General features: G+C 65.1%; 106 protein-coding genes (1 of these 106 cut by a window edge). 52 read left to right on the forward strand and 54 right to left on the reverse strand.

Annotation, left to right across the window (positions count from 1 at the left end; translation table 11 throughout):
- Positions 1-210 precede the first annotated feature (210 nt).
- A complete protein-coding gene (locus BM315_RS08430) occupies positions 211-1,134 on the reverse strand; it encodes a D-hexose-6-phosphate mutarotase (RefSeq protein ID WP_090499783.1) in 924 nt (307 codons plus the stop codon).
- Positions 1,135-1,275: 141 nt separating this feature from the next.
- Between BM315_RS08430 and BM315_RS08435 the strand changes: the two genes are divergently transcribed.
- The 4 genes from BM315_RS08435 (at position 1,276) to BM315_RS08450 (ending at position 5,632) form a co-directional block, all read left to right on the forward strand.
- Complete coding sequence (locus BM315_RS08435) at positions 1,276-2,421, forward strand: efflux RND transporter periplasmic adaptor subunit (RefSeq protein ID WP_090499785.1); 1,146 nt, start codon at positions 1,276-1,278, stop codon at positions 2,419-2,421.
- A complete protein-coding gene (locus BM315_RS08440) occupies positions 2,418-3,113 on the forward strand; it encodes an ABC transporter ATP-binding protein (RefSeq protein WP_090499787.1) in 696 nt (231 codons plus the stop codon). The genes BM315_RS08435 and BM315_RS08440 overlap by 4 nt, the downstream gene beginning before the upstream one ends.
- Entirely contained in the window at positions 3,100-4,314 is a 1,215-nt protein-coding gene (locus tag BM315_RS08445; RefSeq protein ID WP_090499790.1) for an ABC transporter permease, read from the forward strand. The genes BM315_RS08440 and BM315_RS08445 overlap by 14 nt, the downstream gene beginning before the upstream one ends.
- Positions 4,315-4,435: 121 nt before the next feature.
- Entirely contained in the window at positions 4,436-5,632 is a 1,197-nt protein-coding gene (locus tag BM315_RS08450; protein ID WP_090500122.1) for an ABC transporter permease, read from the forward strand.
- Between the two features lie 58 nt (positions 5,633-5,690).
- Here the strand turns inward: BM315_RS08450 and BM315_RS08455 are convergent, their stop codons facing one another.
- A complete protein-coding gene (locus BM315_RS08455) occupies positions 5,691-7,067 on the reverse strand; it encodes a TRAP transporter large permease (RefSeq protein ID WP_090499792.1) in 1,377 nt (458 codons plus the stop codon).
- Positions 7,060-7,605 carry a TRAP transporter small permease subunit gene (locus BM315_RS08460; protein ID WP_090499794.1) on the reverse strand — a complete coding sequence of 182 codons (546 nt, stop codon included), beginning with the start codon at positions 7,603-7,605 and terminating at the stop codon, positions 7,060-7,062. The genes BM315_RS08455 and BM315_RS08460 overlap by 8 nt, the downstream gene beginning before the upstream one ends.
- Positions 7,606-7,795: 190 nt before the next feature.
- Between BM315_RS08460 and BM315_RS08465 the strand changes: the two genes are divergently transcribed.
- Complete coding sequence (locus tag BM315_RS08465; RefSeq protein WP_090499797.1) at positions 7,796-8,896, forward strand: TRAP transporter substrate-binding protein; 1,101 nt, start codon at positions 7,796-7,798, stop codon at positions 8,894-8,896.
- 295 nt (positions 8,897-9,191) lie between these two features.
- Here the strand turns inward: BM315_RS08465 and BM315_RS08470 are convergent, their stop codons facing one another.
- Entirely contained in the window at positions 9,192-9,596 is a 405-nt protein-coding gene (locus BM315_RS08470; RefSeq protein WP_090499799.1) for an acyl-CoA thioesterase, read from the reverse strand.
- A 408-nt stretch (positions 9,597-10,004) separates the two neighbouring features.
- On the opposite strand from BM315_RS08470, the gene BM315_RS08475 reads away from it, so the two are divergent.
- The 6 genes from BM315_RS08475 (at position 10,005) to BM315_RS08500 (ending at position 17,922) form a co-directional block, all read left to right on the forward strand.
- Positions 10,005-10,973 (forward strand): PstS family phosphate ABC transporter substrate-binding protein, encoded by a 969-nt coding sequence (locus BM315_RS08475; RefSeq protein WP_090499801.1) that lies wholly within the window; start codon positions 10,005-10,007, stop codon positions 10,971-10,973.
- Between the two features lie 180 nt (positions 10,974-11,153).
- On the forward strand, positions 11,154-13,439 hold the full coding sequence (locus BM315_RS08480; RefSeq protein ID WP_090499803.1) for an ABC transporter permease subunit: 2,286 nt from the start codon (positions 11,154-11,156) through the stop codon (positions 13,437-13,439).
- A 15-nt stretch (positions 13,440-13,454) separates the two neighbouring features.
- Complete coding sequence (gene pstA / locus BM315_RS08485) at positions 13,455-15,131, forward strand: phosphate ABC transporter permease PstA (RefSeq protein WP_170862181.1); 1,677 nt, start codon at positions 13,455-13,457, stop codon at positions 15,129-15,131.
- A gap of 63 nt (positions 15,132-15,194) precedes the next feature.
- Positions 15,195-16,028, forward strand: a complete 834-nt coding sequence (gene pstB, locus BM315_RS08490; protein WP_090499805.1) for a phosphate ABC transporter ATP-binding protein PstB — start codon at positions 15,195-15,197, stop codon at positions 16,026-16,028.
- A gap of 91 nt (positions 16,029-16,119) precedes the next feature.
- Positions 16,120-16,851, forward strand: a complete 732-nt coding sequence (phoU, locus tag BM315_RS08495) for a phosphate signaling complex protein PhoU (RefSeq protein WP_090499808.1) — start codon at positions 16,120-16,122, stop codon at positions 16,849-16,851.
- Positions 16,852-17,004: 153 nt separating this feature from the next.
- A complete protein-coding gene (locus BM315_RS08500) occupies positions 17,005-17,922 on the forward strand; it encodes a response regulator (RefSeq protein ID WP_090499810.1) in 918 nt (305 codons plus the stop codon).
- Between the two features lie 129 nt (positions 17,923-18,051).
- Here the strand turns inward: BM315_RS08500 and BM315_RS08505 are convergent, their stop codons facing one another.
- Positions 18,052-18,369 (reverse strand): hypothetical protein, encoded by a 318-nt coding sequence (locus BM315_RS08505; protein WP_090499814.1) that lies wholly within the window; start codon positions 18,367-18,369, stop codon positions 18,052-18,054.
- A gap of 235 nt (positions 18,370-18,604) precedes the next feature.
- Here BM315_RS08505 and BM315_RS08510 point away from each other — a divergent pair, with 235 nt between their 5' ends.
- A complete protein-coding gene (locus tag BM315_RS08510; protein WP_090499817.1) occupies positions 18,605-19,501 on the forward strand; it encodes a peptidoglycan DD-metalloendopeptidase family protein in 897 nt (298 codons plus the stop codon).
- Between the two features lie 105 nt (positions 19,502-19,606).
- On the opposite strand, the gene BM315_RS08515 is transcribed toward BM315_RS08510, so the two are convergent.
- From BM315_RS08515 to glcC, 8 genes are all read right to left on the reverse strand, one after another.
- Positions 19,607-20,947 carry a hemolysin family protein gene (locus BM315_RS08515; protein WP_090499819.1) on the reverse strand — a complete coding sequence of 447 codons (1,341 nt, stop codon included), beginning with the start codon at positions 20,945-20,947 and terminating at the stop codon, positions 19,607-19,609.
- Between the two features lie 80 nt (positions 20,948-21,027).
- A complete protein-coding gene (gene phoR, locus BM315_RS08520) occupies positions 21,028-22,362 on the reverse strand; it encodes a phosphate regulon sensor histidine kinase PhoR (protein WP_170862182.1) in 1,335 nt (444 codons plus the stop codon).
- Between the two features lie 58 nt (positions 22,363-22,420).
- The gene (gene phoB / locus BM315_RS08525; protein WP_090499821.1) at positions 22,421-23,110 is read right to left on the reverse strand and encodes a phosphate regulon transcriptional regulator PhoB; all 690 of its coding nucleotides are present in this window, start codon (positions 23,108-23,110) and stop codon (positions 22,421-22,423) included.
- 225 nt (positions 23,111-23,335) lie between these two features.
- Positions 23,336-23,821, reverse strand: coding sequence for a Fic family protein (locus BM315_RS24830; RefSeq protein WP_212632943.1), 486 nt, complete (start codon positions 23,819-23,821; stop codon positions 23,336-23,338).
- Positions 23,713-24,864 carry an AlbA family DNA-binding domain-containing protein gene (locus tag BM315_RS08530; RefSeq protein WP_212632942.1) on the reverse strand — a complete coding sequence of 384 codons (1,152 nt, stop codon included), beginning with the start codon at positions 24,862-24,864 and terminating at the stop codon, positions 23,713-23,715. Before BM315_RS08530 ends, BM315_RS24830 begins: the two co-directional genes overlap by 109 nt.
- Before the next feature lie 144 nt (positions 24,865-25,008).
- The gene (ubiA, locus tag BM315_RS08535) at positions 25,009-25,902 is read right to left on the reverse strand and encodes a 4-hydroxybenzoate octaprenyltransferase (RefSeq protein WP_090499823.1); all 894 of its coding nucleotides are present in this window, start codon (positions 25,900-25,902) and stop codon (positions 25,009-25,011) included.
- A 120-nt stretch (positions 25,903-26,022) separates the two neighbouring features.
- Entirely contained in the window at positions 26,023-26,574 is a 552-nt protein-coding gene (locus tag BM315_RS08540) for a chorismate--pyruvate lyase family protein (protein WP_090499825.1), read from the reverse strand.
- Positions 26,575-26,701: 127 nt separating this feature from the next.
- Complete coding sequence (gene glcC, locus BM315_RS08545) at positions 26,702-27,478, reverse strand: transcriptional regulator GlcC (RefSeq protein WP_090499827.1); 777 nt, start codon at positions 27,476-27,478, stop codon at positions 26,702-26,704.
- Positions 27,479-27,734: 256 nt separating this feature from the next.
- Between glcC and glcD the strand changes: the two genes are divergently transcribed.
- The 11 genes from glcD to BM315_RS08600 all read left to right on the forward strand — a co-directional run bounded on the left by glcD (position 27,735) and on the right by BM315_RS08600 (position 38,934).
- The gene (glcD, locus tag BM315_RS08550) at positions 27,735-29,234 is read left to right on the forward strand and encodes a glycolate oxidase subunit GlcD (RefSeq protein WP_090499828.1); all 1,500 of its coding nucleotides are present in this window, start codon (positions 27,735-27,737) and stop codon (positions 29,232-29,234) included.
- Positions 29,234-30,298 carry a glycolate oxidase subunit GlcE gene (gene glcE / locus BM315_RS08555; RefSeq protein WP_090499830.1) on the forward strand — a complete coding sequence of 355 codons (1,065 nt, stop codon included), beginning with the start codon at positions 29,234-29,236 and terminating at the stop codon, positions 30,296-30,298. Before glcD ends, glcE begins: the two co-directional genes overlap by 1 nt.
- A 3-nt stretch (positions 30,299-30,301) precedes the next feature.
- Complete coding sequence (gene glcF, locus BM315_RS08560) at positions 30,302-31,519, forward strand: glycolate oxidase subunit GlcF (protein ID WP_090499832.1); 1,218 nt, start codon at positions 30,302-30,304, stop codon at positions 31,517-31,519.
- A gap of 55 nt (positions 31,520-31,574) precedes the next feature.
- The gene (locus BM315_RS08565; RefSeq protein ID WP_090499834.1) at positions 31,575-31,976 is read left to right on the forward strand and encodes a heme-binding protein; all 402 of its coding nucleotides are present in this window, start codon (positions 31,575-31,577) and stop codon (positions 31,974-31,976) included.
- 77 nt (positions 31,977-32,053) lie between these two features.
- A complete protein-coding gene (locus BM315_RS08570; protein ID WP_090499835.1) occupies positions 32,054-34,231 on the forward strand; it encodes a malate synthase G in 2,178 nt (725 codons plus the stop codon).
- Positions 34,232-34,392: 161 nt separating this feature from the next.
- Positions 34,393-36,093 (forward strand): L-lactate permease, encoded by a 1,701-nt coding sequence (locus BM315_RS08575; protein WP_090499837.1) that lies wholly within the window; start codon positions 34,393-34,395, stop codon positions 36,091-36,093.
- Between the two features lie 105 nt (positions 36,094-36,198).
- Positions 36,199-36,366 carry a rubredoxin gene (locus tag BM315_RS08580; protein ID WP_079203891.1) on the forward strand — a complete coding sequence of 56 codons (168 nt, stop codon included), beginning with the start codon at positions 36,199-36,201 and terminating at the stop codon, positions 36,364-36,366.
- Between the two features lie 149 nt (positions 36,367-36,515).
- Positions 36,516-36,683, forward strand: a complete 168-nt coding sequence (locus tag BM315_RS08585) for a rubredoxin (protein WP_090499839.1) — start codon at positions 36,516-36,518, stop codon at positions 36,681-36,683.
- A gap of 72 nt (positions 36,684-36,755) precedes the next feature.
- Positions 36,756-37,916 (forward strand): NAD(P)/FAD-dependent oxidoreductase, encoded by a 1,161-nt coding sequence (locus tag BM315_RS08590; RefSeq protein WP_170862183.1) that lies wholly within the window; start codon positions 36,756-36,758, stop codon positions 37,914-37,916.
- 188 nt (positions 37,917-38,104) lie between these two features.
- The gene (locus BM315_RS08595) at positions 38,105-38,377 is read left to right on the forward strand and encodes an HU family DNA-binding protein (RefSeq protein WP_090499841.1); all 273 of its coding nucleotides are present in this window, start codon (positions 38,105-38,107) and stop codon (positions 38,375-38,377) included.
- A gap of 164 nt (positions 38,378-38,541) precedes the next feature.
- Positions 38,542-38,934, forward strand: coding sequence for a helicase (locus tag BM315_RS08600; RefSeq protein ID WP_090499843.1), 393 nt, complete (start codon positions 38,542-38,544; stop codon positions 38,932-38,934).
- Positions 38,935-39,441: 507 nt separating this feature from the next.
- On the opposite strand, the gene BM315_RS08605 is transcribed toward BM315_RS08600, so the two are convergent.
- From BM315_RS08605 to BM315_RS08615, 3 genes are all read right to left on the reverse strand, one after another.
- A complete protein-coding gene (locus BM315_RS08605) occupies positions 39,442-40,848 on the reverse strand; it encodes an aminoacyl-tRNA deacylase and HDOD domain-containing protein (protein ID WP_090499845.1) in 1,407 nt (468 codons plus the stop codon).
- A 93-nt stretch (positions 40,849-40,941) separates the two neighbouring features.
- Entirely contained in the window at positions 40,942-43,017 is a 2,076-nt protein-coding gene (gene recG / locus BM315_RS08610; protein WP_090499847.1) for an ATP-dependent DNA helicase RecG, read from the reverse strand.
- Between the two features lie 10 nt (positions 43,018-43,027).
- Positions 43,028-43,954 (reverse strand): hydrogen peroxide-inducible genes activator, encoded by a 927-nt coding sequence (locus tag BM315_RS08615; protein ID WP_090499848.1) that lies wholly within the window; start codon positions 43,952-43,954, stop codon positions 43,028-43,030.
- A gap of 112 nt (positions 43,955-44,066) precedes the next feature.
- Here BM315_RS08615 and BM315_RS08620 point away from each other — a divergent pair, with 112 nt between their 5' ends.
- Positions 44,067-44,924, forward strand: a complete 858-nt coding sequence (locus BM315_RS08620) for an NAD-dependent epimerase/dehydratase family protein (protein ID WP_090499850.1) — start codon at positions 44,067-44,069, stop codon at positions 44,922-44,924.
- A gap of 57 nt (positions 44,925-44,981) precedes the next feature.
- Here the strand turns inward: BM315_RS08620 and BM315_RS08625 are convergent, their stop codons facing one another.
- The 6 genes from BM315_RS08625 to BM315_RS08650 all read right to left on the reverse strand — a co-directional run bounded on the left by BM315_RS08625 (position 44,982) and on the right by BM315_RS08650 (position 50,464).
- A complete protein-coding gene (locus tag BM315_RS08625) occupies positions 44,982-45,722 on the reverse strand; it encodes a hypothetical protein (RefSeq protein WP_090499852.1) in 741 nt (246 codons plus the stop codon).
- Between the two features lie 52 nt (positions 45,723-45,774).
- On the reverse strand, positions 45,775-46,155 hold the full coding sequence (locus BM315_RS08630) for a RidA family protein (RefSeq protein WP_090499854.1): 381 nt from the start codon (positions 46,153-46,155) through the stop codon (positions 45,775-45,777).
- 163 nt (positions 46,156-46,318) lie between these two features.
- A complete protein-coding gene (gene spoT / locus BM315_RS08635; RefSeq protein ID WP_090499857.1) occupies positions 46,319-48,427 on the reverse strand; it encodes a bifunctional GTP diphosphokinase/guanosine-3',5'-bis pyrophosphate 3'-pyrophosphohydrolase in 2,109 nt (702 codons plus the stop codon).
- Between the two features lie 60 nt (positions 48,428-48,487).
- The gene (gene rpoZ / locus BM315_RS08640) at positions 48,488-48,751 is read right to left on the reverse strand and encodes a DNA-directed RNA polymerase subunit omega (RefSeq protein ID WP_090499859.1); all 264 of its coding nucleotides are present in this window, start codon (positions 48,749-48,751) and stop codon (positions 48,488-48,490) included.
- 159 nt (positions 48,752-48,910) lie between these two features.
- Positions 48,911-49,531, reverse strand: coding sequence for a guanylate kinase (gene gmk / locus BM315_RS08645; RefSeq protein WP_090499861.1), 621 nt, complete (start codon positions 49,529-49,531; stop codon positions 48,911-48,913).
- A 69-nt stretch (positions 49,532-49,600) separates the two neighbouring features.
- Positions 49,601-50,464, reverse strand: a complete 864-nt coding sequence (locus BM315_RS08650; RefSeq protein WP_090499863.1) for a YicC/YloC family endoribonuclease — start codon at positions 50,462-50,464, stop codon at positions 49,601-49,603.
- A 140-nt stretch (positions 50,465-50,604) separates the two neighbouring features.
- Between BM315_RS08650 and rph the strand changes: the two genes are divergently transcribed.
- Positions 50,605-51,327, forward strand: a complete 723-nt coding sequence (rph, locus tag BM315_RS08655; RefSeq protein ID WP_090499865.1) for a ribonuclease PH — start codon at positions 50,605-50,607, stop codon at positions 51,325-51,327.
- A gap of 124 nt (positions 51,328-51,451) precedes the next feature.
- A complete protein-coding gene (locus BM315_RS08660) occupies positions 51,452-51,823 on the forward strand; it encodes a DUF4870 domain-containing protein (protein ID WP_090499867.1) in 372 nt (123 codons plus the stop codon).
- A gap of 60 nt (positions 51,824-51,883) precedes the next feature.
- Here BM315_RS08660 and BM315_RS08665 read toward each other — a convergent pair whose 3' ends face one another.
- Positions 51,884-52,663 (reverse strand): exodeoxyribonuclease III, encoded by a 780-nt coding sequence (locus BM315_RS08665; RefSeq protein WP_090499869.1) that lies wholly within the window; start codon positions 52,661-52,663, stop codon positions 51,884-51,886.
- A 93-nt stretch (positions 52,664-52,756) separates the two neighbouring features.
- Between BM315_RS08665 and pyrE the strand changes: the two genes are divergently transcribed.
- Both pyrE and BM315_RS08675 read left to right on the forward strand, forming a co-directional pair.
- Positions 52,757-53,398 carry an orotate phosphoribosyltransferase gene (gene pyrE / locus BM315_RS08670; protein WP_090499872.1) on the forward strand — a complete coding sequence of 214 codons (642 nt, stop codon included), beginning with the start codon at positions 52,757-52,759 and terminating at the stop codon, positions 53,396-53,398.
- Between the two features lie 25 nt (positions 53,399-53,423).
- The gene (locus tag BM315_RS08675) at positions 53,424-54,017 is read left to right on the forward strand and encodes a DUF4124 domain-containing protein (protein WP_090499874.1); all 594 of its coding nucleotides are present in this window, start codon (positions 53,424-53,426) and stop codon (positions 54,015-54,017) included.
- A 139-nt stretch (positions 54,018-54,156) separates the two neighbouring features.
- On the opposite strand, the gene argB is transcribed toward BM315_RS08675, so the two are convergent.
- From argB to coaBC, 4 genes are all read right to left on the reverse strand, one after another.
- Positions 54,157-55,062, reverse strand: a complete 906-nt coding sequence (argB, locus tag BM315_RS08680) for an acetylglutamate kinase (RefSeq protein ID WP_090500133.1) — start codon at positions 55,060-55,062, stop codon at positions 54,157-54,159.
- A gap of 24 nt (positions 55,063-55,086) precedes the next feature.
- Complete coding sequence (gene algC, locus BM315_RS24835; RefSeq protein WP_212632944.1) at positions 55,087-56,481, reverse strand: phosphomannomutase/phosphoglucomutase; 1,395 nt, start codon at positions 56,479-56,481, stop codon at positions 55,087-55,089.
- A gap of 1,194 nt (positions 56,482-57,675) precedes the next feature.
- Complete coding sequence (gene dut, locus BM315_RS08690; RefSeq protein WP_090499880.1) at positions 57,676-58,131, reverse strand: dUTP diphosphatase; 456 nt, start codon at positions 58,129-58,131, stop codon at positions 57,676-57,678.
- 30 nt (positions 58,132-58,161) lie between these two features.
- The gene (gene coaBC, locus BM315_RS08695) at positions 58,162-59,370 is read right to left on the reverse strand and encodes a bifunctional phosphopantothenoylcysteine decarboxylase/phosphopantothenate--cysteine ligase CoaBC (RefSeq protein WP_090499885.1); all 1,209 of its coding nucleotides are present in this window, start codon (positions 59,368-59,370) and stop codon (positions 58,162-58,164) included.
- Between the two features lie 187 nt (positions 59,371-59,557).
- Between coaBC and radC the strand changes: the two genes are divergently transcribed.
- A complete protein-coding gene (radC, locus tag BM315_RS08700; RefSeq protein ID WP_090499888.1) occupies positions 59,558-60,232 on the forward strand; it encodes a RadC family protein in 675 nt (224 codons plus the stop codon).
- A 75-nt stretch (positions 60,233-60,307) separates the two neighbouring features.
- Here radC and BM315_RS08705 read toward each other — a convergent pair whose 3' ends face one another.
- On the reverse strand, positions 60,308-61,897 hold the full coding sequence (locus tag BM315_RS08705) for an ABC transporter substrate-binding protein (RefSeq protein ID WP_090499891.1): 1,590 nt from the start codon (positions 61,895-61,897) through the stop codon (positions 60,308-60,310).
- A gap of 360 nt (positions 61,898-62,257) precedes the next feature.
- Between BM315_RS08705 and rpmB the strand changes: the two genes are divergently transcribed.
- Positions 62,258-62,494 (forward strand): 50S ribosomal protein L28, encoded by a 237-nt coding sequence (rpmB, locus tag BM315_RS08710; RefSeq protein WP_090240685.1) that lies wholly within the window; start codon positions 62,258-62,260, stop codon positions 62,492-62,494.
- 10 nt (positions 62,495-62,504) lie between these two features.
- Complete coding sequence (rpmG, locus tag BM315_RS08715) at positions 62,505-62,660, forward strand: 50S ribosomal protein L33 (RefSeq protein ID WP_090499893.1); 156 nt, start codon at positions 62,505-62,507, stop codon at positions 62,658-62,660.
- 234 nt (positions 62,661-62,894) lie between these two features.
- On the opposite strand, the gene BM315_RS08720 is transcribed toward rpmG, so the two are convergent.
- On the reverse strand, positions 62,895-63,260 hold the full coding sequence (locus tag BM315_RS08720) for a cupin domain-containing protein (protein WP_090499896.1): 366 nt from the start codon (positions 63,258-63,260) through the stop codon (positions 62,895-62,897).
- Positions 63,261-63,281: 21 nt separating this feature from the next.
- Positions 63,282-64,619 (reverse strand): omega-aminotransferase AptA, encoded by a 1,338-nt coding sequence (gene aptA, locus BM315_RS08725; protein WP_090499899.1) that lies wholly within the window; start codon positions 64,617-64,619, stop codon positions 63,282-63,284.
- Between the two features lie 232 nt (positions 64,620-64,851).
- On the opposite strand from aptA, the gene BM315_RS08730 reads away from it, so the two are divergent.
- Both BM315_RS08730 and BM315_RS08735 read left to right on the forward strand, forming a co-directional pair.
- Positions 64,852-66,345, forward strand: a complete 1,494-nt coding sequence (locus tag BM315_RS08730; protein ID WP_090499902.1) for an aldehyde dehydrogenase — start codon at positions 64,852-64,854, stop codon at positions 66,343-66,345.
- 139 nt (positions 66,346-66,484) lie between these two features.
- Positions 66,485-67,648, forward strand: a complete 1,164-nt coding sequence (locus tag BM315_RS08735) for an MFS transporter (RefSeq protein ID WP_090499903.1) — start codon at positions 66,485-66,487, stop codon at positions 67,646-67,648.
- Here BM315_RS08735 and BM315_RS08740 read toward each other — a convergent pair.
- The gene (locus BM315_RS08740; RefSeq protein ID WP_090499905.1) at positions 67,645-69,069 is read right to left on the reverse strand and encodes an aminotransferase-like domain-containing protein; all 1,425 of its coding nucleotides are present in this window, start codon (positions 69,067-69,069) and stop codon (positions 67,645-67,647) included. The two genes, BM315_RS08735 and BM315_RS08740, sit on opposite strands and share 4 nt — an antisense overlap.
- A 179-nt stretch (positions 69,070-69,248) precedes the next feature.
- On the opposite strand from BM315_RS08740, the gene BM315_RS08745 reads away from it, so the two are divergent.
- The gene (locus BM315_RS08745; RefSeq protein ID WP_090499907.1) at positions 69,249-69,494 is read left to right on the forward strand and encodes a DUF1127 domain-containing protein; all 246 of its coding nucleotides are present in this window, start codon (positions 69,249-69,251) and stop codon (positions 69,492-69,494) included.
- A 16-nt stretch (positions 69,495-69,510) separates the two neighbouring features.
- On the opposite strand, the gene BM315_RS08750 is transcribed toward BM315_RS08745, so the two are convergent.
- Positions 69,511-70,824, reverse strand: coding sequence for an NAD(P)/FAD-dependent oxidoreductase (locus BM315_RS08750; protein ID WP_090499909.1), 1,314 nt, complete (start codon positions 70,822-70,824; stop codon positions 69,511-69,513).
- Between the two features lie 174 nt (positions 70,825-70,998).
- Here BM315_RS08750 and BM315_RS08755 point away from each other — a divergent pair, with 174 nt between their 5' ends.
- A complete protein-coding gene (locus tag BM315_RS08755) occupies positions 70,999-71,352 on the forward strand; it encodes a YkgJ family cysteine cluster protein (protein ID WP_090499911.1) in 354 nt (117 codons plus the stop codon).
- A gap of 87 nt (positions 71,353-71,439) precedes the next feature.
- On the opposite strand, the gene BM315_RS08760 is transcribed toward BM315_RS08755, so the two are convergent.
- Positions 71,440-71,928 (reverse strand): winged helix-turn-helix transcriptional regulator, encoded by a 489-nt coding sequence (locus BM315_RS08760; protein WP_090499913.1) that lies wholly within the window; start codon positions 71,926-71,928, stop codon positions 71,440-71,442.
- Between the two features lie 155 nt (positions 71,929-72,083).
- Here BM315_RS08760 and dadA point away from each other — a divergent pair, with 155 nt between their 5' ends.
- The 5 genes from dadA (at position 72,084) to BM315_RS08785 (ending at position 76,159) form a co-directional block, all read left to right on the forward strand.
- Positions 72,084-73,382 carry a D-amino acid dehydrogenase gene (gene dadA, locus BM315_RS08765; protein ID WP_090499915.1) on the forward strand — a complete coding sequence of 433 codons (1,299 nt, stop codon included), beginning with the start codon at positions 72,084-72,086 and terminating at the stop codon, positions 73,380-73,382.
- Positions 73,357-73,707 carry a RidA family protein gene (locus tag BM315_RS08770; protein WP_090499917.1) on the forward strand — a complete coding sequence of 117 codons (351 nt, stop codon included), beginning with the start codon at positions 73,357-73,359 and terminating at the stop codon, positions 73,705-73,707. Before dadA ends, BM315_RS08770 begins: the two co-directional genes overlap by 26 nt.
- A 115-nt stretch (positions 73,708-73,822) precedes the next feature.
- Positions 73,823-74,896: an alanine racemase gene (alr, locus tag BM315_RS08775; protein ID WP_090499920.1), complete on the forward strand. Its 1,074-nt coding sequence runs from the start codon at positions 73,823-73,825 to the stop codon at positions 74,894-74,896.
- A gap of 100 nt (positions 74,897-74,996) precedes the next feature.
- On the forward strand, positions 74,997-75,545 hold the full coding sequence (locus BM315_RS08780) for a cupin domain-containing protein (protein ID WP_090499924.1): 549 nt from the start codon (positions 74,997-74,999) through the stop codon (positions 75,543-75,545).
- Between the two features lie 197 nt (positions 75,546-75,742).
- Positions 75,743-76,159: a c-type cytochrome gene (locus tag BM315_RS08785; RefSeq protein ID WP_090499926.1), complete on the forward strand. Its 417-nt coding sequence runs from the start codon at positions 75,743-75,745 to the stop codon at positions 76,157-76,159.
- Between the two features lie 124 nt (positions 76,160-76,283).
- Here the strand turns inward: BM315_RS08785 and BM315_RS08790 are convergent, their stop codons facing one another.
- Positions 76,284-76,856, reverse strand: a complete 573-nt coding sequence (locus BM315_RS08790) for a xanthine phosphoribosyltransferase (RefSeq protein ID WP_090499928.1) — start codon at positions 76,854-76,856, stop codon at positions 76,284-76,286.
- A gap of 28 nt (positions 76,857-76,884) precedes the next feature.
- Positions 76,885-78,894 (reverse strand): DNA helicase Rep, encoded by a 2,010-nt coding sequence (rep, locus tag BM315_RS08795; protein WP_090499930.1) that lies wholly within the window; start codon positions 78,892-78,894, stop codon positions 76,885-76,887.
- Between the two features lie 269 nt (positions 78,895-79,163).
- Here rep and BM315_RS08800 point away from each other — a divergent pair, with 269 nt between their 5' ends.
- Positions 79,164-80,837: a putative bifunctional diguanylate cyclase/phosphodiesterase gene (locus BM315_RS08800; RefSeq protein ID WP_090499933.1), complete on the forward strand. Its 1,674-nt coding sequence runs from the start codon at positions 79,164-79,166 to the stop codon at positions 80,835-80,837.
- A gap of 233 nt (positions 80,838-81,070) precedes the next feature.
- Here the strand turns inward: BM315_RS08800 and BM315_RS08805 are convergent, their stop codons facing one another.
- Positions 81,071-82,456, reverse strand: coding sequence for a NorM family multidrug efflux MATE transporter (locus BM315_RS08805; RefSeq protein ID WP_090500136.1), 1,386 nt, complete (start codon positions 82,454-82,456; stop codon positions 81,071-81,073).
- Between the two features lie 125 nt (positions 82,457-82,581).
- Here BM315_RS08805 and BM315_RS08810 point away from each other — a divergent pair, with 125 nt between their 5' ends.
- Positions 82,582-83,508 carry a LysR substrate-binding domain-containing protein gene (locus tag BM315_RS08810; RefSeq protein ID WP_090499935.1) on the forward strand — a complete coding sequence of 309 codons (927 nt, stop codon included), beginning with the start codon at positions 82,582-82,584 and terminating at the stop codon, positions 83,506-83,508.
- 321 nt (positions 83,509-83,829) lie between these two features.
- Here the strand turns inward: BM315_RS08810 and BM315_RS08815 are convergent, their stop codons facing one another.
- Both BM315_RS08815 and BM315_RS08820 read right to left on the reverse strand, forming a co-directional pair.
- The gene (locus tag BM315_RS08815) at positions 83,830-85,326 is read right to left on the reverse strand and encodes a YifB family Mg chelatase-like AAA ATPase (protein ID WP_090499937.1); all 1,497 of its coding nucleotides are present in this window, start codon (positions 85,324-85,326) and stop codon (positions 83,830-83,832) included.
- A 34-nt stretch (positions 85,327-85,360) separates the two neighbouring features.
- Positions 85,361-85,633, reverse strand: coding sequence for an accessory factor UbiK family protein (locus BM315_RS08820; protein ID WP_090499940.1), 273 nt, complete (start codon positions 85,631-85,633; stop codon positions 85,361-85,363).
- A 407-nt stretch (positions 85,634-86,040) separates the two neighbouring features.
- Between BM315_RS08820 and glnK the strand changes: the two genes are divergently transcribed.
- From glnK to sutA, 4 genes are all read left to right on the forward strand, one after another.
- Positions 86,041-86,379 (forward strand): P-II family nitrogen regulator, encoded by a 339-nt coding sequence (glnK, locus tag BM315_RS08825; protein WP_003096476.1) that lies wholly within the window; start codon positions 86,041-86,043, stop codon positions 86,377-86,379.
- 46 nt (positions 86,380-86,425) lie between these two features.
- Complete coding sequence (locus BM315_RS08830; RefSeq protein ID WP_090499942.1) at positions 86,426-87,739, forward strand: ammonium transporter; 1,314 nt, start codon at positions 86,426-86,428, stop codon at positions 87,737-87,739.
- A 79-nt stretch (positions 87,740-87,818) separates the two neighbouring features.
- The gene (locus BM315_RS08835; protein ID WP_090499945.1) at positions 87,819-89,069 is read left to right on the forward strand and encodes an ammonium transporter; all 1,251 of its coding nucleotides are present in this window, start codon (positions 87,819-87,821) and stop codon (positions 89,067-89,069) included.
- Between the two features lie 235 nt (positions 89,070-89,304).
- A complete protein-coding gene (gene sutA, locus BM315_RS08840; RefSeq protein WP_090499947.1) occupies positions 89,305-89,631 on the forward strand; it encodes a transcriptional regulator SutA in 327 nt (108 codons plus the stop codon).
- 63 nt (positions 89,632-89,694) lie between these two features.
- Here the strand turns inward: sutA and BM315_RS08845 are convergent, their stop codons facing one another.
- From BM315_RS08845 to lptM, 6 genes are all read right to left on the reverse strand, one after another.
- Positions 89,695-90,390, reverse strand: a complete 696-nt coding sequence (locus tag BM315_RS08845) for an HAD family hydrolase (protein ID WP_090499949.1) — start codon at positions 90,388-90,390, stop codon at positions 89,695-89,697.
- Positions 90,387-91,289, reverse strand: a complete 903-nt coding sequence (xerC, locus tag BM315_RS08850) for a tyrosine recombinase XerC (RefSeq protein WP_090499951.1) — start codon at positions 91,287-91,289, stop codon at positions 90,387-90,389. The genes BM315_RS08845 and xerC overlap by 4 nt, the downstream gene beginning before the upstream one ends.
- A 161-nt stretch (positions 91,290-91,450) precedes the next feature.
- On the reverse strand, positions 91,451-92,155 hold the full coding sequence (locus BM315_RS08855; RefSeq protein WP_090499953.1) for a DUF484 family protein: 705 nt from the start codon (positions 92,153-92,155) through the stop codon (positions 91,451-91,453).
- The gene (gene dapF, locus BM315_RS08860; protein WP_090499955.1) at positions 92,152-92,982 is read right to left on the reverse strand and encodes a diaminopimelate epimerase; all 831 of its coding nucleotides are present in this window, start codon (positions 92,980-92,982) and stop codon (positions 92,152-92,154) included. The genes BM315_RS08855 and dapF overlap by 4 nt, the downstream gene beginning before the upstream one ends.
- 10 nt (positions 92,983-92,992) lie before the next feature.
- Complete coding sequence (gene lysA, locus BM315_RS08865) at positions 92,993-94,246, reverse strand: diaminopimelate decarboxylase (protein ID WP_090499957.1); 1,254 nt, start codon at positions 94,244-94,246, stop codon at positions 92,993-92,995.
- Between the two features lie 9 nt (positions 94,247-94,255).
- A complete protein-coding gene (lptM, locus tag BM315_RS08870) occupies positions 94,256-94,393 on the reverse strand; it encodes an LPS translocon maturation chaperone LptM (RefSeq protein ID WP_090500138.1) in 138 nt (45 codons plus the stop codon).
- A gap of 294 nt (positions 94,394-94,687) precedes the next feature.
- On the opposite strand from lptM, the gene cyaY reads away from it, so the two are divergent.
- The 3 genes from cyaY (at position 94,688) to rnk (ending at position 95,741) form a co-directional block, all read left to right on the forward strand.
- Positions 94,688-95,020, forward strand: coding sequence for an iron donor protein CyaY (gene cyaY, locus BM315_RS08875; protein ID WP_090499960.1), 333 nt, complete (start codon positions 94,688-94,690; stop codon positions 95,018-95,020).
- Positions 94,944-95,213: a DUF1289 domain-containing protein gene (locus tag BM315_RS08880; RefSeq protein WP_090499962.1), complete on the forward strand. Its 270-nt coding sequence runs from the start codon at positions 94,944-94,946 to the stop codon at positions 95,211-95,213. The genes cyaY and BM315_RS08880 overlap by 77 nt, the downstream gene beginning before the upstream one ends.
- Positions 95,214-95,333: 120 nt before the next feature.
- Positions 95,334-95,741, forward strand: coding sequence for a nucleoside diphosphate kinase regulator (gene rnk, locus BM315_RS08885; protein WP_090499963.1), 408 nt, complete (start codon positions 95,334-95,336; stop codon positions 95,739-95,741).
- A 21-nt stretch (positions 95,742-95,762) separates the two neighbouring features.
- Here rnk and BM315_RS08890 read toward each other — a convergent pair whose 3' ends face one another.
- The 3 genes from BM315_RS08890 to BM315_RS08900 all read right to left on the reverse strand — a co-directional run bounded on the left by BM315_RS08890 (position 95,763) and on the right by BM315_RS08900 (position 99,401).
- A complete protein-coding gene (locus BM315_RS08890) occupies positions 95,763-98,618 on the reverse strand; it encodes a class I adenylate cyclase (RefSeq protein ID WP_090499966.1) in 2,856 nt (951 codons plus the stop codon).
- Between the two features lie 120 nt (positions 98,619-98,738).
- The gene (locus tag BM315_RS08895; protein ID WP_090499968.1) at positions 98,739-98,984 is read right to left on the reverse strand and encodes a TIGR02647 family protein; all 246 of its coding nucleotides are present in this window, start codon (positions 98,982-98,984) and stop codon (positions 98,739-98,741) included.
- Between the two features lie 138 nt (positions 98,985-99,122).
- A complete protein-coding gene (locus BM315_RS08900) occupies positions 99,123-99,401 on the reverse strand; it encodes a hypothetical protein (RefSeq protein ID WP_090499971.1) in 279 nt (92 codons plus the stop codon).
- A gap of 554 nt (positions 99,402-99,955) precedes the next feature.
- Between BM315_RS08900 and BM315_RS08905 the strand changes: the two genes are divergently transcribed.
- The gene (locus tag BM315_RS08905) at positions 99,956-103,045 is read left to right on the forward strand and encodes an EAL domain-containing protein (protein WP_170862184.1); all 3,090 of its coding nucleotides are present in this window, start codon (positions 99,956-99,958) and stop codon (positions 103,043-103,045) included.
- The gene (locus BM315_RS08910) at positions 103,032-104,687 is read left to right on the forward strand and encodes a methyl-accepting chemotaxis protein (protein WP_170862185.1); all 1,656 of its coding nucleotides are present in this window, start codon (positions 103,032-103,034) and stop codon (positions 104,685-104,687) included. The genes BM315_RS08905 and BM315_RS08910 overlap by 14 nt, the downstream gene beginning before the upstream one ends.
- 151 nt (positions 104,688-104,838) lie before the next feature.
- Here BM315_RS08910 and BM315_RS08915 read toward each other — a convergent pair whose 3' ends face one another.
- Genes BM315_RS08915 through BM315_RS08935 form a run of 5 tightly spaced genes read right to left on the reverse strand, consistent with a single transcriptional unit; the run spans position 104,839 to position 109,896 of the window.
- Positions 104,839-106,944, reverse strand: a complete 2,106-nt coding sequence (locus BM315_RS08915; RefSeq protein ID WP_090499977.1) for a TonB-dependent receptor family protein — start codon at positions 106,942-106,944, stop codon at positions 104,839-104,841.
- Between the two features lie 31 nt (positions 106,945-106,975).
- Entirely contained in the window at positions 106,976-107,419 is a 444-nt protein-coding gene (locus BM315_RS08920) for a CopD family copper resistance protein (protein WP_090499979.1), read from the reverse strand.
- Positions 107,416-108,117, reverse strand: coding sequence for an ABC transporter ATP-binding protein (locus tag BM315_RS08925; protein WP_090499981.1), 702 nt, complete (start codon positions 108,115-108,117; stop codon positions 107,416-107,418). Before BM315_RS08925 ends, BM315_RS08920 begins: the two co-directional genes overlap by 4 nt.
- Positions 108,110-108,883: an ABC transporter permease gene (locus tag BM315_RS08930; RefSeq protein ID WP_090499983.1), complete on the reverse strand. Its 774-nt coding sequence runs from the start codon at positions 108,881-108,883 to the stop codon at positions 108,110-108,112. Before BM315_RS08930 ends, BM315_RS08925 begins: the two co-directional genes overlap by 8 nt.
- Positions 108,880-109,896, reverse strand: coding sequence for an ABC transporter substrate-binding protein (locus tag BM315_RS08935; protein WP_244527275.1), 1,017 nt, complete (start codon positions 109,894-109,896; stop codon positions 108,880-108,882). The genes BM315_RS08930 and BM315_RS08935 overlap by 4 nt, the downstream gene beginning before the upstream one ends.
- Before the next feature lie 34 nt (positions 109,897-109,930).
- On the opposite strand from BM315_RS08935, the gene BM315_RS08940 reads away from it, so the two are divergent.
- Positions 109,931-110,644, forward strand: coding sequence for a Crp/Fnr family transcriptional regulator (locus BM315_RS08940; protein ID WP_090499985.1), 714 nt, complete (start codon positions 109,931-109,933; stop codon positions 110,642-110,644).
- Positions 110,645-110,900: 256 nt separating this feature from the next.
- On the opposite strand, the gene BM315_RS08945 is transcribed toward BM315_RS08940, so the two are convergent.
- The gene (locus tag BM315_RS08945; protein WP_090499987.1) at positions 110,901-112,055 is read right to left on the reverse strand and encodes an NnrS family protein; all 1,155 of its coding nucleotides are present in this window, start codon (positions 112,053-112,055) and stop codon (positions 110,901-110,903) included.
- Between the two features lie 58 nt (positions 112,056-112,113).
- Positions 112,114-112,579, reverse strand: partial view of an argininosuccinate lyase gene (gene argH / locus BM315_RS08950; protein ID WP_090499989.1) — the end only. It continues 929 nt past the right edge of the window; 466 of the gene's 1,395 nt are visible here — the last part of the coding sequence; its start codon lies beyond the right edge, outside the window; its stop codon occupies positions 112,114-112,116.

Genomic DNA, 112,579 nt, shown 5'->3' on the forward strand with positions numbered 1-112,579 from the left:
TCGTAAATTCCACGCAAGCTCGATGCGAAAACTTCTCCAGAATTCGCGTAGCAACGCGATCCGCAGAGTTGAGTGGGAGTTTTTACACAGCCTGGACCGTTTCCAGCCATCCGCAACCGTCACCTACCGAATCAAAGCGGGCCTTTGTTAAAGAAAGACCCGCAACTTCTGATCCTTTACTCATCCCACGCGATACGCCGCCAACGGCAATCAAACCGTCGGCAGCGCTTCGCTCCACAGGCTGACGCTGAGCCGGTGCTGGGCGCCGGGGGCGAGCAGGAGGTGATCGTCGAGGACGTTGGCGTGTTCGATGCAGAGCATGCCTTGCCAGGCGTCTTCGGCGAATTGCGAGAGGCGCCGGGCCTTGTCGATCCAGGGGTTCCACAGCACGGCCGAGCGTGAGCCGCTGCTGCGTAGCTGGATGCGCCGCTGCCAGGCGGGATCGACGATGCTCAGTTGCGCCGGGGTATCCAGGTAGATGCGGTCGGTTTCGCCGTGAAAGCTCAGGGCGTCGCTTTGTTGCCGTTCCAGCCAGTTGTCCAGGGTGTCGATGTAGCGGCAGCCCCTCAGCCCCTCGACGTGCACCTGGCGGATATCGCTGACGGCGAAGTAGCTGTGCAGGGCCTGGCTGAAGGCCAGGGGCGTGTCGCCGAGGTTGCGCGTCTCGAGTTCGAGGTGCAGTTGCTCGTCGAGGCGGATGCGCAGTTTCAGTTCGGCGGCGTGCGGCCATTCCGCCAGCGGCTGCTCGACACTGTTGAAGACGAATTCGAGGACCACGCCGTGGTCCTGGCTGTCGATGCCGAGCAGTTGCCAGTCCAGCGAGCGTACCAGGCCGTGGGCCGGCACTATCATCTGCCCGGGCTGATGCATGGCCTGCACCTGCTCCGGGTTGCGCCGCAGGTCGCCGAACCAGGGCCAGCACACCGGCACCCCGCCGCGCACGCCCTGGCCCTGCTTGAATTCGGCCTGCTCGCTGAGCCAGATCAGCGGTTGCTCGCCATCGCGTTGGTAGCTGAGTATCTGCGCGCCCTGTTGCGCGACCAGCAGTTCGGCGTTGGCGCTGCGCACGCGCCAGCAGGCCAGTTGGTTGATTTCCACCCGCTCGGCCTGTGGGTGTTGTTCGGTTCCGCTCATGACTGCGCTCCTCGATTGCTCTTCTTGGAGAAAGTGTGAACCGCTGTGCCGGCAAAGGCCAGGCCAGTTGATTCACTGACCTGGCGCATTGTTGCGTGGTTGCCGCTGGCCTAGTCTGACCTAGACCGAAGGGAGGCTGCGATGCGCAAGATGTTGCTGGCTGTACTGCTGTTGCTGGGCGTGGCGGCGGCGTTCTGGTGGTGGAGTCGACCGCAGCCGCTGCCGGTGCGCCTGGTCGTGGTGGAGCGCGGGCCGGTCGAGGCCCTGGTGGCCAATACCCGCGCCGGTACGCTCAAGGCCTGTCGGCGTACCCAGCTGTCGTTCAACCTGGGTGCCCAGGTCAGCCAGCGCCTGGTCGAGGAGGGCCAGCGGGTGGCGGCCGGTCAGGTGTTGATGCGCCTGCGCCAGGACGAACTGCAGGCCCGCGTGCGTGAGGTCGAGGCGCGCCTGGATGAGTTGGGCAACCAGCGCCAGCAGCGCTGCCTGCAGGCCGACCTGGAGCGCCGCGACCATGAGCGTCTGGCACGCCTGCAGGCGCGTCAGTTGGTGGCCGCGGACCGGGTCGATCAGAGCGCCACCCGCGCGCGGCTGTCGGCGTTGGCCTGCAGCGCCGCTGCCATGACGATCCGCGAGACCGAGGCGAACCTGGCCCTGCAGCGCGCGCTGCTCGATCAGGCCACGCTGCGCGCGCCCTTCGCCGGGATCATCGCCGAGATCAACGGTGAAGTCGGCGAGTTCGTCACCCCCTCGCCGCCGGGTATTCCGACGCCGCCGGCGGTGGATCTGATCGATGACAGCTGCCTGTATGTCGAGGCGCCGATCGACGAGGTGGATGCGGCGCGGGTCAAGCCGGGCATGCCGGTACGCATCGGCCTGGACGCCTTTCGCGGCGAACATTTCCAGGGCCGGGTCAGCCGTATCGCGCCCTTCGTGCGCGACCTCGAACGCCAGGCGCGTACCGTCGATGTCGAGGCGCGCTTCGACCCGGTGCCGCTGGATGTGGCGCTGCTGACCGGTTACAGCGCCGACGTGGAAGTCATTATCGAGCAGCGCCCGCAGACCCTGCGCATTCCGACCGAAAGCCTGCTGGAAGGGCGTCGGGTGCTGCGTTATGACGCCGCGGCCGGGGTGCTGCGCGAGGTGCGCCTGACTACCGGGCTGAGCAACTGGCGCTGGACCGAGGTGCTCGATGGGCTGAGCGAAGGCGAGCGGATTCTCGCCAGCCTGGAGCAGGACGGCCTGGCCGATGGCGTGGCGGTGAGTGCCGAGGATGAGGGCGCGCCATGATCCGCCTGAGCGGGGTCAGCCGTTGCTTCATCCTCGGCGACCAGCAGGTCAAGGGCCTCGATCGGGTCGATCTGCAGGTCGATCCCGGCGAGTATCTGGCGGTGATGGGGCCGTCCGGCTCGGGCAAGTCGACCCTGCTGAATATCCTCGGCCTGCTCGATGCGCCGGACAGCGGCGAGTACTGGTTGAACGGCGAGGCCACCGCGGCGCTCGACGAGAATCGCCGCGCCGAACTGCGCAGCCGGCATATCGGCTTCGTCTTTCAGTCCTATCATTTGATCCCGCGCCTGACCGCCCTGGAGAACATCGAGCTGCCGATGCTCCTGGCCGGCCTCGAGCCGGCCGAGCGCCACCGGCGCAGCGCGCGCCTGGTCGAGCGGCTGAACCTCGGCGACCGGGTCAGGCATCGCCCGGCCGAGCTGTCCGGCGGCCAGCGCCAGCGGGTGGCCATTGCCCGCGCCATGGTCATGCAGCCGGCGCTGCTGCTGGCGGACGAGCCCACCGGCAACCTCGACAGCCATTCCGGCGCCGAGGTGGTGGCGCTGCTCGAGGAACTCAACGGCGAGGGCCTGACCCTGCTGGTGGTGACCCACGATCCTGCCATCGGCGGGCGGGCGCGACGGCGCCTGAGCATGCGCGACGGCCAGATCATCGACGACATCCGCCAGGAGCCCGGCGATGCGCGCGGCTGATGGCCTGGGGCTGATGCTCGGCGCGCTGGGCGGGCACCGCTCGCGCAGCCTGATGCTGCTGTTGGCCATGGCCATCGGCGTGGTCGCGGTGAACCTGCTCACCGGTTTGGCCGAGGGCGCGCGGCAGTTCGTCATCGGCGAATTCTCCCTGCTCGGGCGCAACACCCTGATCGTGCTGCCGGGACGCAAGGAAACCACCGGCGGCATGCCGCCGATCACCGGGCTGGCGACCCGCGACCTGACCCTCGGCGACACTGAGGCCATCGGCCGTCTGCCCAGCGTGCGCCGGGTCGCACCGCTGCAGGCCGGGCAGGTCGAGGTCAGCGTCGGCAACCGGGTGCGCGAGGCCTTCACCCTGGGCACCAGCCACGAATTCTTCGCCATCCGCCAGCTCGATGTGGCCCAGGGGCAGATCCTGCCGGCGCTGGCGCTGGATCAGGCCGAGGCGGTCTGTGTGATCGGCCTCAGCCTCAGGCGCGAGTTGTTCGGCGCGCGTCCGGCCCTGGGCCAGTGGCTGCGTGCCGGCGACCGGCGCTTCCGGGTGGTGGGCATTCTCGGCGAGCGCGGCGAATCGCTGGGCATGGACTTCGGCGAGATGCTGATCATCCCGGTGGCCAGCGCCCAAGTGCTGTTCAACCGCGAGGGGCTGTTCCGGGTGTTCGCCGAACTGCGCGGGCCGCATTTTCTCGCCAGCGGCAAGCGGCAGATCCTCGAGACCATCAAGGCCCGCCACGAGGGCAAGGAGGACGTCACCCTGATCAGCCAGGATTCGATGCTGGCGGCGTTCGACGGCATTCTCGATGTGCTCAGCCTGGCGTTGGCCGGGATCGCCGCGATCAGCCTGCTGGTGGCCGGCATCCTGATCATGAACGTGACCTGGATCGCGGTGAACCAGCGCACCGCCGAGATCGGCCTGCTCAAGGCCCTGGGCGCGCGGCCGGCGCAGGTGCGCGCGTTGTTTGTCGGCGAGGCGGCGCTGCTGGCCCTGGCCGGCGGCCTGATCGGCCTGGGCCTGAGCGAGGCGCTGCTCTGGTTCGGCCGCCAGTTGTGGGAAATTCCCCTGCAGACGCCGGTGTGGGCCCGCGCCGGCTCGCTGCTGCTGGCCCTGCTCGCCGCCTTGCTGTTCGCCTGGCTGCCGGCCAACCAGGCGGCGCGCATGGAGCCGCTGGCGGCGCTGCGCCCGCCGGGGGCACGGGCGTGAACAGGAGATGCCATGGTGCGCACGGCGCACCCTACCCCGAACCGCACACCAACCCCGTAGGGTGTCGCGGGACCGCCCAGGCCGTGCGCACCAATCATCCGTGTATAAGGGCGCGACCATGATGCGCTGGCAGGACGGCCTCCACCTCACCGCCACGACCCTGATCAGCCGGCCGTTGCGCAGCCTGTTGACCCTGCTCGGGGTGGCGATCGGCATCGCCGCGGTGGCGTTGCTCACGGCCATCGGCGAAGGCCTGCGGGTCTATGTGCTGGATAACTTCGCGCAGTTCGGCACGCGGATCATCGCCGTGCACCCGGGCAAGACCCAGACCGGCGGCATCGGCGGCATCCTCAGCAGCGTGCGCCCGTTGAGCCTGAGCGATGCCGACGCCCTGGGGCGTCTGGCCCATGTCGAGGCGGTGGTGCCGATCATCCAGGGCAGTGGCGACATCCAGTACGGGGTGATGAGTCGCAACAGCGACATCATCGGCGGCGGCCATCAGCTGGCCGAGGCCTGGCGTTTTCGTCTGGCCCTCGGCCAGTTCCTGCCGCCGGCCCGCGACGGCCGCTCGCCACCCTATGCGGTGCTCGGGCACAAGCTGCGCCAGGAGCTGTTCGGCGAGGTCAGCCCGCTGGGCGAGGCGATCCGGGTCGGCGGCATACGCTTTCGGGTGATCGGGGTGATCGAGGAGAAGGGCCAGTTGCTCGGCTTCGACCTCGACGACATCGCCTACATTCCGGTGGACTGGGCGCAGAGCCTGTTCAACCGCGACGGCCTGATGGAGATCAACGTGATGTTCAATGCCGGCATCGGTTCGCAGGCGCTGAGTGAGCGGATCCGCCAGCTGTTGATCGAGCGCCACGGCCGCGAGGATTTCAGCCTGACCACCCAGGACGACATGCTCGCCAGCCTCGACCGCATCCTCGGTACCCTGACCATCGCCGTCGCCGCCCTCGGCGGCATCTCGCTGTTGGTGGGGGCGGTGGGTATTCTCACCATCATGACCACCACGGTCGGCGAACGCACCGCCGAGATCGGCTTGCTGCGCGCCATTGGCGCCACGCCGCGGCAGGTGCTGGGGTTGTTTCTCGCCGAGGCGGCGCTGCTGTCGTTGGCCGGCGGGGTGCTCGGCCTGCTGCTGATGGCGCTGCTGCTGGCGGTTGTGCACCTGAGCCTGCCCGGCCTGCCGCTGCAGCTGGCGCCCGGCTTCCTGCTGCTGGCGCTGCTGCTGTCGGCGCTTATCGGCTTGTTCGCCGGCATCGCTCCGGCCCGTCGTGCGGCGCGCCTGCATCCGGTGGATGCACTGCGCAGCGAGTAGCGCCAGGGCTGGCGTAGGGTGCGCACGGCGCACCCTACGGGAGCAAGCGGTCGCCGCTCTACTTGCCGTACACCTGTTCCGGCAGCCAGGTAATCAGGCCGGGGAAGATATAGGCAACCACCAGCAACAACAGCTGGATCAGGATGAACGGCAGCACGCCCTTGTAGATGGTGCTGGTTGGCACCGACGGCGGGGTGACGCCGCGCAGGTAGAACAGGGCGAAGCCGAACGGCGGGGTGAGGAAGGAGGTCTGCAGGTTCAGCGCGATCATCACGCCGAGCCAGACCGGGTCCAGGCCCATGGCCAGCAATACCGGGCCGACGATCGGCACCACCACGAAGGTGATCTCGATGAAATCGAGGATAAAGCCGAGCAGGAAGACCACCACCATCACCAGGAAGAAGGCGCCGAGCACCCCGCCGGGCAGTTGGGCGAAGATGTCCTCGATCATGGCCTCGCCGCCGAAGCCGCGGAACACCAGGGAGAACAGCGAGGCGCCAATCAGGATCAGGAATACCATGGCGCTGATTTCGGTGGTGCCGTAGGCCACTTGGCGCAGCTGGCCGAAGTTCAGCTTGCCTTTATAGAAAGCCAGCGCCATGGCGCCGAGCGCCCCCAGGGCGGCCGCTTCGGTGGGGGTGGCGTATCCGGCGAGGATCGAGCCGAGCACCGCGCCGATCAGCAGCAGCGGCGGCACCAGGGCGTTGATCAGCTTGGCCCATTCGATCGGGCCGAGTTCTTCCTGCGGCAGGGCCGGCAGCTTCTTCGGCTGGAAGATCGCCACGCCGATGATGTAGGCGATGTACAGGCCGACCAGCAGCAGACCGGGCAGCAGCGCGCCGACGAACAGGTCGCCGACCGACACGGTTTTCGGCGAGAAGATACCCATCTTCAACTGCGCCTGCTGATAGGCGCTGGACATGACGTCACCGAGCAGGACCAGCACGATCGACGGTGGAATGATCTGCCCCAGGGTGCCGGTGGCGGCCAGGGTGCCGGTGGCGATAGCCGGGTCATAACCGCGCCGGAGCATGGTCGGCAAGGCCAGCAGGCCCATGGTCACCACGGTGGCGCCGACGATGCCGGTACTGGCGGCGAGCAGCGCGCCGACCACACACACGGAAATCGCCAGGCCGCCGCGCAGGGTGCCGAACAGCCGCGACATGGATTCCAGCAGGTCTTCGGCGACCCGTGATTTTTCCAGCATCACCCCCATGAACACGAACAGCGGCACCGCCAGCATGGTCTGGTTGTTCATGATGCCGAACAGGCGGTTGGGCAGGGCGTTGAGGTAGCCGCCATCGAAGGTGCCGGTGAGCATGCCGATACCGGCGAACAGCAGGGACACGCCGCCGAGGGTGAAGGCCACCGGATAGCCGGCCATCAAGGCCGCGCAGATGCAGATGAACAGCAGGATCGCCATTAACTCAACCATGCTTCACCTCCGGTGCAGGCAGGCGACCGGCGAGGATGTAGGCGGATTTGATCAAGTTGGAGATTCCTTGCAGTACCAGGCAGAACACCAGCACCAGGATGATGCTCTTCTGCAGATAGACGAACTTCAGGCCGCCCGATTCGCTCGATCCTTCCAGGGTCGCCCAGGAGTTGCCCACGTAATCCCAGCTGCTCCAGCCGAGGAACAGACACACCGGCAGGAGGAACAGCAGGTTGCCGAGGATTTCCACCAGCGCCTGGCGGCGGCCGCTGAACTTCTGGTAGAAAATATCCACGCGCACATGGCCGTCGCACTGCAGCACCCAGGCTGCGGCGCCCATGAACACTAGGGCGTGGGCATAGAGCACGGCTTCCTGCAGCGCGGTGGCGCCAATGCCGAAGCCATAGCGCAACACCACCACGGTCGCGGTGCCGATGACCAGAAACAGGGTGAGCCAGGCGCAGGCCTTGCCAAAGCCGGCATTGATGGCGTCGAGCAGGCGCGCTAAGCCGAGCAAGGGAGGGGGACGATTCGACATGGCAGATCCTTATTGTTATGGCCAGGAAACCCGGGGATTCTAGGCGGCAGGGTAAGAGCGTCGCAACCGGCAGTACTACGTACGTAGTCGTTACGCTTGAGAGGTGGAGAGCCCTGTGATACTCAACATATAGCTGAATACCGGCGATCCCGGTGCTCGGATCATTAGTACAACAACAAGGAGTTATTACATGAAGCGTCGTCAAATTCTCGCAGCTGCGGGTGTAGGTCTTGCAGCAACCGCCTTGGCCGGCTGCAACAAAGAGGCTGAAACTACCGCCAAGCCCCAAGAAGGCGCGAGTAGCGAGACTTTCAACTGGAAGATGGTTACGTCCTGGCCGAAGAATTTTCCTGGCGTAGGCGTGGGTGCCGAACGCTTCGCCACGCTGGTCGAGCAAATGAGTAACGGCCGCCTGAAGGTCAAGGTGTATGCCGCTGGTGAGCTGGTGCCGGCACTGGAAGTGTTCGATGCGGTGTCCCGCGGCACCGCCGAGATGGGCCATGGTGCGCCTTATTACTGGAAAGGCAAGGTGCCTGCCGCGCAGTTCTTCTGCGCCTTGCCGTTCGGCCCCAATGCCCAGGAAATGAACGCCTGGCTGCACAAGGGCGGCGGTATCGAGCTGTGGGAAGAGGTCTACAAGCCGTTCGGCGTACTGCCCATGGCCTGCGGCAGCACGGGCGTGCAGACCGCCGGCTGGTTCAACAAGGAAATCAACGGCGTCGCCGACTTCCAGGGGTTGAAGATGCGCACCCCGGGCCTGGGCGGCGAAGTGCTGACCAAGATGGGCGGCACGGTGGTCAATATGCCGGCCGGCGAGATCTTCACCGCCATGCAGACCGGCGCCATCGACGCCACCGAGTGGATCGGCCCGTACAACGACCAGGCCCTGGGCCTGCACAAGGCGGCCAAGTACTACTACACCCCGGGCTGGCAGGAGCCGAGCGTACTGTTCGAGCTGGACATCAACATCAAGGCCTGGGAAACCCTGCCGGCCGACCTGCAGGCCATCGTCCGCGCTGCGGCGCGCGATGTGAACGGCGACATGCTCGACGATTACAACGCCAAGAACATGGAAGCCCTGGAGCAACTCAAGGGCGAAGGCGTGGACGTGCGTCGCCTGCCGGACGACGTGCTGACCAAGCTCAAGGAAGTGGCGGCCGAAGTGGTCGATGCCTCCGCCGCTACCGATCCGGTGGCGAGCAAGGTGTGGGCGCAGCAGAAGGCTTATCTGCAGCGCCTGTACGACTACGCCGAACTCAACGAGAAGGACATCTACAACATCCGCGGCTGATTTCTGGCCACTAAAAACGCCGGCCTCGCGCCGGCGTTTGCGTATCTGGGATTCAGCCATAGTGCGCTGTGCGCCCCATCGCCACGCTCAGCGATGTATGGGAATTCGCGATCTGGGGCAAATCCGACAAGTCCATGGCCATCGCGAACGCCTTCCCGGATTGCGCTGGCGCTTATGTGGGCTGCGCCATTGAATGACTGGCGATGCGTATGACTGGCGATGGGTATCGCTGCGTTCATCCTGCGCGGCTCGCATCCTGCGGTTAGCAATCCGCAGGAGGGATCGAGTTGTTGCTTCAGCGCCGCGCCGGTACCGGGCGGGTGCGGCCGCTGCCGTCGATGGCGACGAAGACGAACACCGCCTCGGTGACCTTGCGCCATTCGCTGGACAGCGGGTCGTCGCTCCACACCTCGACCAGCATCTGGATCGAGCTGCGGCCGATCTCGAGGGCCTGGGTGTAGAAGGACAGTTGCGCACCAACGGCGACCGGCACCAGAAAGGCCATGCGATCGATCGCCACCGTTGCCACGCGGCCGCCTGCGACCTTGCTGGCCATGGCGGTACCGGCCAAGTCCATTTGCGATACCAGCCAGCCACCGTAGATGTCGCCGAAACCATTGGTTTCGCGTGGTAGCGCGGTGATCTGCAGTGCCAGATCGCCCTGGGGAATCGGGTCATCCTGTTCGAAGTCGTTGTTCATCTCGAGTACGGCTCGCGGCGCGGTTGTTGTTGTTGTTGATGCGGGCCCGCAAGGATGCGGGTTTGGCGAGTATACCGACTGAATGGTCAGCGAGCGACCATGGCGCTATGCCTTCGATGCAGGCGGTCAGTGGCCCGCTAACAGGCCGTTGAAAAACTACCTGCGTTGCCATCGCGGCGTTAAAAACAGGCTCGGGCGCGAGTCCGATCAACATGCTCATTTACAGCTGTAAACTCCGCTTTTTCGCCTGTTTTTGCCTTGCGCTGACTGCCTCGCCTACGTTTTTCAACGGCCTGCTAAAGTCGGGTGCGTTCATCTAACTGTCACATTGTTTTCATAGATTGGTCACAGGGGCTGCAGATACTTGGGCTCGTTCAATCCAACACTAAATTCTGCTAGGAGCAAGGCATGAAACTTAAGCGTTTGATGGCGGCCATGACTTTCGTCGCCGCTGGCGTCGCCACCGCCACTGCGGTCGCTGCTATCGACCCGGCTCTGCCGACCTATGAAAAGACCTCCGGTGTGTCGGGCAACCTGTCCAGCGTCGGTTCCGACTCGCTGGCCAACCTGATGACCCTGTGGGCGGAAGAGTTCAAGAAGAACTACCCGAACGTCAACATCCAGATCCAGGCCGCCGGTTCCTCCACCGCGCCACCGGCGATGACCGAAGGCACCGCCAACATGGGCCCGATGAGCCGCGCCATGAAGGACAGCGAGATCCAGGCCTTCGAGCAGAAGTATGGCTACAAGCCGACTGCCGTTCCGGTGGCCATCGATGCCCTGGCGGTATTCGTGCACAAGGACAACCCGATCAAGAGCCTGTCGATCGAGCAGGTCGACGCGATCTTCTCCAGCACCCGCCTGTGCGGTGGCGCCAGCGACATCAAGACCTGGGGCGATGTTGGTATGACCGGCGAGTGGGCGGCCAAGCCGATCCAGCTGTTCGGTCGCAACTCGGTATCCGGCACCTACGGCTACTTCAAGGAAGAAGCCCTGTGCAAAGGCGATTTCAAGGCTAACGTCAACGAGCAGCCGGGTTCGGCTTCCGTGGTGCAGTCGATCTCCAGCACCCTGAATGCCATCGGTTACTCGGGCATTGGCTACAAGACTTCCAGCGTCAAGGCTGTAGCGCTGTCGAAGAAAGGCGGCGAAGCCTTCGAAGCCAACGAAGAAAACGCCCTGGCTGGCAAGTTCCCGCTGGCGCGCTTCTTCTATGTGTATGTCAACAAGGCGCCGAACAAGGCCCTGAGCCCGCTGGACGCCGAGTTCGTCAAGCTGGTGTTGTCCAAGCAAGGTCAGGAAGTCGTGGTCAAGGATGGCTACATCCCGCTGCCGAGCAAAGTGGTCGAGAAGACCATGAAGGAACTGGGTCTCTAAGCACCCGGCTCTACTGGCAGGGACGCCAGCTTTGTAGCGACGCCCGCCTCTCGAAAGAGAGGTGGGCGTCGCTTTGTCAGTCTGCTGTAACTTTTCTGTCACACAAGCTGGCTAGATTAATCGGCCTGTGCCACGAATGAAATTACGGCGCGCTCATGGCCGCGCAGAGATGCCCATACTATGAATGACCTGTCTCGTGAAACCGTGACCGCCTCGCCCAAATCCCTGAGGCTGGACTTCGATACCCCGGCCTTGCTGCGCAAGCGGCGCATGCGTGCGTTCAAGGATCACCTGGCCCGCTGGTGCGTATCGATCGGCGGCATGGCAGTGCTGGGCGCCATCACCCTGATTTTCTTCTACCTGGCCTACATCGTCTTGCCGATGTTCCAGGGCGTTGATCTCGAAGCGCGCAAGCCGCTGCAGCCGGCCTGGTTGGCGGATGCCGGCAAACCCTTGTTGATGGCGGTGGAAGAACAGAACCAGGTGGCCATGCGCCTCGACGAGCGTGGCCAGGTGCAGTTTTTCGATGCCAAGAGCATGGCCTTGCTGAGCGCGGAAACCCTGCCGCTGCCGGCCAATAGCCAGGTCGTCTCGGTTGCCCAGGATCAACCGGGCAGCAATCGCGTGGCCCTGGGTCTGTCCAGCGGCCAGGTGCTGGTGTTCGAGCATGCCTACCCGGTCAGTTACCCGAACGACGTGAAAACCATTACGCCGCGGATCAACTACCCGTTCGGCGAAGCCGCGATCAGTCTCGACGCGCAAGGCCGCGCCCTGGATCACGTCGGTGTCAGCCTGAACGGCGGCACCCTGCTGCTGGCGGCCTCCACTTCCAGCGATCTGCATGTGCTGAGCCTCGGTCGCGAAGAAAACCTGATGACCGGCGAGGTGACCCTCAGCGAGGACCGCATCGTCCTGGCGCAGATCGCCGAACCGATCAAGGCGCTGATCATCGATCCGCGCCATCAGTGGCTGTACGTGATCAACGGCCGCGCCACGGCGGACGTCTTCAGCCTGCGTACCAAGGAACTGAATGGCCGCTACAAGCTGCTCAGCGATGGCGCCACCGACGTCACCAACGCGACTGCGCTGCTCGGCGGTATCTCGCTGATGATCGGCGACAGCAAGGGCGCCATCCAGCAGTGGTTCATGGTCCGCGACGAGGACGGCAAGCAGTACCTGAAGTCGATCCGCAGCTTCCAGATGGGCGACAGCGCCATCACCCAGATTCTCCCGGAAGAGCGGCGCAAGGGTTTCATGGCCCTGGATGCCGAAGGCAATCTGGGCATCTTCCACAGCACCGCGCACCGCACCCTGCTGGTCGAGCCGCTGACCGCAGGCGCCGCCCTGGCCGGCTTGTCGCCGCGCGCCGACCGTGTGCTGGTCGAGGCGCAGGGGCAACTGCAGCGTCTGCTGATCGACAACCCGCACCCGGAAGTGTCCTGGAGTTCGTTGTGGGGCAAGGTCTGGTACGAAAACTACGACGAGGCCGACTATGTATGGCAGTCGACCTCCGCCAGCACCGACAACGAGCCCAAACTGAGCCTCGCGCCACTGGCGTTCGGCACCCTCAAAGCCGCGTTCTACGCGATGTTGCTCGCCGCGCCGCTGGCGATTGCCGCGGCCATCTACACCGCCTATTTCATGGCCCCGGCCATGCGCGGCAAGATCAAGCCGGTGATCGAGCTGATGGAGGCGCTGCCGACGGTGATCCTCGGTTTCTTCGCCGGCCTGTTCCTCGCGCCCTATGTCGAGGGCCATCTGCCGGGGATATTCAGCCTGCTGATCTTTACCCCGGTCGGCATCCTGCTGGCCGGCTTCGCCTGGAGCCGCCTGCCCGAGTCGGTCCGCCTGCTGGTGCCGGATGGCTGGGAAGCGGCGCTGCTGGTCCCGGTGATCCTGCTGGTCGGCATCGTCTCGCTGAGCATGAGCGGCCATCTGGAAGTCTGGCTGTTCGACGGCAACATGCGCAGCTGGCTGAGCAATGATCTGGGCATCGCGTTCGACCAGCGCAACGCCCTGGTGGTCGGCCTGGCCATGGGCTTCGCGGTGATCCCGACGATCTACTCGATTGCCGAAGACGCCGTGTTCAGCGTGCCGAAGAGCCTGACCTTCGGTTCCCTGGCCCTCGGCGCGACGCCTTGGCAGACCCTGACCCGGGTGGTCATTCTCACCGCCAGCCCGGGTATCTTCTCGGCAATAATGATCGGCATGGGCCGCGCGGTCGGCGAAACCATGATCGTGCTGATGGCCACCGGCAACACCGCGATCATGGACATGAACATCTTCGAGGGCCTGCGCACCCTGGCCGCCAACGTGGCGGTGGAAATGCCCGAATCGGCGGTGGGCGGCACGCATTACCGGGTGCTGTTCCTCTCGGCGCTGGTGCTGCTGTCCTTCACCTTCGTCATGAATACGCTCGCGGAACTGGTGCGCCAGCGTCTGCGCGTCAAGTACGCGTCGCTCTAGGGCTTTGGAAGGTATATGTCGGTGAAAAAGAATTCCGTAAAAGCCTGGGTCAAAAGCGGTTCGCCGTGGATCTGGATGAACGCCGGTGCGGTGTCCATCGCCGTGATCATGACCCTGGGTCTGCTCGCCGTGATCGCCACCCGTGGCCTCGGCCACTTCTGGCCGGCCGATATCGTCGAGGCCGACTATCAGGTGCCTGGCCAGGAAATCAAGGTGATGGCCGGCGAGATCACCCAGATCGAAGAGATCCCGCGCGCGCGTCTGGCCGCGTCCGGCTTGCCGGTGGCAGCCGAAGGCGGCGAGTTCATGACTCGCGAACTGTTCAAGGTGGGTAACCGTGACCTCTACGGCGCCGACTTCAGCTGGGTGGTAGGCGAGTGGCTGAGCAATCAGCGCACCCCGGAAGGCCTCACGGCATTCGAGCGCCGCGAATGGGGCAACCTCTACGGCTACCTGGTCAACGTCAAGGAAAACGGCCAACTGGTCGCCGAAGGCGATGCGGCCTGGGACGTCCTGCAGGAGCGTCTGGCCCGGGTCGAGGAGCTGCATGCCCAGGTGGTGCGCCTGGAGAAGAAAGACATCGGCCGGATCAACGCCGGGCTCGAGCGCATTCGCCTGCAAACCCGCAAGCTGGAGCTGGAGGGCAAGCTGGATGCACAGGCCCAGGCCGATCTGGAGATGGAGCGGGCGCAATGGGACGCCGAGTACAAGGTGCTGGAAACCCAGTTGGTGGCACTCTACGCGGCCTTCAACCGCGACAGCGCCACGGTACGCACCGCCGATGGTCGCGAGGTCGAGCTGAGCCTGGGCAAGGTGGTGCGCGCCTATCAGCCGAACGCCATGTCGCCCCTCGGCAAGCTGCAGTTCTACGGCGCCAAGCTGTGGGAGTTCGTCAGCGCCGATCCGCGCGAGGCCAACACCGAAGGCGGCATCTTCCCGGCGATCTTTGGCACCGTGATGATGACCCTGATCATGGCAGTGATCGTCACCCCGTTCGGCGTGGTGGCGGCCATCTACCTGCGCGAGTACGCCAAGCAGGGACCGATGACCCGGGTAATCCGCATTGCGGTGAACAACCTGGCCGGCGTACCGGCCATCGTCTACGGGGTGTTCGGCCTGGGCTTCTTCGTCTATGTATTGGGTGGCTCGATCGACCGCTTGTTCTTCCCCGAGGCCGCGCCGGCGCCGACCTTCGGTACGCCGGGGCTGTTGTGGGCCTCGCTGACCCTGGCGCTGCTCGCCGTGCCGGTGGTGATCGTCGCCACCGAAGAAGGCCTGGCGCGGATTCCGCGGGCGCTGCGTGAAGGTTCCCTGGCCCTCGGCGCGACCAAGATCGAAACGCTCTGGCGCGTGGTGCTGCCGATGGCCAGCCCGGCGATGATGACCGGCCTGATCCTCGCCGTGGCGCGTGCCGCCGGTGAAGTGGCGCCGCTGATGCTGGTCGGCGTGGTCAAGCTGGCGCCCTCGCTGCCCGTGGACGGCAACTACCCGTACCTGCACCTGGACCAGAAGATCATGCACCTGGGTTTCCATATCTACGACGTCGGCTTCCAGAGCCCCAACGTCGAGGCCGCGCGGCCGCTGGTCTACGCCACGGCACTGCTGCTGGTGCTGGTGATCGCGGTGCTGAACCTCACGGCGGTGTACATGCGTAACCGCCTGCGTGAGAAGTACAAGGCGCTGGATCACTAAAGACTTTTGTCCTCTGCCGCAGGCGGGGGATGATCAACGAATTGTTAGCGTAGGGAGCATCCCATGCAGCACCAAGCACACACCCACGGCATCGACATCACGGCCCTGGGCCGGGACAAGCAGAGCCTCGACCTGGCCGGGGAAACCGTGGCGATTCAGGTGCCGGGTCTGAATCTGTACTACGGCGACAAGCAGGCGCTGTTCGACGTCAAGCTGAACATCCCCAAGCAGCGCGTCACCGCCTTTATCGGTCCGTCCGGTTGCGGCAAGTCGACCCTGCTGCGCACCTTCAACCGGATGAACGATCTGGTCGACGGTTGCCGCGTCGAGGGTGAAATCAACCTCGACGGGCGCAATATCTACCGCAAGGGCGAAGACGTCGCCGAGCTGCGTCGCCGGGTCGGCATGGTGTTCCAGAAGCCCAACCCCTTCCCCAAGAGTATCTACGAGAACGTGGTCTATGGCCTGCGCATCCAGGGCATCAACCAGAAGCGCGTGCTCGACGAAGCGGTGGAGTGGGGCCTGAAAAGCGCGGCTTTGTGGGACGAGGTCAAGGACCGTCTGCACGAGTCGGCCCTCGGCCTGTCCGGCGGCCAGCAGCAGCGCCTGGTGATCGCCCGGACCGTGGCGGTGCAGCCGGAAGTGCTGCTGCTCGACGAACCCTGCTCGGCGCTGGATCCGATCTCCACCCTCAAGGTCGAAGAACTGATCTACGAACTGAAATCCAAGTACACCATTGTCATCGTCACCCACAACATGCAGCAGGCGGCGCGGGTCTCGGATTACACCGCCTTCATGTACATGGGCAAGCTGATCGAGTTCGGGGACACCGACACCCTGTTCACCAACCCGGCGATGAAGCAGACGGAAGACTACATCACCGGGCGCTATGGTTGAGTTGACCCCGTAGGGTGCGCTGCGCGCACCAGCTGCAGCTGCCCTGTGGTGCGCACGGCGCACCCTACCCGGATTTTCGCGGAGCGAACCAATGATCAACAAAGACAACCTCACCCAGCACATCTCCCAGCAGTTCAACGCCGAGCTGGAGGAGGTGCGCAGCCACCTGCTGGCCATGGGCGGGCTGGTCGAGAAGCAGGTCAACGACGCGGTCACCGCGCTGATCGACGCCGACTCCGGTCTGGCCCAGCAAGTGCGCGAGATCGACGACCAGATCAACCAGATGGAGCGCAACATCGACGAGGAATGCGTGCGCATCCTCGCCCGCCGTCAGCCGGCGGCTTCCGACCTGCGCCTGATCATCAGCATCTCCAAGTCGGTGATCGACCTCGAGCGCATCGGCGACGAAGCGACCAAGATCGCCAAGCGCGCGATTCTCCTGTGCGAGGAAGGCGAGGCGCCGCGCGGCTACGTCGAAGTGCGGCATATCGGCGACCAGGTGCGCAAGATGGTGCAGGAGGCGCTGGACGCCTTCGCCCGCTTCGACGCCGACCTGGCCCTGTCGGTGGCGCAGTACGACAAGACCGTCGACCGCGAATACAAGACCGCCCTGCGCGAGCTGGTCACCTACATGATGGAAGACCCGCGTTCGATCTCGCGGGTGCTCAACATCATCTGGGCCCTGCGCTCGCTGGAGCGCATCGGCGACCACGCGCGCAACATTGCCGAACTGGTGATCTACCTGGTGCGCGGCACCGACGTCAAACACATGGGCCTGACCCGGATGAAGGAAGAAGTAGAAGGCATCGGCAAGGACCGCTGAGTGCCGCGCCTGCGAGCCTGATGCAGCAGAACCCTGGCGCCCTGGGGCTGTAAGGCGGATGGTCCAACCTAAAAATGGCCAACCGCCACTTTAGGGTTGGCCTTTGGCCATTCGCCGCGCTTATGCTTGGGGCCATTCGAACAGGAGTGGCCGATGAGCAAAGTCAGCGTACTGGTGGTGGACGATGCAACCTTTATCCGTGACCTGGTGAAGAAAGGCCTGCGCGATCACTTTCCCGGCGTGCAGATAGTCGAAGCCATCAACGGGCGCAAGGCCCAGCAACTGCTCGGCCGGCAAAGCATCGACCTGATTCTCTGCGATTGGGAAATGCCCGAACTGTCGGGCCTCGAACTGCTCAGTTGGTGCCGCGAGCAGGACAACCTGAAAACCGTGCCCTTCATCATGGTCACCAGCCGCGGCGACAAGGACAACGTGATCCAGGCGATCCAGGCCGGTGTATCCGACTTCATCGGCAAGCCCTTTTCCAACGAGCAGCTGGTGACCAAGGTCAAGAAGGCCCTGAGCCGTGCCGGCAAGCTGCAAGCCCTGATGGCCAGCGCGCCGCCGAAAATGCTCAGCAGTGGCGGCTTTGCCAATGACTCCCTGGCGGCGCTGACCGGCGGTCAGGCTCAGGTGATCAAGCCGGCGGCGCTTGCTCCGGCTGCTCCGGTGCCGCAGGAGGCTCCAGCAGCAACGCCGATGGCTTCGGCCAAATCGGCCGGGCAGGCTCCGGGCGGACGCGGTCAGGGACAGTTGCGTCTGGCCAGCGGCACCATGAACTGCGTGATCAAGGCGCTCAGCCTCAAGGACGCGCAATTGGTGGTCAAGCGCACCGAGCTGCCGCCGCAAGTGCTGGAGAGCGCAGTACTCGACCTCGAGCAGGGAGAAGGCGGCGAGGTGGCGCGGCTAAACGGCTACCTGCATGCAGTGGCGGCGCTGGAACCCAGGCCGGATAGCGAATGGCTGCTGCTGACGTTCAAGTTCGTCGATCAGGACCCGCAGAAGCTCGACTACCTGTCGCGCCTGATCGCCCGCGGGACGGCGCAGAAGCACTTCGTCCCCGGCGCCTGATTCCTGATCGATCCTCAACGGCTGTGAACCTATCGCGCGCCGTCAGCGTTCCGCTACGGCGCGTAGGTCGCCACTGCACGGCGGAGGCCGCAGTCGGCGAGCGTTTTTTCACAGCCTCGCAAGGGCTGCTCAGCCCAGGCGTTGCAGCAGCAGGAAGGAAATCAGCAGCAGCGTATTGATCGCCCAGGCGGCGGTCAGGACGCGGGCGATATCACCATGGGTTGGATTTTCCACGTTGCCACTGCAATGCCAGATCTCGGCGATGATCCAGGCGGTATAGGCGAGCAGTACGGCGAACATGAGCACCACTGTGGCCAGCGCGGCGCCGCTGAAATACACCGCCAGTGATACGGCCCAGAGAATATTGCTGGGTATCACGCCGTAGAACCAGAAAACCTCCCGCAGCGGTTTGTCGATCAGCATGTTGTTGAGCATCGATATTCTCATGGCGCTTAATCCTCATGGTGACGGCTCGTGCCGCGTTTGGCTGCCCGCTTCGCGTCGAGCTACCGGGCATGGCTAATTTTGAGGTTAGCCGGTGCGGGCGCTGCGTCAAACTGTCGCACGAACTCTGGATGGCGTTGGCTGTGCAGGGTCACATTTCGGCTATTTCGGGCTCGCGTGCCTGCAGCGGCGCTGCTAGTCTCCAGTGCTCTGGAGAATCACAGCAGTCCGTGAGCCCATGCCCTTTCGCCTGATCGTTTTTTGCGCCCTGCTGCTGGTTGCCAGTCAGGCCGCCGCCCTGACCATCTACAAATACACCGACGCCAACGGTGTGGTGACCTATACCGATAAAGCGACAGCGGGTGCTCAGGTGTTCGTCTTCCGCGACCGCATGGTCGAGCGCCTGGACAATCAGGTGAAGCTGGAAACCCAGAAGCATGCGGCCGGCGATACCCTGCTGGTGCGCAACGACTTGTATGCGCCGGTGCAGATCGAGTTGAAGCTGGAGCAGGTCGACAACGCCATCGGCGCCCCGGATAAACCCATCACCTGGGTGTTGCCGCCGCGCAGCAAGATCCGCCTCGCCACCCTGACCGCGCGCGATGCCGGCAAGCCGCTGCGCTATACGCCGAAACTGCGTTATGCCCTCGGCGACCCGCGCCTGCTGCCGACGCAGCAGAGCTACCCGCTACCCTGGCGCGGCGGTCCCTTCCGCCTGACCCAGGGCGCCAATGGTAAATACAGCCACTTCACCGCCAAAGGGCGTTACGCCATGGACATCGCCATGCCCGAGGGCACGCCGATAGTCGCGGCGCGCGGCGGCGTGGTGGTCAAGACCGAGAACCAGCAGAGCGGGCGCGGCAACAACCCCTCCGGCAACTATGTGCGCATCCTCCACGACGACGGCACCATGGGCGTCTACCTGCACCTGATGCAGGGCTCGGTCAGCGTGCGCGAAGGCCAGCGGATCAACAGCAGTAGCCTCATCGCCCGCTCAGGCAACACCGGCAACAGCACCGGCCCGCACCTGCACTTCGTGGTGCAGCGCAACGTCGGCCTGGCCCTGGAATCCATCCCCTTCGACTTCGCCCAGCCGGTCAACAGCCTGCCGAATTTCGCCGTGGGTGGTGAGTGAGCCGGCGTAGGGCGGACCGGGCGAAGCCTTGTCAACCGCGGCTGGATGATGCGCCAAGGCTTCGCGGCTAAAGCGGAGTGCCGCCCAGCCCCTCCCACAAGCGCTTCAATCCAGCCTGAGCACCTTGGCCAGGACGATCTTCGGTCCCTTCATCTTCTTGACGATGATGCGCAGGCCGTCGACCTCCAGCACTTCTTCCTCCTCGGGCATGCGCTTGAGGGTTTCGTAGACCAGCCCGGCCAGGGTTTCCGCCTCGACGTGGTCGAGGTTGACCCCCAGCAGGCGCTCGACCTTGAACAGCGGGGTGTCGCCGCGTACCAGCAGCTTGCCCGGCTGGTAGGCGAGGATGCCGCGCTCGGTCTTGTGGTGCTCGTCCTGGATGTCGCCGACCAGGGCTTCCAGCACGTCTTCCATGGTCAGGTAGCCGATCACCTTGCCGTCGGCCTCCTCGACCAGGGCGAAGTGCGAGCCGCCCTGGCGGAACTGCTCGAGCAGGTTGGACAGCGGCATGTGCCGACCGACCCGTTCGATCGGGTGCATCAGCTCGGCCAGTTTCAGGGCCGAGGGCAGCATCTCCAGCAAGGACAGGTGCAGCAGCAGATCCTTGATGTGCAGCACGCCGACGAATTCGCCGCTGGCTTCGTCGAGGATCGGGTAGCGGCTGTACTTGTGCCGGCGGAACACGCTGAACACCTCGTCCAGCGGTGCGTTCAGCGCCAGGTAGACCAGATCCTCGCGCGAGTTGGCCCAGTCCACCACCTCCAGCTCGCCAAGCTCCACGGCAGAGGCCAGCACGCGCATGTCCTGGTCGCTGGGATTGCTGGCGCGGCTGGAATGCAGGATCAGCTTGAGTTCGTCGCGGCTGTAATGGTGCTCATGGTGCGGCCCCGGTTCGCCCTGACCGGCGATGCGCAGGATGGCATTGGCGCTGGCATTGAGCAGGAAGATCGCCGGGTACATGGCCCAGTAGAACAGGTACAGCGGCGCGGCCGTCCACAGCGACAGCAGTTCGGGTTTGCGGATGGCCCAGGATTTCGGTGCCAGCTCGCCGACCACGATGTGCAGGTAGGAAATGATCGAGAAGGCGGTGAAGAAGGCGATGCCGTGCACCAGCTTGGCCGACTCGATGCCGATGGCGCCGAGTAGCGGGGTGAGCAGTTCGGCGAAGGCCGGCTCGCCGACCCAGCCCAGGCCCAGCGAGGCCAGGGTGATGCCCAGTTGGCAGGCCGAGAGGTAAGCATCCATCTGGCTGTGTACGGTACGCAGGATATGCCCGCGCCAGCCGTTCTGGTTGGCCAGGGCCTCGACCTTGGTGGCGCGCAGGCGGACGATGGCGAACTCGGCGGCGACGAAAAAGCCGTTGAGCAGCACCAGCAACAGGGCGAAGAGAACGAGGCCGAAATCGGCGAAAAAAGTGGCGGCGGAGAGACTCGTGGAGGGGTCCATACAGGGTTCGGTTGGCCAATGACCGCTAAAGGGTGGGGCCAAGCCAGCGGCTTTGCAAGCTGCGCGTACGCCGCGGCCTGTTAGCGGCTGCGGCGCACCACCTGAGTGCCGGCAAAGTGGCAGCTGAAGGTGCTGCCCTGGCCCAGGCTGCTGTCGATCTCCAGGCGCGCGCGGTGGCGCAGCAGCACGTGTTTGACGATGGCCAGGCCCAGGCCGGTGCCGCCGGTATTGCTGGCGCGACTGGAGTCGACCCGGTAGAAGCGTTCGGTCAGGCGTGGCAGGTGCTTGGCCTCGATGCCCGGGCCGCAGTCCTGCACCGAGAGGTGCGCGCCCTGTTCGTCGCCCCACCAGCGGATATGGATCTCGCCTTCGTTGGGGCTGTATTTGACCGCGTTGAACACCAGGTTGGAGAAGGCGCTGCGCAATTCCGCCTCGCTGCCCTTGAGCTTGATGTGCGGGTCGGCTTCCAGGCTGATGCGGTGCATGCGTTCGCCGGACAGCGCCTGGGCGTCGCTCTTGATCGACAACAGCAGCAGGTCGACCGCCACCGGCTGGTTGTCCGAGGGGTAGTCGGTGGCCTCCAGCTTGGCCAGCAACAGCAGGTCATTGAGCAGGTTCTGCATGCGCCCGCCTTGCTGCTGCATCTGTTGCAGCGCGCGTAGCCAGCGCGGGTTGACCTCTTCGACGTTATCCAGCAGGGTTTCCAGGTAACCAGCGATCACCGTCAGCGGCGTGCGCAGTTCGTGGGAGACGTTGGCGACGAAGTCCTTGCGCATCTGCTCGAGCTGATACAAACGGGTGATGTCGCGCACCAGCATCAGGTGCTCGCGGTTGCCGTAGCGGGTGATATGGAACTGCAGGCGCCGGCGGTCGTTGACTGGCGAGGGCAGTTCCAGCGGTTCGAGGTAGCTGCCGCGCTCGAAGTAGTCGATGAAGCGCGGGTCGCGCAGCAGGTTGGTGATCGACTGGCCGCTGTCCTGCGGGGTTTTCAGGCCGAGCAGGGTCTCCGCGGCGCGGTTCCACCATTCCAGGTTGCCCTGGCTGTCGAGCATGATCACCGCGTCGTTCAGTGCGGCGGTGGATTCCTGCACCCGATCGATCACCGCCTGCAGGCGGCCGCGGGCGCGCTGGTTGCGCCGTTGCAGGTGGTAGATGCTGTCGAACACCTCGCCCCACAGGCCGTAGCCATCCGGTGGCGGCTCGTCTGGCTGGTGCTCTTTCAACCATTTGTGCAGGCGCAGCAACTGGCTCAGGGTCCAGCCCAGGTGGATGGCCAGGCCGGTCGCCAGCGCCCAGGCATACTCGCCGGTGAGCAGGCCGAGCAGCAGGCAGGCACCGATTAACAACAGCAGGCGGCGCGTCACTGCGCCACGCCAGTTTTGCTTCACTTGGGAGTCATCCGCCAATCGATCCATTGAGCCGCTGAGGCAAGCCGGCAATCCTAACCCACGCCGTCATCGGCTGGGGATGCCGCTAGCTTTTGCTGGAGAAACGATAGCCCGTGCCGCGCACGGTCTGCACCAGGTTCTCGTAGGCCTCGCCGAGTGCCTTGCGCAGGCGGCGGATATGCACATCGACCGTGCGCTCTTCGACATAGACATTGCCACCCCAGACCTGGTCGAGCAACTGACCGCGGGTGTAGGCGCGCTCCTGATGGGTCATGAAGAATTGCAGCAGACGGTATTCGGTCGGACCGATCTCGGCCGGTTTGCCGTCGATGGTCACCCGATGGCTGATCGGGTCGAGCAGCAGGCCGCCGACTTCGATCGGTGCTTCGCTGTCGCTGGGGCCGGCACGGCGCAGCACGGCCTTCAGTCGGGCGACCAGTTCGCGCGGCGAGAATGGCTTGGTGATGTAGTCGTCGGCGCCGACTTCCAGGCCTTGGATCTTGTTGTCCTCTTCGCCCTTGGCGGTGAGCATGATGATCGGGATGTCCGCGGTCAGCTCGTCACGCTTGAGCCGCCGGGCCAGCTCGATGCCGCTGGTGCCGGGGAGCATCCAGTCGAGCAGGATCAGGTCGGGTTTGCGGTCGACGATGATGGCGTGGGCCTGCTGGGTGTTCTCCGCTTCCAGGCACTCGTAACCGGCCATCTCCAGGGCCACCGCGATCATCTCGCGGATCGGTGCTTCGTCATCGACGATCAGGATGTTCTTGCCAACCATGGATCCAGCCTCGGCTCGTTGAACTGTCATGCGTGGCATTAGATAACGGAATTATTGCAGGCATGTGACAGCTGGGCTGCCGCGGCGGCCTTTCACCGAGTCAGGCCAGCTGCGATGTTCTCGATGATTACCTCGGCCAGGTCGCCCGGCTCCGGCAGGTTGTCGCCATCGTGCCGGGTGGTACGACGCTCCAGACCTTGGCGGCGATGGCGTGGGTGTCGTTGCTCACAACGAAGTGTCCTGCTGATTCAGATGCGCCTGCCCGGCGGGCGTGAGGCGGTATTTTTGCAGCCGGCTATTGGGTTTGTCCGGCAAACTGTATTCGATCAGGCCTGCGCCCAGCAGCTGGCGCACCACCTGGTTGAGTGGCCCGGAGATGCTTTTTTGCCCAAGGGCGCTGGAAAGTGCCGCCTTGCTCAGTTCGCCAGCCAGTAGGCAACGCAACACCCTGGTCTCCAGCGACTCTGGCTGTGACTCTGGCTGTGACTCTGGCTGTGACTCTGGCTGCGACTCTGGCTGTGACTCTGGCTGCGAAAGAGTTGCGGCCAATGTCAGTGCCGGCAAAGCTCCGCTGACCAGCGCCAATTGCGGCAGCATCACGGTCACGCGGAAGATCGACTCCTCGCTGAGAATTGGGTCCTGGCCGCCGAAGGCGCGGGCGTACTTGAACAGGTTGCGCACCCCGGAACCCAGCTCCTCGGCCCACTGCATCTCGCGGAATACCCGGGCGATGGCCGGATTTTTCGGCGATGGGGCGAAGTCGTCCGGGCGCAGCAGGCCGATGCCGTGGGGTTGTTGCTGTTCTCCGTGGTCACCCGGTCGCGCTGGATGATCAGCTTGGCCGGGAACGGATTGAGGTATTCGCGGTGGATCAGCAGGTTGGCCACCACCTCACGGAAGATCCGCTCGCGCAGGCTGACGCGTTGGTCGCCCTCCAGATAGAAGGGGTCGACGATATGCTTGCCGACAAAGGCCATCAGCCGGTCGTAGCTTTCCAGCAGGTTGCTGCGGATATCGGCGCGGTCGTCGTAACGGTCCAGGTCGTGCACGCGCAATATGGCGTCGGTGCGGTGGTGCGGCACCACGCCCAGCACCACCTCGTCGCGGCCGAACAGCAGGGCGCCGGCCAGGGAGATGCCTTCCTGTCCGGTCTGGTAGTCGCGCTGATACAGCCGCGCGCTCTTCAGCAGCTCCAGATCCTCCAGCTCGGCCCAGGGGTGAGCGCTGCGTTGCAGGCGCACGTTATGCCGCACCCGCTCGATCAGGTCGCTGCGCAGGTCGTCCAGGCGGATAAACGGGAAGATGCGGTTTTCGCTGTAGCTCACCTGCTTGCGCAGATACAACTCACCCAGTAGCTGGCTGTGGCCGGTGATATCGAAGTCGCCATCTTCGTTGCGGCTGAAGATCCGGTTATTGCAGCTGTGCACCTGGGAGCTTTCCGGCACGTTCAGCAGCAACAGTGTCTGTCCGTTCAACTCCAGCTGTTCGGGCACCAGCGGCATCGGCGGGTTGATCTTCTGCGGGTTGTGCAGGGTATTGGCCAGGTCCTTGCGCATCTGCACCACGGCCTCGGGCGCGATGCCGGTGACGCTGCCATCGTCTGCCACGCCCAGCACCAAGATGCCACCGCGCTGGTTGAGAAAGGCGCAGATGGTTTCGTAGACATCGCGATTGAGCGCCTCGCGGGCGCACTTGAACTCGACCGTCAGCCCCTCGCCATCACACAGCAGGCGCGCCAAGCGCTCGGGAGTCATGGCGCGGCCTCGACGCCTGCGCATGTTCTCTGTTCGCAGGGCTGGTCCAGCGGTGGGCTCAGGATCATGGGCTGCCTTGTCTCGCATAACTGGGCGGGCGAGCCTGGATAGTAGCCCGCCGAACGCCCAAGGCAAAACGCCTGCCTACGCCCGCAGGGCGTAATCCAGCACCAGACCGACAAAGATCGCCAGCCCGGCCCAGTGGTTGTGCAGGAAGGCGTTGAAGCAGGCCATCGGCTTGCGGTTGCGCGTCTGTTGGTATTCCCAGGCGAAGCAGGCTGCCGCCACCAGCAGGCCGAGGTGGAAAGACAGGCCCAGTTCGAAGCGTGCGCCGGCCAGTAACAGGCACAGCAGGGCCAGACCCTGGAGGATGGCGATGATCAGGCGGTCGGCGTCGCCGAACAGGATGGCGGTGGATTTGACCCCGATCTTCAGGTCGTCGTCGCGGTCGGCCATGGCGTAGTAGGTGTCATAGGCCACCGTCCACAGCAGGTTGGCGATGTACAGCAGCCAGGCTTCCGGCGGTACGCTGCCGGTCTCGGCGGTGAAGGCCATGGGCATGCCCCAGGAGAAGGCCGCGCCCAGCACCACCTGGGGGTAGAAGGTGTAGCGCTTCATGAACGGGTAGCAGGCGGCCAGGGCCAGGCCGCCGAAGGACAGCCAGATGGTCGCGGCGTTGGTCAGCAGCACCAGGCCGAAGGCCAGCGCCACCAGCCCGGCGAACAGGATCAGCGCCTCGCGTGGCGTGACCTTGCCGCTGGCCAGCGGGCGCGCCTGGGTGCGTTTGACGTGGCCGTCGAAGTTGCGGTCGGCGTAGTCGTTGATCACGCAGCCGGCGGCGCGCATCAGGATCACGCCGAAGACGAAGATAAACAGGTTCTTCGCGCTCGGCACGCCTTCGGCCGCGACCCACAGGGCCCACAGCGTCGGCCATAGCAGCAGGTAGATGCCGATGGGTTTTTCCAGGCGCATCAGCTGGACGAAGTCCCAGGCGCGTGGGTGCAGACTATTCAGCGATTTGAGCAGGTGGGTGTACATCGGGCGCGTCTCCGTGCGGGGTGCGCGGATTATACGGGCGTGCGCGGGTAGGGTGGGCTTCAGCCCACCACATGGTGCATTTCGACTGGTGGGTTGAAGCGGATCGCCGCCCGGCCCGCCCTACGCCTCGATCCCGGTGGCCGGCCAGAATTCGGGCAGAAACACTTCGGCCACCAGCACCCCGAGGGCGCCGCGGCTGAAGCAGGAGCGGCGCCCCCACAGGCGTTCGGTGCGCACCTCGCCGGGCAGCCAGGGCGCCGGGTAACGGCAGACTTGCAGGGCGCCGCGGTCGAAGGCGCGGTCGCTGAACAGCAGTTCGCCGAGCGAGCGGCTGCCGAGTTGTTCCAGGGCCAGGCCGGAGCCTTCCAGGGCGCTGCGGGCGGCCACGCTACGGGCGAATACCCAGGGCTGGCCGTGGCCGCGCAAGTACACTTCGCGCACCCAGCCCTGACTGCCGGCGGCGACGTTGAGGGCGCTGCATTCGTCGCTGCGCAGACGCTGCCAGCCCTCGACCAGCGGGGTGACGCTGAAGCCGTCTTGCGACAGCGCGGTCAGTCGGCGGGTCAGCGAGTCTTGATTGAACAGCCAGTCGCGCACGCCGGCAGCGGGGACCGGGTGCAGTTGGCTGGCGGTCAGCCAGCGTGGCGGGTGGGCGAGGGCGGCGTGGGGCACGGCAGAATCACCACGAATCGGAAGCGCGCGAGTCTAGCACGGACGTTCACCGCCGCCAGACAGGTAGCCGGATGCAATCCGGGGCTGATGCGCCTGCGCCCTCCCCGATCGCATCCGGGCTGTACTGCTACGCCCAACCCTCCAGGCGCATGGTCGCGCGCACCAGGCGCTGTTCCTCCTGCTCGATCTCCTTGAGGTTGTCGCGGATGCTGAGGATATGCTCGCGCGCCGCGCGTTGCGCCTGTTCCGGCAGGCGCTCGAGCACCGCGTGGTACAGGCGTGCATGCTGGCGGTCGATCTGGCGTTTCTGCAGCGGCCGGTGATAGAGGTTGTTCACCGAGGCGAATACCGAGTTGAGCATCAGGTCGGTCAGCGATTGCAGGGTGTGCAGCAGCACCGGGTTGTGCGCCGCCTCGCAGATGGCCAGGTGGAAGGCATGGTCGAGGCGCGCATGTTCGCGCGGTTCGACCTCGCTCGGCGGCTCGTGGTGGGCGGCGAGCATTTCCTCGTAGCGCCGGGTCAGCAGGACGAAATCCGCGTCGGTGCCGCGCAGGGCGGCCAGGCGCGCCGACTCGGCCTCGAGTAGGGCGCGCACTTCGAGCAGGTCGAACAGGGTGCGTGGCTGCGAGCTGAACAGGTGCATCAGCGGGCTGGCGTCGCGCGGCCCGCTGAGGCTGGCGACCCGCGAATCGCGGCCCTGGGCGGTCTCGATGATGCCGCGCCCGCGCAGCACCTTGAGCCCTTCGCGCAGGGCCGAGCGGGAGATGCCCAGCTTCTCGCACAGGCGCCGTTCCGAGGGCAGGGCCTGGCCGGCCTTGAGCACGCCGTCGACGATCAGTCGCTCGATTTTCTCGGCCACCACATCGCTGACCTGGCGACGTATTGCGGGCTGTGCTGCATCCATAGTGGCGCGCTCGCTGACTGGTAGGACCAGTTATTGTTTGTTGAAATTATGCTGGCCAATATAGACGTATCAGCCAGGCTGGACAAAGCCTGAGTCGATAAGTGGCGGCGTGCGGGTCGAAAAAAACTGGTCATACCAGTGTGGTTGATGATGGACGTCAAGGTTGCCGGGGGCTAAAGATGCTGCACAACCCGCGCAGCGCTGCCCGGCTGCGCCATAACGAGTACACCCGCTACACCACCCGAGTGAGCCTGCCATGAGCATTCTGTACGACGAGCGCGTCGATGGCCCGCTGCCCAGCGTCGATAAGCCAGCCCTGCTGGCCGCATTGCGCGAGCAGCTGCCCGACCTGGAGGTACTGCACAGCCAGGAAGACCTCAAGCCCTACGAATGCGATGGCCTCTCGGCCTACCGCGCCACGCCGATGCTGGTGGTGCTGCCCGAGCGCATCGAACAGGTCGAGCGTCTGCTCAAGCTCTGCTACCAGCGCGGCGTGCCGGTGGTGGCGCGCGGTGCCGGCACCGGCTTGTCCGGCGGCGCCTTGCCGCTGGAACAGGGCATCCTGCTGGTGCTGGCGCGCTTCAACAAGATCCTCGAGGTCAACCCGGCCGGGCGCTTCGCCCGGGTCCAGCCTGGTGTGCGCAACCTGGCGATTTCCCAGGCCGCCGCGCCCCATGGACTGTATTACGCGCCGGATCCGTCCTCGCAGATCGCCTGTTCGATCGGCGGCAACGTGGCCGAGAACGCCGGCGGCGTGCACTGCCTGAAATACGGCCTGACCGTGCACAACCTGCTCAAGGTGGAGGTCCTCACGGTCGAGGGCGAGCATATGACCCTGGGCAGCGATGCCCTGGATGCGCCGGGTTTTGACCTGCTCGCGCTGTTCACCGGTTCGGAAGGCATGCTCGGCATCATCACCGAGGTCACGGTCAAGCTGCTACCCAAGCCGCAGGAAGCCAAGGTGCTGCTGGCCAGTTTCGACTCGGTGGAAAAAGCCGGGCGCGCGGTCGGCGCCATCATCGCCGCCGGCATCATCCCCGGCGGCCTGGAGATGATGGACAACCTGGCGATCCGCGCCGCCGAAGACTTCATCCATGCCGGCTACCCGGTCGAGGCCGAGGCCATTCTGCTGTGTGAACTGGACGGTGTCGAAGCCGACGTGCAGGACGACTGCGAGCGGGTGCGCGCGGTACTGGAAGAGGCCGGCGCCAGCGAAGTGCGCCTGGCCCGCGACGAGGCCGAACGGGTCAGGTTCTGGGCCGGGCGCAAGAACGCCTTCCCGGCGGTCGGGCGCATCTCGCCGGACTACTACTGCATGGACGGCACCATTCCGCGCCGCGAGTTGCCGGGCGTGCTCAGGGGGATCGCCGAGCTGTCCGCCGAGTACGGCCTGCGCGTGGCCAACGTGTTCCACGCCGGCGACGGCAACATGCACCCGCTGATCCTGTTCGATGCCAACCAGCCCGGCGAGCTGGAGCGCGCCGAAGCCGTCGGCGGCAAGATCCTCGAGCTCTGCGTGAAAGTCGGCGGCAGCATCACCGGCGAGCACGGCGTCGGCCGCGAGAAGATCAATCAGATGTGCGCCCAGTTCAACAGCGACGAGTTGACCCTGTTCCACGCGGTGAAAGCGGCCTTCGATCCCAAGGGCCTGCTCAACCCCGGCAAGAACATTCCGACCCTGCACCGCTGCGCCGAATTCGGCGCCATGCATGTGCACCACGGCCAGCTGCCCTTTCCCGACCTGGAGCGTTTCTGATGCACATGCCGCATGATTTCGATGCCAGCACGGCGCTGCTGGAACAGGTCAATCACGCCCTCAACCATGCGCTGCCGCTGCGCATTCAGGGCGGCAACAGCAAGGCCTTTCTCGGCCGCAAGGTCGCGGGCGAAGTGATCGACAGCCGCGCCCATCGCGGCATCGTCAGCTACGACCCGACCGAACTGGTGATCACCGCCCGTGCCGGCACCCCGCTGGCCGAATTGCAGGCGGCGCTGGACGAGGCCGGGCAGATGCTCAGCTGCGAGGCGCCGAGCTTCGGCGGCGACGCCACCGTCGGCGGCATGGTCGCCACGGGCCTGTCCGGCCCGCGCCGGCCCTGGGCCGGGTCGGTGCGTGACATGGTCCTGGGCACGCGCCTGATCAGCGGTCACGGCAAGCACCTGCGTTTCGGCGGCGAAGTGATGAAGAACGTTGCCGGCTATGACCTGTCGCGCCTGCTGGTGGGCAGTTTCGGCTGCCTGGGCCTGATCACCGAGGTGTCGCTCAAGGTGCTGCCCAAGCCCCGCCAGTGCCTCAGTCTGCGCCTGGAGATGGATGTCGAGAGCGCGTTGCGCCAGCTCGCCGAGTGGGGCCAGCAGCCGCTCCCGCTGAGCGCCGCCAGCCATGACGGTCACGCCCTGCACCTGCGCCTGGAAGGCGGCGAAGGTTCGGTGGCCGCGGCCCGCGAGCACCTTGGCGGCGAGCCGCTCGACCCGACCTACTGGCAGCAGCTGAACGAGCAGCGCCTGACCTTCTTCGCCGATCCGCGGCCGTTGTGGCGCCTGTCGCTGCCCAACAACACCCCGCTGCTGGCGCTGCCCGGCGAGCAGTTGATCGACTGGGGCGGCGCCCAGCGCTGGCTGAAATCGGCGGCCGAGGCGGCGCAGATCCGCAGTATCGCCAGCGCCGCCGGTGGGCATGCCAGCTGCTTCAGCGCCGGCGTCTGCGACAGCCCGTTCCAGCCCCTGTCCGCGCCTTTGCTGCGCTATCACCGCCAGCTAAAAGCCCAGCTCGACCCGCAGGGGATCTTCAACGCTGGCCGCATGTACGCCGAGGTGTGAACCGTGCAGACCAATTTAACTGATCAAGCCAAGCGTCTGCCGCGGGGCGAAGAAGCCGAAAGCATCCTGCGCAGCTGCGTGCATTGCGGCTTCTGCAACGCCACCTGCCCGACCTACCAGCTGCTCGGCGACGAGCTGGACGGCCCGCGTGGGCGCATCTACCTGATCAAGCAGGTGCTGGAGGGCAACCAGGTCACTGCCAAGACCCAGTTGCACCTGGATCGCTGCCTGACCTGCCGCAACTGCGAAACCACCTGCCCGTCCGGGGTCGACTACCACAACCTGCTGGACATCGGCCGCGCCGTGGTCGACCAGGCCGTGCCGCGTCCGCTGGGCCAGCGCGTGCTGCGCGAAAGCCTGCGCGCCCTGGTGCCGCGGCCGGCCCTGTTCAAGGCCTTGGTCCAGGCCGGTGAGGCCTTCCGTCCGCTGCTGCCGGCCGTGCTCAAGGCCAAGCTGCCGCGGCAGATCCGCCCGGCCAAGCCGCGCCCGCCGGCGCAGCACGGCCGCCGCGTACTGATCCTCGAAGGCTGCGTGCAGGCCGGCCTGTCGCCCAACACCAACGCGGCCACGGCGCGGGTGCTCGATCGCCTCGGCATCAGCATTACCAGCGTGCGTGAAGCCGGCTGTTGCGGCGCTGTGGATTACCACCTCGACGCCCAGGAACAGGGCCTGCAGCGTGCCCGGCGCAATATCGACGCCTGGTGGCCGGCGATCGAGGTCGGCGTCGAAGCCATCGTGCAGACCGCCAGCGGCTGCGGCGCCTTCGTCAAGGATTATGGCCACCTGCTCGAACAGGACCCGGCCTACGCGGCGAAAGCCAAGCGGGTCAGCGAGTTGGCCAAGGATCTGGTCGAAGTGCTGCGCGGCGAGCCGCTGGAAGCGCTCGGCGTGCGCGGCGACCAGCGCCTGGCCTTCCATTGCCCGTGCACCCTGCAGCATGCGCAGAAACTCGGCGGCGCCGTCGAGGGCGTGCTCGCCCGCCTGGGCTTCCAGCTCACCGCGGTGGCCGATGGGCACCTGTGCTGCGGTTCGGCCGGTACCTACTCGATCACTCAGCCGGAGCTGTCCAGGCAGTTGCGCGACAACAAGATGGACGCCCTGGAAAGCGGCAAGCCGCAGGTGATCGTCACCGCCAACATCGGCTGCCAGACCCACCTCGACGGCGCTGGCCGCACCCCGGTGCGCCACTGGATCGAAGTGGTGGAAGAGGCCATGGGCTGAGAGTCTCGGCCCGCGAATTCGCGCATCACGCGCCAATCAATCATGAGGAAAGAACATGCAAAGCAAAGCCGTACTGGGTCAAGCCGAAGTCGCCCGCATCATCAAAGCTGCGCGCGCCGAGGCGCAGCAGCACAACTGGGCCGTCAGCATTGCCGTGGTCGATGACGGCGGTCATCCGCTGGCCCTCGAACGCCTCGACGGCTGCGCGCCGATCGGCGCCTATATCGCCGGCGAAAAGGCGCGCAGTGCGGCGATCGGCCGGCGCGAGACCAAGGGTTACGAGGACATGGTCAACGGCGGTCGCAGCGCCTTCCTGTCCGCACCGCTGTTGACCTCCCTCGAAGGCGGTGTGCCGCTGATCGTCGACGGCCAGGTGATTGGCGCGGTCGGCGTGTCCGGGGTCAAGGCCGAGCAGGACGCCCAGGTCGCCAAGGCCGGTGTCGCCGCCCTGGCCTGAACGCAAAGCACCGAACAAAGCCTGACCCCCGCCGCTGTTGCCGCGGGGCAGGTGAAGACTGAATTGGAGAACCGAAGATGACCGATCGCGTGAACTGCCAGCGCCTGCAAGTGGCCGCCAACCTGCAACGTTTCGTCGATGAAGAAGTGCTGCCGGGCACCGGGCTCGCGCGCGAGGCCTTCTGGGCCGGCTTCGACGCCCTGGTGCACGACCTGGCGCCGCACAACCGTGCGCTGCTGGCCGAGCGCGAGCGCCTGCAGGGCGAACTGGACACCTGGCACCGCGCCCATCCGGGGCCGGTGACGGATATGCCGGCCTACCGCGCCTTCCTCGCAGCCATCGGTTACCTGCTGCCGCCACCGGCCAGCGTGCAGGCCAGTACAGCCCAGGTCGACAGCGAGATCAGCCGCCAGGCCGGCCCGCAGCTGGTGGTGCCGGTGATGAATGCGCGCTACGCGCTGAACGCCGCTAATGCGCGCTGGGGCTCGCTGTATGACGCGCTCTACGGCACCGACGCGATCGGCGAAGAGGGCGGGGCGCAGAGGGGCCCCGACTACAACCAGGTGCGCGGGGCCAGGGTGATCGCCTTCGCCCGGGCCTTCCTCGACCAGGCCGCGCCTTTGGCCAGCGGTTCGCATGCCGACGCCGTCAGTTACCGGGTGGTCGCCGGCCAGTTACAGGTCGGCCTGGCCAATGGCACGCACAGCGGCCTGCGCCAGCCGGAAAAATTCCGCGGCCACCAGGGCGAGGCGGCGCAGCCCAGCGCCATCCTGCTGCAGAACAACGGCCTGCATGTGGAGATCCAGATCGACCCGAGCAGCCTGATCGGCCAGACCGATGCCGCCGGGGTCAAGGACCTGCTGATGGAAGCGGCGCTGTCGACCATTCTCGATTGCGAAGACTCGGTCGCCGCGGTCGATGCCGACGACAAGGTGCTGATCTACCGCAACTGGTTGGGCCTGATGAAGGGCGACCTGAGCGAGGAGCTGGACAAGGGCGGCAAGCGCATCACCCGCCGCCTCAACCCGGACCGCGAGTACCGCGGCACCGACGGCAGTAACCTGACCCTGCACGGCCGTTCGCTGCTGTTCGTGCGCAACGTCGGTCACCTGATGAGCAACCCGGCGATCCTCGACGGCGAAGGTCGCGAGATCCCCGAAGGCATTCTCGACGGGGTGATGACCAGCCTGATCGCCCTGCACGACCTCAAGCGCCGGGGCAATTCGCGCAGCGGCAGCGTGTATATCGTCAAGCCGAAGATGCACGGCCCGTTCGAAGTGGCCTTCGCCGACCAGCTGTTCGGCCGTATCGAAGACCTCCTGGAGCTGCCGCGCAACACCCTGAAGATGGGCATCATGGACGAGGAGCGGCGCACCAGCGTCAACCTCGAGGCCTGCATCGGCGCCGCCAGCGCGCGGGTGGCCTTCATCAACACCGGCTTCCTCGACCGCACCGGTGACGAGATGCACACGGCCATGGAAGCCGGGCCGATGCTGCGCAAGGGCGACATGAAGAGCACGCCGTGGATTCAGGCCTACGAGCGCAACAACGTGCTGGTCGGTCTCAGCTGCGGCCTGCGCGGCCGCGCGCAGATCGGCAAGGGCATGTGGGCCATGCCGGATCTGATGGCCGCCATGCTCGAACAAAAAATTGCCCACCCCAAGGCCGGTGCCAACACCGCCTGGGTGCCGTCGCCGACCGCCGCCGTGCTGCATGCCTTGCATTACCACCAGGTCGACGTGCAGGCGGTGCAGCGCGAACTGGAAAGCATCGACTTCAACGCCGAGCGCGAGCGCCTGCTCGACGACCTGCTGACGGTTCCCGTGGCCCTCGAGCGCAGCTGGAGCGAGGCGGATATCCAGGAGGAACTGGACAACAACTGCCAGGGCATCCTCGGTTACGTGGTGCGCTGGGTCGAACAGGGCGTCGGCTGCTCCAAGGTGCCGGACATCCACAACGTCGGCCTGATGGAAGACCGCGCCACCTTGCGCATCTCCAGCCAGCACATCGCCAACTGGCTGCACCACGGCGTGGTCGAGCGGGCGCAGGTCGAGGAGACCCTGCAGCGCATGGCCAGGGTGGTCGATGGGCAGAATGCCGGCGATCCGCTGTATCGGCCGATGGCGGCGGACTTCGAGCGCTCGCATGCCTTCCGCGCCGCCAGTGACCTGGTGTTCAAGGGCCGCGAACAGCCCAGCGGCTATACCGAGCCGCTGCTGCACGCCTGGCGCTTGCGCTTCAAGCAGGAGGCGTAACGCGCCTGGCGAACTGAATTCAGCCCCGTGTGCGCATGCGTCCGGGGCTTTTGAGCATGAATGCCGCAGGAGCGGTGTTCGCGGGCCTGACCGGCTCCGATGCGTGATACCGGGTCATTCCGGGCAACAGTGGTTCACAACAAATAAAAAGGACCCAACTCATGAATCAAACGCTACTGTCCATCCTTGCCTTCGTGCCGCTGGTGCTGGCAGGCGTGCTGCTGATCGGCTTTCGCTGGCCGGCCAAGTACGCCATGCCGGTGGTCTTCCTGCTCACCGCTCTGATCGGCCTGACCGCCTGGGACATGTCCCTCAACCGGGTCGTGGCTTCCAGCTTGCAAGGGCTGATCCTCACCGCCGCGATCCTCTGGATCATCTTCGGTGCGATTCTGCTGCTCAACACCCTCAAACACTCCGGTGGTATCAGTGCGATCCGCCGCGGCTTTGCCAATATCACCCCGGATCGGCGGGTGCAGGCCCTGATCGTCGCCTGGCTGTTCGGCTGCTTCATCGAGGGTGCCTCCGGTTTCGGCACCCCGGCCGCGGTGGCGGCGCCACTGCTGGTCGCCCTGGGCTTTCCGGCCTTGGCCGCAGTGGTCTTGGGGATGATGGTGCAATCCACCCCGGTGTCCTTCGGTGCGGTCGGCACGCCGATACTGGTGGGAGTGGCTGGCGGCCTGGACAAGGTCGGCATGAGTGAGCAATTGCTCGCCCTGAACAGTAACTGGGAGGTGTTCTTCCACCTGATCTACTCGCGGGTGGCGATTGTCCACGGCCTGATCGGCCTGCTGATGCCGCTGATCATGGTGATGATCATGACCCGCTTCTTCGGCAAGAATAAATCGTGGAAGGAAGGCCTGGCGGTGGCGCCATTCGCCATCTTCACCGCGATCTGCTTCTCCGTGCCGTACATGGCCGCCGGGGTGTTCCTCGGTCCGGAATTTCCGTCGATGATCGGCGCCATGGTCGGTCTGGCCATCGTCGTGCCGGCTGCCAAGGCGGGCTTCCTGCTGCCGAAGCAGACCTGGGACTTCGCCGAAGCGAAAGACTGGCCGTCCGAGTGGATGGGCAAGATCGAGATGAAGATCGAGGATGTCGCGGGCAAGACCCCGGTGTCCGTCCCCATGGCCTGGGCCCCATACCTGTTGCTGGCGATCTTCCTGGTGCTGTCGCGGATCTTCCCCGAGCTCAAGGCGGCGCTGATCTCGGTCAGCTTCGGCTGGAAGGACATCCTCGGCGAAACCGGCGTCTCCGGAACCCTGGAGCCGCTGTACCTGCCGGGCGGCATCCTGTGCATGGTGGTGATCGTGACCTGCTTCCTGCACCGCATGCGCTTCAGTGAGCTGAAGGCCGCGGTCAGCGAGTCGAGCCGCACCCTGCTGGGTGCCGGTTTCGTGTTGATCTTCACCATTCCGATGGTGCGTATCCTGATCAACTCCGGGGTCAACGCTTCCGACCTGATGTCGATGCCGGTGGCCATGGCGCAACTGGTGGCCGACAGCGTGGGCGGCGTGTACCCGTTCTTCGCCCCGGCCGTGGGCGCACTGGGCGCCTTTATCGCCGGCTCCAACACCGTGTCCAACCTGATGCTCTCGCAGTTCCAGTTCAACACCGCCGGGCTGCTCGGCGTGTCCGGGGCGATGATGGTAGCGGCGCAGTCGGTCGGTGCGGCCGCTGGCAACATGATCGCGATCCACAACGTGGTCGCGGCCTCGGCCACCGTGGGCCTGCTAGGGCGCGAAGGCATCACCCTGCGCAAGACCATGCTGCCGACCCTGTACTACCTCCTGGCCGCCGGTAGCCTGACCCTGATCGCCATGTATGCCATGGCCATCAGCGATCCGCTGCTCATCGCGCGCTGATCGCGGCCTGCCGCCGGGCGCAATTGCCCGGCCGGCGGCTTGGCGCACCGGTGGATTTCCGGTAGCGTGCCTGCATGCACTACCCGAGAGGCACCCGAGGACGTTATGAAGAAGTGGCAATGTGTGGTCTGTGGATTGATTTACGACGAAAGCCAGGGCTGGCCCGACGAAGGCATCGCCGCGGGTACGCCGTGGCAAGACGTACCGCAAGACTGGCTGTGCCCGGACTGCGGCGTGGGCAAACTGGATTTCGAGATGATCGAAATCGGCTGATCACAAGCCATAAACAACGGCGACCCCAGGGTCGCCGTTTTTTATGGGCGGGCAATTGCCGGCCGCCCCGTCGTTGGCGCGGCTCGGGCTTGGCGCGTGGTGGGCAAGTGCGCTAGGGTCGGGGAAATTCCCAGCGCGCGGAGGTCGCCATGCGCAAGTGGCAATGCATCGTCTGCGGCTTTATCTACGATGAAGCCGCAGGTCTGCCCGAAGAAGGCCTGGCGCCGGGTACCCCCTGGGAAGACATCCCAGCGGACTGGCTGTGTCCGGACTGCGGCACCGGCAAGCAGGATTTCGAGATGATCGAGATCAGCTGAGCCCCCTGAATATTCCATGGAAGTGGCGACGGCCTGAGCCGTGGCGCTGTTTTGCCGAGTGAGGAAGTGAATATGAGTGCAGCTGTGGCGCCGCCTGTGGTTATCGTCGGGACCGGCCTGGCCGGCTACAACCTGGCCCGGGAATTTCGCAAGCTGGACGGCGACACCCCGTTGCTGCTGATCAGCGCCGATGACGGACGCTTCTACTCCAAGCCGATGCTGTCCACCGGCTTCGGCAAGCACAAGGACGCCGATGGCTTGAGCATGGCCGAACCTGGCGCCATGGCCGAACAGCTCAAGGCCGAGATTTACACCCATACGCGCATCACCGGCATCGACCCGGTGCATAAGCGCCTGTGGATCGGCGAGGAGGCGCTGGCCTACCGCGACCTGGTGCTGGCCTGGGGCGCCGAGCCGATCCGGGTGCCGGTCGCGGGCGACGCCCAGGACGCGATCCTGTCGATCAACGACCTGGAGGACTACGCCCGCTTTCGCGCCGCCGCGGCCGGGAAGAAGCGTGTGCTGCTGCTCGGCGCCGGCCTGATCGGCTGCGAGTTCGCCAACGACCTCAGCCTCGGCGGCTATCAGGTCGAGCTGGTGGCGCCCTGCGAGCAGGTCATGCCCGGCCTGCTGCATCCAGCGGCGGCTGCGGCGGTGCAGGCGGGCCTGGAAAGCCTAGGGGCGCGCTTCCACCTCGGTCCGGTGCTGGCCAGCCTCGAGCGCGCCGGCACGGGCCTGCAAGGACGGCTGTCCGACGGCACGCCGATCGCCTGCGATCTGGTGCTCTCGGCGGTCGGCTTGCGTCCGCGTACCGAGCTGGCCGCGGCCGCCGGCCTGGCGGTCAACCGCGGGGTGGTGGTCGACCGCGAGCTGCGCAGCTCCCACGCCCACATCTATGCGCTGGGCGATTGCGCCGAGGTCGATGGCCTCAACCTGCAGTACGTCATGCCGTTGATGGCCTGTGCCCGCGCCCTGGCCCAGACCCTGGCCGGCAAGCCGACGGCGGTTCGTTACGGACCCATGCCGGTGACGGTGAAGACTCCGGTGTGCCCGTTGGTGGTGTCACCGCCGCCGCGCGGCCTGCAGGGCGAATGGACGGTCGAGGGCAGCGGCAGCGATATCAAGGCGCTGTGCCACGATGCCGCCGGCAGCCTGCTCGGCTACGCCTTGACCGGCACGGCCGTGCAGGAAAAGCTCGCGCTGAATAAGCAGTTGCCGGCGCTGCTGGCGTGAATGTCAGTCGTTCTGGCGTAAACACCCTTAAATTGTCCGGTTAAACTGCCGGGCAAGACTGGCGCAGGCCCGCATCCCATGCCATTCTCCCTGAGGTCTGCCGCAGAGTAGAGCTGTTGCGGCGCCTTGGGCGCTGTTCTGGATGAGCAGCACGGACACAACAACAACAAACCGTCAAAGGGGCATTTATGCGTAAACCGGAACTCGCCGCCGCCATCGCCGAAAAGGCAGATCTGAGCAAAGATCAGGCAAATCGTGTACTCAACACCGTACTGGAAGAAATCACCGGTGCACTGAACCGCAAGGACAGTGTGACCCTGGTGGGCTTCGGTACTTTCGTGCAGCGTCACCGCGGTGCTCGCACCGGCAAAAACCCGCAAACCGGTCAGCCGGTCACGATCAAGGCCAGCAACACCGTCGCCTTCAAACCGGGCAAGTCCCTGAAAGACGCGGTCAACTGAGCCTCGCCAGCCCGGAGCCGCCTGGCTCCGGGCTATCGGCCTGACGACAGGGTCGCAACTCGACCGCCTGTTCTGCTTCTGCCGGCCTCGACAGCGGACTGTAGTCCTGTGTAAAAAACACTACAATGCGCCGCCAATTCCCTTCTCCGATCGAGGCCGTGCGCATGAAATTCCGTTTTCTCCTGTGGATGCTGGGACGCCTGATGGCCAAGGCCAGCCGTGACAACCCGGCTTTCCAGCAGCAGTTGGTCGACCGTGACATGCAGTTCCAATTGCACACCCTGGATGGCAAGGTGGCCCGCCACTTTATCGTCAAGGACCAGCGCATCAGCAGCAAGCGCGGCCCGGCCAGCCAACCGGCCTTCGCCCTGGGTTTCAAGGATGCGGCCTACGGCTTCGCCACCATGAACGCGAAGAACAAGCAGCTGGCCTTCATGCAGGGCATCCAGAACAAGGACATCCAGATCCAAGGCAACCCGGCCCTGGTGATCTGGTTCCAGGGCCTGACCAAGTACCTGGTGCCGAAAAAGAAAACCAGCGAGAAACAAGCCGCCTGATAGCCCGCGTCGCTGGCCGGCTGCCGCGTACAACTTCCCCGGATTCGCAGCCTGCAGCGCAACCCGGGGGCGAAGCCGCCCGACCCGCCCTGCGTGACGCGATGCCGCTGTCGATCTGCGATGGCTAGCGCTGCGCTCAAGCGCATCCTGCAAAAAACGCCGCAACCGCGCAATGCTGTTCACTCAAGTGACCTTCTCAGGGCGCTTGTCGTAAGCCAGGCGTCGCCGCGCCAGCTGCGGGGCGCCGGCGATTGATGCCCATCGTAGGAGTTGCCGAGACTTCCCCGGATTTCATCCGGGCTGCAGGGTGGCGCTGCGCTTCAGCGAGGTAGGGTGAATGACGCTTTTTTCATCCACCAGCGCAGTTGCTGGATGGCTGACGCGTCAGCTACGTGCCCCGATCCACCCGAGGTCGCAGGTCTTGTAAATAAACACAGGGTCTACGAAAAATGCTGCTCACTTGGCTTGAGTGAACAGCATCGTCTGCAATCCCGGGGGCCAGCGGCTTCAATGCGGTGGATGAAACTGGCTCGCCAGTTCGCGTAGCGCCACTTCTGCGGCGAGAACCTTGTTCACCGCGTCCTCGGCCTTGTCGCGGCTCAGCTCCAGGGCATCGAACAGGCTCTGCGGAATCTCGCTGGCCGGGCCGGCACCGATGCCGCGGTTGCGCAGCAGGTTGACCGCCAGGCACACCAGGTTCGGGTAGGCCGCATGGGGGCCGGCATACTCGGGGTCGTGCTGGAAGCGCAGAGCGCTGGCCAGTTCTTCGGGCATGTCCCAGTAACGCATCAGCCAGGCGCCGATCTGCTCGCGGCTGATGCCCAGCAGGTGCTGTTCGACATGGCTGTGCGACAGGTGCGGGTTGACCTCCAGGTGCCGGCAGATCAGCGAGAAGTGCGGCGGAAAGACATGGGCCAGGACCAGGTAGCCGAAGTTGTGCAGCAGCCCGGCGAGGTAAGTCAGCCCCGCTTCCGGGCGCTGGGCGCGGGGCATGGCCCGGGTCAGGCCCTCGATCACCGCGGCGGTGTAGATCGCCTGTTGCCAATAGGGCGTGGCCTGTTGCGGCTGGTCTTTGGGCAGGCTGAGGGTCTTGCCCAAAGCCAGGCCGAGGGCCAGGTTGATTACCAGATCGAAGCCCAGCACGCGGACGATGGCGTCTTCCACCGAGCGGATCTTGCCGGGCGCGGCGTAGTAGGGCGAGGCCGCCCAACTGACCACCTGGGCGGCCAGCGCCGGGTCGGTTTCGACCACCCCGGTGATGTCGTCCACCGTGGCATCCGGATCGACCCGCAGCTTGATGATCTTCTGCGCGGTTTCCGCCAGTGGCGGGATCTCGATGGTTTCTTCCAGGCGTTGCTGGATGCGCCGCGCAGTGAAGGCCTGCACCGCCTGGGTGATCTCGGCGCGGTCGTCGTCGGGGCGGTCGAGGTTGGGCCGGATATTGCTCAGCGGTTCGCCGATACGGGCGGCGCTGGCCTTGCTCAGCAGGCTCTTGAAGGCGTCGCGGGCTATTTCCAGGAGCACGCCGGGTTGGCCGGATTCGATGTACAGACTCGGCACCTGGAGCAGGCGCTCGTCGTACAGGCAGGGCGAGCTGGTCAACTGTGGCAGGCCGGGCAATACGCCGAGGGCATGCCTGGCGAGCATGCGTTGCAGGCGCTCGGGTTTCACCGCCACCAGTTTGCGCCCGGTCAGTTCGGCCAGGCGATCGAGGGCAAGCAGTTGATTCTGTGGATAGAGCACCAGCAAGGCGCCCACCGCATCCTCCAGCAGCACCGCCTGTATGCGTTGCGCGGCGGGTAAGCCGCAATGCTCGCGGTGTACCCGATAGGCCAGGCCGAGTTTATCCAGCAATTGCACGATTACCGGCGGCGGGGGCGCTGCGGTATCTGGGGCGAGGGCTACATCACTCATAACGGCATCCGGTTCGAGGGGCGCAAATGCCCGAAGTATAAACAGCAGGCCAGTGGATCGCGGGGGCAGGTGACGGATGCCCCGTGAACTGGTTCACACTTGTCCGTATTGCTGGCCATGGCGCAGCCAGCGTTCGAGCAGTGGGCTGACATGCTGCGGCCAGTGTTCCAGCAGGGCTTGCGCGGCGTCGCGCACGGCCGGCAGCAGGTCGGCGTCACGCATCAGGTCGGCGACCTTGAATTGCAACAGACCGGTTTGCCGGGTGCCGAGCATTTCTCCCGGGCCGCGCAGCTCCAGGTCTTTTTCGGCGATGACGAAACCATCGCAGGTCTCGCGCATGATGCCCAGGCGTTCGCGGCCCAATTGCGACAGCGGCGGGTGGTAGAGCAGCAGGCAATGGCTGGCGGCACTGCCGCGGCCGACTCGCCCACGTAACTGGTGCAACTGGGCCAGGCCCAGGCGTTCGGGGTTCTCGATGATCATCAGGCTGGCATTGGGGACGTCGACGCCGACCTCGATCACGGTGGTGGCGACCAGCAGCTGCAACTGGCCCTGCTTGAACTGCTCCATCACCGCGGCCTTTTCCGCCGGCTTCATGCGCCCGTGGATCAGCCCGACATTGAGCCCGCCAAGTGCGGCGACCAGATCCTCGAAGGTGGTCTCCGCCGCCTGACAGGTCAGCTCCTCGGACTCCTCGATCAGGGTGCACACCCAGTAGGCCTGGCGCCCTTCGTTGCAGGCCGAGCGCACCCGCTCGATCACCTCCGGGCGGCGGCTGTCGGCGATCACCAGGGTGTTCACCGGGGTGCGGCCGGGCGGCAGCTCATCGAGGATCGAGGTGTCGAGGTCGGCATAGGCGCTCATCGCCAGGGTCCGCGGGATAGGCGTGGCGGTCATGATCAGCTGGTGCGGGCACATGCGTCCGCCGACGCCTTTCTGCCGTAGCGCCAGGCGTTGTTGCACGCCGAAGCGGTGCTGCTCGTCGATGATCACCAGGGCCAGGCGGGCGAATCTGACCTCGTCCTGAAACAGCGCATGGGTGCCGACCACCATGGCCGCGCCGCCGGCGATCCGTTCCAGCGCCGCGGCGCGGGCCTTGCCCTTGAGCTTGCCGGCCAGCCAGGCGACCTCGATGCCGAGCGGCGCCAGCCATTTGCTGAAATTGAGGAAGTGCTGCTCGGCGAGGATTTCGGTGGGGGCCATCAGCGCCACCTGGTAGCCGGCCTCCAGCGCCTGCAGGGCGGCGAAGGCGGCGACCACGGTCTTGCCGGCGCCGACGTCGCCCTGGATCAGGCGCAGCATGGGCGCGTCCTGGCTGAGGTCGTAGGCGATCTCGGCGCCGACCCGCTGTTGCGCGCCGGTGGGGGCGAAACCCAGGTTGGCGAGGTACTGCTGCGGCAGGCGTGAGGCCGGCGGCAGTGGCGGCGCCTGCTGGGCGCGCACGCTTTCGCGCAGGCGTTGCAGGGACAGCTGGTGGGTCAGCAGTTCCTCGAAGGCCAGGCGGTGTTGCGCCCAGTGCCGGCCCTCGGCGAGTTCGGCCTGGTCGGCGTCCGGCGGTGGCCGGTGCAGGTAGCGAATGGCCTGATCCAGCGGGCTGAGCCGGTAGTCGCGGGCCAGTTCGCCCGGCAGCCAGTCCGGCAGGCTGTGCGGGCCGAGGCGGGCCAGGGCCTGTTCGCTCAAGGCGCGCAGGCGCTGCTGGGTCAGGCCTTCGGTGCTCGGGTAGATCGGCGTCAGGCACTGTTCCACGGCAATCGGCTCGCTGGCCGAGAGCGCGCGGTATTCCGGGTGGTAGATCTCCAGGCCGGAAGAACCGGGGCGCACCTCGCCGTAGCAACGCACCTGGGTGCCGCGCTTGAGGCCTTCCTTCTGCGCCTGGCTGAAGTGGTAGAAGCGCAGGGACAGGCTGCCGCTGCCGTCCTGCAGGCGCACCAGCAGGCTGCGCCGGCGGCCCATGACCACATCGGCGCCGACCACCGTGCCTTCGACCACGGCATCCTGGCCGGGGCGCAGTTCGCCGATCGGCACGATGCGGGTGCGATCCTGGTAACGCAGGGGCAGATGGAACAGCACATCCTGCAGGGTTTCCAGGCCGACCCGGGCGAGTTTCTCGGCCAGGGCGGCGCCGACACCTTTCAGCGCGGTGACGGAAACCGCAGCGAGCTCGGTCATGGGGCGCGCCTCAGGCGGTTTTTGCTTGCGGCTGGGCCACCGAGCACAGGCGAATCGAGTCGGCGAGGATTTCGATGGCTTTCGGCCGCGGGAAGCTGGCGCGCCAGGCGATGGCCACGGTGCGGAACGGCGCCGGGGCACTGAGCGGACGCACTTCGATGATCCCGGGGGCATAGTGGTGGCTGTCCACCGCCGAGAGCGGCAGGATCGACACGCCGAGGCCGGAGGCGACCATGTGGCGGATGGTTTCCAGCGAGCTGGATTCCACGGTGGTGTGCTGGGCGTGTTCTTCGCCGCCCTTGCGCAGGCTCGGGCAGGCCTCCAGCACCTGGTCGCGGAAGCAGTGACCTTCGCCGAGCAGCAGCAGGCTCTTGTCGTTGAGCAGTTTGCTGTCGATGGTCTTCAGCGCCGCCCAGGGGTGGCCGGCCGGCAGCAGCGCGTAGAAGGGTTCGTCGTAGAGCGGCAGGGTCAGCACGTCGGCTTCCTGGAACGGCAGGGCGATGATGATCGCGTCCAGCTCGCCGGTGCGCAGCTTGTCGCGCAGCACATGGGTGAAGTTCTCTTCGATATACAGCGGCATCTGCGCCGCCACCCGGTGCAACTGCGGGATCAGGTGGGGGAACAGGTAGGGGCCGACGGTGTAGATGGCGCCGATCTTCAGCGGCGCGGTCAGCTGGTTCTTGCCGGCCTGGGCCAGCTCGCGAATGCCCTGGGCCTGCTCCAGCACCTTCTGCGCCTGGGTGACGATGCCTTCGCCGACGGGGGTCAGGCGCACCGCGCTCTTGCTGCGCTCGAAGATCAACACGCCGAGTTCGTCCTCGAGCTTCTTCACCCCCACCGACAGGGTCGGCTGGCTGACATGGCAGCGCTCGGCGGCACGGCCGAAGTGCTGTTCCTGGGCGAGGGTGACGATGTAGCGCAGCTCGGTGAGGGTCATAGTGTTTATCCATTAAGTTGCTGCCAAGCATAGCCTTTGCATTGCAATCAACCAACCGGGCTAGACTGTCTGCCTGTGAATTACTGTTGCCAGCGAGTGGAGGGAGGGTTTCATGTCGACTTGCCCGAGTCTGTTGATTGCCGGTTGCGGCGATGTCGGCACGCGCCTCGGCCTGCGTTTGGCGGCGGCGGGCTGGACGGTGCATGGTCTGCGCCGTGCAGTCGAGAAGCTGCCCGCGCCAATCCTGCCGGTTGCCGGCGATCTGCAGGCCGATGATTGTCCGCCGGCCTGGCCGGCGGGCGGGCTGGATTACCTGGTGTACTGCGCGGCGGCGAGCGTAGCCGACGAGGCCGGTTACCGCGCCGCCTACGTCGACGGCCTGCGCCGGGTGCTCGGCTGGCTGACGCAGCATGGGCAGGCACCCAGGCGCCTGCTGTTCGTCTCCAGCAGCAGTGTCTATGGCCAGCAGGGCGGCGAGTGGATCGACGAGACTTCGCCGGCCGAGGCCAGCGGCTTTTCCGGGCGCATCATGCGCGAAGCCGAGCAACTGGCTCTGCACAGCGGCATTGCCGCCAGCCTGGTGCGCCTGACCGGCCTCTACGGGCCGGGCCGGGAGTGGCTGCTCAATCAGGTGCGCCAGGGCTACCGGGTGGCGAGCGAGCCGCCGCTGTACGGCAATCGGATCCATGTCGACGATGCCGCCGGCTTGCTGGCCTGCCTGCTGCAAGCCGATGCCCGCGGGCTGAGGCTGGCGGACTGTTATATCGGCGTCGACGATGAGCCGGCGCCGCTGCACGAAGTGGTGGCCTGGCTGCGCGGGCAGTTGGGCGTCAGCCACTGGGCCGAGCAGGCGACGGTGCGCCGCGCCGGCAGCAAACGCTGCAGCAACGCCCGGGCCCGGGCCCTGGGCTGGGCGCCGCAATACCCGAGCTATCGCGAAGGCTACGCGGCGGTGCTGGCGCAGCCTTGAGGTCGGCGTGGAGGTGATCCGGGGGGCAGGCCATGCATGCGCCGGATTGCCGCCGGGCTAGCGGCTGGTGCGCTCAAGCCGCCAGTGCAGTTCGCCCTTGTGGTAATCGGGCATTTCATCGCTCTGCGCGCGGTTGAGTGCGGCGAAGATGCTCAGGTAGTGGTCGTTGCGTTCGAACAGCCAGGCCTGGCCCTGTTCGCCGAGTTGCAGCCAGACGCTGTCGAATTCGCCGCTCATCGCGGCGCAGTCGCCGGCCAGGCACAGGGCATAGCGTTCGGTGCCGGGCAGGCCTTCGACGCGGCCGTCAGGCTGGAACAGCACCAGACCACCTGCGCCCAGGCCTTGCCTGATCGTCCAGCTGCCGCCCAGGTAGGCGCTGTAGAGCGCTTGCTCGAAGCTCCTGCCCAGCGGGGCATCCACCGCTGCAGGCGTTGTCGGACGGGCAAAGCGTTGCTCCGGCCAGGTGTCGCTGGCGGCCTGCAGCAGGGTATCGCCGCTGAGGCTGAGCGATTCGTGATAGTCGGCGTAAAAATCGACCCGCCAGCGGTCTTCGTCCTCGTCGAGCAATTGGCCTTCGCCCTGCTCGAAACCGTTGCTGTAAGCGGCGAGCCGGCGTTGCGGCTGGATATGCCACTCCAGGTTGGGGCCATAGGCGAGCAGTGCTTCGCGCAGGTTGCCACCTTCGCTAGCGGCATCGATCGCCGCCTGGTTGATCCAGGTGCCGCTCGGGTCGCCAGGCTTGCCGGCACAGCCGCCGAGCAGCGAGGCGCCGAGTAACACCGCGAGAAGGGGGCGCATGGGCCATTCCTTGTGCAAGAAGAATGGCGGGGCAGCGCGCCCCGCCGGAGACTTATTCGAGGACCAGGATCGCGTCCATTTCCACTTGGGCGCCCTTCGGCAGCGCTGCTACGCCGATGGCGGCGCGGGCCGGATAGGGTTGCTGGAAGTAGCGGCCCATGACTTCGTTGACGGTGGCGAAATGCGCCAGGTCGGTGAGGAAGATGTTCAGCTTGACCACGTCCTTGAACGAGCCGCCAGCGGCTTCCATGACCGCCTTGAGGTTCTCGAAGACCTGCACGGTCTGGGCTTCGAAGCCTTCGACCAGTTCCATGGTCTGCGGGTCCAGCGGGATCTGCCCGGACATATAGACGGTGTTGCCGGCCTTGATCGCCTGGGAATAGGTGCCGATGGCTGCCGGGGCTTTTTCGCTGTTGATGACGCTCTTGCTCATGGGGACTCCTTGGAAGAAGCAGCTTCAAGCGGCAAGGCGGATGGCCGCCCCCTCAAGCTGCAAGTAAAAACGGGTATCAGGCTACAGGCTGCAAGCCAGGGGCTGCAAGGGGCGGGGGCTGTTGCTTGTGGCTGCGGGGCGGTCATCCGCTTTGGTACTGCCGTCAGGCTCTTACCCGGGTGATGCGCATCACGCCCTTGAGCGCGCGCAGCTTCTTGATCACCCGGGCCAGGTGGATGCGGTCATGCACGCTGACCACCAGTTGCACGACGCTGATACGGCCGTCGCGCTCGTCCATGCTGATCTTCTCGATATTGCCGTCGGCGGCGTTGACGCTGCCGGCCAGCAGGGCGATCAGGCCGCGCTGATGCTCCAGCTCGATGCGTAGTTCGACGTTGAATTCGCCGACCACGTCCTTGGCCCAGGACAGCTGGATGCACTTTTCCGGGTTGTGGCGGATCTCGCCGATGTTCCTGCAGCTGTCCAGGTGCACCACCATGCCCTTGCCGGCGGAAAGGTGGCCGACGATCGGGTCGCCGGGAATCGGCGTGCAGCACTTGGCGTAGCTCAGCACCAAGCCTTCGGTGCCGCGGATCGCCAGCGGCCCTTCGGCGCTCGGCAGCTGCTCGCCGTCGCTGGCCAGCAGGCGGCGCGCCACCACGTAGGCCATGCGGTTGCCCAGGCCGATGTCTTCCAGCAGATCCTCGATCACTTCCAGGCGATATTCGCCAAGCACCGCCTGCACGCGCTCGGGAACCAGCTTGTCCAGGTGGCTATCGAAGCCGGTCAGGACCTTGTTCAGCAGGCGCTCGCCGAGGCTGATCGACTCCGAGCGGCGCTGCAGTTTGAGGGCGTGGCGAATGTGCGTGCGCGCCTTGCCGGTGACCACGAAATTCAGCCAGGCCGGGTTCGGCCGTGCGCCGGGGGCGCTGACGATCTCCACGGTGGCGCCGCTTTGCAGCGGTTCGGAGAGCGGCGCCAGGCGGCGGTTGATGCGGCAGGCGATGCAGGTATTGCCGACATCGGTGTGCACCGCGTAGGCGAAATCGACCGCAGTCGAGCCCTTGGGCAGCTCCATGATGCGGCCCTTGGGCGTGAACACATAGACCTCGTCGGGGAACAGGTCGATCTTCACGCTCTCGATGAATTCCAGCGAGTTGCCGGCGCGCTGCTGCATCTCCAGCACGCCCTTGACCCACTGGCGGGCGCGGGCGTGGGTGCCTTTGGGCTGGTCTTCTTCGTTGGATTTGTACAGCCAGTGCGCGGCGATGCCGTTATTGGCCATTTCTTCCATCTCGCGGGTGCGGATCTGGATCTCGATGGGCACGCCGTGCATGCCGAACAGCGTGGTATGCAGCGACTGGTAGCCGTTGGCCTTGGGTATCGCGATGTAGTCCTTGAAGCGTCCGGGCAGCGGCTTGTACAGGTTGTGCACGGCGCCGAGCACGCGGTAGCAGGTGTCGACCTTGTCGACCACGATGCGAAAAGCGTAGACGTCCATGATTTCGTTGAACGCCCGACGTTTGCCGCGCATCTTCTGATAGATGCCGTAGAGGTGCTTTTCGCGGCCGAGTACCTCGCCCTCCAGGCCTTCGCGGGCCAGGCAGTGGGTCAGCGACTCCTCGATCTTGTTGACGATTTCCTTGCGGTTGCCACGGGCGCGGCGCACCGCCGCGCGGATGCGTTCGGAGCGCATCGGGTGCATTGCCTTGAAACCCAGGTCCTCGAATTCCACGCGCATGCTGTGCATGCCCAGGCGGTTGGCGATGGGGGCGTAGATTTCCAGGGTTTCCTTGGCGATGCGCCGGCGCTTCTCGCCGGACAGCACTTCCAGGGTGCGCATGTTGTGCAGGCGGTCGGCCAGCTTGACCAGGATCACGCGGATGTCGCGGGCCATGGCCATGGCCATCTTCTGGAAGTTCTCGGCCTGCGCCTCGGCCTTGGTTTCGAAGTTCATCTGGGTCAGCTTGCTGACCCCGTCGACCAGTTCGGCCACGGTCTCGCCGAACTGCGCATTGAGCGCTTCCTTGGCGATGCCGGTGTCTTCGATCACGTCATGCAGCATGGCCGCCATCAGGCTCTGATGGTCCATGTGCATGTCGGCCAGGATATTCGCCACCGCCAGCGGATGGGTGACGTAGGCTTCGCCGCTGCGCCGACGCTGGCCGTCGTGGGCCTGTTCGGCGTAGAAGTAGGCGCGACGAACCAGATTGACCTGGTCGTTATCCAGGTAGCTCGACAGTCGATCGGCGAAGGCGTCTATGCTCGGCATGGATGACCTCCCAGCCGACTCTTGTGACCCTGCGCCGTATGACGTCGACCAGGCATAGGCTTACAGAGGCTCGTTGGCCTCATCCTCGAAGGCCGCGAACAGCGGCTCTTCTTCGATGATTTCGTCCTGGGCGATGACGTCGTAGCTCATCATGCCCGCGGCGATTTCACGCAGAGCGACCACGGTGGGCTTGTCATTTTCCCACGCCAGCTTCGGCTCTTTGCCGCCGGTGGCGAGCTGGCGCGAACGCTTGGTGGCGAGCATGACCAGTTCAAAACGGTTCTCAACGTGTTCCAGGCAATCTTCGACGGTAACGCGAGCCATGGTCTTCCTCGTAGCGAATGCAAAATAAGGCCGGCCCAGAGGGGCGAGCGGACTGAGTAGTTTAGTTACGCCCACGGGGCAGCCGCAAGCTTTAAGCTACAGGCGGCAAGAAAATACCCAAACACCGCCGCTCCTGCAGCTTACAGCCTGCAGCTGCCACTAAGCCAGTAACTCGCTGAGCAGACCGCGGTGGCGTTGTTGTTGCGGGCTTTGCAGCAGCTGGTTGGCGCGGAAGATGGCCTTCAGGTCGCTGAGCGCGTGAGCGAAATCGTCGTTGATCAGCAGGTAATCGTATTCGACGTAGTGGCTCATCTCGCTGACCGCCTCGCGCATGCGCTGCTCGATGATCTCGCCGCTGTCCTGGCCGCGGTTGGTCAGGCGGTGGCGCAGCGCCTCCTGGGTCGGCGGCAGGATGAAGATGGACCTGGACTGGGGCATCAGGCGGCGTACTTGCTGGGCGCCCTGCCAGTCGATTTCCAGAATCAGGTCGAAGCCGTCGCGAAGCGTCTGCTCGACCCAGGCTTGCGAGGTGCCGTAGAGGTTGCCGAAGACTTCGGCGTGCTCGAGCAGTTCGCTGTTGTCGATCATCGCGTGAAACTGCTCGCGGCCGACGAAGTGGTAATTCACCCCTTCCACCTCGCCAGGGCGCATGGCGCGCGTAGTGTGGGAGACCGACACGCGAATCTGCGACTCGCTGTCGATCAGCGCCTTGACCAGGCTGGTCTTGCCGGCGCCGGACGGGGCGGAAATGATATAGAGGGTGCCGGTGGTGATGGCCATAAGGGTTTCCCGGGACTGGCTGTTTTTCAATGAAGTCTTTAAAAACGTAGCGAGCTGGCGCAGTAGTTTTTACTCGATGTTCTGCACTTGTTCGCGCATCTGCTCGATCAGTACCTTGAGGTTGACCGCCGCCTGGGTGCTGCGGGTGTCGAAGGCCTTGGAGCCGAGGGTGTTGGCTTCGCGGTTGAGTTCCTGCATCAGGAAGTCCAGGCGCCGGCCGGCTGCGCCACCGCTCTTGAGTACGCGGCGCACTTCGCTGACGTGGGTGCTCAGGCGATCCAGCTCTTCGGCGACATCGCTTTTCTGCGCGAGCATCACCAGTTCCTGCTCCAGGCGCTGTGGGTCGAGTTCGGCCTGCAGCTCGGCGCTGCGGTCGAGGATTTTCTGCCGTTGCGTGGCGAGCATCTGCGGCACCAGTTCGCGCAGGGCCGCGACTTCGCCGTCAATGCTGTCCAGGCGCTCGTTGAGCAGTTTGGCCAGCTCGATGCCTTCGCGCGAGCGGCTTTGCTTGAGCTCGTCCAGTGCTTGCTTGAACAGGCCCAGGGCGGTTTTGTTGAGTGCTTGCGGGTCGGCGGCGTCGGCGACCAATACCCCTGGCCAGCTCAGGACTTCCAGCGGATTGAGTGGCGCCGGGTGCTTGATCAGGCTGGCGACGCTCTCGGCGGCGGCGACCAGTTGGGCGGCGCGTTCGTGATCCACCTGCAGCGGTTTGCCGGCGCTGTCTTCGGCGAAGCGCAGGGTGCATTCGACTTTGCCGCGCGACAGACCATTGCGCAGCGCCTCGCGCACCGCGCCTTCGAGGTCGCGGAAGCTTTCCGGCAGACGCAGGTGCGGCTCCAGATAGCGGTGATTGACCGAGCGCAGTTCCCAGCTCAGGGTGCCATTGGTTCCGGCCTGCTCGGCGCGGGCGAAGGCAGTCATGCTGTGGATCATGGGCGAACCTCGCGGAAAGTCGGTACGAAAGGCGCGAGATTGTAGCGCAGTGCGTCGGCCGCTCCCAATTCGGCATGTCGTTGCTGGCGTGCGGCCCCTATAATGGCCCGCAGATTTCTATTCAGAGCAGGTATTCCTCGATGAAACGTCCCAGTGGCCGCAGCGCCGATCAGTTGCGCTCGATCCGTATCACCCGCAACTACACCAAGCATGCCGAAGGCTCGGTGCTGGTGGAATTCGGCGACACCAAGGTGATCTGCACGGTCAGCGTCGAGTCGGGCGTGCCGCGCTTCCTCAAGGGCCAGGGCCAGGGCTGGTTGACCGCCGAGTACGGCATGCTGCCACGCGCCACCGGCGAGCGTAACCAGCGCGAGGCCAGCCGCGGCAAGCAGGGCGGACGCACCCTGGAAATCCAGCGCCTGATCGGCCGCTCGCTGCGCGCCGCGCTGGATATGAGCAAGCTGGGCGAAAACACCCTGTACGTCGACTGCGACGTGATCCAGGCCGATGGTGGTACCCGTACGGCATCGATCACCGGCGCCATGGTGGCGCTGAACGACGCGCTGAAAGCGATCAAGAAACGTGGCGGCCTGAAGGGCGGCGATCCGCTCAAGCAGATGATCGCCGCGGTGTCGGTCGGCATGTACCAGGGCGAGCCGGTGCTTGACCTGGATTACCTGGAAGACTCCGCCGCGGAAACCGACCTGAACGTGGTGATGACCAGTGCCGGCGGTTTCATCGAGGTGCAGGGCACCGCCGAAGGCGCGCCGTTCCAGCCGCAGGAGTTGAATGCGATGCTGGCATTGGCGCAAAAAGGCGTGAATGAACTGTTCGAGTTGCAGCTGGCGGCATTGGCCGACTAGAACTGATTGGCCGTTGAGCACCGGCGCGAGCGCCGACCGGGCGGAGCCGTCCGGTTGGGGTGGAATCGACTATAACGTCACATGGGCATAATGGTTTTGCAGCGATCTGCTAAGGAGGGTAACGATGGACGAAAACATGCAAACCCCGGTGCCGACACCCGGTCAGGAGGCCCGTCAGTGGGCGATGTTCTGTCACTTCGCCGCGTTCCTGGGGCTGGCGTTCCCCTTCGGTAATCTGCTCGGGCCGTTGATTATCTGGCAGATCAAGAAGGATCTCGACCCTTTCGTCGACCAGCAGGGCAAGGAAGCATTGAATTTCCAGATCAGCGTGTCATTGGCGGTGGTGCTGTGCTTCCTGCTGATGGTGGTAGTGATCGGCTTCCCGCTGCTGGTGCTGGTGGGGGTGGGCGCTCTGGTGCTGACCATTATCGCCGGGATCAAGGCCAACGAAGGCCAGGCGTATCGCTACCCCTTCAGCTGGCGCCTGGTGAAGTAAGCCTCGCAGCAGAAACAACAAAGCCGGCGGATGCCGGCTTTATTGTTTCTGCTGGTCGCGTTAGACGCTGAGAATCCAGTCGTAATCGACGATCAGCGGCGCATGCTGGGAGAAGCGTGGCTGCCGCGGCAGGCGCGCGGTGCGCACGCTGCGGCGCATGCCGGGGGTGAGCAGGTGGTAGTCGAAGCGATAGCCCAGGTTGAGCAGTTCGGCCTGCTCGCTGTCCGCCCACCAACTGAACTGGTCGCCCTCACGGCTGACTTCGCGCAGGGCATCGACGTAGCCCATGCTGCCGATCACTTCATCCATCCAGGCCCGCTCCGGAGCGAGGAAACCCGGTGATTGCTGGCAGTCGCGCCAGTTCTTCACATCGAGCTTCTGGTGCGCCACGTACAGCGAGCCGCAATAGATGTACTCGCGACGCTTGCGCCGTTGCTTGTCCAGGTAATGGGTGAAGTCGTCCATGAACTTGAATTTCTGATTCAAGCTCTCGTCGCCGCCCTGCCCGGATGGCAGCAGCAGGGTGGCGATACTCACCTTGTCGAAATCGGCCTGCAGGTAGCGCCCGTAGCGATCGGCCATTTCAAAGCCGAGACCGCTGATTACCGCCTTGGGTTGCAACCGCGAATACAGTGCCACGCCACCTTGGCTTGGTACTTCGGCATCGCAGGCATAGAGGAAATAGCCATCCAGTTGGAAGGCCTGGTCGTCCAGTTCGAAGGCGGAGGCGCGGGTGTCCTGCAGGCAGATGACGTCGGCATTCTGTGCTTGCAGCCAACTGAGCAAACCGCGCTCGACTGCAGCATGAATACCATTCACGTTCACACTGATGATCCGCATAAATGGCCCCTAAAAACACGTGCGTGTATGATACCCGAGCTCGTCTCCAATAAGCTAAATTCCTAGCTAAATCCGTGCCGTCCGGGACTTTTCATGCAAGCGTACCAGCGCGACTTCATTCGTTTTGCCATTGAGCGCGGGGTTCTGCGCTTCGGTCAGTTCACCCTCAAGTCGGGGCGTATCAGCCCGTACTTCTTCAATGCCGGGCTGTTCGACAGCGGTCTGGCGCTGGCCCGGCTGGGGCGCTTTTACGCCGCCGCGGTGGTCGACAGCGGTATTCCCTTCGATGTGTTGTTCGGCCCGGCCTACAAGGGTATCCCGTTGGCGGCGACCACCGCGGTGGCGCTGGCCGAGCATCATCAGCGCGATGTGCCCTGGTGTTTCAACCGCAAGGAGGCCAAGGACCACGGCGAAGGCGGCAGCCTGGTCGGTGCGACGCTGGCTGGCAAGGTGCTGATCGTCGACGACGTGATCACTGCCGGCACGGCGATCCGCGAGGTGATGCAGATCATCCAGGCCCAGGGCGCGCAAGCCGCGGGCGTGCTGATTGCGTTGAATCGTCAGGAACGTGGTCAGGGCGAGTTGTCGGCGATCCAGGAGGTCGAGCGCGATTTCGGCATGCCGGTGGTGAGCATCGTGTCGCTCGAGCTGGTGCTGGAATACCTGGCAGACGATGCCGAACTCAAGCAGTATCTGCCGGCGGTGCAAGCCTACCGCGCCGAATATGGAATCTGACTCCTCGACTTAGGGTGCTGTCTCGATGCGCAAGCCGACTCTGCTCCGCTGTTCGCTGTTGTTCGGTTTGCTGCTGCCGATTGTTGCGGGCGCCACTGAGTTGTATCGCTATACCGATGATCAGGGCGTTACCGTGCTCGGTCGTCAGGGCGTGCCGCCGGAGTTCATCGGCAAGGGCTATGAGGTACTCAATGATCAGGGGCGGGTGATCAAGGTCATTCCGCCGGCCCCGAGCGCCGAGGAGATGCAGCGCTTGCTGGCTGACAAGGCCCGTGCCAACTCCGATGCCCAGTTATTGCGCCTGTACAGCACACCCGAAGACATCGATCGGGCCCGTGATCGCAAGCTGGCCGAGCTGGATGGGTTGATCGGCGTGGCGCGCAGCAATCTGCAATCGGCGCGCATGCAGCAGGGCAACCTGCAGAGCCAGGCGGCGGATCATGAGCGTGCCGGGCGCGCCGTACCGGAGCATCTGCTGGCGCAGATCGACAATCAGAAGGATGAACAGCTGCGCCAGTACAAGGACATTGCCCGCTACCAGGAAGCGCGCAAACAGGCCCAGGACAGCTTTGCCGCCGATCGCCAGCGTCTCGCCGAACTGCTGGGCAGGCGGCGCTAGGAGGCTGTCCGAGCCGGCAGATTCTCTGCAGCGTCGTAGCTGGATAAGCCTGGGCGCAATCCGGGAAACCCTCTCCCGGACTACCCTGGAGCCCGCTCCATGAATATAGGCAGGCCGTGGTCTGTGCGAGCGGATGCGCTCAGTGGCGCTTGCGGTTGCAGATCTGCGTACCGACACCGCTGTCGGTGAAGATTTCCAGCAGCACCGCGTTGGGCACCCGGCCGTCGATGATGTGTGCGCTGGTCACGCCGCCCTGCACCGCTTCGAGGGCGCAGCGGATCTTCGGCAGCATGCCGCCGTAGATGGTGCCATCGGCGATCAGGCCGTCGACCTGTTCGGTGGTCAGGCCGGTGAGCACCTCGCCCTGCTTGTCCAGCAGGCCGGCGATGTTGGTCAGCAGCATCAGTTTCTCGGCCTTCAAGGCCTCGGCCACCTTGCCGGCGACCAGGTCGGCATTGATGTTGTAGGATTCGCCCTCCGCGCCGACCCCGATCGGCGCGATCACCGGGATGAAGTCACCCTTGACCAGCATGTTGAGCAGCTCGGTATTGACCCCGGTGACTTCGCCGACGTGGCCGATGTCGATGATTTCCGGCTGGGTCATCTCGGGCGTCTGGCGGGTCACGGTGAGCTTCTTGGCGCGGATCAGCTCGGCGTCCTTGCCGGTCAGACCGATGGCGCTGCCGCCGTGGCGGTTGATCAGGTTGACGATGTCCTTGTTGACCTGGCCGCCGAGGACCATCTCCACCACGTCCATGGTCTGCGCATCGGTCACGCGCATGCCGTCGATGAAGTGGCTCTCGATCGACAGGCGCTTGAGCAGGTCGCCGATCTGCGGGCCGCCGCCATGCACCACCACCGGGTTGATGCCGACCGCCTTCATCAGCACGATGTCGCGGGCGAAGTTGGTTTTCAGCTCGTCGCTTTCCATGGCGTTGCCGCCGTACTTGACCACCAGGGTCTTGCCGACGAAGCGGCGGATGTACGGCAGCGCTTCGGACAGAACTTTGGCGACGTTACTGGCGGCATCACGTTCGAGGGTCATGCGGGTCTCCATGGCTAATCTCAATCAAAACGGCAAGGTGATATCGGGTGCAGCGCTGTATAGCTGGGCGCGAAAGACGCCCTTGATGCGTTCGAGTTCTTCGTCACTGTCGGCCTCGAAACGCAGCACCAGCATCGGCGTGGTGTTGGAGGCGCGCACCAGACCCCAGCCCTTGGGGTAGTCGACGCGCACACCATCCAGGGTGGTGAGGTTGGCCTCGCCCCAATGGCCGTCGCGTTGCAGGCTGTCGATGATGCCGAACTTGTTCTGTTCGGTAACCTGGATATTGATTTCCGGGGTGGCAATATCGTTGGGGAAGGCACTGAACACCAGTTCCGCATCGCGCTTGTCCTGGCTGAGGATTTCCAGCAGGCGGGCGGCGCTGTAGATACCGTCGTCGAAGCCGAACCAGCGCTCCTTGAAGAAGATATGCCCACTCATCTCGCCGGCCAGCAGGGCGCCGGTTTCCTTCATCTTTTTCTTGATCAGCGAGTGACCGGTTTTCCACATCACCGGGCGACCGCCGTAGCCGCTGATCAACGGGGTCAGGCGGCGGGTGCATTTGACGTCGAAGATGATGTCGGCACCGGGATTGCGCGACACCACATCCTTGGCGAACAGCATCAGCAGGCGGTCCGGGTAGATAATGGTGCCTTTGTTGGTCACCACACCGACCCGGTCGCCGTCGCCGTCGAATGCCAGGCCGAGGTCGGCCTGCTCTTCTTTGACCTTGGCGATCAGATCGACCAGGTTTTCCGGCTTGCCCGGGTCCGGGTGATGGTTGGGGAAGTTGCCGTCGACCTCGCAGAACAGCGGGATCACCGTGCAGCCCAGGGCTTCGATCAGTTGCGGGGCGATCACCCCAGCGGCGCCGTTGCCACAGTCGACCACCACCTTCATGGGTTTGGCCATGGCGATGTCGTCGCGAATATGATTGAAGTAGCGCTCCAGCACATCGACCTGCTCGACAGTGCCGACGCCGCTGGCCAGGTCGTTGCTGTCGATACGCGCCTTGAGGGCTTGAATCTGTTCGTTGGCCAGGGTGTCGCCGGCGATGACGATCTTGAAGCCATTGTAATCCGGCGGGTTGTGGCTGCCGGTGAGCATCACCGCGGATTTGCCTGCGAGGATATGGCCGGCGTAGTAGACCACCGGGGTCGGCACCATGCCGACATCGCTGACGTTGCAGCCGCAGTCGAGCAGGCCCTGAATCAGTTGCTGCAGCAGTTCCGGACCGGATAGGCGGCCATCGCGGCCCACCGCGACGTTCGGCTCGCCCTGCGCCAGGCTCTGCGAGCCGATCGCGCGGCCGACCCAGTAAGCGGTTTCTGCGGTCAGGCTGCTGCCGACCACGCCGCGAATGTCGTAGGCGCGGAAGATGTCGGCGGGTAGTTTTGGCGCGATTTGCTGGGTACTCATGACGGGGGGGGGCTCCAATCCCAGGAGATCCTGGTCTTCGTCGAGAATGTCGATATCGAGGATATCGGTGTCTTGAAACAGCGGATCGATCAGCCCGGCGGTCTGGTCAGGCTCCGCTGCGGGCGAAGCGTTGCTGGTGCTCTCGTGGGTTTGCGCTGGCGGACTGGCGCGGTGCGGCAGGCGGGCCAGGGATTGTGCCAGGTTATCGAGCGCCGGCAGGCTCAGGCTGAATGCTTTGACGACTTTACCGGCTGAGAGTTCTTTCACCAGTTGATCAAGTTGCGAGACATCCTTGTCCAGGCGGCGTTGCTGGCCGCTGTACACCAGGTAGAGGCCGAGCAGGGCGCCCGCCAGTGCGAGCAGCGTCGCCAGGCCGGGCAGTGCGGGCGAGAAGGGCGATGCGCTCAGGTGCGGGCCCGGGGTAAAGCCAAGCTGCCAGTTAGGGTTGCCGCTATCGAAGCGTTGCGCGTCGCCCTGGGCCTGGCCGCGCTGCGCCAGCAACTGGCCGGCGGAACTGCCGAATTGCTGGATCAGTTGCAGCTGGCCGACCTCGGCGGGTAGTGGCGGCAAACTGGCCAGCAGGCGGTTCAGCTCGACCGCCAGCAGCAGGGTGCCCTGTGCCGGTTGATCATCGCTCTGGCGCACGGGCGCGGCGCTGTAGACCAGCCAGCGTTGGTCGATCTTGTAGGCCTCGGCAGCGGGCGTCTGGCCGTTTTCCACGCGGCGCAGCATGTCCAGTGCGGCGAAGTTCATCGGCGCGTCCCGGCCCATGTCCTGGACGGCTTCGCCGCGGGCATTGAGATGGGCGTCGATCACCCCATCCCAGTAGCGCAGATTGCCTTCGGCCGCCCGCTGCTGTTGGTTGTCCCCGCTTTGCACGGCCTGCAGCAGCTCGGGGTTGCGCGCCGCGGCGCGGGTGTCGGCGGCCAGCTGGCGCAATGCCTGTTGCAGCGCGGCGGCCTGCGCGCCGCCCCAGGCTTGGGCGAGTTGCTCCTGTTGTTGTTGCTGCACGCTGTTGAACAGGCCGAACCAGAGCAGCGCACCGGCCACAATCAGCCCGCCGATGGCGGCCAGCAGGCCGGGGAACAGGGCGCTGGCGGTCTGTTTGCCGGTGCTGGCGGCGTTGGCATCCTTGGCAGTGCGCTTGAAGCCTTTCATCGAACGTCTCCCTGGCGGTTCATCCTGCTGGCGGTTTCAGTGACTGCCGGAATGGCCAAAGCCGCCGCTGCCGCGCGAGCTCTCGTCGAACTGTTCGACCAGCTCGAAGTGCGCCTGCACCACCGGCACCAGGATCAGCTGGGCGATGCGCTCGCCGATGGCCATGCTGAAGGCGCTTTGCCCACGGTTCCAGCAGGACACCATCAGCTCGCCCTGGTAGTCCGAGTCGATCAGGCCGACCAGGTTGCCGAGGACGATGCCGTGTTTGTGGCCGAGGCCTGAGCGCGGCAGGATCAGCGCCGCCAGGCCGGGGTCGCCGATATAGATCGACAGGCCGGTGGGAATCAGCACGGTTTGTCCGGGTTCGAGGATCAGTTCCTGCTTGAGCATGGCGCGCAGGTCGAGGCCGGCGGAGCCAGGGGTGGCGTACTGCGGCAGGGGGAATTCGCTGCCCAGGCGCGGGTCGAGGATTTTGGCTTGTAAGGCGTGCATGTCAGGCTCTGCGGTCGGTGAATGAGGGCATCAGGCGCGGTGCAAGCGGTCGGCGATAAAGGCCACCAGTTGGCGGGCGATCTTGCCTTTGCTGGTCTGGGCGAAGCTGCTTTGCTGGAGGTCGCGATCGATGATGGTGATGGCGTTTTCCTCGCTGTTGAAGCCGATGCTGGGGTTGGCCACGTCGTTGGCGACGATCAGGTCGAGGTTCTTGTCCTGCAGCTTGCGCGAGGCATAGCCCAGCAGGTTCTCGGTCTCGGCCGCGAAACCGACGCTGAACGGTCGGTCGGCGCGCCCTGCCAGCGTGGCGAGGATATCCGGGTTGCGCACCATTTGCAGGAGCAGGCCGTCGCCGCTGCTGGGGTCTTTCTTCAATTTGTGCTGTGCGACCACTTCCGGGCGGTAATCGGCGACGGCGGCAGCGGCGATCAGCAGGTCGCAGGGCATGGCGGCTTCGCAGGCGGCGAGCATGTCGCGGGCGCTGACCACGTCGATGCGGCTGACCCGGTCCGGGGTCGGCAGATGCACCGGGCCGCTGATCAGGGTCACTTTGGCGCCGGCTTCGGCGGCGGCTTCGGCGAGGGCGAAGCCCATCTTGCCGGAGCTGTGGTTGGTGATGTAACGCACCGGGTCGATATTTTCCTGAGTCGGCCCCGCGGTGATCAGCACGTGCTTGCCGGTCAGGGCCTGGTTCTGGAAGCAATCGGCGGCGCATTGCGCCAGCTCGTCGGCTTCGAGCATGCGGCCGAGGCCGACATCGCCGCAGGCCTGGCTGCCTGCCGCCGGGCCGAACAGGCGCAGGCCGCGTTCGCCGAGCAGTCGGGCGTTGGCCTGGGTGGCCGGGTCGCGCCACATCGCCTGGTTCATCGCCGGCGCCAGAGCGACCGGGGCGTCGGTGGCCAGGACCAGGGTGGTCAGCAGGTCGTCGGCGACACCCTGAGCCAGGCGCGCCATCAGGTCGGCGGTGGCCGGGGCGATCAGCACCAGGTCGGCCCAGCGCGCCAGTTCGATATGACCCATGGCGGCTTCGGCAGCGGGGTCGAGCAGATCCAGGTGAACCGGATGGCCTGACAGTGCCTGCAGGGTCAATGGGGTGATGAATTCGCGACCGCCGCGGGTCATGACCACATGCACGTCTGCACCCTGGTCGCGCAGGCGGCGAACCAGCTCTGCGCTCTTGTAGGCGGCAATGCCGCCGCCCACGCCGACAACGATGCGTTTTCGATATAGCCGCTGCATAGGCCTGCCTTGTCTTAGGTGGATGTGCGCCGCGGCGGTGACGCCTCCCCAGGCCAGTCGCCGCGCAAAAGGATGGGCTAAGATAGCACAGCAGCCGCAGCGGAAAAGCGGCACTGGGAGCTTGTCAGGCCCGGCCCGTAAGGGCTGTTTCAGGCTCGGCAGGCTCAGGGCTCGACATGGAGGTGCTATGAGCATTCGCGATTGGCCTGCGGCGGAACGCCCGCGGGAGAAACTTCTGGCCCAAGGGGCCGCTACCCTGACCGACGCCGAATTGCTGGCGATCTTCCTGCGCACCGGTGTGGCCGGGCAGAGCGCGGTGGATCTGGCGCGTCATCTGCTCGCTGACTTCGGTGGGCTGCGCGCTCTGCTGCAGGCGGATTTGCCGTCTTTCAGCCAGCGTCTGGGGCTGGGGCCGGCCAAGTTCGCCCAGTTGCAGGCGGTGCTGGAGATGGCCCGCCGCCATCTGGCCGAGCAGTTGCGCCGCGATTCGGCGCTGGAGAGTCCGCAGGCGGTGCGCGACTACCTCAAGGCCCTGTTGCGGCACGAGCCCCATGAGGTGTTCGGCTGCCTGTTTCTCGATGCCAAGCATCGAGTGCTGGCCTTCGAGGCGCTGTTCCACGGCTCCATCGACAGCGCCAGCGTCTATCCCCGTCAGGTGGTCAAGCGTGCCCTGGCGCACAATGCCGCGGCGCTGATCCTGACCCATAACCATCCCTCGGGCGTGGCCGAGCCGAGCCAGGCGGACCGGGTGCTGACCAAGCGCCTGAAGGAAGCCCTGGAGCTGGTCGATGTGCGGGTACTCGACCACTTCATCGTCGGCGATGGCGAGCCGCTGTCGATGGCCGAGTACGGCTGGCTGTAGCCGGGGCGCCGACATCTACACCACGGGACTGAACGCCGCGAAGCTCGGCATCGCGGCTCGGCAGCTTGGCGACCGTCAGGGCGCCAGGCGCACCTTGGCGAAATCCTGGCGGCCGAAGGGGCTGACCTGATAGCCCTCGACTTCCTTGCGCAGCAGGGCGTAGGCGGTCGGGTGGGCCAGGGGCAGCCAGAGCGCCTGTTGCTGAATGATCCGCTGCGCTTCCTTATACAGGTGGCTGCGCTGCGCCTGGTCGCCGGCGGTTTTGCCGGCGGCGATCAACTGATCCAGTTGCGGGTCGCAGTAGCGGGCGAAGTTCAGTCCCGACTCGAGCGAGGCGCAGGCGAATTGCGGGGTGAGGAAGTTGTCCGGGTCGCCGTTGTCGCCGGCCCAGCCCATGAACAGCAGGTCGTGTTCGCCGGCCTTGGCGCGGCGGATCAGTTCGCCCCATTCGATCACACGGATCTCGGCCTGAATGCCGACTTTGCCCAGGTCGGCCTGCAACAGCTGGGCGCCGAGGCTCGGGTTGGGGTTGAGCAGGCTGCCGCTGGGGCGGGTCCAGATGCTGGTCTTGAAGCCGTCGGGTAAGCCGGCCTCGGCCAGCAGGGCGCGGGCCTTGGCCGGGTCGTGGGCATAACCGGGCAATTCTGCGGCATAGCTCCAGGTGTTGGGCGGATAGGGGCCGTTGGCCGCCTCGGCGCTGTTTTCGAACACCGCCTGCAGGTAGCTGGCTTTGTCGAAGGCCAGGTTGATCGCCTGGCGTACGGCGGCCTTGTCCAGCGGCGCATGCTGGCTGTTGATGCCGACGAAGGCGGTCATGAAGGCCGCCGTGTGCACGTTCTTCAATTCGGCGTCGGCGGTGCTGGCCCGCACGTCCTGCGGCTTGGGCGAGAGGGCGATATGGCATTCGCCGCGGCGCAGCTTCTGCAGGCGCACGTTGGCGTCCGGGGTGATGGCGAACACCAGGCGGTCCACCGCCGGCGTGCCGGCAAAATACTCGGGGTTGGCGTCATAGCGCACCACCGCGTCCTTCTGGAAGCGCTTGAAGACGAAGGGGCCACTGCCGATCGGCTGGCTGTTGAGCCGCTCCGGAGTGCCGGCGGCGAGCAACTGGTCGGCGTATTCGGCGGAGTAGATCGAGGCGAAGCCCATGCTCAGGGTGGCGAGGAAGGTGGCGTCGGGGCGGCTCAGGGTAAAGCGTACGGCGTGTTCGCCGAGCTTGTCGATGCGCGTGATCAGGCTGGGCAGTTGCATCGACTGGGCGTGTGGATAGCCGCTGGGCGCAACCTTGTGCCAGGGGTGGGTCGGCTCGAGCATGCGCTGGAAGCTGAACAAGACGTCGTCGGCGGTCAGCGGGCGGCTGGGGCTGAAGTAGTCGGTTTCGTGGAAGGCGACATCCTCGCGCAGGACAAAGCTGTAGCTCAGGCCGTCCTCGCTGACGTCCCAGCTTTGCGCCAGGCTGGGCAGCAACTGGCCGCTGCCTGCATCGAACTCCACCAGGCGGTTCATCAATACATCGGCCGAGGCATTGGTGGTGGTCAGCGAGTTGTATTGCACCACGTCGAAGCCATCCGGGCTGGCTTCGGTGCAGACGCTGAGCGTGGCCGCCTGCGCCAATAGCGGGCTGAGCAGGCTGGTCAATAGAAATGTTTGGGTGACGAGGCGCATGGCTCACTCCTTGATAGTGCGGTGCGTGCCCATGGGCGCGCTGGTAAAGGGTTTACCCTAGAGCATAACGCGCGGCTGGAACAGCGGACTTGGCGACGAGCGGTAGACTGCCGCCGGCACCTGCGCCTGTGGCCTGGAGGCCGATGTTGCGCCGCCTGCGTGCGAGTTGAAAGTGTGTTTAGCCTTGTTGCTCGCCGGGCTTTCTGGTATAAAGCAGCGCTCTTTTGTAGGGGCCCGGTTCTTGCGCTTTGCTGTGCGGCTGGTAAGACCCTCGAGATACGCGGCGCCGAGCGCCAATGATATTGAGTTTAAGCGGCCAACCCATGCCGGGTTGGGCATGTGGTTTTAGAGGGCTGAGGCATGTCGAGAGTCTGTCAAGTTACCGGTAAGGGTCCGGTAACCGGGAATAACATTTCCCACGCAAACAACAAAACCCGTCGTCGTTTCCTGCCGAACCTGCAGCATCACCGCTTCTGGGTCGAGTCTGAGAACCGTTTCGTGCGTCTGCGCGTTTCCGCCAAGGGCATGCGTTGCATCGACAAGCGTGGTATTGACGTCGTTCTGTCCGAGCTGCGTGCTCGCGGCGAAAAGGTTTAAGGAGTAAGTCATGCGCGAATTGATCCGTTTGATCTCGAGTGCCGGTACTGGTCATTTCTACACTACCGACAAAAACAAGCGCACCATGCCGGACAAAATCGAAATTAAAAAATTCGATCCGGTTGTACGCAAGCACGTGATCTACAAGGAAGGCAAGATCAAGTAATTGATCCTGGCTCTTGTCGAAAAAGCCCGCCGTATGGCGGGCTTTTTCATGCCGGCGATTTATCGCCAGGCGGCTGGGCGGGCTGCGGCCACGCTGTCGAGCGCGCCCCGGGCGGCAAGCCGGGGTCTTCCATCCGAGGTGCGCCCGTGCATGCCCGGTGCGACCTGGCCGCCTGTCTGGGCGAAAAAAAGCCCGCACAGGGCGGGCTAAAGGGTGACGCATGAATAGAGTCGGTCAGCGCGCGGCCTGCTCGAAGATCACGTAGACCTTGCGGCAGGGCTCGAGCACTTCCCAGGTGCCTGCGAACCCGGCGGGGATGACGAAGCGGTCGCCGGCGCGCAGGGTCTTGGCGTTGCCGTCCTGATCGCGCAACACGGACACGCCCTGGAGGATTTCGCAGTATTCGTGTTCGCTGTAGTCAACCGTCCACTGGCCGACCGCGCCCTCCCAGATGCCGGCGTTGAACTGGCCGCAGGGGCTGCCATAGTGGTTGCGCACACTTTGCTCGGGGTCGCCCTTGAGGATTTTTTCCGGCGCCGGGCGGTAGTGCTCGGGTACGGTGTTGGCTTGGGCGAAGTCGAGGATCTGGTCGATGTTCATGGGGGCTTCCGTGGCTGGCGGTTAGTGGGCGGTGCGGATCGCGTCGGCGAGCTTCTCGACCAGGCTGTCGATCTGGGCCTTCTCGACGATCAGGGGCGGCGACATGGCCAGGGTATCGCCGGTCACCCGCACCATCAGGTCATTGTGGAAGCACTGCTCGAACACCTGGTAGCCGCGTTTGCCGACGCCGTGGCTGCTCGGCGCCAGTTGCACGCCGCCGACCAGGCCGATGGCGCGGATGTCGATCACGCCCGGCAGGTCGCGCAGGCTGTGCAGGGCGTCCTGCCAGTAGTCTTCCAGCTCGATGGCGCGATCGAACAGCTTGTCGCGCCGGTAGATGTCCAGGGTCGCCAGGGCTGCGGCGCAGGCGACCGGATGGCCGGAGTAGGTGTAGCCGTGGAACAGTTCGATGCCGTCCGGGCCCTGCATGAAGGCGTCGTGGATCTGCTCGTCGACCAATACCGCGCCCATCGGGATGGCGCCGTTGGTCAGGCCCTTGGCGGTGGTGATGAGGTCCGGGGTGACGCCCCAGCGCTGGGCGGCGAAGGCCTGGCCGACGCGGCCGAAGCCGCTGATGACCTCGTCGAAGATCAGCAGGATGCCGTGCTTGCGGGTGATCTCGCGCAGGCGCTGCAGATAACCCACCGGCGGCAGTATCACCCCGGCCGAGCCGGACATCGGTTCGACGATGACCGCGGCGATGTTCTCGGCGCCGTGCAGGCTGACCAGACGCTCCAGTTCGTCGGCCTTGTCGAGGCCGAACTCCGGCAGGCCGCGGCTGAAGGCGTTGCGGGCGATGTCCAGGCAGTGCGGCAGGTGGTCGACGCCGGGCAGTTGCAGGGGGAAGGCGCGGCGGTTGTTGAGCATGCCGCCGACCGAGATGCCGCCGAAGCCGACGCCGTGGTAGCCCAGCTCGCGGCCGATCAGGCGGGTGCGCGTGCCCTGGCCGATGGCGCGCTGGTAGGCCAGGGCGATCTTCAGCGCGGTGTCGACCGACTCGGAGCCGGAGTTGGTGAAGAACACCTTGTTCAGTCCTGCCGGGGCGATCTCGGCCAGGCGGCTGGCCAGCTCGAACGGCAGCGGGTGGCCCATCTGGAAGGTCGGGGCGAAGTCCAGCTTGGCGATCTGCCGGCTCACCGCCTCGGTGATTTCCCGACGACCGTGGCCGGCGTTGCAGCACCAAAGCCCGGCGGTGCCGTCCAATACTTTACGGCCGTCGTCGCTGGTGAAATACATGCCGTCGGCGCTGTCCAGCAGGCGCGGTTTGGCCTTGAATTGACGATTGGCGGTGAAGGGCATCCAGAAGTCGTCGAAGCTGTGGTTTTTATCGTTCACGTGCGGGCTGTGGTCGAGGGCCATGCTGGTTATCCAATCGCGTTGAAAGAGGGAGGCTGGGAAGCGATTTCGCGCAGTCTATGTTTAATAAAACGAACATGACAAGGGGGTTTGTCGGGCTTTGTAAAAAATATTGAAAAGGTGCGGCCCTCTGGTTTAGTGTTGCCAGCAGGATTTGGCCCTAACAGGCCTTGCAGAATTATTGACAGTGCGCGCGCCGAAGCCGCGGCACTTTTTACTGATAGAGGATGCTCGAATGACTAGCCTGACTCGTGCCGACTGGGAACAGCGCGCCAAGACCCTGAAGATCGAAGGCCGTGCCTTTATTCATGGCGAATACCGTGCGGCGGTTTCCGGGGCGACCTTCGCCTGCATCAGCCCGGTGGACGGGCGCATGCTGGCAGAAGTCGCCAGTTGCGACCTGGCCGATGCCGAGCTGGCGGTGCAGGACGCCCGCAAAACCTTCGATTCCGGCATCTGGTCGCGTCTGGCGCCGGTCAAGCGCAAGGCCGTGATGATCCGTTTCGCCGACCTGATCGAGCAGCACGGCGAAGAGCTGGCGCTGCTGGAAACCCTCGACATGGGCAAGCCGATCAGCGATGCCCTGGGCATCGACGTTTCCAGCGCCGCGCGCTCGATCCGCTGGAGCGGCGAGGCCATCGACAAGATCTACGACGAGGTGGCCGCCACCCCGCACAACGAACTGGGCCTGGTCACCCGCGAGCCGATCGGCGTGGTCGCCGCCATAGTGCCCTGGAACTTCCCGTTGCTGATGAGCTGCTGGAAGCTCGGCCCGGCCCTGTCCAGCGGCAACTCGGTGATCTTGAAACCGTCCGAGAAGTCGCCGCTGACCGGCATCCGCATCGCCCAACTGGCCATCGAGGCCGGCATTCCGGCGGGCGTGTTCAACGTCCTGCCGGGCTTCGGCCACACCGTCGGCAAGGCCCTGGCCCTGCATATGGACGTCGACACCCTGGTGTTCACCGGCTCGACCAAGATCGCCAAGCAGCTGATGGTCTACGCCGGCGAGTCGAACATGAAACGCGTCTGGCTGGAAGCCGGCGGCAAGAGCCCGAACATCGTCTTCGCCGACGCCCCTGACCTGCAGGCCGCCGCCGAAGCCGCGGCCGGCGCCATCGCCTTCAATCAGGGCGAAGTCTGCACCGCCGGTTCGCGCCTGCTGGTGGAGAACTCGATCAAGGAGCGCTTCGTACCCATGGTGGTCGAGGCGATCAAGGCTTGGAAGCCCGGTAACCCGCTGGACCCGGCAACCAACGTCGGTGCGCTGGTCGACACCACCCAGATGAACAACGTGCTGAGCTACATCCAGGCCGGCCATGACGACGGCGCCAAACTGGTGGCCGGTGGCAAGCGGGTGATGGAGGAGAGCGGCGGCACCTATGTCGAGCCGACCATCTTCGACGGGGTGAACAACGCCATGCGCATCGCCCAGGAAGAAATCTTCGGCCCGGTGCTCTCGGTGATCGGCTTCGACAATGCCGAGGAGGCGGTGGCCATCGCCAACGACACGCCCTACGGCCTGGCCGCGGCGGTCTGGACCAGCAACCTGTCCAGGGCTCACCTGACCGCCAAGGCCCTGCGCGCCGGCAGCGTCTGGGTCAACCAGTACGACGGCGGCGACATGACCGCACCGTTCGGCGGCTTCAAGCAGTCGGGCAACGGCCGCGACAAGTCGCTGCACGCCTTCGACAAGTACACCGAATTGAAAGCGACGTGGATCAAACTCTGATCCCGGGCGGATAATCGCCCTAAAAGGTCCGCTCTCCGCGAGGAGGGCCGGCTCGAATGAGCCACACCTGCGGCCGGGTTTCCTTGGGAAGCCCGGCCGTTTTGTTTTGTACCGGGCCACGACATAAAGGAGTCTGGCAATGCGTTGGGGTACCTATTTCGCGGTCTGTGCGGCGGTGATCAGCATCGGTCTGGCCCTCGGGGTGACCATGCCGTTGGTGTCGCTGCGCCTGGAGGGCTGGGGTTACGATTCCTTTGCCATCGGCGTGATGGCGGCGACCCCGGCGGTGGGCGTGCTGCTCGGCGCGTCCCTGGCGGGTCGGTTGGCGGCGTACTTCGGCACCACCCGGCTGATGCAGCTGTGCCTGCTGGTCGGCGCCCTGTCCGTGGGGCTGCTGGCGCTGATGCAGAGCTATGCGGTATGGCTGCTGTTGCGCCTGCTGATCGGCGTGGCGTTGACCGTGGTGTTCATCCTCGGCGAGAGCTGGATCAACCAGCTGGCGGTGGAAAAGTGGCGCGGCCGCCTGGTCGCCCTGTATGGCACCGGTTATGCGTTGAGCCAACTGTGTGGGCCGCTGCTGCTCACCGCCCTGGGCACCGGTACCGACCTGGGTTTCTGGGCCGGCGTAGGCCTGCTGATCGGCGGTTCGCTGATCCTGTTGGGGCGCACGGGCGCGCCGCGGGTGGACGCACACAGCGCCTCGGGCCGCGGCCTGCCGGCGTTCTGCCGCAAGTTGCCGGCCATCGCCTGGGCGGTGATGCTGTTCGCCGGCTTCGAGGCGATGATGCTGACCCTGTTGCCGATCTACGGCCTGCGCCAGGGTTTCACCCAGGAAGTGGCGCTGCTGATGGTCAGCGTGGTGGTGGTCGGCGACGCCGCCCTGCAGCTGCCGATCGGTTTGCTGGCCGACCGCATGTCGCGGCGCAGCCTGTTCCGCGGCTGTGGGGTGATTCTGCTGGGATCCAGTCTGGCGATTCCGCTGCTGCTGCATACGCCGTTGATCTGGCCGCTGCTGGTGCTGTTCGGCGCCAGCGCCGGCGGCTTGTTCACCCTGTCGCTGATCCTGATCGGCGAGCGCTACCGTGACGACGAGCTGGTGCGCGCCAATGCCCATGTCGCGCAGCTGTGGGGCATCGGTTGTCTGCTCGGGCCGCTGGCCACCGGTGCGGCCAGTCAGTGGGTCAGCGGCCATGCGTTGCCGCTGCTGATGGCGCTGGGCGCCGCCGTGTTCGTGGTGCTGGCCTGGCGTGGTCAGGGTGTCGATGACCAGTTCGGCACGGCCGAACCGGCGCGCGGCGACTAGCCCAGCTCCGCCAGCAGTTCGGCGACGCTTTCGCCGACCCGGCGCACGGCTTGCTCGATCTCTGCGCTGGGTTTTGCGGCGTAGTTGATGCGCAGGCAGTTGCGGTATTTGCCGGCGGCGGAAAAGATGCTGCCCGGGGCGATTTGCACCTTGTGCGGTTGCAGTTCACGGTTCAGCCGTTGGCTGTCGAAGCCCGGATCCAGCTCGACCCAGAGCATGAAGCTGCCCTGCGGCCGGCTGACCCGCGTGCCGGGCGGAAAATAACGGCTGACCCAGTCGATCATCTGCTCCAGGCCCCGGGCGTACTGGCTGCGCATGCGCCGCAGATGCGGCTGGTAGTGGCCGGCCTCGAGGTATTCCGCCAGGGCCAGTTGCGGCAGTTGCGCGGTGGTGCCGGTGCCCATGTATTTCATGTGCAGTACGCGATCGAAGTAGCGGCCGGGGGCGATCCAGCCGATGCGCAGGCCGGGCGCCAGGGTCTTGGAAAAGGAGCTGCAGAGCAGCACGCGGCCGTCTTCGTCATAGGACTTGATGCTGCGCGGACGCGGGTAGCTGTAGGCCAGTTCGCCGTAGACGTCGTCCTCGATGATCGCCACGTCGTAGCGTTGCGCCAGGGCGAGCAGGGCCCGCTTGTTGGCGTCCGGCATGATGTAGCCGAGCGGGTTGTTGCAGGTCGGCGTCAACTGGATGGCCTTGATCGGCCATTGTTCGAGAGCCAACTCCAGGGCCTCCAGGCTGATCCCGGTGAGCGGGTCGGTGGGCAATTCCAGCGCCTTCATGCCGAAGCCTTTCAGCGCCTGCATGACGCCGTGGAAGCTCGGCGAATCGACCGCAACTATGTCGCCGGGTTGGCAAGTCGCGCGGATCGCGGCGGACAGCGCTTCGTGGCAACCGGTGGTGATGACGATGTCCTGATAGGGAATCTGGCAGCCCGAGTCGAGCAGCAGTCGCGAGATCTGCTCGCGCAGGCCCTGGTCGCCATAAATGCAGCCGTAGGTGAGGCTGTTCAGGTCCTGCCTGCGGCCCAGGCGGGAAAGCGAACGCAGCAGGGGTTTGAGCGTCGGGCTGCTGACATCAGGGCGGCCACGGCCCAGTTGGATCATGTCGCTGCGGCTGGGCGACAGGCTGATCAGTTCGAGCACCTGATCCCATTGCGACACGTCCACCGGCCGTTGCGCGGCGCGACTGACCATCGGCAGTGCCGGCTTTGCGCGAGTGAGCGGCACGAAATAGCCGGACTTCGGCCGCGGCGTAGCCAGGCCCCGGTCTTCCAGTTGGCGGTAGGCCTGTTGCACCGTGCTCAGGCTGACGCCGTGTTCGAGGCTGAGGGCGCGCACCGAGGGCAGGCGCTCGCCCGGGCGGTACAGGCCTTGCTCGATGCGGGCGCCGAGTTGCTCGGCCAGGTTGATGTAGAGGTTCATTACAGTTGCCCTGATTGTCCACTGTTCATTGAGTAAGCAATACAGATTCCGCATGAATTGATGATTCAGAGGCTTTGAAGCGCCATCTGTATGTAGTTAATAAGAGATTTTTGAGTCTGTCATGCTTTTTTCCGGCCGTTCATCATTGGCTCCAATGCGCGTTCAGGCAGGAGGACGAGATGAATGGGCTCAGTGATACAAGGCTGACGTTGCGTCAGCGGGAACTCTTGATTGACGGTCAACCGCGGCTGGTCGACGCCCGCCCGCAGGCCAGCGCGCCAGAAGCGTCGCGCTGGCAGCGCTGGTGGCGGCGCCTGAGCACGCGGCGGGCGTTGCTCGAACTGGATGCCGCACAACTCAAGGATGTCGGCATTACCCGCGAGCAGGCGCTTGCGGAGGTGTTGCGGCCGTTCTGGAAGCTCTGAAGGCCGCTGACGGCTGTTAGATCAGCTCCTTGAGCCGGTGCCAGAGCATGCCCAGGGCCAGCAATGGCGAGCGCAGGTGCTGACCGCCGGGGAAGGTCATGTGCGGCACCTGGGCGAACAGGTCGAAGCCGTGGCTGGCCTGGCCGGCGATGGCCTCGGCCAGCAGCTTGCCGGCCAGGTGGGTGGCGTTGACGCCGTGGCCGGAATAGGCCTGGGCATAGTAGACGTTGGCCTGATCCTTGAGCCGGCCGATCTGCGGCAGGCGGTTGGCACCGATGCCGATCATGCCGCCCCACTGGTAATCGATCTTCACACCCTTCAGATGGGGGAACACGGCCAGCATTTTCGGCCGCATGTAACCGGCGATGTCCGCCGGATCGCGCCCCGAATAGTGGCAGGCGCCGCCGAATAGCAGGCGTCGATCGGCGGACAGGCGGTAGTAGTCGAGGGCCACCCGCTGGTCGCACAGCGCCATGTTCTGCGGGATCAGTGCCCGGGCTTGGGCCTCGGACAGCGGTTCTGTGGCGATCACATAGCTGCCGGCGGGCAGCACTTTGCCACCCAGGTTAGTGTTCAGGCCATTCAGGTAGGCGTTGCAGCCGAGCACCAGATGAGCCGCGCGCACCACGCCCTGGGCGCTGTGCACCTTGACCGTGGTGCCATAGTCGATGTGCGTCACCGCCGAATCTTCGAACAACTGCACGCCCAGTGACTGGGCGGCCGCCGCTTCGCCCAGGGCCAGGTTGAGCGGGTGCAGGTGGCCGGAGCCCATGTCGATCAGGCCGCCGACGTAGCGCTCGGAGCCCACCACCTCATGCATCTGCTCGGGTTGCAGCAGACGCAGTTGGTGCCGGTAGCCGAGAGCCTTGAGCTCGGCCATGTCCTCGGCGAAGCCCTCCAGGTGGCTGGGCTTGTTCGCCAGGTCGCAGTAGCCCCAGGTCAGGTCGCAGTCGATAGCGAACTGCGCGACCCGCTGGCGGACGATTTCCACGGCTTCCAGGCCCATCAGCTTGAGTTCGCGCACGCCGCCTGCGCCGATGATCGACTCGAACTGCTCGACACCATGACCGACCCCGCGGATCAACTGGCCGCCGTTGCGCCCGCTGGCGCCCCAGCCGATCTTGTGCGCCTCCAGCAGCGCCACCGAGAAGCCTTTCTGCGCCAGTTCGATGGCCGTGTTCAGCCCGGAAAAGCCGCCGCCGACGATGCACACGTCGACGCTGAGCTCGCCGCGCAGGGGCGGGTAGGCCAGTTGCCGGTTGATGCTGGCGGCGTAATAGGAGGCGGGGTGCTGGGCGCTGTGGATCGGTTGGTGAACGCGGGCGTTCATGTGTTAAATCCTGATTATTATGTGTGGAAATTTTTACGCAGGATAAGCGCGGGCTCTGCCTGTCGCCAAGGGGGAGGCGCAAAAAAGTGGATTCCCGTCGGCTGGTCAGGCCGTTCTGCCGCGATTGGCCGCAGGCGGGGTTAAGATGGGCGGGACTTCCACAGGACGCTAGCGATGAGTTGTACCAGCCGCAAGATCGATCAGCTGCGTTTGCAGATTCCGCGCTTCGACTGCGTGCCCGGCTGTCACGACTGTTGCGGGCCGGTCACCGCCTCGTCCGAGGAGATGGCTCGCCTGCCGGTGAAAAGCGACGCCGCGCATGATGCCGCGCTGGCCGAGCTGAATTGTGTGCACCTCGGGCCGCAGGGCTGTGAGGTGTATGACCAGCGACCGTTGATCTGTCGCCTGTTCGGCACCAGCAAAAGCCTGCCCTGTCCCCATGGCCGCGGGCCGGAGACGCCGGTCGAGGCGCAGGTCGAGCACCAGGTGCACCGGCTGATAGCCACGACCCGCCAGGTGTTGGTGTAGGGCAGTGGCAAGCCATAAGCCATAAGCTGCAAGTAAGAGCGGAAAAGCCCCCCGACGGGGCCCATCCTGATTCGCTTGCAGCTCGCGTCACTCCGCAATCGGCAGGCTCAGGCTCTCCTTGACCTCTTCCATGACGATATAGCTCTTCGACTCGCGCACGTGCGGCAGCTTGAGCAGGATGTCGCCGAGCAGCTTGCGGTAGCTGGCCATCTCGTTGATCCGCGCCTTGACCAGATAGTCGAAGTCGCCGGAGACCAGGTGGCACTCCAGTACATGCGGCAGCTTGAGCACGGCGCGGCGGAATTCCTCGAAGGTGTCGCCGGACTTGTAGTCCAGGCTGATCTCGACGAATACCAGCAGGCTGGCCTTGAGGTACTGCGGGTTGAGGCGGGCGTGGTAGCCCATGATGATGCCCTCGCGCTCCAGGCGCCGCACCCGCTCGGTGCAGGGGGTGGTCGACAGGCCGACCCGCTCGCCCAGTTCGGTGAAGGAGATGCGCCCGTCCTCCTGCAGCAGGCGCAGGATGTTGCGGTCGATCTTGTCCAGTTCGCGGCGGCTCTGATGCTGGGTACGCATGGGGGATGCCCCTCCGTAGAGGCGGTTTTTGCCAAGAATTCTCGCCAAATATAGTCCTATATATAGTGAAAGGCACTGGCTAATGCTCCATATACTGCGCGCATCAACGCTCAAGATAAAAAGCGCCAGCGCATAGTCGCGGCGAGGAGATGACGATGCGGGTTCTGGTATTGGGTAGTGGTGTAGTGGGTGTGGCCAGTGCGTACTACCTGGCGCGTCAGGGTTTCGAGGTGGTGGTGGTCGACCGTCAGGACGGCCCTGCCATGGAAACCAGTTTCGCCAACGCCGGTCAGGTCTCCCCGGGCTACGCTTCGCCCTGGGCGGCGCCGGGTGTGCCGTTGAAAGCCATCAAGTGGTTGCTGCAGAAGCACGCGCCGCTGGCGATCAAGGCCACTGCCGATATCGACCAATACCTGTGGATGGCGCAGATGCTGCGCAACTGCACCGCCAGCCGTTACGCGGTGAACAAGGAGCGCATGGTCCGCCTGTCCGAGTACAGCCGTGACTGCCTCGACGAACTGCGCAGCGAGACCGGCATCGGTTACGAAGGCCGCAGCCTGGGCACCACCCAGCTGTTCCGCACCCAGGCGCAGGTCGACAACGCGGCCAAGGACATCGCCGTGCTCAAGCAGTCCGGCGTGCCCTTCGAATTGCTCGACCGTGACGGCATTGCCCGCGTCGAACCGGCCCTGGCGGCAGTCAAGCACAAGCTGGCCGGCGCTCTGCGCCTGCCCAACGACCAGACCGGCGACTGCCAGATGTTCACCCTCAAGCTGGCCGAGATGGCCAGGCAGCTGGGTGTCGAATTCCGTTTCGGCCAGACCATCGAGCGTCTCGACAGTGCCGGCGACCGGATCAACGGCGTGTGGATCGATGGCAAGCTGGAAACCGCCGACCGCTACGTGCTGGCGCTGGGCAGTTACAGCCCGCAGTTGCTCAAGCCACTGGGCATTCGCGCGCCGATCTACCCGCTCAAGGGTTATTCGCTGACCGTGCCGATCAGCAACGGTGACATGGCGCCGACTTCGACCATTCTCGATGAAACCTACAAGGTCGCCATCACCCGCTTCGACAACCGCATCCGTGTGGGCGGCATGGCGGAAATCGCCGGTTTCGACCTGAGCCTGAATCCGCGTCGCCGCGAGACCCTGGAGATGATCACCGCCGACCTCTATCCGCAAGGCGGCGACCTCGGGCAGGCCGAGTTCTGGACCGGTTTGCGTCCAGCCACGCCTGACGGCACGCCTATCGTCGGCGCTACCGCTTTCAGCAATTTGTTCCTGAACACCGGTCACGGCACACTGGGCTGGACCATGGCCTGCGGCTCTGGCCGTTTCCTCGCCGACCTGATCAGCAAGAAACGCCCGCAGATCAGCGCCGAAGGTCTGGATATCTTCCGTTACAGCCGTTCCCAGGAGACCCCGAAACATGCCAATCCAGCGCCTGCGCACTGAAACCCGGTACAGCGAAATCAATATCCACAATGGCACGGTCTACCTGGCCGGGCAGTTGGCGGATGATCACGGTGGCGACATCGTGCAGCAGACCCGCGAGACCCTGGCCAGCATCGACGCGCTGCTGGCCGAGGCCGGCAGCGACAAGTCGCGCATCCTCTCGGTGACCATCTACCTCAAGGACATGGCGCGCGATTACGCCGGCCTCAACCAGGTCTGGGATGCCTGGGTCGCCGAAGGCCACGCGCCGGCCCGCGCCTGCGTCGAGGCGAAGATGTACCGGCCCGAGGTGCTGGTGGAGATGACCGTGGTGGCGGCGCAGTAGGCGTCTGGCCTGATAGTGTGTTGGCTTTCGCCCGGCTGTCCCGCCGGGCTTTTTTTGCAACCATGGGGGCAGGCGTGCCCTGTACCCGCGATTAAACGACAAGAAGTGTCTAGCCATGCGTCCTGCCCGTGCCCTGATCGACCTGCAAGCCCTGCGTCACAACTACCGACTGGCCCGTGAAGTGGCGGGCGCCAAGGCGCTCGCGGTGGTCAAGGCCGATGCCTACGGGCATGGTGCGGTGCGCTGTGCCCAGGCCCTGGAAGGCGAGGCCGACGGTTTCGCCGTGGCCTGCATCGAAGAGGCGCTGCAGCTGCGCGAGGCCGGCATCCGCGCGCCCATCCTGTTGCTGGAAGGCTTCTTCGAGGCCGACGAACTGGCGCTGATCGAGCAGCATGAGCTGTGGTGCGTGGTGCATGCGCTCTGGCAGGTCGAGGCCATCGAGCGCTCGGCCGTGCGCAAGCCGCTGACGGTGTGGCTGAAGCTGGATTCGGGCATGCACCGGGTCGGTTTGCACCCGGCCGAGTACCAGGCCGCCTACCGGCGCCTGTTGGCCTGCGGCAGGGTGGCGAAGATCGTCCTGATGAGCCATTTCGCCCGCGCCGACGAGCTGGACTGCTCGCGCAGCGAGGAGCAGTTGGCGGTGTTCGAGCAGGCCCGCCAGGGTCTGGCGGCGGAGATCAGCCTGCGCAACTCGCCGGCCGTGCTCGGCTGGCCCGGCATCCCCAGTGACTGGGTGCGCCCCGGCATCATGCTCTACGGCGCCACCCCGTTCGAGCAGGAGCAGGCCCTGGCGGCGCGCCTGCAGCCGGTGATGACCCTGGAGTCGAAGGTCATCAGCGTGCGCGAACTGCCGGCCGGCGAGCCGGTCGGCTATGGCGCGCGCTTCGTCACCGAACGGCCGACCCGGGTCGGCGTGGTTGCCATGGGCTATGCCGACGGCTATCCGCGGCATGCGCCGAGCGGCACGCCGGTGGCGATCGATGGCCAGCTCAGCCGGCTGATCGGCCGGGTGTCGATGGACATGCTCTGCGTCGATCTCAGCGATCTGCCGCAAACCGGCCTCGGCAGCCGGGTCGAACTCTGGGGCAAACAGGTCCTCGCCAGCGACGTGGCGGTTTGTGCGGGCACCATTCCTTATCAGATTTTCTGCAATTTGCGCCGGGTACCGCTGCTCTATTGCGAAGCCTGAGAGGCTGCTGGGCAGAATTTACGACCAGGGTGTTGTAAATACCGAACGCTGTTGCCATGATACGGACACTTTTCCGTATCTTCCCTAGGGGGCTCCAGTATTGGACGTCGGCGTTCGACTGCAATCCATTCGCAAACTCAAAGGCTTGTCCCAGCGTGAACTCGCCAAGCGGGCCGGCGTCACCAACAGCACCATCTCGATGATCGAGAAGAACAGCGTGAGTCCCTCGATCAGTTCGCTGAAAAAGGTGTTGGCGGGCATCCCCATGTCGTTGGTGGAGTTCTTCTCCCTGGATGCGGAGCAGGACAATCATACCCAGGTGGTGTACCGGGCAGCCGAGCTCACGGATATCCACAGTGGCGCGATCAGCATGAAACTGGTGGGCAAGACTCACCCGAATCGGGCGATTACCCTGCTCGACGAAACCTATCCGGCCGGCTCCGATACCGGTGACGATATGTACACCCATGACGGTGAGGAGACCGGTCTGCTGGTGGAAGGGCGTCTCGAGCTGACCGTCGGTGAGGAGGTGTTCATCCTCGAGCCGGGCGACAGTTACTATTTCGAGAGCAGCAAACCTCACCGCTTTCGCAATCCGTTCGACCAGCCGGCGCGGTTGATCAGCGCCACTACACCGGCGAATTTCTAGGAACGCAGCTGCAAGCCGCAAGCTTCAAGCTGCAAGTAAAAGCACGACTGCGGGCCGCTTATAGCTTGTGGCTTGAAGCTTGCCGCTGCCGCACTGCGACAATCAGGGTTGTTTCAGCCCGGCAGGCTTCCCGTTATACTGTCGCCCGCTCGCGAAACCGTGGCCGCGGGCGTGACTAGCCACGATGAGGGTGTACCGTGAATCTGATTAAGAAAATGCTGGTAGCGCCGGCTGCCGTCTTGGCCCTGTGGGCAGTGACTGCTCAGGCCACGACCGATGAGGCCATTGCCGAGCGCCTGAAACCGGTGGGTGAAGTCTGCATCATGGGCGAAGAGTGCAAGGGCGTCGGCGCGGTGGCGGTTGCCGCTGGCGGGGCCGCACGTACTGCCGATGACATCATTGCTGCGCACTGCGGCGCGTGCCATACCCCGGGTATCCTCGATGCACCGAAGGTTGGTGATACCGCCGCCTGGCAGGCTCGCGCCACCAATGGCATCGACGGTCTGTTGGCGAATGCCATCTCCGGCCTCAACTCCATGCCGCCGAAAGGCACCTGCAATGACTGCTCGGATGACGAGCTGCGTGCTGCCATCGAGAAGATGTCCGGCCTGTAAGGCGACATCGACACAAAGAAACCGCCTGAGGGCGGTTTTTTTGTGTGCGCAGGCCTGCCTCATGCGTCGCAAGCGGTGGCCTGCCGTGGCGCTCCCTGCGGGACGGGCGCGCGCCCGATCCGGTTCAGTCGAGAAAGCTGATCTGGCCGTTTTTCAGGGAGCTGATGCGCGCCAGCGACTCGACCCGGTAGCCCTGGCCGTCCAGCTCGGCGCGACCGCTCTGGAAGGACTTTTCGATCACCACGCCGATCCCGGCGATGCTCGCCCCGGCTTGCTGGATCAGGTCGATCAGGGCCTGGGCGGCATGGCCGTTGGCGAGGAAGTCGTCGATCAGCAGCACATGGTCGCTGGCCGTCAGGTGCTTGGCGGAGATGGCGATGGTGCTTTCGGTCTGCTTGGTGAAAGAGAACACCTTGGAGATATACAGGTCATCCTTGAGCGTCAGCGACTGGTACTTGCGGGCGAAGATCACCGGCACGCCCAGTTCCAGGCCGGCCATGATCGCCGGGGCGATGCCCGAGGCCTCGATGGTGACGATCTTGCTGATGCCCTGGCCGGCGAAACGCCGGGCGAACTCGTGGCCGATCTGCTGCATCAGCGCCGGATCGATCTGGTGGTTGAGAAAGGCGTCGACCTTGAGCACCTGCTCGGAGAGCACGATGCCGTCCTGGCGAATCTTCTGTTTCAGCGCTTCCACACGGCAATCCTCGTTATGAACATCGGTTTTATTTCTTCAGCATCGCCCGCATTGCCGCCAAGGCATCGTTGCCGCGGGCGGCCTTGACCTCCACCGGGGCGTCGTCCTGGCCTTCCCAGCGCAGATCCTCGGGCGGCAGCTCGTCGAGGAAACGGCTCGGCGCGCAGTCGATGATCTCGCCGTACTGCTTGCGCTTGGCGGCGAAGGTCATGGTCAGGTTGCGCTTGGCGCGGGTGATGCCGACATAGGCCAGGCGCCGTTCTTCCTCGACGGTGTCGGCCTCGATGCTGGAACGGTGCGGGAGGATTTCCTCCTCCACGCCGAGGATATACACCGAGGGATACTCCAGGCCCTTGGAGGCGTGCAGGGTCATCATCTGCACGCCTTCGGCGCCTTCCTCTTCCTCCTGCTGGCGTTCCAGCATGTCGCGCAGCACCAGCTTGCCGATGGCGTCCTCGATGGTCATCTCGCCGTCTTCGTCGCGCTCCAGGGTGTTCTTCAGCGCCTCGACCAGGAACCAGACGTTGCCCATGCGCGCATCGGCGACCTTGTCGTTGGAGGCGTTCTGGCGCAGCCAGTTCTCGTAGTCGATATCCATCACCATGCTGCGAATGGCGGCGATCGGATCGTTCTGCGCGCACTGCTGGCGCACTCCGTCCATCCACCTGGTGAAACGTGCCAGACGTTCGGTATAGCGCGCATCCAGCTGCTCGCCCAGGCCCATCTCGCCGGCGGCGGCGTACATGCTGATCTTGCGCGAGGTGGCGTAGTTGCCGAGCTTCTCCAGGGTGGTGGAGCCGATCTCGCGGCGCGGCACGTTGATCACCCGGAGGAAGGCGTTGTCGTCGTCCGGGTTGACCAGCAGGCGGAAGTAGCTCATCAGGTCCTTCACCTCCTGGCGGGCGAAGAAGCTGGTGCCGCCGCTCAGGCGATAGGGAATCTGGTGGTGCTGCAGCTTCAGCTCCATCAGCTTGGCCTGGTAGTTGCCGCGATAGAGGATGGCGTAGTCGCTGTAGGGGCGTTGGGTGCGCAGGTGCTCGGTAAGGATTTCCAGGGCCACCCGCTCGCATTCGGCGTCCTCGTTCTTGCAGCGGATCACGCGGATCTCGTCGCCCATGCCCATCTCGCTCCACAGCTGCTTCTCGAAAGCGTGGGGGTTGTTGGCGATGAGGATGTTGGCGCACTTGAGGATGCGGCTGGTGGAGCGGTAGTTCTGCTCCAGCATCACCACCTTCAGCGAGGGGTAATCCTCCTTCAGCAGCATCAGGTTTTCCGGGCGGGCGCCGCGCCAGGCATAAATCGACTGGTCGTCGTCGCCGACCACGGTGAACTGGTTGCGCATGCCCACCAGCAGCTTGACCAGCAAATACTGGCTGGCGTTGGTGTCCTGGTATTCGTCGACCAGCAGGTAGCGGATGCGGTTCTGCCATTTTTCCAGGATGTCCGGGTGCTCCTGGAACAGCTTCACCGGCATCAGGATCAGGTCGTCGAAGTCCACCGCGTTGTAGGCCTTGAGCGTGCGCTGGTAGTGCAGGTAGACGATCGCCGCGGTCTGTTCCTTGGGGTTGCGCGATTCGGCCAGGGCCTGCTCGGGCAGGATCAGTTCGTTCTTCCAGTTGCCGATGTAGTTCTTGACCTCGTCGGCGCCGTCGTCCCCGGAATATTCCTTCTGCATGATGTCCGACAGCAGCGCCTTGATGTCGCCCTCGTCGAAGATCGAGAAGCCGGGCTTGTAGCCCAGGCGCGCGTATTCCTTGCGGATGATGTTCATGCCCAGGTTGTGGAAGGTCGAGACGGTCAGGCCGCGGCCTTCGGCGCCCTTGAGCAGGGTGCTGGCGCGCTCCTTCATCTCCCGCGCGGCCTTGTTGGTGAAGGTCATGGCGACTATATGTCGCGCCTGGATGCCGCAGTTCTGCACCAGATGGGCGATCTTGCGCGTGATCACGCTGGTCTTGCCGGAGCCTGCGCCGGCGAGCACCAAAAGTGGGCCGCCGACATAGTTCACGGCTTCCTGCTGCCGGGGGTTCAGTCGGGACATCGGATCAATCGCCAGGGGGGAGTGGGCGCGCATTTTAGCAGGCTCTGCGATTTGTGCCTGAATCCTCTGGCGTTGTGCGATGGAGTACATGCTGGCAGTACGCCACGCTTGGTTATTCTGTGTAATCCAGTACTCTGCTGCCACTTGTCGGTTTTTTGTCTTTATCGCAGGATGCACGGCAACAACACTCGGATGTGCATGATTAGACGCCAGTTACGACGCACAAGGGCGCTATGCCGCCGACTATCTTTGAGGCCTGGGGAGGTTGATTGTCCGCGCTCGACGAACCCTTGCGGTTGGTTCTGCTGGCTGAAACGCCAGAATGGCCCGAGCTATTGCGCGAGCGGCTAGGCGCCTTGGGCAGTATCTTCCCGCTGATTACCGCGCCCACCTGGGCGGCGGCCAGCAGCCTGTTCGATAGCCGGGTCAATGGTCTGCTGCTGACCACCGAGGCGCGCCGGCCAGCGCCGGGGATCTGTCCTCTGCCGATTATCTTGCTGCTTGAAGAAGAACCTGCCGAAGCGCCGGCTGGGGTCTGCGACTGGCTGGTGCGTGACGGCCTGAGCGTCGATGTGCTGCGCCGCTGCCTGCGCTATGTGCGCGAGCAGGGCCGCCTGCAGGAAACCCTGCAGTGCCTGGCCGAGCAGGATGCGCTGACCGGCATCGCCAATCGACAGGGCTTCCAGACCCTGCTTGCCGCGCGCCTGGCCGAATGCCAGGGCCGCGGCCTGGCGCTCGCCCATCTCGATCTGGACAATTTCCGCCACGCCAACGATGCCCTCGGCCACCAGGCCGGCGATCAGCTGATCCGGCAAGTGGTGACGCGACTCAAGGCGCAACTGCAGTCCGGGGATCAGATCGCCCGCCTGGGTGGCGACGAGTTTGCCCTGCTCCTCGATGTGCGCAGCGACCCGCAGCGTCTGCCGCGCCTGGCCGAGCGCCTTAGCGAAGTCCTGGCCGAGCCCTACTGGGTCGACGGCGAAAGCCTGTTGATCGGTTGCAGCATCGGCCTGGCCTACGCCCGTGCCGATGGCGGCGCCGACCCGCTGATGTGGCATGCGCACATCGCCATGCAGCAGGCCAAGAGCCAGCAAGGCTGTACCTTCCACGTCTTCGACGAACGGATCAATCGCGGCGCGCGCAGCCAGGCCGAGCTGGAAAGCGAGCTGCGCAGGGCCCTGCGCCGCGACGAGCTGGAGCTGCATTATCAGCCGCGCCTGTGTCTGCAGACGGGGCGCATTGTCGGCCTGGAAGCGCTGGTGCGTTGGCGCCACCGCGAGCGCGGTCTGCTGGCGCCGAACGAATTCGTGCCGCTGGCCGAGGAAAGCGGGCTGATCGTGCCCCTCGGCTACTGGGTGATTTCCCGTGCCCTGCGTGATATGCAATGGCTGCTAGGCCGCGGTCTGCCGGCGTTGCACATGGCGGTCAACCTGTCGTTCCGCCAGTTCCAGGACAGCCAGCTGTTGCCGACCCTCAGCCGCCTGATCGCGGAGCGCGGCGTCGATGCGCGCTGGCTTGAGTTCGAGTTGACCGAGACCGCGGTGATGCGCCGCAGCGATCAGGTGCAGCAGACCATGCTGGCGCTCGGTCGACTGGGGGTGCGCTTTTCCCTGGACGACTTCGGCACGGGTTTCTCCTCCTTCGTCCACCTCAGCAGCCTGCCGATCGCCCTGCTGAAGATCGACAAGAGTTTCGTCGGCGACATGCACGAGCGCCCGGAGAGTCGTCAGCTGGTCCGCGCGATGATCAATCTGGCCCACAACCTCAATCTGCAGGTGGTCGGCGAAGGCGTGGAAAACGCCGAGCAACTGGCGCTGCTGCGCGAGTTCGGCTGCGACCAGGCGCAGGGTTACCTGATCAGCAAGGCCCTGCCGTTGAGCGAGTTGGCGCGCTTCCTGGTGTTCGGCATGCGCCAGCCGCTGCTCGGCTTGCTCCAGCCCTGATGGGGCGCTCTGGTAGATTCTATGACCTCGTAGGGTGGAGGTAATCCGGGTGGGGTAATCCCGGATTGCACCGAGGTTTATCCGGGCTGCGAGGCTGTCGGGATTGCTCAATCCCTGATCCTGTCATGCTGTGCGCGCCGCCGGACGCAGCTGCGTAGGGTGCGCTGCGCGCACCAGTTCCAGCCTCGGTGCGAAACGCTCCGGTGCGCACAGCCTAGGCGGCCCCGCGCGCCCTACGAGAGGCAGGCCTCTCCTGTCAGTCGCGTCGGTCGCAGCAAGCGAGCGCACTTCCACTCGAAACCCAGGCTCAGGCCTATGGCTGCGCACGCCAGACCGCTGGCCAGGCCCCACCACACCCCTCGCGCCCCCCAGTCCAGCGCAAAGGCCAGGGTCCAGGCCAGCGGCGCACCGATCAGCCAGTAGCAGCCGAGGCCGACGAAGAAGGTGGTCTTGGCGTCCCTGAGGCCACGAATCGCGCCCATGGCGATGGTCTGGATGCCGTCGAAGAACTCGAACCAGGCGGCAATCGCCAGTAGCGCGACAGCCAGGGCCGTCACCTCGGCGTAGGCCGGGTCGAGACGGTCGAGAAACAGGCCCACCACCCACTGCGGCGCCAGCCAGAACAAGGCGGCGAAACCGAGCATGCAGGCCGCGCCGAGGCCGATGCCCAGGCGCCCGGCACGCTGCGCGTCGCGCAAACGACCGGCGCCGAAGTGCTGGCCGATGCGGAAGGTCACCGCGTAGGACAGCCCCACCGGCACCATGAAGGCCACGTACACCGACATGATCGCAATCTGATGAGCAGCCAGTTGCAGGCTGCCGAGCGCGCCCATGCACAGGGCGGCGAAGGCGAACAGGCCGGCCTCCACCGCATAGGTGCCGCCAATCGGCAGGCCCAGGCGCAGCAGTTCTTTCAACTCGCTCCAGGCCGGGCGCAGCAGGCCGCGCCCCAGCGGGTAGCCGGCATAGGCGCTGTGGCGCAGCACGTGCCAGGCCAGCAACAGGGCCATGAGGTTCATCACCAGCGCGGTGACCAGGCCGATGCCGGCCAGGCCCAGGTGCGGCAGGCCGAACCAGCCCTCGATCAGTGCGTAGTTGAGGACCAGGTTGGCCAGTGCGCCACCGATGCTGATCGCCATCACCGGGCCGGGCCGGCCGATCGCGGCGGTAAAACCGCGCAGCGCCATAAAGCTCATATAGCCGGGCAGGGCGAAGACCAGGGGGGCGAGAAACTGCATGGCGGCCGTGACGTTTTCCGGCAACTGGCCGAAATACAAGAGCGCCGGTTCAAGGTGCCACAGGCTCACTCCGGCCAGTAACGCCAACCCCCAGCCCAGCCACAGGCCATTCTGGGTCAGGCGGGTGACGCCGGCCGCATCGCTGGCGCCGTGACGGATGGCCACCAGATTGCCGACCGCGGCGATCACGCCGACGCAGAAGATCGACACGAAGGCATAGCTGGCCGCGCCCAGGCCGCCGCCGGCCAAGGCCTGCGGGCCGAGCAGGCCCATCATCACGGTGTCGGTAAAGACCATTAGGACGTGCGCCAGCTGGGCGGCGATCAGGGGGCCGGCCAGGCGCAGGATAGCGCCGAGTTCGTCGCGAAAAGCGTGCAGCATCATGAGTATGGCTCAGTGAGAAGGCTTGCCCGGGTTGTCCGGGTGGGCGGAGAATGACGCTATTCTCTTGAGTCTTCAGCGCTCGCACAAAAGGAAAAAAATGATCTCAGGCATGATTAATACTCATGGATAAGCACCGTCGTCTGGCGCCGCTGTATGCCCTGCGCGCCTTCGAAGCGGCGGCCCGGCACAGTTCCTTCACCCGCGCCGGCGAGGAGTTGGCGATCACCCAGAGCGCGGTGAGCCGGCATGTGCGCACCCTGGAAGAGCATTTCGCCTGCCGCCTGTTCGAGCGCCGCGGGCGCAGCCTGCAACTGACCGAGCCGGCGCGCATGCTGCTGCCCGGCCTGCGCGAGGGCTTCGATGCCTTGGAGCGGGCCTGCATCAGCCTGCGCGCCGACGATGCGATCCTGCGCCTGAAGGCGCCCTCGACCCTGACCATGCGTTGGCTGCTGGCACGCTTGTCGCGCTTTCGCTTGCACAACAGCGACATCGAGGTGCAGTTGACCAGTGCCTGGATGGACGTGGACAGGGTCGACTTCCTGCACGAGCCGTTCGATTGCGCGGTGTTGCTGGGCAACGGTGAGTTTCCGGATGAGTGGGGCAGCACGCTGCTGTTCGCCGAATGGCTGATCCCGGTCTGCGCCCCCGAGGCGGCTCAGGGCGGTCCCTGGGATCTGGCTCGGCTGCAGGGCGCCGAGCTGCTGCATCCGACCCCGGACCGCCGCGACTGGCGTCAATGGCTGCAAGCCATGGGCCTGGCCGAGCGGGTGCCGCTCAAGGGCGGCCAGGTGTTCGATACCCTGGAACTGGGCATGGTCGCCGCCGCCCGCGGCTACGGGGTGTCGATTGGAGATCTGGTGTTGGTCGCCGAAGACGTCGCCCAGGGCCGCCTCGGCCTGCCCTGGCCCAGCGCGGTGCCCAGCGGCTGCAGCTACTACCTGGTCTGGCCCAGGGCGCGGCGCGGCCAGGAGCGTTTCCAGCGCTTGCGCGATTACCTGGTCGCCGAGGTGGCGGCGATGCAGTTGCCGCAGGTGCAGCGCGTCTGCTGACGGCATGCGTCTTCAGGATTGCCAGGCATCGGCGTACTCAGGCGGTAGCTGTTCTTGCCTTGCTGCTTGGCCTGGTACACCGCCTGGTCGGCCTGATTCAGGTTCGTAGGGTGCGCCGCGCGCACCAGGCACCGGTTACCAGCGGTGCGCACAGCGCACCCTACACAGGTCCACCGCAGTTGCTTGAGCAATGGATTATGGCGAGACAGCACCCTGGCGAAAGGGCTATGCCCCGGTTGGAGCGGTGCATGCCGCAATCCTTTACAGAGCCAGGAAATGCCAAGTCCTTGTCGGCGATCCGGGTTTGAGCCAGGAGGGTGTTCAGCTCTGCGGACTCCCGCGGTATTGCAGCGCCTCGGCCAGGTGGCTGCGGGCGATCTGCTCGACCTGCTCGAGATCGGCCAGGGTGCGCGCCACCTTGAGCACCCGATGCGCCGCGCGCAGGGACAGGCCGAGGCGTTCGCAGGCGCTTTCCAGCCAGCCCTGATCGGCGGCGTGCAGGGCGCAGTGCTGGCGCAGGCCGGGCAGGTCGAGAAAGGCATTGGCCACGCCCTGGCGCCGTATCTGCCGCTGCCGGGCGTCGGCCACCAGGGCCGCGCCGCTGGCCGTGTCGGCGCCGTCGCTGGGCGGCACATGCAGGGCGGTGGCCTCCCGCGCCACTGTCACGTGCAGGTCGATGCGGTCGAGCAGGGGGCCCGAGAGCTTGCCGCGGTAGCGCTGGATCTGCTCCGCGCCGCAGCGACAGCGGCCGCTGGGATCACCGAGAAAACCGCAGGGGCAGGGGTTCATCGCCGCGACCAGCTGGAAGCGCGCGGGGAAGCGCACCTTGTCGCGGGCCCGGGCGATGATGATCTGCCCGCTTTCCAGGGGCTCGCGCAGCACCTCCAGGACTTTCCTGTCGAATTCCGGCAGCTCATCCAGAAACAGCACGCCCTGATGGGCTAGGGTGATTTCCCCGGGTTGCGGACGGCTGCCACCACCGACCAGGGCCGGGCCGGAGGCGCTGTGATGGGGGTTGCGAAAGGGCCGCTGCGGCCAGGCATCCAGCGGGGTGTGGCTGGCCACCGAATGAATCGCCGCGACTTCCAGGGCCTCCTGCTCGTCCAGGGGTGGCAGCAGGCCGGGCAGGCGGCTGGCCAGCAGGGTCTTGCCGGTGCCCGGAGGCCCGGTCAACAGCAGATTGTGCGAGCCGGCCGCGGCGACCAGCAGGGCACGCTTGGCGGCGACCTGGCCCTGCACCTCGGCCAGGTCGGGGTAGGGCAGGCTGCGGCGCAGCAGGCCCTGGGCCTGATAGGGGGCGATCGGGGTCTGGCCGTTGAGGTGGGCGGCCAGCTCGAGCAAATGCTCGACGGCGATGACCGCCAGCCCGGAGGCCAGGCTGGCCTCTTCGGCGTTGGCCTTCGGCACCACTAAGGTGCGTCCGGCGGCGCGGGCCGCCAGTGCCGCGGGCAATACGCCCCGCACTGGGCGCACGGCGCCGGACAAGGCCAGTTCGCCCAGGCACTCGAGCTGTTCCAGGGCGGTGGCCGGCACCTGGCCGCTGGCGGCGAGAATCCCCAAGGCAATCGCCAGGTCGAAGCGCCCGCCGTCCTTGGGCAGGTCGGCCGGGGCCAGGTTGAGGGTGATGCGGCGTGGCGGGAAGTCGAAGGCGGAATTGAGGATGGCGCTGCGCACCCGGTCCTTGCTTTCCTTGACCGCGGTCTCGGGCAGGCCGACCAGCGCCAGCGACGGCAGGCCATTGGCCAGGTGCGCCTCGACGGTGACGGCGGGCGCTTCGACGCCGACTTGGGCGCGGCTGTGGACTATGGCCAGGGACATCGATCGCTCCTTGATCGTCAGCCGTCCGAGCGGATTACTCGGTGGGCGGCGTAGCGCCTTGTGCGGTGCATGCTTCCAGTTCGGCGACCTTGGCTTCCAGTGCTTCCAGGCGGGCACGGGTGCGGGCGAGGACGGCCATCTGGCTATCGAACTCTTCCCGACTGACCAGATCGAGTTTGCTGAAGCCGCTCTGCAACAGGGCTTTGAACTGGGCTTCGAATTCGCTGCGGGGCAGCGGCGTTTCGCCGTTGAACAGGCGTGAGGCGTGAGAACTGAGTGCGTCGAGCAGGGCTTTGGGCGGCAACATGACAGGGTTCCAGTGACAGACGGGGCAGTGTAGCACGCAGCCAGGTTCGGGGCCGGTGCCGCCAGCACTGCACACTTTTTGCGCATGGTTGGTCCTGTGGGCGCACCGTTATCGTGCGTCCTTCGCCTGCAGGGGTCATACAGAGAGCCTGTTTTTTATAGTAACTATTTGAAAAAAAACAGATTTATACGATATGGCAAGCTTTCTGCTTAATCGTTTGTGACGAATGCACCGATGCAGTTCCGGTGCGTTAGGCGAAGCGGGAAGTGTTTCGTCAGGAGCGGTTGGTGGGTATCGGTGTTGTCCCCTGGGGCGACCGATGCATTACAAAAGCCAGACACAGCGCTTAGACTTGAGCCGGGTTCGTAATTCCTGGGGCAAGTCCACCTTACACGGGAGAAAGATTCATGAAGCTAGTCACTGCCATCATCAAGCCGTTCAAGCTGGACGACGTCCGCGAGTCACTGTCGGAAATCGGCGTGCAGGGCATCACCGTCACCGAGGTCAAAGGCTTCGGTCGGCAAAAAGGTCACACCGAGTTGTACCGCGGTGCCGAATATGTGGTCGATTTTCTACCCAAGGTAAAGATTGACGTGGCCATCGCTGACGACCAACTGGATCGCGTCATCGAAGCCATCACCAAGGCTGCCAACACCGGCAAGATCGGCGACGGCAAGATTTTCGTCGTCAACCTGGAACAGGCGATCCGCATCCGTACCGGCGAAACCGATACCGACGCGATCTAAAAGCCCCTCGAGCCCCTCGAACCCCACGCCCCAGGAGTAACCTCACATGACTCTGCGAAAAATCGCAGGGCTCGGAGCCCTTTTGTCTCTGGTTCCTGGCTTTGCCATGGCCGACGAGGCAGTCTTGAACGGCGGTGACACGGCTTGGATGCTGGTCGCGACCGTGCTCGTGCTGTTCATGACCATTCCGGGCCTGGCGTTGTTCTATGCCGGCATGGTGCGTTCGAAGAACGTGTTGTCGGTGTTGATGCAATGCTTCGCCATCACCGGCCTGATCAGTGTGCTCTGGGTTATCTACGGGTACAGCATGGCCTTTGACACCACCGGCATGGAGCAGGGTGTGGTCAATCTCAACTCCTTCGTCGGTGGCTTTTCCAAGGCCTTTCTCAGCGGTCTGAGTCTGGACAGCCTGGTGGCCGGCATTCCGGAAAGCGTGTTCATCACCTTCCAGATGACCTTCGCCATCATCACGCCCGCCCTGATCGTCGGCGCCTTCGCCGAACGCATGAAATTCTCGGCCATGCTGATCTTCATGGCGGTCTGGTTCACCCTCGTCTACGCCCCGATCGCGCACATGGTGTGGAGCGGCGACGGTGCGCTGATGTGGGACTGGGGCGTGCTCGACTTCGCCGGCGGCACCGTGGTGCACATCAATGCCGGGATCGCCGGTCTGGTGACCTGCCTGGTCCTGGGCAAGCGCAAGGGCTTCCCGACCACCGCGATGCCGCCACACAACCTCGGTTACACCCTGATCGGCGCGAGCATGCTCTGGGTCGGCTGGTTCGGCTTCAACGCCGGCTCGGCCCTGGCGGCCAACGGTAGCGCCGGCATGGCCATGCTGGTGACCCAGATCGCTACGGCGACGGCGGCGCTGAGCTGGATGTTCGCCGAGTGGGTCACCCACCGCAAACCCAGCGTGCTGGGCATCGCTTCCGGTGCGGTGGCGGGCCTGGTGGCCATCACTCCGGCGTCCGGCACCGCGGGGCCTATGGGCGCGCTGGTCATCGGTCTGGCGGCGGGGGTGATCTGCTTCTTCTGCGCCACCAGCCTGAAACGCAAGTTCGGCTATGACGACTCCCTGGATGTCTTCGGTGTGCATGCCGTGGGCGGCATTGTCGGCGCCATTCTCACCGGGGCGTTCGCCGCGCCGGCGTTGGGTGGCTTCGGCGCAGTGGAGAACATCCCCGCGCAACTGTGGGTGCAGTTCGAGGGCGTGGCCTTCACGGTGGTCTACACCGCGGTGTTGACCTTCGCGATTCTGAAAGTGATCGACTTGGTAATGGGCTTGCGTGTCAGCGACGAGGAAGAGACGGTCGGTCTCGATCTCGCCCTGCACAACGAGCGTGGCTACAACCTGTAAGCACACGGAGTGCGCCCGGAGCCAACCCGGGCGCCTTAACCGAACAGCGCTACAAAAGCGCGCCGGCAAGAGGTGAACCATGGATAACACAGCATTGACTGCACTGCAGTACGGCTTCGATACCTTCTACTTTTTGATTTGCGGTGCTCTGGTGATGTGGATGGCAGCGGGTTTTGCCATGCTCGAAGCCGGCCTGGTACGGGCGAAGAACACCACCGAAATCCTCACCAAGAACATCGCCCTGTACGCGGTCGCCAGCGTCATGTACCTGGTGATCGGTTACCACATCATGTACTCCAGCCCGGAGGGCGGCATCCTGCCGAGCCTGGGCTTCCTGCTCGGCGAAGAGAACAGCGTCGAGTCGGTTCTCGCCGGTGGCGACGACGCGCCCTACTACTCGGCGCGCTCGGACTTCTTCTTCCAGGTGGTGTTCGCCGCGACCTGCATGTCGATCGTCTCCGGTGCCGTGGCCGAGCGCATGAAGCTGTGGGCCTTTCTCGCCTTCGCCGTAGTCATGACCGGTTTCATCTACCCGGTACAGGGCTTCTGGAAATGGGGCTCGGGCTTCCTCAACGAAGCGGGCTTCCTCGATTTCGCCGGTTCCGGCGTGGTCCACATGGCCGGTGCCACCGCCGCTCTGGCCGGTGTCCTGCTGCTCGGTGCGCGCAAGGGCAAGTACGGCGCCAACGGCCAGGTCAACGCCATTCCCGGTGCCAACCTGCCGATGGCAACCCTGGGCGCCTTCATCCTGTGGATGGGCTGGTTCGGTTTCAACGGTGGCTCGCAGCTGAAGATGAGCACCATCGAAGATGCCAACGCCGTGGCCAACGTCTTCGTCAACACCAACATGGCCGCCGCTGGCGGTCTGATCGCGGCCATGATAGTGGCGCGCATCCTGTTCGGCAAAAGCGACCTGACCATGGCCCTCAACGGCGCTCTGGCCGGCCTGGTGGCGATCACCGCCGAGCCGCTGACCCCGGGCGCCCTGCAGGCGACCCTGATCGGTGGCGTCGGTGGCGTGCTGGTGGTGTTCTCCATCCTGGCCATGGACAAGCTCAGGATCGACGATCCGGTCGGTGCCATTTCCGTGCACGGCGTGGCCGGTATCTGGGGCCTGTTGGCGGTGGTGCTGACCAACCCGGATGCCACCCTGGGCGCCCAGTTGCTCGGTCTGGCCTGTATCTTCGCCTGGGTCTTCACCGCCAGCCTGATCGTCTGGTCGATCATCAAGCTGGTGATCGGTCTGCGCGTCACCGAGGAAGAAGAATACGAGGGCGTGGACATCGCCGAGTGCGGTATGGAAGCCTATCCGGAATTCACCAAAAGCTGATTGCCGGTGATTTACAACGAGGGCGCCCAAAGGCGCCCTTTGTTTTTTCTGGCAGCACGCTAGAATGCGCGCCGATAAGCATCGTTATGTGACGCGGCGGTGCTTGTCCGGGCCAGCGCGAGAAACGGCTGGGGGCTTTGCCAGGCAAGGTCGTTTGAATTTTTTCCGGCGACGTACGAAAGATTACGTGGCTGGGCTATAACTAACCTGCTTTTCGCAAGTCATGAGGTTGAACATGAGCGACGAAGATCTGGAACAAGACGAGCTCGAAGGGGCTGACGAAGACAGCGGCGAGGAAATGGCTGCCGCCGATGACGTCGATAGCGGTGACGACGACGGCGACGAAGTCGTCAGTACGGGCAAGAGCAAGGCCAAGGCCAAAGCGGCGATCAATGTCGAAGAGCTGCCGAGCATCGAAGCCAAGCAGAAGGATCGTGACGCCCTGGCCCGTGCCATGGAAGAGTACCTGGCGCGCGGCGGCAAGGTGCAGGAGGTCGAGCCCAACGTGGTTTCCGATCCACCGAAGAAGCCCGACAGCAAGTACGGCAGCCGGCCTATCTAAGTGCCCTGGCGAGGCAGGTCGTTTTTCAACGGTCTGCCAAGGGTTTTGCTGTCCGACAGGCTCCTAGACCCAGCTATGCAGCAGCGCCGGCAATTCGGCCAGGCTGCGGATTTCGCCATCGGCACGCTTGTCGCCTTCCCAGGCATTGCCCTGCGGGTTGAACCAGATCGCCCGCAGGCCGGCAGCCTGGGCGCCGGCGATGTCGTCGCTGGGGTGGTCGCCGACATGCACGGCGTACGGCGCGGCAACCCCGGCACGCCTGAGGGCTTCCTGAAAGGGCTTGGGATCGGGTTTGCCGACCCCGAGCTCTTCCGCGCACAGGGCGAACTGGAAATAGTCGGCCAGGCCCAGGCGGCGTACATCGGCATTGCCATTGGTAATCACCCCGAGCTGGAAGCGATTGGCCAGGGTCTCCAGGGTCGGATGCACTTCGGCGAACAGCTCGACCTGATGGCGGGCGGCGAGAAACACCTGAAAACCACCCTCGGCCAGCGCCGCGGCCTCGTCGGGCGGATAGCCGGCACCGGCCAGGGCGCCCAGCAGGATGCGCCGGCGCAGTTCGCTGAGGCGATGCTTGAGCGAGGGTTCGCCCTGCAGCAACTGCGCGCGAATCGTCCACAGGTGTTCGACCGGCACCGCGCCCAGGCGTGGCGCGTGCATGGCCAGCCAGTTGCGCAGCGTCGCTTCGGCGTCCTGCATCACCGGGGTCACGTCCCACAGGGTGTCGTCGAGGTCGAAGGTGATCAGTTGAATGCTCATTCGTTGCTGCCTTTGCGTTTGGCCCGTGGATGGGCGCGGTCATACACCGTGGCCAGGTGCTGGAAATCCAGGTGGGTGTAGACCTGGGTGGTGGCGATGTCGGCATGGCCGAGCAGCTCCTGCACCGCGCGCAAGTCCTGTGACGACTCCAGCATATGACTGGCGAAGCTGTGACGCAGCATGTGCGGATGCAGATTCTGCCCGAGTTCGCGCACCCCGGCCTGGCGCACGCGCAGCTGCACGGCGCGCGGGCCGAGCCGGCGACCCTGCTGGCTGATGAATACCGCGCCATCCGCCGGGTTGGCCAGGGCGCGCAAGGGCAGCCACTGTTCCAGGGCCTGGCGCGCCATGCGTCCGACCGGCAACACGCGGGTCTTGTTGCCCTTGCCCAGCACGCGCACCAAGCCGTCGCCCAGGTCCAGGTTGTCGAGGTTGAGGCCGACCAGTTCGGCCAGGCGCAGGCCGGAGGAGTAGAACAGCTCGAGCATGGCCTGATCGCGGCGGGCGATGAAGTCGTCCTCGATCGCGCCGTCGAGCAGTTGAGCGGTGCGGTCGGCGTCCAGGGTTTTCGGCAGGCGCCGTTCGCCTTTCGGCGGCGTCAGGCCGCTGGCCGGGTCGTTCTGGCAGTGGCCTTCGCGGATCAGGTAGCGATAGAGGCCGCGTGTGGCCGAGAGCAGGCGGGCCAGGCTGCGGCTGGACTGGCCCTGGAGGTTCAGGTGGGCGATCAACCGGCGCAGGCGCGCGCTGTCCAGCGCGGCCCATGCCGCGATCTGCTCGCGTTCGCAGAAGGCGAGGAGCTTGGCCAGATCGCGGCTGTAGCCGTCGAGGGTATGCAGCGATACCTGGCGCTCGCTGCGCAGGTGTTCGAGGTAGGCTTCAAGAGCAGCTTCAAGCTTCAAGCGGCAAGCTCCGTAGGATGGGTTAGCGGCGCATGGTGCAAGATTTACGCGCTAGGTATTAATTGTGCGTCGCGTAACCCATCGGGCGATCGGTCGAGCGATGATGGGTATCGCTCTGCTCAACCCATCCTACAGGCTCGGGCCGCTAACCCATCCTACGTTTAGCGCACTGACCGCAGCGGCGTGGCGAAGCGCGGCAGCACACGGGCCAGGACTTCGGCGATATAACCGAGGAACAGGGTACCCAGGGAACTCCTGTAGTGCTGCGGGTCACTGCTGCCGATCGCCAGCACGCCATGCAGGCCCTGGTAAGACAGCGCGACCACCGCCGCCGAGCCGACCTGCTTGGCTGCGCTTTCGCCGAACAGGAAGTTCAGTTCATGCTCGCGCAGCAGGCCGCAGATGGTCTTGCCGCCGGCCAGCAGGCCGCCGATGGCCTGATGCGCTTCGGCGCTGCTGACCGAGCGACCGACCGCGAGCGGCGTATCGCTGAACAGGATCAGGCTGACGAAGGGCACCTGGAATTGGTGGCGCAGGCTGTCCTCCACGGTGCTGACCACCTCTTCGAGGCTGGCGGCATCGAGCAGATCGAGCACCAGGTGGCGGGTCTTGTCGAACAGGCGGTCGTTGTCGCGGGCCACATCCATCAACTGCGAGAGGCGGTGGCGCATCTCGATATTGCGTTCGCGCAACAGCTTCACCTGGCGTTCGACCAGGGAGATGGTGTCACCGCGTTGGTGCGGGATGCGCAACTCGGGAAGCAATTCGTCGTGTTCGACGAAGAATTCCGGGTGCAGGCGCAGGTAGTCGGCAACCGCCGCCGCGTCGAACTCGAGTGGTTGGGGCGAATCCTGCTGGTCGGTCATAGGCGAACCTGTCCTTCGTACACGCGCATCGCGGGTCCGGTCATCATAACCGGCTGGCCCGGGCCTGCCCACTCGATGGACAGCTTGCCGCCGGGCAGTTCGATCTGCAGCGGCGAGTCCATCCAGCCCTGGCTGATCGCCGCCACCGCCGCCGCGCAGGCGCCGGTGCCGCAGGCCTGGGTCTCGCCCGCGCCGCGTTCCCAGACGCGCAGCTTGGCATGCTGGCGGTCGATGATCTGCAGGAAGCCGACGTTGACCCGCTGCGGAAAGCGCGGATGCAACTCCAGTTTCGGCCCCAGCTCATGCACCGGTGCGCTGTCGACGTCGTCGACGCGCAGCACGGCATGCGGATTGCCCATGGACACCGCGGCCAGTTCGACCGTCTGGCCGTCGACCTCGACGGGGTAACTCAAGGCTTGCCGTTCGGCCTGGAAGGGGATTTGCGCTGGCTCCAGGCGTGGTGCGCCCATATTCACGCGGACCTGGCCGTCGGCGCGCACGTCGAGCTCGATGATGCCGGCCTTGGTTTCCACGCGGATCTGCTTCTTCATCGTCAGCCGCTTGTCCAGCACGAAGCGGGCGAAGCAGCGCGCGCCATTGCCGCACTGTTCAACTTCCGAGCCGTCGGCGTTGAAGATGCGGTAGCGGAAGTCGACGTCCGGGTTGCTCGGCGGTTCCACCAGCAGCAGTTGATCGAAGCCGACGCCGGTGTGGCGATCGCCCCACTGCTTGGCGTTCTTGGGCTGGATATGCGCGTGCTGGCTGACCAGGTCGAGGACCATGAAGTCGTTGCCGAGGCCGTGCATTTTGGTAAAGCGCAATAGCATCAGGGTGCCCTTATGGTGCTGGCGGCAGCTGGCTTTCGCCCGCAAAGAGTTCGCTGAGGGTCTCGCGCCGCCGCACCTCGAAGGCCTGGTCGCCATCTACCAGCACCTCGGCGGCGCGGCCGCGGGTGTTGTAGTTGGAGCTCATGACGAAGCCGTAGGCGCCGGCCGAACACACGGCCAGCAGGTCGCCTTCGGCCAGCGCCAGCTGGCGATCCTTGGCCAGGAAGTCGCCGGTTTCGCAGATCGGGCCGACGATGTCGTAGTTGCGCGTCGCGCCATCGCGCGGCTGCACCGCCACCACGTCCATCCAGGCCTGGTACAGCGCCGGACGGATCAGGTCGTTCATCGCCGCGTCGACGATGGCGAAATCCTTGTGCTCGGTGTGCTTGAGGTACTCGACCCGGGTCAGCAGCACGCCGGCATTGGCGACGATCGAGCGGCCCGGCTCGAACACCAGGGCCAGGTCGCGCCCGGCCATGCGCTGGCGCACCGCCCGGATATAGTCACCGGCCAGTGGCGGCTGCTCGTCGCGGTATTGCACGCCGAGGCCGCCGCCCAGGTCCAGGTGCTTGATGCGGATGCCGCGCGCGGCCAGGCGGTCGATCAGCACCAGCAGACGATCCAGGGCATCGAGGAACGGCGGCAGGCTGGTCAGCTGTGAGCCGATATGGCAGTCGACGCCGAGCACCTCCAGGTTGGTCAGTTCGGCGGCGCGGGCGTAGACCGCCTCGGCCTGTTCGATGCCGATGCCGAACTTGTTCTCTTTCAGACCGGTGGAAATATACGGGTGGGTGCCGGCATCCACATCCGGGTTGACCCGCAGCGACACCGGCGCCTGCACGCCCAGCTCGGCGGCGACCTGTTGCAGGCGTTCCAGTTCGTCGGTGGATTCGACGTTGAAGCAGTGCACGCCGATCTGCAGCGCCCGGCGCATGTCGTCGCGGCTCTTGCCGACGCCGGAGAAGACGATCTTGCCAGGCTCGCCACCGGCGGCCAGGACGCGTTCCAGTTCGCCGCGCGAGACGATGTCGAAGCCGGCGCCGAGACGTGCCAGCACGTTCAACACGCCCAGGTTGGAGTTGGCCTTGACGGCGAAGCAGACCAGGTGCGGCATGCCCTGCAGGGCATCGGCGTAGGCGTGGTACTGCGCCTCGATGTGGGCGCGCGAGTAGATGTAGGTCGGCGTGCCGAAGCGTTGGGCGATGGCGGACATGGCCACGCCTTCCGCGAACAGTTGACCGTCGCGGTGGATAAAGGCTTGCATGGAACCCCCTTAGAGAAAGATGTCTCTGTCGCGTTCTTGTGCCGTTTTTCCGTCATCCGGCAGGTACAGCGGGCCTTTCTGGCCACAACCTGTGAGCAGGGACGTGATGGCGACGAGCGCGATAAGGGCAGTCAACAGCCGCTTCATGGTGAAGTCCTTGTAATAAAGCATGATTGCGCCGGAGTATACCGACCCCCCGACGCCTTGCCTATGCGCCGGGATTCCCGCCCGGCGGGGCTTTGCCCGCGTCCGGGAGAGGTGCGGATCATGTGCGTCGAGCGCTGTATACTGCGCTCGATGCTTGTTCGACGTGTCCTGTCGGTCGTGCTGAACAAGCGTTTAGCTCCGCGCTCAGGCGCTCCGCTCTGACTAGCGCGCGACCGTTGCCCCAGAGAGCCTGGCACTTTTCTGCAACACCTGAATTTTTCGAGGACATCCGCAATGAGTTTGACCGAAGCCCGCTTCCACGATCTGGTCGACACCGTGCAGCAAGCGGTGGAAGACATTTTCGATGACAGCGACCTGGATCTCGACCTGGAAAACTCGGCGGGTGTGCTGACCGTGCGTTTCGAGAATGGCACGCAGCTGATTTTCAGCCGCCAGGAGCCGATCCGGCAGTTGTGGCTGGCCGCCCGTTCCGGTGGTTTTCATTTCGATTTCGACGAGGCCAGCGAGCGCTGGATTTGCGACAGCAGCGATGAGCTGCTGGGGGAAATGCTCGCGCGCATCACCCTGGAGCAATCTGGAGCCAGTCTTGAGTTCGAAGAGCTCTGATTCGGCGCCCGAGCGGGTTGGGGCGGTGCTCGCTTCGCCGTGCGTTCGCCGGTGCTGCCTGGACGACGGCGATATGTGCCTGGGCTGCGGTCGTTTGCTCGGCGAGATTCTCGAGTGGAGCGATGCCGATGACGCGCGGCGGCGCATCATTTGCCACTGTGCCCGGATACGCTTGCAGCAGTATCGAAGCTGAGTCGCGGGCCTTGTGTATTTGAGCGGCTGTGATAGGGTCGAAACGACTAGCGCAAAACCCCGTCTCCAGCAGACGGGGTTTTGCTTTTTATGCATCCAGTAAAGGAGCGTTGAGCTGACCATGACCAGTGCACCGGCAATCACCATTACCCGTCTCGATTTACAGCGTCTGGAGCGTTTGCTCGACAGCCTGGAAGACTTCGGCCCGGGAGCTGTCGCCCTGCAGGCCGAGCTGGATCGGGCCGACGTCGTCGCCCATGACCAGGTGCCGGCCGGGGTGGTGACCATGAATTCGCGGGTGCATTGCCGCGAAGAAAGCAGCGGCAAGGACTATCACCTGACCCTGGTGTACCCGCAGGACGCCGGTGGCGAAGGTTGTGTGTCGGTACTTGCGCCGGTCGGCACGGCCCTGCTGGGGCTGTCCGTGGGCCAGCATATCGACTGGACCGCACCCGGCGGCAAGGTGCTCAAGCTGACCCTGCTGGCGGTGGAATATCAGCCGGAAGCGGCCGGCGAATACAGCCGCTGAGTTGGCTGCCGGTCCGCCGCCTCAGGCTTTTTCCAGTGCCGCATTGAGTGCCGCTTCCAGGCGGGCCTTGTAGCGCAGGTAGTGAATGGTCTGGGCCTGGCCTTCGCCGAGCACGGCGGACAGGTCGAGGTCGGTGATGTAGCAGGGGTAGCGCTCGCCGTCGCGGCGTTGGGCGAGGATGTGCCGGGCCACGGCGGCGAACAGGTCGCCGGCATACTCCAGTTCGGAAAATTCACGGTGGTTGCAATACAGGGTCACGTGGGCGCGCTTGCCGTCGACCGGCTCGACGATCGCCTGCACGTCGTAGAAGGGGTGGCTCACCGGCGCTTGCGGTGGCGGGCGCAGTTCCACCTGGCGGGCGCGCTGCGGCGCCGCCGGGAGTACCTCGTAATAGAGCACCTCCAGCGTACTCAAGAGTGCCTGGTTGTCCAGCGGCAGCAAGGCATTGCGCCGGTACAGCAGCGATTGCAGGAAGCGCTGCAGCGGCGTCAGCAGGCTTTGCTCGTCGCGAAACGGCACGTTCTGCCGCCACAGCGCGTTGTGTTCGTCGAGCAGGGTCAGTTCGGCCAGGCCATTGTTTTCGTGACGGCGGTAGAACACCTGGATGCACTCGGGGCGGCCGAGCGGCAGGATCAGGGCCAGGTCGTCGCCTTCCAGGGCATTGCGGTCGAGGTGCAGCCGGCTGTAGCCCGGGCGCTCCTTGCCGAGATGCTCGAGCAGCGCCGGCATGCCCGTCAGCGCCGTGTGGCTGACCTGCCCCGGCGTCAGTTCGAGCAGGTGGTAGTGCTGCTTGATTTGCACCAGGTAGCGGTTGCGCGGTGTGCCCACAAAATTATCGAGGGTGTCGCGAAACAGCTCCTCGACCCGCTCGGCGATGGTCGTGGCGCGGTTGCGGCAGAAACAGCGCACCCGCAGCTTGGGTTTGCCGCCGCCGGCCGGCAGGCTGTTGAGGAAGTCGCGCAGGCAGTCGAGCAGGGCGTGGGGGCCGTCATAGCGGCTGACCAGCAGTTCGTTCCAGCTGTTCAGGCTGACCTGGTCGATGGTCAGAATCAGGTTCTCGCGCACCCCGGAATAACCCAGGGCATCGATCCGCTCGGTGGTCATGTGGACATTCATCTGGCTGTGCTGCTTGAGCGGGTCGAGGCCGACATTGACCAGCAACAGCACTTCGCCGGGCACGCTGGCGCGCAGCAGCGCGCTTTCCTCGATCGCCGGCAGCGGCAGCGGCACGGTCTGTTGCAGGCTGGCGAGCAGGTTGGACAGTTCGAACTCGCTCAGGTCGCTGTCGCCAGGATGCAGCGACAGTCGCGTGCTGCTGTCGATCACGCCATTGCGGTGGCACCAGGCAAGCAGCTCGACCAGTTCGCGGGCGCGCTTGAGCGGGGCGAAATCCGCCCACTCCTGAGGGCCGAGGCTGCCGCCGTACAGGGCCCACTGGTTCTCGTCGCTGGCTGCGGTTCTGGGGCTCTGCACCAGGGTCAGGGTGTCTTCGCCCAGGTCCGGGGCAATGCCGGGATTGATGAATTCGATCTTGCCGGCCTTGCGCTCGAAGGCGGCGTACAGGCGCCGGCCGAGCACGCCGAGATCGCGGCTGTTGAGCGAGCTGCCGACCTGGGCGTTGCGGGCGAACTGGGAGAGGAAGCGGTAGCTGTAGGTCAGTTCGTTGACCAGGGCGCGGCGTTCGGCGCTGACCTGGCGCACCTTCCACTGGCTGCGGCTGTCGAGCATCGTCAGTTGCCGGTTGTCCCAGTTCCAGTCGCCGGTCAGACGCTCGAGCAGCAGGCGTTGCCAGCTCTTGCGCCGGTCGCGCGGTGGCCGGCTGAGTTTCTTGTTGACCTTCAGGTACAGGCAGCGGCGGATCAGCTCCAGGCGCTCGGTTTCGCCGCGCTCGCCCAGGTACTCCTCCAGGCGGCGGTAGACCACGATGTAAGGGTCGAGCTCGTCGAGATCGAGGCGATTACAGAAGACCGCTTGCTTGAAGCGCAGCGACAGGCATTGCACCTGGGGATGTTCGCTGGCGTAGACCTCGGTGAGCAGCAGCTTGAGTACCGACTTGTACGGCGACTCGATGCCCTTGAACAGCTGCCACATGCCCGCGCCGATGAATTCGCTCGGTGGAATCTGTGCCAGGTGGCCGAGGTCGAGCACTTCATCGGCGCGGATGAAACGCTTGTTCAGCAGGATGCCGATGTACTCGTGGTAGCGCTGCTCCTCGTACACCGGCACCAGCCACCAGAGCGGGGTACGCCCGGCCAGCCAGATCGCCGTGCGGTAGAACTCGTCGAGCAACAGGTAGTGCTGGGTGGTGCCGCAGTCGTCCGAGGTCAGCTGCGCCTCGCGGTCGCCGACGCTAAAGCGTGCCGGGTCGATCAGGAAGAAATGCGCCTCGGCGCCCTGGGTCGCCGCCCAGGCTTCGAGCTGATCGCACTTCTTGCGCAGTTCGGCGATGTCCCGGGGGCTGAGGTCGGGCGCGTGACAGACCCACAGGTCCATGTCGCTTTGCTCGGCCTGGGCCAGCGTGCCCAGGCTGCCCATCAGGAACAAGCCATGGAGCGGCAGCGGGGAGTTGCCGCGGTGCGCCTTGTAAACGAAGGAACGGGTCAGGCGCTGCGCTTCGGCGAGCAGCTCGGCGTCCGGCTCGAAGCCGCTCAGTCCGGCCGGCGTCAGCCCGGACACATAGCCCGGCAGCAACGGGTGATTGACGTGAAACAGCAGCGGCAACAGCCTGAGGACCAGTTGCTGACGGGTCGACAGCGCCTGCATGGCACGCTGCAGGCGGCCGTCATTGACCTTGAGAAAGCGCGCGCGCAACTGGACCAGCACCTTGCGGTCGATGCCTTCGTCGATATCCGGGCGAATTTCCTGGCTACGGCTCATGCTGGGGCTCGGCAGGGCAGTGCGGCAAGACTATCAGCCAGCCGTGAAGTGTGCGGGGGGTAACGCCAGCGCGCCTGCAGCGAGTGCAACTGCGCTCGGAGCGGGCGCGATGGCGGTGGGTCAGGCCGTTTCAGTCACATTGAGAATGGTCAGCAGGACCTGCGCATGTTCGGCCGCGTCCAGTCCCAGGCTGGTCAGGTAACCGCCATCCTCCTGGGTGAGCAGGCCTTTGGCGTGCAGGCGTTTGGCCGCAGCAATCGCTTGCGGGGCGGCAGTATGGTGAATCTTGAGGCCTTCCTGGGTGTTGCCCAGGTTGAACAGGGCGAGAAGATCGAGTTCAGCAACCAGCTCAGGGGTAAAAGACATAAGTGCTCCAGGCTCTGGTAAACAGGGGCCGGGCAGCGCTTGTGCCCGACTGGTTGGGTCCCGCGTGGATGAAGCGAGGCGCGGGTGTGTGCAGTGTAGCGAGACGCGCGGCTGCGCGCGCGGGCCAAGTGACTGGCGTCAGGAGGTTTCTTCCGGCAACTCCGGCAGGGCGCGCAGGGCCTGCTCGTAGGCCGCGCCATCGAATGGCCGATCCTCGGCGAGCATGGCCTTGATTTCATGGGCCAGCACCATCGCCATCAGCTGCAGGATTTCGCCACGCTCGTAGCCGACCAGGCTCAGCTTGTTCAGGGTGGCCAGGGCAGCCGGCGGCTGCGCGGCTTCGATCTGGTTCTCGATGGCCTGGACCAGGGTGTCTTCGGCAAAGGCCTCGTCTTCGTGCTCGTCGTGTTCGCTCATGCTCGGCTTATCCGGGGGCTAGGCATGCAGTGTGCCAGTGCCGAGCCGGCTGCGCCATGCGTCGCTTGGACGTAGCCACCGATCTTGTCGCGTGTGGGCGCAGGGCGCCGCAGGCAGCGGGGCGCGATCACTCCGTTCGGCCGGCTTGTGTCGGGCGCTCAGAACCTTCCAGGCCCGGTTCGGTTTGCTCTGCGCAATGGCAAACCGGGCGGTAACGCTGTTCGTGACGGGAGGCGAAGTATTGATCGGTGTCAATCTGCCACTACGTGGCGTGCGGTATTAGTAAGCCTGCTAGCCCACCTAATTAGGCTTTATTGCTATGGCCTGTTCCCTTGTGGCCTGAAAGACCGTGACAAAGTCATCGAATACGGCGACCGTCCCCAGGTGCCCGCGGCTGACGTTGCGCCCTGTCAAAAATGAGGCCACTTGCTTGACTGTCTTCCAGCGATTTTGTGTAGCCCCCGTTCGCAACCGTTGGGCGCCTTCTGCGGCGAGACGCAAAAACGGAGAACCGTTGATCCTGAAATCAGACTGTTTTTATGGAGGGGGTCGCCATGTCGACTGAAGTGGCCGAGGTCCGTACGAAACGGGCACCGAAGAGCCGCTGGCCACTCATTAACGTCAACCAGAAAATGGTGATCAATTTTCTGGTGATATTGCTGGTCGCCGTCGCCAACGTGACCGTGGTGCAAACGATGCTGCGCGACCTCAATGGGGTGGCGGAGACGGTTGGCCAGGCCGGCAAGTTACGCGTGTTGAGTCAGCAAATAGCCTTCGAGACCAGCCTGGTACTACGCCTGGAAGGGCACAGGACAGAACAGGTCGTCGCCACCGTGGACGCCTTCGAAATGCATTTGAGTGGTCTGGAGCGGGGTGACAACGTATTCGGCCATAACGCCATGACCTTATCGACACAGATAACCCCGCTGGTGGCGTCGATCCGGCCGAAGTGGCACTCCTATCGCAGTCACATCGAATTCCTTCTCGAAATGCGCACCCCCGCTGAGGAGGTGACCGCCGAGTTGGGGCGCATCCACGCCGAGGCGGGGCAACTGCTGGGAATTGCAGAGGCGATTGTTCAGGCGTTGACCGTTGAGGCGCAGCAAGCACAAGAGCGCGGTCTGCAGAAAGTCTATGCGCTGTTGGTGGTGGATCTATTGGTGCTGTTTGGCATTTTCCTGCTTGCCCGCAAGCAGATTGTCCACCCACTGCGCGACTTGGCCCGGTACAGCCGGATGCTCGGTGCGGGGGATTACAGCGTGCGCTCGAGTTTTCGCGGCACTGACGAAATAGGTGAGTTGGCCGCCGCCTTCAATTTTGGTGCGCGGCAGATCGAAGAGTTGATTACCAGCATCGACCTCGATCGGCAACGATTACGGCGGGCAGAGTCCATCTTCCGGGGCCTTGCGGAAAACTCGGTGGTGGGGGTGTACATCGTCCAGGACCACAGGTTCCATTATGTCAATCTGAAAATGGCGGAAATGTTTTCCTATGCGCAGAGCGAGATGATTGCGGCGCTGGATGTGTCCGACATTGTCAGCGAGGCCGACCGCGATCGGGTTAATGCCACTATTCAGCAACGCCTGCTCGGCGAAACCCGCGCGGTTAACTACGAAATGCAAGGCCGGAAAAAGGATGGCTCAACATTTGATGTAGAAGTGTTTGGCTCGAAGATGGACGTCGACGGCAAGACCGCCACGATCGGCATCATGCTCGACATTACCGAGCGCAAGCGGGACGAGCGCGCGTTGAAGGTGTTAAGCGCTTGCAATCAGGCGCTGATTCGCGCCACCGAGGAGTCTGCGCTGCTTACCGAAATTTGCGGCATTGTGCAGCAGCTGAGTGGGCATCCCTTTGTCTGGGTCGGTTATGCGGAGGACGAGACGAGCAAGCTGGTGCAGCCGGCGGCCAAAAGGGAGGCGGTGGACGGGGCGCTGCCCTTCACGGCCGGCGAGTTGAGTTGGGATGATTCGGCGCGTGGCAGTGGCGTTACCGGAACCGCCATCAGAACGGGGCGCACCGCCGTCGTAAAATATGTGCAGGGCAATATGCAGTACCCGCCGTGGCGTGATTTTTTGATCGAGCATGGCATCCAGTCGGGCATGGCGTTGCCACTCATAGCAGAGCGTAAAGTTATTGGTGCGCTGACCATCTATGCGCAGGACGCCGCGGCCTTTACCGCCAGTGAAATCAGGATAGTGGAGGAGCTGGCCGGCAGTCTGGCTTACGGCATTACCGCGTTGCGGGCTAATTGCGCACGCCAGCACTATGCGCAACAACTCATGCATCAGGCCAATCATGACGTGCTGACCGGCTTGGCCAACAGAAGTTTGCTGAGTGACCGTATCAAGCAGGCGATCGCCTCGGCAGAGCGTAGCGGGCGAGTGGCCGCCTTGTTGTTGCTCGACCTCGACTGCTTCAAAGTGATTAACGACAGCCTGGGCCACCCGGTCGGTGATGCACTGTTGCAGGCAGTCGCCGAGCGGCTATGTGCCCTGGTGCGCAAAGCCGACACGGTGGCGCGTTTGGGCGGCGACGAGTTTGTCATCGTACTTCCCGGTCTGCTGAAAGTGGCGGATGCCAGTCTTGTCGCGGGCAAGGTGCTGAGTGCGCTTGCCCAGCCCTTTGTGATCGACCAGCAGGAGTTACATATCGGGGTCAGCATCGGCATCAGCCTCTATCCTCAGGACGGTACGCACGAGGAGGTGTTGCTTAAAAATGTCGACCTGGCCATGTACCGGGCCAAGTTTGAAGGGCGCAACAAGTTCCACTTCTATACGGAAGAATTAAATATCCATGGCCGGGAACGGCTGGCGCTGGCGTCCGACCTGCGTGGCGCTCTGGAGCGTGATGAACTGCGGCTGCATTACCAGCCGCAAGTGGATCTGCGCAGTGGTGAGGTCGTGGGCGTCGAGGCCCTGTTGCGCTGGCAACACCCCGCGCGGGGGATGCTTTCACCCGTGCAGTTCATTCCCATCGCCGAGGAGACCGGGCTCATTATTCCGATTGGTGCCTGGGTGATTAAGGCCGCCTGCGCCCAACAGCGGGCCTGGCGGGAGGCAGGATTACCCCCGGTCAGGGTCGCGGTGAATATCTCCGCGCATCAGTTCCGTCGCCACGATCTGCTCGCCGTTGTGGCAGAGGCGTTGCGGGAAACCGCTATGGAAGCCCGTTATCTGGAGTTGGAACTCACCGAAACCGCGATCATGCAGGAGCCGGAAAAGGCCATCCCCGTTCTGTTGGAATTAAAGGCGCTGGGTTTGCATCTCGCGCTGGATGATTTCGGCATGGGTTATTCCTCGCTCAACTACCTGCGCCAGTTTCCGCTGGATAATTTGAAAATCGATCGATCGTTTGTCAGCGATCTGACGTCGGGCACGCACGGTGTGAGCATTGTCAAAACCATTATTTCATTGGCCCACAGTCTTGATTTAAAAGTCATTGCCGAAGGCGTGGAGAGCATGGCGCAGTTGGATCTGTTGAATACCTACGGCTGCGACGAGGTGCAGGGTTTCTATTTCAGCAAGCCGGTAGCGGCCGATGAGCTGGCGTGCTTGCTTGGTAAGTGGCGCGTATTTGAAGTCGGACCGGCGGGGAACGACTCAATAACTAGAAAAAATGGAGCGGCACATGAGGGCACTTAATAACCTCAGCATCAAGACTCGTCTTATTGCCTTGATCAGTCTCTTGGCGCTGTTGATGGTGGTGATGGGCGTGCTGGGACTCAAGGGCATGTCCAACTCCAATACGTCACTCAATGCCGTCTACCGTGATCAACTGGTTTCCACGGGCAGGATTGGTCAGATCATGAGTTTGCTGCGCGATAACCGTATCCAGGTGCTCCTCGCCCTGCAGCATGATCCGCGCAGTGGCTATAAGTCGCTGCATCAGCACCCGGTCGACCTGCATGTCGATATGATCGACGCCAATATCGAGAAAATCAGCGCTATCTGGCAAGCCTATATGGCCGACTCCAGAGGCAGTGAGGAGCAAGGGCTGGCACAGGACTTCGCCAGCAAGCGTGCGATCTTCGTCAGCGATGGTCTGCGCGCGGCCATTGCGGCTGTCACCGGCGGCCAGTTTGAGACAGCCGGCAACCTCACATTGAACCGCCTCGAGTCGACCTTCTCCGCGGCGGCCGCCTCTGCGGAGGCGCTTCTGCAGCTGCAACTGGATTTGGCCAAGGCGGAGTTTACCGCGGCTGAAAGCGAGTACCGCCTGATCCGCAATAGCATGCTTGTCCTGCTTGCTCTGGCCATCGGCCTCGGTATCGCCCTGGCCTGGGGCATCATTGCCGCCATCGGCAGCGCCGTTGCCGAACTCGAGCGGGTCAGCGGGCAGATGGCCGAGGGCGATCTTACTGTTCGGGCGAACTACCAGGGCAACGACGAACTGGGCCGAATTGCGCATGCCTTCAACCGTATGCGCGAACGTTTTCACGGCATGCTGCTGCAGCTTTCCAGCGCCACCACTCAGCTGGCAGCCGCAGCGGAGGAGACTTCCACGGTGAACCAGCAAGCCGGCGTGGGTATTCGTCAGCAACAATCCGAGATCGAGCAGGTGGCAACGGCCATGCATGAGATGGCGGCCACCGTTCAGGAGGTGGCGCGCAGCGCTGCCGGGGCTGCCCAGGCGGCACAACAGGCGGATCTGGAAGCCGCAGATGGGCGGCAGGAGGTCAGTCGAACCATCGATGCCATCGATCTCCTCGCCGCTGAGGTGGAGCAAGCGGCGTCTGTCATTCTGCAGTTGGAGCAAGACACCGACAAGATAGGTGGCGTGCTGGAGGTGATCCGCGGTATTGCCGAGCAGATCAATCTGTTGGCCCTCAACGCCGCCATCGAGGCCGCGCGCGCGGGAGAGCAGGGCCGTGGTTTTGCCGTGGTGGCTGACGAGGTGCGTACCCTGGCTTCGCGTACGCAGCAATCGACCAGCGAAATCCAGGAGATGATCGAACATCTACAAATGGGTTCCGCCAATGCGGTGAAGGTCATGGGCGCTAGCCGCAATCGGGCCCAGGAGGGGGTAACACAGGTGGCTCGAGCCGGCACCACCCTGGACTCCATCACCCGCGCCGTTGCTACCATCAGCGACATGAACGGTCAGATCGCCTCCGCCGCCGAGGAGCAGAGCTCGGTTGCCGAGGAAATCAACCGGAATGTCGTCACCGTCAGCCTGGTCGCCGAACAGACCAGCGAGGGGGCACAGCACACCGCGGCCACCAGCGAAGAACTGGCACGTTTGGCCGAGCAATTACAGGCATTGGTTGGCCAGTTCCGTATTTGAGGACGGGACAGCGACGCGGACCCGCCGAGTCGCTGGCGATGGCCCAAGCCAAGGCCGGGAATAACGCTCGCGCCGGCGTTCGATTCGTTCACGACCGCTGCAGGACGCCGTCGTTGTCCAGACGTCAGCGTCATGCGCCCAAGCTCCGGACTCAGAAGCGGTAATTGAGACCCACGCCGAGGCTGCGGCCATTGCCGGAGAGGAAGGTCGGCTGGCTGGCGTTGGCGCGGTTGCGGATCACGAAACTGCTGGCGTAGACCTCGTCGCTGAGGTTCTCACCCTGCAGATAGAGGCTCAGCTGCTCATCGACCCGGTAATCGACCTTGAAGCCCCACAGGGCGTAGGCGTCCTGATAGTTGTCGGCCGTGTTGGCATGGTCGGTCGGCGTGTCCCGGGGGATCCAGCGCAGGTTGGGGCCGGCGCTCCAGGCGCCGCTGCGGTAGAGCAGTTCGCCGCCGAGCACCTGCAGCGGCACGCCGGCGATGCGGTTGCCGGCGAACTCGCCGCCGCGGAAGCGGAAATCGCTCAGGGTCCAGGCCAGACGATAGGCGAACTCGCCGGGCGCGGCCGCCAGGCTCAGCCCCGGCAGGGTGCCGTTGAGGCCGAGCTCGATGCCCTGGTGGCGGGTGCGGTTGGCGTAGTTGTAGGTGCCCACCTTGACCCCCAGGCTGTCGCTGGTGGAGATCAGCTCATCGTCGACCTCGCTGCGGTACAGCGCCAGGCTCCAGGCGCTGGCGCCGATGCGGCCCTGGCCACCGAGCTCGACGGTGCTGGCGCGCTGTACATCGAGCTGCACCAGTTCGGCGCGGGCCATGGCCGGATTGGCCGGCGATACCGTGCCGCTGACGATTTCCCAGAAGGTCGGCGCCTCGTGGCTGCGGCTGATATTGGCGTACCAGCGCTGGTCCGGGGTCGGCGTCCAGTTCAGCCCGAGCTTGGGGGTGAAGTAGTTCCAGTCCTGATCCAGTCGGGGACCCGCATTGGCCGAGCGCGCATCGCGGCGCACGTCGCTCCACTTGGTCTCGGCGACCAGGGTCCAGGCGCTCGCCAGGTGCCAGTCGAGCCCGGCGAGCAGGTCGAAGTTCTCCGCAACCAGGTCGAAATCGCCGTAGCGCTGCAGGCGCCGGCCATCCTGCGGGCTGTTGGCGTACAGCTCGCGGGCCATGTCGCTGTGCGACCAGCCGAGGCCCAGGCGGTAGTCCAGCGCCTGCCAGTTGCCGTCGAGTTGCCACTGTGCGCCCAGGGTATCGCTGGCAGTCAGGGTGTGGCTGAGCGGGTCGGTGAAGTCGTCGTCGGTGTGCTGGGCGTAGACGCCGAGCTCCTGGCGCAGGCGTTCACCGCTCCATTGCGTGCGGTTGGCAATGCGCAGCTGCTGGGTGTCGCGGTGCGGGTTGCGCCGGTAGATGTTGAGCAGGCGGTCCTGCGGCGTGTTGCCGTCGCCCAGGACGCTGCGCGGATCGTCCTCCATGCGTGCCTTGGGGATGACGTTGGGGATCTCGAAGGTCAGGTCGCTCCAGGACAGGTAGCTGCGGTTCTCGATGCCATCGGCCAGGCGCAGGCCGAAGTTGCTCTGCACGATGCTGCGATGCGAGGCGGAGTGGTGGCGGTAGCCATCGTATTGATCCTGGCTGACGCTGACCCGCCCATCCAGGTCGCCCTGCTGCATGCCGGCCGCGGCCTGCAGGCCATAACGGCCGAAGCTGCCGGCGTCCAGGCGCAGGCGGGCGCTTTCGTCGGCGCCGGTCAGCGACTGCAGGTCCAGCTCGCCGCCCAGGGTGGTGGCGCCGGGGCTGGTCGCGTTGGCGCCGCGGCGGGTACTGATCAGGGCGCTGTTGCGCGGCTCCAGCAGGCCGATGACGAAGGAGCCGTCGGCCTCGTTGAGCGGCAGGCCGTCCTGCAGCAACAGCACGCCACGGTTGACCGGGTTGCTCTGGATGCCCGAACCGCGGATGTTCAGGCGCGGCTGGTCGGTGGCGCCGAAGAAGTCCTGGATGACGATGCCCGGCTGGTAGTCCAGCGCATCGCGCAGGGTGGCCAGGCGGGTTTCCCGCTGCGGCTCGGCCAGGTTGGTGGCGCCCGGCACTCGCGCCAGACGCCGCTGCTCCCGTTCGAGCGAGGCGCCGAGCGGCGCCGTCTGACGCTGGCCGCTGACGGTCAGGGCATCCAGCACCGTGACATCGGCGGCCAGGGCAAGGCACGGCAGCGCCATGGACAAGGCCAGGCTGAGCGCGGTTCTGGGCAGAGCGGGATGGGACATGGGGGACTCCAGAAGGTGACGGAAAGGGAAATCACCAGCTCAGGTAGAACATGCCCTTGGCCAGCAGGACGATGCCGACCATGTGGCTGAACACGCTGAGGTGGATGCGGCGGAAGTAGCGCGAATTCATGCGCCCGCTCCACAGCAGGAACTTGGCGCCGAAGAAGTGCCCGAGCACGCTGGTGGCGAGGACGATCTTCAGGGTCAACAGGGTGGCGAAGGACGACTCCAGCGGCGCGCTCAACGCCGGCCAGTAGCGCAGCCAGACCATGCCCAGGCCGGCGCAGAACAGCACCAGCAGGACCCAGGGCATCAGCCGTCGGGCGCGCCGGCCGATGCCCTGCTCGACCAGCCGCATCAGCTCGGCCGGCACGTGCTTGCGCACGCTTTCCAGAATCAGCACCTCGAAGAACACCGTGCCGATGAACATCAGTGCGGCGAACAGGTGCAGGGTGTGCAGGATCGGATAACTCATGACGGGCTCGACTCCAGGTTCATCAGGACGCTTTGCAGGCTGTTGGCGGTAGCGCGGCGCGCCTCGGCATCGCCGGGCGCGGCGATGCCGAAGCAGCGCCCCCGGCCGCTGTCGAGGAGCACGCAGCGATCCACCAGTTCGATCAGTTCGTGGGGGTGATGGCTGACGCACAGCAGCGTCGCACCGGTGTGTTCCAGGCCCTCGCGGCACAATTGGGTCAGCGCGCCGCGCAACGCCGGGTCGAGGGCGCTGAACGGCTCGTCGAGAAGCAGCAGATCCGGCTGCACGGCGAAGGCCCGGGCCAGCGCCACGCGCTGCGCCATGCCGCCCGACAGCTGGCCCGGCCAGGCCTGGGCGTACTGCTCCAGGCCGACCCGCTGCAGCCAGTCGAGGGCCAAGCGACGCGCCGCCGCGGCGCCGTGACCGATCGCGCGCAGAGGGATCTCCAGGTTCTCGCCGACCCGGCACCAGGGCAGCAGGCGCGGTTCCTGGAACACCAGCACGGCATGGCGGAAGTCGCTGCGGCACTGCCCGCCCTGGGCCGGCAGCAGCCCGGCGATCAGCTTCAGCAGGCTGCTCTTGCCGGCGCCGCTGGGGCCGAGGATGCCGACCCGCTCGCCGGCCTCCAGGCGCAGGTCGAAACCGTCCAGCACCGGCCGGCCGCCCAGTTGCAGCTGCACGTCGCGATAATCAAGCATGGGCCGCCACCTGCCAGCGGCTCAGGTAACGCTGCAAGGGCTGCAGCAGGCTGAACTCCAGCCCGGCCACCAGCAGCAGGAGCAGCAGAGTCCAGGCGTACAGCCCGGCGCTGTCGAAGGTGCTGCGGGCGTTGGCCAGGGCGAAGCCGGCGCCGCTGTCGGCGCCCAGCACCTCGGCCATCACCACCAGGCGCACCCCGCCGCAGGCGGCGATCAACAGGGCCGCGGTCAGGGGCGCGGCCAGCGCCGGCACATACAGATAGCGCAGCCGCTGCCAGGGGCCGAGACGATAGACATGGGCCATCTCGATCAACCCCCGGTCCACCAGCAGCATGCCCTTGACCGTGTTCACGTACATCCCCGGCGCCAGCATCAGCACGCTGATGAACACCACCATCGCCGAGCCCAGGCCGAACCAGAGCATCGCCAGCACCACCACGACCACCGGCGGGATCGCCATCAGCAGCCAGCGCAACGGCTCCAGCAGGCCGCGCAGACGCGCATCCAGACCGGCCAGCACGCCGAGGCAGGAACCCAGGGTGCAGCCCAGGCCGACGCCCAGGCCGATGCGCCCCAGAGTGACCAGCCCATGCTGGTGAAATTCCTCGCTGCCAAGCAGTTGCACCAGCGCCTGCAGGGTCTGCCAGGGCGTGGCCATCAGCAGCGAACCGAGGCGTTGCGCGGCGATCTGCCAGGCGAGCAGCAATAGCAGCACGCCGAGTGCCGCCCAGTAGCGCGAGGTGGGACCTTGGATCTGCAGTTTCATGGCCCGTAGAACTCCACCTCGGGCAGGCGGCCGCCGATGGCCTGCGGGTTGTGCTCGCCGAGCAAGCGATAGAGGGCTTCCAGCTGCGCCCGCACTGCATGGGCCGGACGGCTGTCCAGGCGGGTGGCGCGGATCGAGGCGTCGATGGCGGCTACCGGCAGGTGCGGCAAATGCCGATGCACCAGTTCGGCGCAGGCCCGCGGATCGTCCGCGCACCAGCGCGCCGAATGGGCATAGGCACGCTCCACCGCCCGGCTCAGTTCGCGCTTGCGCGCGGCACTGGCGCTGGCCATCAGGCCCGCCTGGGGCAGTTCGGGCTGCCCGGGAAACGCCTGGTCCCAGGCCGCCTCCAGGCTCTGCGCGCGGTACAGCGGCGCGCCGCCCTGCTGCTGATTGCGCCACAGCAGCAGCGACACCGCCGGCTCGACCAGCAGCACGTTATCGACCTGCCCGGCCAGCAGCAGCGCCTGCGCATCCTGGCTGTCGCGCACATGGCGCAGGCGCAGGTCGCGACCGGCCTGCAGGCCATGGGCGCGCAGCAGCTCGTTGACCAGCAGTGCCGGCAGGTCGCGCTGATAGGGCAGCAGCAATTCCTTGCCGGCCAGGTCGGCGAAGCCCTTGACCTGCGGGTCGCGGCTGACCAGCCAGAGGATGCCCCACACCGAAATGCTCAACAGGCGCACCGGCTGGCCGCGGTTGGCCAGCAGCGCCGGCAGGTTGCTCGGCGCCGCGGTGAAATCGATCGCCTCGTTGGCCAGCAGCACGCGCAGCTGATCCGGGTTCTGCCAGAGGCGGAATTCGACGCGCTCGGCATGTTCAGCCAGCGCCCCGCTGTCGAGCATGTGCAGCAAGGGGAAGCTCACCACGGCGGCGGGACCGGCCAGGCGCACGACTTCTTCGCGCGGCGGTGCGGCGTTGCCGTGCAGGCTGAGGGACAGGAGCATCAGCCCGGTCGCGCTGAGGCTCAGGCGGCGAATGCAGTTGATACTAATGCGAACTAGACTTATCTTCATTTGCAGATATTCGCAGCCGTCACGGGATTCGCACATGACAAATATCAAGTCACCGGCCAATCGGCTCGATGCCGTGCAGCTGTTGCGTGCCGATGTGCTATTCGCCGACCTGCCCGAATCGCTGTTCGCCCCGCTGCTCAGCCCGCGCGGCAGGCAAGAGGCCGCGGCCGGTGAACTGCTGTTCCGCGAGGGCGATCGAGCCGGGCACTTCCTGCTGGTGCAACAGGGCTGCATCGAGATGTTCAGGTTCACCGCCGATGGCGAGGAGCGGGTGTTCCACCTGTTCGGCAGCGGGCAACTGGTCGGCGACGCCGCGATGTTCATGGCCCACGGCCGCTACCCGATGAACGCCAGGGCGCAATGCACCACAGTGGCCTACCGCTTGAGCCGCACGGCCTTGCACCGTGCCTGCGAGCAGCATCCGCCGCTGGCCATGCGCCTGCTGGCAAGCCTCAGCCAGCGCCTCTATCGCCACGTCAACGAAGTCGACTGGCTCACCTCCAGTTCGGCCGCACAACGGCTGGCAGCCTACCTGCTGAATCTGCAGCGCCAGCAGGGCGACGCCCTCTACCTGCCGATCAACCAGCGCCAGTTGGCCACTCACTTGGGCATACGCGCCGAGTCGCTGAGCCGGCTGTTCTCCGAATGGCAACAGCGCGGCCTGGTGCGGGGACGCCAGCGTGCCTGGGAGCTGTGCGACCTCGGCTACCTGCAGCAATTGGCGCAGGCCGCCACGCGCACCTTCTGAGGCCGTGCTGGCTGGAGCCGCGTCAACCATGAAATGTCGGTTCAGTATCGAGCGGGGTAACCGAAGGCTATCGGCGCTGCCTGCTGTGATTCCTGGTGTCGCGGCACCCCCAACGTCCGTTCAACCATCAAAAGCAACGCGCCGGGGCGGCCCTTCTACAAAAGCAGCAGATACCGCATTCCCCTGAAGGAGGCGCGACCTCGCGGCGATAGCGGACAACGTTCGCTCCCACGGAAAGCGACAGACGATCCGTTTCTCAACGCTCCGTCGAGCTGTGGCGCGGGCTGGCGGGATGGGCATCGCGGCTCTGCCAGAGCAGCACCGCCAGCGCCAGGTAGGCCAGCGCCCAGCAAGTCGCGGCGAACAGCAACCAGCCCTGCTGCTCCAGGCCCAGCAGTGGCGGCAGCACCCGGGCCAGTGCGGCCAGGCTGATCAGCAGAACCAGCGGATGGATCCAGCGCCGGGCATTGGCGTCGCGGAAGCGATAGATCAGCCGCGTGCGCGCCATTACCGCGAAGGTCAGGCTGCCCAGCGCGCCGATGCTCAGGGCGTGCAGCGTTGCCGTCACCGGCAGCGCTGGCAGCAGCCTGCTCAGTCCGAACAGCAGCAGACCGATGGCCAGCCAGGCGTAACCGAGCAGCAGCACCAGCAGGTCCGCGCGTTTGCCGCAATGCCAGGGCTGCCAGCGCAGCAGGCGGATCGCCGCGAGTACGCTGGCGGCGACCAGCAGCCCGCCAACCAGAGGTTCGAGCGGTGGCCAGGGCGGCAGATTGAACAGCAGGGCGAGCAACAGCAGGATCAAGCCGGCGCCTTCGAGCTGCGGTTGTACGCGTGCTGCCAACTGACGTCCCTCGCTCTGCGCATGCCCGGCCAGCGCCGGAGCGATGATTCGCCCGCCCATGAAGAACAGCAGCACGGCGATCAGCAGCAGGGCTTCACTCAGCAGGGGCAGGGCGAGGGGCTGGCTGAAGGCGCTGCTGGCGACGGCGCTGAGCAGACTCAGGGCGGCGACGACCGGGGCGACGATCTGGTTGCGCCATTTCTTCGCGGCGCCGAGAAAGCGCGGCACCACCTTCCAGGCCAGCCCGGCGCCGAACAGCGCGGCGCTCAGCAGGGTCAGCCAGGACCCCGGCCAGAACAGGAAGCCGAGGCGCGCCAGTAGCCAGCAGCCGAGCAGGGCGAGGGTCAGGCGCAATGGCTGCGGACCGAGCAGGTAGCCGGCAATTACCGCCAGGGCGAAACCGAAGAGCATTTCATGGGCATGTCCGGCCGGGGTGGCCAGTCCGGGCAGCACGGGGGCCAGGCCGAGCATGGTCAACACCGACCAGGGCAGCAGCAGCGCCGCATAGAGTGCGGCCGCGGGAAAGAACCAGGCGTTGGCGAAGGGCAGGCGCGGTTTGTGCGGGTGCATTGCGCACCTCCGGGAGGAAGCGGGACGGGGCCAGCGCCCCGTCACCGAACGGCAGCGGTCAGCGGCCGGCGAGCAGCTCGCGACCGCGTTGGGCTGCGGCGCGCACCTGGTTTGGCGCGGTGCCGCCGATATGGTCGCGGGCGCCCACCGAGCCTTCCAGGGTCAGTACGGCGAACACGTCCTGTTCGATCTGGGTGCTGAACTGGCGCAGTTCGTCCAGGCTCATTTCGGCCAGATCCTTGCCGTTGTCGACGCCGTATTTCACCGCGTGGCCGACGATTTCGTGGCAGTCACGGAACGGCAGGCCCTTGCGCACCAGATAGTCGGCCAGGTCCGTGGCGGTGGAGAAGCCGCGCAGCGCCGCTTCGCGCATGATCGCGTGCTTGGGCTTGAGCGCCGGGATCATGTCGGCGAAGGCGCGCAGCGAGTCGCGCAGGGTGTCGGCGGCGTCGAACAGCGGTTCCTTGTCTTCCTGGTTGTCCTTGTTGTAGGCCAGCGGCTGGCCCTTCATCAGGCACAGCAGG

This window comes from Pseudomonas borbori (assembly GCF_900115555.1).
Classification (GTDB): Bacteria; Pseudomonadota; Gammaproteobacteria; order Pseudomonadales; family Pseudomonadaceae; genus Aquipseudomonas; species Aquipseudomonas borbori.

Coding starts and splice junctions, on each gene's coding strand:
- radC (WP_090499888.1), top strand. CDS start 59,558: ATGAGCATTCGCGATTGGCCTGCGGCGGAACGCCCGCGGGAGAAACTT.
- BM315_RS08900 (WP_090499971.1), bottom strand. CDS start 99,401: ATGAGCGAACACGACGAGCACGAAGACGAGGCCTTTGCCGAAGACACC.
- BM315_RS08660 (WP_090499867.1), top strand. CDS start 51,452: ATGGACGAAAACATGCAAACCCCGGTGCCGACACCCGGTCAGGAGGCC.
- phoU (WP_090499808.1), top strand. CDS start 16,120: ATGATCAACAAAGACAACCTCACCCAGCACATCTCCCAGCAGTTCAAC.
- gmk (WP_090499861.1), bottom strand. CDS start 49,531: ATGGCCATCACCACCGGCACCCTCTATATCATTTCCGCCCCGTCCGGC.
- BM315_RS08580 (WP_079203891.1), top strand. CDS start 36,199: ATGAAGAAGTGGCAATGTGTGGTCTGTGGATTGATTTACGACGAAAGC.
- BM315_RS08455 (WP_090499792.1), bottom strand. CDS start 7,067: ATGGTTGAGTTAATGGCGATCCTGCTGTTCATCTGCATCTGCGCGGCC.
- BM315_RS08565 (WP_090499834.1), top strand. CDS start 31,575: ATGCAAAGCAAAGCCGTACTGGGTCAAGCCGAAGTCGCCCGCATCATC.
- rpmG (WP_090499893.1), top strand. CDS start 62,505: ATGCGCGAATTGATCCGTTTGATCTCGAGTGCCGGTACTGGTCATTTC.
- lptM (WP_090500138.1), bottom strand. CDS start 94,393: ATGAAGCGGCTGTTGACTGCCCTTATCGCGCTCGTCGCCATCACGTCC.
- BM315_RS08505 (WP_090499814.1), bottom strand. CDS start 18,369: ATGAGAATATCGATGCTCAACAACATGCTGATCGACAAACCGCTGCGG.
- dapF (WP_090499955.1), bottom strand. CDS start 92,982: ATGCTATTGCGCTTTACCAAAATGCACGGCCTCGGCAACGACTTCATG.
- lysA (WP_090499957.1), bottom strand. CDS start 94,246: ATGCAAGCCTTTATCCACCGCGACGGTCAACTGTTCGCGGAAGGCGTG.
- rpoZ (WP_090499859.1), bottom strand. CDS start 48,751: ATGGCTCGCGTTACCGTCGAAGATTGCCTGGAACACGTTGAGAACCGT.
- BM315_RS08935 (WP_244527275.1), bottom strand. CDS start 109,896: ATGAAGATAAGTCTAGTTCGCATTAGTATCAACTGCATTCGCCGCCTG.
- BM315_RS08460 (WP_090499794.1), bottom strand. CDS start 7,605: ATGTCGAATCGTCCCCCTCCCTTGCTCGGCTTAGCGCGCCTGCTCGAC.
- algC (WP_212632944.1), bottom strand. CDS start 56,481: ATGAGTACCCAGCAAATCGCGCCAAAACTACCCGCCGACATCTTCCGC.
- argB (WP_090500133.1), bottom strand. CDS start 55,062: ATGACCCTCGAACGTGATGCCGCCAGTAACGTCGCCAAAGTTCTGTCC.
- cyaY (WP_090499960.1), top strand. CDS start 94,688: ATGAGTTTGACCGAAGCCCGCTTCCACGATCTGGTCGACACCGTGCAG.
- BM315_RS08720 (WP_090499896.1), bottom strand. CDS start 63,260: ATGAACATCGACCAGATCCTCGACTTCGCCCAAGCCAACACCGTACCC.
- BM315_RS08930 (WP_090499983.1), bottom strand. CDS start 108,883: ATGAAACTGCAGATCCAAGGTCCCACCTCGCGCTACTGGGCGGCACTC.
- BM315_RS08530 (WP_212632942.1), bottom strand. CDS start 24,864: ATGACTCCCGAGCGCTTGGCGCGCCTGCTGTGTGATGGCGAGGGGCTG.
- BM315_RS08435 (WP_090499785.1), top strand. CDS start 1,276: ATGCGCAAGATGTTGCTGGCTGTACTGCTGTTGCTGGGCGTGGCGGCG.
- BM315_RS08835 (WP_090499945.1), top strand. CDS start 87,819: ATGGATAACACAGCATTGACTGCACTGCAGTACGGCTTCGATACCTTC.
- BM315_RS08500 (WP_090499810.1), top strand. CDS start 17,005: ATGAGCAAAGTCAGCGTACTGGTGGTGGACGATGCAACCTTTATCCGT.
- BM315_RS08815 (WP_090499937.1), bottom strand. CDS start 85,326: ATGTCCCTGGCCATAGTCCACAGCCGCGCCCAAGTCGGCGTCGAAGCG.
- BM315_RS08615 (WP_090499848.1), bottom strand. CDS start 43,954: ATGACCCTCACCGAGCTGCGCTACATCGTCACCCTCGCCCAGGAACAG.
- BM315_RS08705 (WP_090499891.1), bottom strand. CDS start 61,897: ATGCGCCTCGTCACCCAAACATTTCTATTGACCAGCCTGCTCAGCCCG.
- phoB (WP_090499821.1), bottom strand. CDS start 23,110: ATGGTTGGCAAGAACATCCTGATCGTCGATGACGAAGCACCGATCCGC.
- BM315_RS08445 (WP_090499790.1), top strand. CDS start 3,100: ATGCGCGCGGCTGATGGCCTGGGGCTGATGCTCGGCGCGCTGGGCGGG.
- BM315_RS08625 (WP_090499852.1), bottom strand. CDS start 45,722: ATGCGCCCCCTTCTCGCGGTGTTACTCGGCGCCTCGCTGCTCGGCGGC.
- BM315_RS08805 (WP_090500136.1), bottom strand. CDS start 82,456: ATGCTGCACGCTTTTCGCGACGAACTCGGCGCTATCCTGCGCCTGGCC.
- BM315_RS08665 (WP_090499869.1), bottom strand. CDS start 52,663: ATGCGGATCATCAGTGTGAACGTGAATGGTATTCATGCTGCAGTCGAG.
- BM315_RS08810 (WP_090499935.1), top strand. CDS start 82,582: ATGGATAAGCACCGTCGTCTGGCGCCGCTGTATGCCCTGCGCGCCTTC.
- recG (WP_090499847.1), bottom strand. CDS start 43,017: ATGACCGAGCTCGCTGCGGTTTCCGTCACCGCGCTGAAAGGTGTCGGC.
- sutA (WP_090499947.1), top strand. CDS start 89,305: ATGAGCGACGAAGATCTGGAACAAGACGAGCTCGAAGGGGCTGACGAA.
- BM315_RS08605 (WP_090499845.1), bottom strand. CDS start 40,848: ATGAGTGATGTAGCCCTCGCCCCAGATACCGCAGCGCCCCCGCCGCCG.
- BM315_RS08480 (WP_090499803.1), top strand. CDS start 11,154: ATGAATGACCTGTCTCGTGAAACCGTGACCGCCTCGCCCAAATCCCTG.
- pstA (WP_170862181.1), top strand. CDS start 13,455: ATGTCGGTGAAAAAGAATTCCGTAAAAGCCTGGGTCAAAAGCGGTTCG.
- rpmB (WP_090240685.1), top strand. CDS start 62,258: ATGTCGAGAGTCTGTCAAGTTACCGGTAAGGGTCCGGTAACCGGGAAT.
- spoT (WP_090499857.1), bottom strand. CDS start 48,427: ATGCCGAGCATAGACGCCTTCGCCGATCGACTGTCGAGCTACCTGGAT.
- glnK (WP_003096476.1), top strand. CDS start 86,041: ATGAAGCTAGTCACTGCCATCATCAAGCCGTTCAAGCTGGACGACGTC.
- BM315_RS08760 (WP_090499913.1), bottom strand. CDS start 71,928: ATGCGTACCCAGCATCAGAGCCGCCGCGAACTGGACAAGATCGACCGC.
- BM315_RS08855 (WP_090499953.1), bottom strand. CDS start 92,155: ATGACCGACCAGCAGGATTCGCCCCAACCACTCGAGTTCGACGCGGCG.
- BM315_RS24830 (WP_212632943.1), bottom strand. CDS start 23,821: ATGCAGTGGGCCGAGGAGCTGGGTTCCGGGGTGCGCAACCTGTTCAAG.
- rph (WP_090499865.1), top strand. CDS start 50,605: ATGAAACGTCCCAGTGGCCGCAGCGCCGATCAGTTGCGCTCGATCCGT.
- BM315_RS08820 (WP_090499940.1), bottom strand. CDS start 85,633: ATGTTGCCGCCCAAAGCCCTGCTCGACGCACTCAGTTCTCACGCCTCA.
- BM315_RS08735 (WP_090499903.1), top strand. CDS start 66,485: ATGCGTTGGGGTACCTATTTCGCGGTCTGTGCGGCGGTGATCAGCATC.
- BM315_RS08925 (WP_090499981.1), bottom strand. CDS start 108,117: ATGCTTGATTATCGCGACGTGCAGCTGCAACTGGGCGGCCGGCCGGTG.
- rep (WP_090499930.1), bottom strand. CDS start 78,894: ATGTCCCGACTGAACCCCCGGCAGCAGGAAGCCGTGAACTATGTCGGC.
- BM315_RS08450 (WP_090500122.1), top strand. CDS start 4,436: ATGCGCTGGCAGGACGGCCTCCACCTCACCGCCACGACCCTGATCAGC.
- BM315_RS08750 (WP_090499909.1), bottom strand. CDS start 70,824: ATGAACGCCCGCGTTCACCAACCGATCCACAGCGCCCAGCACCCCGCC.
- BM315_RS08430 (WP_090499783.1), bottom strand. CDS start 1,134: ATGAGCGGAACCGAACAACACCCACAGGCCGAGCGGGTGGAAATCAAC.
- BM315_RS08890 (WP_090499966.1), bottom strand. CDS start 98,618: ATGAGCCGTAGCCAGGAAATTCGCCCGGATATCGACGAAGGCATCGAC.
- BM315_RS08510 (WP_090499817.1), top strand. CDS start 18,605: ATGCCCTTTCGCCTGATCGTTTTTTGCGCCCTGCTGCTGGTTGCCAGT.
- BM315_RS08465 (WP_090499797.1), top strand. CDS start 7,796: ATGAAGCGTCGTCAAATTCTCGCAGCTGCGGGTGTAGGTCTTGCAGCA.
- coaBC (WP_090499885.1), bottom strand. CDS start 59,370: ATGCAGCGGCTATATCGAAAACGCATCGTTGTCGGCGTGGGCGGCGGC.
- BM315_RS08915 (WP_090499977.1), bottom strand. CDS start 106,944: ATGTCCCATCCCGCTCTGCCCAGAACCGCGCTCAGCCTGGCCTTGTCC.
- BM315_RS08745 (WP_090499907.1), top strand. CDS start 69,249: ATGAATGGGCTCAGTGATACAAGGCTGACGTTGCGTCAGCGGGAACTC.
- BM315_RS08600 (WP_090499843.1), top strand. CDS start 38,542: ATGAAATTCCGTTTTCTCCTGTGGATGCTGGGACGCCTGATGGCCAAG.
- BM315_RS08880 (WP_090499962.1), top strand. CDS start 94,944: ATGAGCTGCTGGGGGAAATGCTCGCGCGCATCACCCTGGAGCAATCTG.
- dadA (WP_090499915.1), top strand. CDS start 72,084: ATGCGGGTTCTGGTATTGGGTAGTGGTGTAGTGGGTGTGGCCAGTGCG.
- BM315_RS08470 (WP_090499799.1), bottom strand. CDS start 9,596: ATGAACAACGACTTCGAACAGGATGACCCGATTCCCCAGGGCGATCTG.
- BM315_RS08730 (WP_090499902.1), top strand. CDS start 64,852: ATGACTAGCCTGACTCGTGCCGACTGGGAACAGCGCGCCAAGACCCTG.
- BM315_RS08570 (WP_090499835.1), top strand. CDS start 32,054: ATGACCGATCGCGTGAACTGCCAGCGCCTGCAAGTGGCCGCCAACCTG.
- BM315_RS08630 (WP_090499854.1), bottom strand. CDS start 46,155: ATGAGCAAGAGCGTCATCAACAGCGAAAAAGCCCCGGCAGCCATCGGC.
- BM315_RS08755 (WP_090499911.1), top strand. CDS start 70,999: ATGAGTTGTACCAGCCGCAAGATCGATCAGCTGCGTTTGCAGATTCCG.
- BM315_RS08910 (WP_170862185.1), top strand. CDS start 103,032: ATGAGGGCACTTAATAACCTCAGCATCAAGACTCGTCTTATTGCCTTG.
- BM315_RS08905 (WP_170862184.1), top strand. CDS start 99,956: ATGTCGACTGAAGTGGCCGAGGTCCGTACGAAACGGGCACCGAAGAGC.
- BM315_RS08515 (WP_090499819.1), bottom strand. CDS start 20,947: ATGGACCCCTCCACGAGTCTCTCCGCCGCCACTTTTTTCGCCGATTTC.
- phoR (WP_170862182.1), bottom strand. CDS start 22,362: ATGGATCGATTGGCGGATGACTCCCAAGTGAAGCAAAACTGGCGTGGC.
- BM315_RS08650 (WP_090499863.1), bottom strand. CDS start 50,464: ATGATCCACAGCATGACTGCCTTCGCCCGCGCCGAGCAGGCCGGAACC.
- dut (WP_090499880.1), bottom strand. CDS start 58,131: ATGCACGCCTTACAAGCCAAAATCCTCGACCCGCGCCTGGGCAGCGAA.
- BM315_RS08940 (WP_090499985.1), top strand. CDS start 109,931: ATGACAAATATCAAGTCACCGGCCAATCGGCTCGATGCCGTGCAGCTG.
- BM315_RS08475 (WP_090499801.1), top strand. CDS start 10,005: ATGAAACTTAAGCGTTTGATGGCGGCCATGACTTTCGTCGCCGCTGGC.
- alr (WP_090499920.1), top strand. CDS start 73,823: ATGCGTCCTGCCCGTGCCCTGATCGACCTGCAAGCCCTGCGTCACAAC.
- glcE (WP_090499830.1), top strand. CDS start 29,234: ATGCACATGCCGCATGATTTCGATGCCAGCACGGCGCTGCTGGAACAG.
- BM315_RS08675 (WP_090499874.1), top strand. CDS start 53,424: ATGCGCAAGCCGACTCTGCTCCGCTGTTCGCTGTTGTTCGGTTTGCTG.
- BM315_RS08845 (WP_090499949.1), bottom strand. CDS start 90,390: ATGAGCATTCAACTGATCACCTTCGACCTCGACGACACCCTGTGGGAC.
- BM315_RS08830 (WP_090499942.1), top strand. CDS start 86,426: ATGACTCTGCGAAAAATCGCAGGGCTCGGAGCCCTTTTGTCTCTGGTT.
- rnk (WP_090499963.1), top strand. CDS start 95,334: ATGACCAGTGCACCGGCAATCACCATTACCCGTCTCGATTTACAGCGT.
- BM315_RS08440 (WP_090499787.1), top strand. CDS start 2,418: ATGATCCGCCTGAGCGGGGTCAGCCGTTGCTTCATCCTCGGCGACCAG.
- BM315_RS08770 (WP_090499917.1), top strand. CDS start 73,357: ATGCCAATCCAGCGCCTGCGCACTGAAACCCGGTACAGCGAAATCAAT.
- BM315_RS08895 (WP_090499968.1), bottom strand. CDS start 98,984: ATGTCTTTTACCCCTGAGCTGGTTGCTGAACTCGATCTTCTCGCCCTG.
- glcD (WP_090499828.1), top strand. CDS start 27,735: ATGAGCATTCTGTACGACGAGCGCGTCGATGGCCCGCTGCCCAGCGTC.
- glcC (WP_090499827.1), bottom strand. CDS start 27,478: ATGGATGCAGCACAGCCCGCAATACGTCGCCAGGTCAGCGATGTGGTG.
- BM315_RS08575 (WP_090499837.1), top strand. CDS start 34,393: ATGAATCAAACGCTACTGTCCATCCTTGCCTTCGTGCCGCTGGTGCTG.
- BM315_RS08590 (WP_170862183.1), top strand. CDS start 36,756: ATGAGTGCAGCTGTGGCGCCGCCTGTGGTTATCGTCGGGACCGGCCTG.
- ubiA (WP_090499823.1), bottom strand. CDS start 25,902: ATGTACACCCACCTGCTCAAATCGCTGAATAGTCTGCACCCACGCGCC.
- BM315_RS08740 (WP_090499905.1), bottom strand. CDS start 69,069: ATGAACCTCTACATCAACCTGGCCGAGCAACTCGGCGCCCGCATCGAG.
- pyrE (WP_090499872.1), top strand. CDS start 52,757: ATGCAAGCGTACCAGCGCGACTTCATTCGTTTTGCCATTGAGCGCGGG.
- BM315_RS08585 (WP_090499839.1), top strand. CDS start 36,516: ATGCGCAAGTGGCAATGCATCGTCTGCGGCTTTATCTACGATGAAGCC.
- BM315_RS08945 (WP_090499987.1), bottom strand. CDS start 112,055: ATGCACCCGCACAAACCGCGCCTGCCCTTCGCCAACGCCTGGTTCTTT.
- BM315_RS08920 (WP_090499979.1), bottom strand. CDS start 107,419: ATGAGTTATCCGATCCTGCACACCCTGCACCTGTTCGCCGCACTGATG.
- BM315_RS08595 (WP_090499841.1), top strand. CDS start 38,105: ATGCGTAAACCGGAACTCGCCGCCGCCATCGCCGAAAAGGCAGATCTG.
- pstB (WP_090499805.1), top strand. CDS start 15,195: ATGCAGCACCAAGCACACACCCACGGCATCGACATCACGGCCCTGGGC.
- aptA (WP_090499899.1), bottom strand. CDS start 64,619: ATGGCCCTCGACCACAGCCCGCACGTGAACGATAAAAACCACAGCTTC.
- BM315_RS08620 (WP_090499850.1), top strand. CDS start 44,067: ATGTCGACTTGCCCGAGTCTGTTGATTGCCGGTTGCGGCGATGTCGGC.